The organism is Delftia sp. PX-1 (assembly GCF_055797465.1).
In genome coordinates, this window is sequence record NZ_CP184763.1 from 1167747 (window position 1) to 1280088 (window position 112342).

97 protein-coding genes (2 of these 97 only partly in view) are annotated in these 112342 nt (G+C 68.9%); 50 read left to right on the forward strand and 47 right to left on the reverse strand.

Translation table 11 applies throughout. From position 1 onward, the window contains the following. Positions 1 to 246 carry the 5' end (the start) of a ChaN family lipoprotein gene (locus ACN20X_RS05440; RefSeq protein WP_016451961.1) on the reverse strand. 639 nt of this gene lie to the left of the window's left edge, so only the first 246 of its 885 coding nucleotides appear in the window; its start codon is at positions 244 to 246; the stop codon falls past the left edge of the window. A 161-nt stretch (positions 247 to 407) separates the two neighbouring features. Between ACN20X_RS05440 and ACN20X_RS05445 the strand changes: the two genes are divergently transcribed. Further along, complete coding sequence (locus ACN20X_RS05445) at positions 408 to 2306, forward strand: type IV pili methyl-accepting chemotaxis transducer N-terminal domain-containing protein (RefSeq protein ID WP_473210349.1); 1899 nt, start codon at positions 408 to 410, stop codon at positions 2304 to 2306. Between the two features lie 28 nt (positions 2307 to 2334). Further along, positions 2335 to 3006, forward strand: coding sequence for a response regulator (locus ACN20X_RS05450; protein WP_012203037.1), 672 nt, complete (start codon positions 2335 to 2337; stop codon positions 3004 to 3006). A 4-nt stretch (positions 3007 to 3010) separates the two neighbouring features. On the opposite strand, the gene ACN20X_RS05455 is transcribed toward ACN20X_RS05450, so the two are convergent. Genes ACN20X_RS05455 through ACN20X_RS05465 form a run of 3 tightly spaced genes read right to left on the reverse strand, consistent with a single transcriptional unit; the run spans position 3011 to position 7337 of the window. Next, a complete protein-coding gene (locus ACN20X_RS05455; RefSeq protein ID WP_074920733.1) occupies positions 3011 to 4252 on the reverse strand; it encodes an MFS transporter in 1242 nt (413 codons plus the stop codon). Further along, positions 4249 to 5316 (reverse strand): class I SAM-dependent methyltransferase, encoded by a 1068-nt coding sequence (locus ACN20X_RS05460; RefSeq protein ID WP_016451958.1) that lies wholly within the window; start codon positions 5314 to 5316, stop codon positions 4249 to 4251. The genes ACN20X_RS05455 and ACN20X_RS05460 overlap by 4 nt, the downstream gene beginning before the upstream one ends. Before the next feature lie 26 nt (positions 5317 to 5342). Continuing rightward, entirely contained in the window at positions 5343 to 7337 is a 1995-nt protein-coding gene (locus tag ACN20X_RS05465; protein ID WP_016451957.1) for a TonB-dependent receptor, read from the reverse strand. Between the two features lie 130 nt (positions 7338 to 7467). Here ACN20X_RS05465 and ACN20X_RS05470 point away from each other — a divergent pair, with 130 nt between their 5' ends. The 12 genes from ACN20X_RS05470 to ACN20X_RS05525 all read left to right on the forward strand — a co-directional run bounded on the left by ACN20X_RS05470 (position 7468) and on the right by ACN20X_RS05525 (position 25310). Then, positions 7468 to 8430: a helix-turn-helix transcriptional regulator gene (locus ACN20X_RS05470; protein ID WP_016451956.1), complete on the forward strand. Its 963-nt coding sequence runs from the start codon at positions 7468 to 7470 to the stop codon at positions 8428 to 8430. Positions 8431 to 8586: 156 nt separating this feature from the next. Then, on the forward strand, positions 8587 to 9909 hold the full coding sequence (locus ACN20X_RS05475) for an MFS transporter (protein WP_012203038.1): 1323 nt from the start codon (positions 8587 to 8589) through the stop codon (positions 9907 to 9909). A 16-nt stretch (positions 9910 to 9925) separates the two neighbouring features. Beyond that, on the forward strand, positions 9926 to 11386 hold the full coding sequence (locus tag ACN20X_RS05480; RefSeq protein WP_016451955.1) for an MFS transporter: 1461 nt from the start codon (positions 9926 to 9928) through the stop codon (positions 11384 to 11386). Positions 11387 to 11433: 47 nt separating this feature from the next. Further along, positions 11434 to 15288, forward strand: a complete 3855-nt coding sequence (locus tag ACN20X_RS05485; protein ID WP_473210350.1) for a nitrate reductase subunit alpha — start codon at positions 11434 to 11436, stop codon at positions 15286 to 15288. 18 nt (positions 15289 to 15306) lie between these two features. Next, a complete protein-coding gene (gene narH, locus ACN20X_RS05490) occupies positions 15307 to 16848 on the forward strand; it encodes a nitrate reductase subunit beta (protein WP_013804387.1) in 1542 nt (513 codons plus the stop codon). Between the two features lie 11 nt (positions 16849 to 16859). Beyond that, the gene (narJ, locus tag ACN20X_RS05495; protein ID WP_016451953.1) at positions 16860 to 17573 is read left to right on the forward strand and encodes a nitrate reductase molybdenum cofactor assembly chaperone; all 714 of its coding nucleotides are present in this window, start codon (positions 16860 to 16862) and stop codon (positions 17571 to 17573) included. After that, positions 17570 to 18307 (forward strand): respiratory nitrate reductase subunit gamma, encoded by a 738-nt coding sequence (gene narI, locus ACN20X_RS05500; protein WP_012203043.1) that lies wholly within the window; start codon positions 17570 to 17572, stop codon positions 18305 to 18307. Before narJ ends, narI begins: the two co-directional genes overlap by 4 nt. 97 nt (positions 18308 to 18404) lie before the next feature. Further along, a complete protein-coding gene (locus ACN20X_RS05505; protein WP_016451951.1) occupies positions 18405 to 19226 on the forward strand; it encodes a peptidylprolyl isomerase in 822 nt (273 codons plus the stop codon). A gap of 15 nt (positions 19227 to 19241) precedes the next feature. Beyond that, positions 19242 to 19919 carry a carbonic anhydrase gene (locus tag ACN20X_RS05510; RefSeq protein WP_016451950.1) on the forward strand — a complete coding sequence of 226 codons (678 nt, stop codon included), beginning with the start codon at positions 19242 to 19244 and terminating at the stop codon, positions 19917 to 19919. Between the two features lie 55 nt (positions 19920 to 19974). Continuing rightward, positions 19975 to 23568, forward strand: coding sequence for an LAGLIDADG family homing endonuclease (locus ACN20X_RS05515; RefSeq protein ID WP_016451949.1), 3594 nt, complete (start codon positions 19975 to 19977; stop codon positions 23566 to 23568). Next, positions 23565 to 24143, forward strand: coding sequence for a hemerythrin domain-containing protein (locus tag ACN20X_RS05520; protein WP_016451948.1), 579 nt, complete (start codon positions 23565 to 23567; stop codon positions 24141 to 24143). The genes ACN20X_RS05515 and ACN20X_RS05520 overlap by 4 nt, the downstream gene beginning before the upstream one ends. A gap of 72 nt (positions 24144 to 24215) precedes the next feature. Next, on the forward strand, positions 24216 to 25310 hold the full coding sequence (locus ACN20X_RS05525) for an AbrB family transcriptional regulator (RefSeq protein ID WP_473210351.1): 1095 nt from the start codon (positions 24216 to 24218) through the stop codon (positions 25308 to 25310). A gap of 8 nt (positions 25311 to 25318) precedes the next feature. Here the strand turns inward: ACN20X_RS05525 and ACN20X_RS05530 are convergent, their stop codons facing one another. From ACN20X_RS05530 to ACN20X_RS05565, 8 genes are all read right to left on the reverse strand, one after another. Beyond that, positions 25319 to 25885, reverse strand: coding sequence for a glycerol-3-phosphate responsive antiterminator (locus ACN20X_RS05530; RefSeq protein ID WP_012203049.1), 567 nt, complete (start codon positions 25883 to 25885; stop codon positions 25319 to 25321). Position 25886: 1 nt separating this feature from the next. Continuing rightward, positions 25887 to 27437 (reverse strand): FAD-binding oxidoreductase, encoded by a 1551-nt coding sequence (locus ACN20X_RS05535; RefSeq protein WP_473210352.1) that lies wholly within the window; start codon positions 27435 to 27437, stop codon positions 25887 to 25889. Further along, the gene (locus ACN20X_RS05540; protein WP_061287204.1) at positions 27431 to 29113 is read right to left on the reverse strand and encodes a glycerol-3-phosphate dehydrogenase/oxidase; all 1683 of its coding nucleotides are present in this window, start codon (positions 29111 to 29113) and stop codon (positions 27431 to 27433) included. Before ACN20X_RS05540 ends, ACN20X_RS05535 begins: the two co-directional genes overlap by 7 nt. Beyond that, entirely contained in the window at positions 29110 to 30651 is a 1542-nt protein-coding gene (locus ACN20X_RS05545; RefSeq protein WP_473210353.1) for an FGGY family carbohydrate kinase, read from the reverse strand. The genes ACN20X_RS05540 and ACN20X_RS05545 overlap by 4 nt, the downstream gene beginning before the upstream one ends. A gap of 13 nt (positions 30652 to 30664) precedes the next feature. Continuing rightward, a complete protein-coding gene (locus ACN20X_RS05550; RefSeq protein ID WP_016451943.1) occupies positions 30665 to 32122 on the reverse strand; it encodes an MFS transporter in 1458 nt (485 codons plus the stop codon). Positions 32123 to 32360: 238 nt separating this feature from the next. Then, positions 32361 to 32654 carry a BTH_I0359 family protein gene (locus ACN20X_RS05555; RefSeq protein ID WP_034363542.1) on the reverse strand — a complete coding sequence of 98 codons (294 nt, stop codon included), beginning with the start codon at positions 32652 to 32654 and terminating at the stop codon, positions 32361 to 32363. 235 nt (positions 32655 to 32889) lie between these two features. Next, entirely contained in the window at positions 32890 to 34077 is a 1188-nt protein-coding gene (locus ACN20X_RS05560; protein WP_074920700.1) for a DUF3108 domain-containing protein, read from the reverse strand. Beyond that, positions 34070 to 34849 (reverse strand): IclR family transcriptional regulator, encoded by a 780-nt coding sequence (locus ACN20X_RS05565; RefSeq protein WP_012203056.1) that lies wholly within the window; start codon positions 34847 to 34849, stop codon positions 34070 to 34072. Before ACN20X_RS05565 ends, ACN20X_RS05560 begins: the two co-directional genes overlap by 8 nt. A 126-nt stretch (positions 34850 to 34975) precedes the next feature. Between ACN20X_RS05565 and ACN20X_RS05570 the strand changes: the two genes are divergently transcribed. The 3 genes from ACN20X_RS05570 (at position 34976) to ACN20X_RS05580 (ending at position 38064) form a co-directional block, all read left to right on the forward strand. Beyond that, positions 34976 to 35998, forward strand: a complete 1023-nt coding sequence (locus ACN20X_RS05570) for a fumarylacetoacetate hydrolase family protein (RefSeq protein ID WP_473210354.1) — start codon at positions 34976 to 34978, stop codon at positions 35996 to 35998. Continuing rightward, on the forward strand, positions 35995 to 37008 hold the full coding sequence (locus ACN20X_RS05575; protein WP_016451940.1) for a TraB/GumN family protein: 1014 nt from the start codon (positions 35995 to 35997) through the stop codon (positions 37006 to 37008). The genes ACN20X_RS05570 and ACN20X_RS05575 overlap by 4 nt, the downstream gene beginning before the upstream one ends. A gap of 81 nt (positions 37009 to 37089) precedes the next feature. Beyond that, positions 37090 to 38064 carry a Bug family tripartite tricarboxylate transporter substrate binding protein gene (locus ACN20X_RS05580; protein ID WP_016451939.1) on the forward strand — a complete coding sequence of 325 codons (975 nt, stop codon included), beginning with the start codon at positions 37090 to 37092 and terminating at the stop codon, positions 38062 to 38064. A gap of 253 nt (positions 38065 to 38317) precedes the next feature. On the opposite strand, the gene ACN20X_RS05585 is transcribed toward ACN20X_RS05580, so the two are convergent. Both ACN20X_RS05585 and ACN20X_RS05590 read right to left on the reverse strand, forming a co-directional pair. Continuing rightward, complete coding sequence (locus tag ACN20X_RS05585; protein WP_016451938.1) at positions 38318 to 40066, reverse strand: ABC1 kinase family protein; 1749 nt, start codon at positions 40064 to 40066, stop codon at positions 38318 to 38320. A gap of 90 nt (positions 40067 to 40156) precedes the next feature. After that, positions 40157 to 42235, reverse strand: a complete 2079-nt coding sequence (locus ACN20X_RS05590; RefSeq protein ID WP_016451937.1) for a molybdopterin-containing oxidoreductase family protein — start codon at positions 42233 to 42235, stop codon at positions 40157 to 40159. 197 nt (positions 42236 to 42432) lie between these two features. Here ACN20X_RS05590 and ACN20X_RS05595 point away from each other — a divergent pair, with 197 nt between their 5' ends. From ACN20X_RS05595 to ACN20X_RS05610, 4 genes are all read left to right on the forward strand, one after another. Then, the gene (locus ACN20X_RS05595; RefSeq protein WP_016446617.1) at positions 42433 to 43590 is read left to right on the forward strand and encodes an ABC transporter substrate-binding protein; all 1158 of its coding nucleotides are present in this window, start codon (positions 42433 to 42435) and stop codon (positions 43588 to 43590) included. 26 nt (positions 43591 to 43616) lie between these two features. Next, entirely contained in the window at positions 43617 to 44825 is a 1209-nt protein-coding gene (locus ACN20X_RS05600) for a M20 aminoacylase family protein (protein WP_016451935.1), read from the forward strand. Positions 44826 to 44886: 61 nt separating this feature from the next. Further along, on the forward strand, positions 44887 to 45666 hold the full coding sequence (locus ACN20X_RS05605; RefSeq protein WP_016451934.1) for an ABC transporter ATP-binding protein: 780 nt from the start codon (positions 44887 to 44889) through the stop codon (positions 45664 to 45666). Between the two features lie 115 nt (positions 45667 to 45781). Beyond that, entirely contained in the window at positions 45782 to 46036 is a 255-nt protein-coding gene (locus ACN20X_RS05610; RefSeq protein WP_012203065.1) for an acyl-CoA-binding protein, read from the forward strand. Positions 46037 to 46237: 201 nt separating this feature from the next. On the opposite strand, the gene ACN20X_RS05615 is transcribed toward ACN20X_RS05610, so the two are convergent. Next, positions 46238 to 47260: an isopenicillin N synthase family dioxygenase gene (locus ACN20X_RS05615; protein ID WP_016451933.1), complete on the reverse strand. Its 1023-nt coding sequence runs from the start codon at positions 47258 to 47260 to the stop codon at positions 46238 to 46240. 606 nt (positions 47261 to 47866) lie between these two features. On the opposite strand from ACN20X_RS05615, the gene ACN20X_RS05620 reads away from it, so the two are divergent. The 6 genes from ACN20X_RS05620 to ACN20X_RS05645 all read left to right on the forward strand — a co-directional run bounded on the left by ACN20X_RS05620 (position 47867) and on the right by ACN20X_RS05645 (position 52742). Next, positions 47867 to 48895, forward strand: a complete 1029-nt coding sequence (locus ACN20X_RS05620) for an ABC transporter substrate-binding protein (protein ID WP_016446613.1) — start codon at positions 47867 to 47869, stop codon at positions 48893 to 48895. A 10-nt stretch (positions 48896 to 48905) separates the two neighbouring features. After that, positions 48906 to 49421, forward strand: coding sequence for a nucleoside deaminase (locus ACN20X_RS05625; protein ID WP_473210355.1), 516 nt, complete (start codon positions 48906 to 48908; stop codon positions 49419 to 49421). Positions 49422 to 49479: 58 nt separating this feature from the next. Next, on the forward strand, positions 49480 to 50517 hold the full coding sequence (locus ACN20X_RS05630; RefSeq protein ID WP_017406666.1) for an ABC transporter substrate-binding protein: 1038 nt from the start codon (positions 49480 to 49482) through the stop codon (positions 50515 to 50517). A 68-nt stretch (positions 50518 to 50585) separates the two neighbouring features. Further along, the gene (locus tag ACN20X_RS05635; RefSeq protein WP_017406667.1) at positions 50586 to 51428 is read left to right on the forward strand and encodes an ABC transporter ATP-binding protein; all 843 of its coding nucleotides are present in this window, start codon (positions 50586 to 50588) and stop codon (positions 51426 to 51428) included. A gap of 16 nt (positions 51429 to 51444) precedes the next feature. Beyond that, positions 51445 to 52212 (forward strand): ABC transporter permease, encoded by a 768-nt coding sequence (locus ACN20X_RS05640; protein WP_012203071.1) that lies wholly within the window; start codon positions 51445 to 51447, stop codon positions 52210 to 52212. 14 nt (positions 52213 to 52226) lie between these two features. Next, positions 52227 to 52742 (forward strand): nucleoside deaminase, encoded by a 516-nt coding sequence (locus ACN20X_RS05645; protein WP_074920674.1) that lies wholly within the window; start codon positions 52227 to 52229, stop codon positions 52740 to 52742. A gap of 18 nt (positions 52743 to 52760) precedes the next feature. Here the strand turns inward: ACN20X_RS05645 and ACN20X_RS05650 are convergent, their stop codons facing one another. Next, positions 52761 to 54527: a phosphoethanolamine transferase gene (locus tag ACN20X_RS05650; RefSeq protein ID WP_154835911.1), complete on the reverse strand. Its 1767-nt coding sequence runs from the start codon at positions 54525 to 54527 to the stop codon at positions 52761 to 52763. Between the two features lie 149 nt (positions 54528 to 54676). Between ACN20X_RS05650 and ACN20X_RS05655 the strand changes: the two genes are divergently transcribed. Next, positions 54677 to 55351, forward strand: coding sequence for a response regulator (locus ACN20X_RS05655; protein WP_016446608.1), 675 nt, complete (start codon positions 54677 to 54679; stop codon positions 55349 to 55351). Continuing rightward, entirely contained in the window at positions 55344 to 56771 is a 1428-nt protein-coding gene (locus ACN20X_RS05660; protein WP_473210356.1) for an ATP-binding protein, read from the forward strand. The genes ACN20X_RS05655 and ACN20X_RS05660 overlap by 8 nt, the downstream gene beginning before the upstream one ends. On the opposite strand, the gene ACN20X_RS05665 is transcribed toward ACN20X_RS05660, so the two are convergent. Then, entirely contained in the window at positions 56723 to 58012 is a 1290-nt protein-coding gene (locus ACN20X_RS05665) for an aminopeptidase (RefSeq protein ID WP_473210803.1), read from the reverse strand. The genes ACN20X_RS05660 and ACN20X_RS05665 overlap by 49 nt on opposite strands. A gap of 22 nt (positions 58013 to 58034) precedes the next feature. Between ACN20X_RS05665 and ACN20X_RS05670 the strand changes: the two genes are divergently transcribed. From ACN20X_RS05670 to ACN20X_RS05680, 3 genes are read left to right on the forward strand one after another with little or no spacing between them, the layout of a single operon-like run. Further along, positions 58035 to 58643, forward strand: a complete 609-nt coding sequence (locus ACN20X_RS05670) for a hypothetical protein (protein ID WP_016446605.1) — start codon at positions 58035 to 58037, stop codon at positions 58641 to 58643. Between the two features lie 24 nt (positions 58644 to 58667). Further along, positions 58668 to 59996 (forward strand): class I SAM-dependent methyltransferase, encoded by a 1329-nt coding sequence (locus ACN20X_RS05675; protein WP_392450312.1) that lies wholly within the window; start codon positions 58668 to 58670, stop codon positions 59994 to 59996. Positions 59997 to 60029: 33 nt separating this feature from the next. After that, positions 60030 to 60359, forward strand: a complete 330-nt coding sequence (locus ACN20X_RS05680; RefSeq protein ID WP_016446603.1) for a DUF1840 domain-containing protein — start codon at positions 60030 to 60032, stop codon at positions 60357 to 60359. A gap of 22 nt (positions 60360 to 60381) precedes the next feature. Here ACN20X_RS05680 and ACN20X_RS05685 read toward each other — a convergent pair whose 3' ends face one another. Next, positions 60382 to 61365 carry an aldo/keto reductase gene (locus ACN20X_RS05685; protein ID WP_473210357.1) on the reverse strand — a complete coding sequence of 328 codons (984 nt, stop codon included), beginning with the start codon at positions 61363 to 61365 and terminating at the stop codon, positions 60382 to 60384. Positions 61366 to 61516: 151 nt separating this feature from the next. Here ACN20X_RS05685 and ACN20X_RS05690 point away from each other — a divergent pair, with 151 nt between their 5' ends. Further along, positions 61517 to 62401, forward strand: coding sequence for a LysR family transcriptional regulator (locus ACN20X_RS05690; protein WP_267178241.1), 885 nt, complete (start codon positions 61517 to 61519; stop codon positions 62399 to 62401). A 64-nt stretch (positions 62402 to 62465) separates the two neighbouring features. Then, positions 62466 to 62981, forward strand: coding sequence for a hypothetical protein (locus tag ACN20X_RS05695; protein ID WP_016446600.1), 516 nt, complete (start codon positions 62466 to 62468; stop codon positions 62979 to 62981). Positions 62982 to 63090: 109 nt separating this feature from the next. Here ACN20X_RS05695 and ACN20X_RS05700 read toward each other — a convergent pair whose 3' ends face one another. The 8 genes from ACN20X_RS05700 to ACN20X_RS05735 all read right to left on the reverse strand — a co-directional run bounded on the left by ACN20X_RS05700 (position 63091) and on the right by ACN20X_RS05735 (position 73084). Beyond that, entirely contained in the window at positions 63091 to 64080 is a 990-nt protein-coding gene (locus ACN20X_RS05700; protein WP_016446599.1) for a tripartite tricarboxylate transporter substrate-binding protein, read from the reverse strand. Positions 64081 to 64322: 242 nt separating this feature from the next. Next, on the reverse strand, positions 64323 to 65570 hold the full coding sequence (locus tag ACN20X_RS05705; RefSeq protein ID WP_016446598.1) for a phenylacetate--CoA ligase family protein: 1248 nt from the start codon (positions 65568 to 65570) through the stop codon (positions 64323 to 64325). Between the two features lie 193 nt (positions 65571 to 65763). Further along, positions 65764 to 66597 carry an ABC transporter ATP-binding protein gene (locus ACN20X_RS05710; RefSeq protein WP_473210358.1) on the reverse strand — a complete coding sequence of 278 codons (834 nt, stop codon included), beginning with the start codon at positions 66595 to 66597 and terminating at the stop codon, positions 65764 to 65766. Between the two features lie 173 nt (positions 66598 to 66770). Continuing rightward, on the reverse strand, positions 66771 to 68087 hold the full coding sequence (locus tag ACN20X_RS05715; RefSeq protein WP_160851667.1) for an ABC transporter substrate-binding protein: 1317 nt from the start codon (positions 68085 to 68087) through the stop codon (positions 66771 to 66773). A 230-nt stretch (positions 68088 to 68317) separates the two neighbouring features. Next, complete coding sequence (locus ACN20X_RS05720) at positions 68318 to 69382, reverse strand: branched-chain amino acid ABC transporter permease (RefSeq protein ID WP_016451924.1); 1065 nt, start codon at positions 69380 to 69382, stop codon at positions 68318 to 68320. 24 nt (positions 69383 to 69406) lie between these two features. Continuing rightward, positions 69407 to 70336 carry a branched-chain amino acid ABC transporter permease gene (locus tag ACN20X_RS05725; protein WP_016446594.1) on the reverse strand — a complete coding sequence of 310 codons (930 nt, stop codon included), beginning with the start codon at positions 70334 to 70336 and terminating at the stop codon, positions 69407 to 69409. Between the two features lie 10 nt (positions 70337 to 70346). Further along, positions 70347 to 71132: an ABC transporter ATP-binding protein gene (locus ACN20X_RS05730; protein ID WP_013804350.1), complete on the reverse strand. Its 786-nt coding sequence runs from the start codon at positions 71130 to 71132 to the stop codon at positions 70347 to 70349. A gap of 14 nt (positions 71133 to 71146) precedes the next feature. Continuing rightward, positions 71147 to 73084: an AMP-dependent synthetase/ligase gene (locus ACN20X_RS05735; protein WP_017405426.1), complete on the reverse strand. Its 1938-nt coding sequence runs from the start codon at positions 73082 to 73084 to the stop codon at positions 71147 to 71149. Between the two features lie 320 nt (positions 73085 to 73404). On the opposite strand from ACN20X_RS05735, the gene ACN20X_RS05740 reads away from it, so the two are divergent. The 3 genes from ACN20X_RS05740 (at position 73405) to ACN20X_RS05750 (ending at position 75942) form a co-directional block, all read left to right on the forward strand. Then, entirely contained in the window at positions 73405 to 74133 is a 729-nt protein-coding gene (locus tag ACN20X_RS05740; protein WP_016446592.1) for a Crp/Fnr family transcriptional regulator, read from the forward strand. Between the two features lie 160 nt (positions 74134 to 74293). Next, positions 74294 to 75031 (forward strand): type IV toxin-antitoxin system AbiEi family antitoxin, encoded by a 738-nt coding sequence (locus tag ACN20X_RS05745; protein ID WP_473210359.1) that lies wholly within the window; start codon positions 74294 to 74296, stop codon positions 75029 to 75031. Beyond that, positions 75028 to 75942: a nucleotidyl transferase AbiEii/AbiGii toxin family protein gene (locus ACN20X_RS05750; protein ID WP_473210360.1), complete on the forward strand. Its 915-nt coding sequence runs from the start codon at positions 75028 to 75030 to the stop codon at positions 75940 to 75942. The genes ACN20X_RS05745 and ACN20X_RS05750 overlap by 4 nt, the downstream gene beginning before the upstream one ends. A gap of 18 nt (positions 75943 to 75960) precedes the next feature. Here the strand turns inward: ACN20X_RS05750 and ACN20X_RS05755 are convergent, their stop codons facing one another. From ACN20X_RS05755 to ACN20X_RS05765, 3 genes are read right to left on the reverse strand one after another with little or no spacing between them, the layout of a single operon-like run. Beyond that, positions 75961 to 77169 (reverse strand): CaiB/BaiF CoA transferase family protein, encoded by a 1209-nt coding sequence (locus ACN20X_RS05755; RefSeq protein WP_473210361.1) that lies wholly within the window; start codon positions 77167 to 77169, stop codon positions 75961 to 75963. After that, positions 77169 to 78176 (reverse strand): Bug family tripartite tricarboxylate transporter substrate binding protein, encoded by a 1008-nt coding sequence (locus ACN20X_RS05760; protein ID WP_473210362.1) that lies wholly within the window; start codon positions 78174 to 78176, stop codon positions 77169 to 77171. Before ACN20X_RS05760 ends, ACN20X_RS05755 begins: the two co-directional genes overlap by 1 nt. A gap of 14 nt (positions 78177 to 78190) precedes the next feature. Then, positions 78191 to 79360 (reverse strand): acyl-CoA dehydrogenase family protein, encoded by a 1170-nt coding sequence (locus ACN20X_RS05765; protein ID WP_074920650.1) that lies wholly within the window; start codon positions 79358 to 79360, stop codon positions 78191 to 78193. A gap of 57 nt (positions 79361 to 79417) precedes the next feature. On the opposite strand from ACN20X_RS05765, the gene ACN20X_RS05770 reads away from it, so the two are divergent. Then, complete coding sequence (locus ACN20X_RS05770) at positions 79418 to 80284, forward strand: IclR family transcriptional regulator (RefSeq protein ID WP_473210363.1); 867 nt, start codon at positions 79418 to 79420, stop codon at positions 80282 to 80284. A gap of 17 nt (positions 80285 to 80301) precedes the next feature. Here ACN20X_RS05770 and ACN20X_RS05775 read toward each other — a convergent pair whose 3' ends face one another. Together ACN20X_RS05775 and ACN20X_RS05780 are read right to left on the reverse strand one after the other, a co-directional pair. Beyond that, the gene (locus tag ACN20X_RS05775) at positions 80302 to 80841 is read right to left on the reverse strand and encodes a hypothetical protein (RefSeq protein WP_074920645.1); all 540 of its coding nucleotides are present in this window, start codon (positions 80839 to 80841) and stop codon (positions 80302 to 80304) included. After that, positions 80838 to 81119: a hypothetical protein gene (locus ACN20X_RS05780; protein WP_126311254.1), complete on the reverse strand. Its 282-nt coding sequence runs from the start codon at positions 81117 to 81119 to the stop codon at positions 80838 to 80840. The genes ACN20X_RS05775 and ACN20X_RS05780 overlap by 4 nt, the downstream gene beginning before the upstream one ends. Between ACN20X_RS05780 and ACN20X_RS05785 the strand changes: the two genes are divergently transcribed. The 4 genes from ACN20X_RS05785 (at position 81018) to ACN20X_RS05800 (ending at position 87198) form a co-directional block, all read left to right on the forward strand. Then, positions 81018 to 82904: a pseudouridine synthase gene (locus ACN20X_RS05785; protein ID WP_473210364.1), complete on the forward strand. Its 1887-nt coding sequence runs from the start codon at positions 81018 to 81020 to the stop codon at positions 82902 to 82904. The genes ACN20X_RS05780 and ACN20X_RS05785 overlap by 102 nt on opposite strands. 195 nt (positions 82905 to 83099) lie before the next feature. Beyond that, a complete protein-coding gene (locus ACN20X_RS05790) occupies positions 83100 to 83597 on the forward strand; it encodes a sigma-70 family RNA polymerase sigma factor (RefSeq protein ID WP_016451916.1) in 498 nt (165 codons plus the stop codon). Further along, entirely contained in the window at positions 83597 to 84667 is a 1071-nt protein-coding gene (locus ACN20X_RS05795) for a FecR domain-containing protein (protein ID WP_473210365.1), read from the forward strand. The genes ACN20X_RS05790 and ACN20X_RS05795 overlap by 1 nt, the downstream gene beginning before the upstream one ends. Positions 84668 to 84786: 119 nt before the next feature. Then, positions 84787 to 87198, forward strand: coding sequence for a TonB-dependent siderophore receptor (locus ACN20X_RS05800; protein WP_473210366.1), 2412 nt, complete (start codon positions 84787 to 84789; stop codon positions 87196 to 87198). Positions 87199 to 87222: 24 nt separating this feature from the next. Here ACN20X_RS05800 and ACN20X_RS05805 read toward each other — a convergent pair whose 3' ends face one another. The 3 genes from ACN20X_RS05805 to aqpZ form a co-directional block, all read right to left on the reverse strand. Next, positions 87223 to 87903, reverse strand: a complete 681-nt coding sequence (locus tag ACN20X_RS05805) for a Fe2+-dependent dioxygenase (protein ID WP_017407189.1) — start codon at positions 87901 to 87903, stop codon at positions 87223 to 87225. A 133-nt stretch (positions 87904 to 88036) separates the two neighbouring features. Next, positions 88037 to 90262: a TonB-dependent receptor gene (locus tag ACN20X_RS05810; RefSeq protein WP_473210367.1), complete on the reverse strand. Its 2226-nt coding sequence runs from the start codon at positions 90260 to 90262 to the stop codon at positions 88037 to 88039. Between the two features lie 238 nt (positions 90263 to 90500). Next, positions 90501 to 91205 carry an aquaporin Z gene (aqpZ, locus tag ACN20X_RS05815; RefSeq protein WP_016446578.1) on the reverse strand — a complete coding sequence of 235 codons (705 nt, stop codon included), beginning with the start codon at positions 91203 to 91205 and terminating at the stop codon, positions 90501 to 90503. A gap of 243 nt (positions 91206 to 91448) precedes the next feature. Between aqpZ and htpG the strand changes: the two genes are divergently transcribed. The 4 genes from htpG (at position 91449) to ACN20X_RS05835 (ending at position 98836) form a co-directional block, all read left to right on the forward strand. After that, on the forward strand, positions 91449 to 93395 hold the full coding sequence (gene htpG, locus ACN20X_RS05820; protein ID WP_473210368.1) for a molecular chaperone HtpG: 1947 nt from the start codon (positions 91449 to 91451) through the stop codon (positions 93393 to 93395). Between the two features lie 365 nt (positions 93396 to 93760). Continuing rightward, complete coding sequence (locus tag ACN20X_RS05825) at positions 93761 to 97369, forward strand: IPTL-CTERM sorting domain-containing protein (protein ID WP_473210369.1); 3609 nt, start codon at positions 93761 to 93763, stop codon at positions 97367 to 97369. 149 nt (positions 97370 to 97518) lie between these two features. Next, positions 97519 to 98070 (forward strand): exosortase H, encoded by a 552-nt coding sequence (gene xrtH, locus ACN20X_RS05830; RefSeq protein WP_016446575.1) that lies wholly within the window; start codon positions 97519 to 97521, stop codon positions 98068 to 98070. A gap of 10 nt (positions 98071 to 98080) precedes the next feature. Next, positions 98081 to 98836 carry an exosortase H-associated membrane protein gene (locus tag ACN20X_RS05835; protein WP_016446574.1) on the forward strand — a complete coding sequence of 252 codons (756 nt, stop codon included), beginning with the start codon at positions 98081 to 98083 and terminating at the stop codon, positions 98834 to 98836. A gap of 19 nt (positions 98837 to 98855) precedes the next feature. Here the strand turns inward: ACN20X_RS05835 and ureG are convergent, their stop codons facing one another. From ureG to ureE, 3 genes are read right to left on the reverse strand one after another with little or no spacing between them, the layout of a single operon-like run. Continuing rightward, the gene (gene ureG / locus ACN20X_RS05840) at positions 98856 to 99497 is read right to left on the reverse strand and encodes an urease accessory protein UreG (protein WP_016446573.1); all 642 of its coding nucleotides are present in this window, start codon (positions 99495 to 99497) and stop codon (positions 98856 to 98858) included. 20 nt (positions 99498 to 99517) lie between these two features. Further along, positions 99518 to 100234 (reverse strand): urease accessory protein UreF, encoded by a 717-nt coding sequence (locus ACN20X_RS05845; RefSeq protein ID WP_473210804.1) that lies wholly within the window; start codon positions 100232 to 100234, stop codon positions 99518 to 99520. Next, a complete protein-coding gene (ureE, locus tag ACN20X_RS05850) occupies positions 100227 to 100889 on the reverse strand; it encodes an urease accessory protein UreE (RefSeq protein ID WP_209799123.1) in 663 nt (220 codons plus the stop codon). The genes ACN20X_RS05845 and ureE overlap by 8 nt, the downstream gene beginning before the upstream one ends. A gap of 65 nt (positions 100890 to 100954) precedes the next feature. On the opposite strand from ureE, the gene ACN20X_RS05855 reads away from it, so the two are divergent. Continuing rightward, positions 100955 to 101182, forward strand: coding sequence for an AbrB/MazE/SpoVT family DNA-binding domain-containing protein (locus tag ACN20X_RS05855; RefSeq protein WP_016446570.1), 228 nt, complete (start codon positions 100955 to 100957; stop codon positions 101180 to 101182). After that, on the forward strand, positions 101179 to 101583 hold the full coding sequence (locus ACN20X_RS05860) for a type II toxin-antitoxin system death-on-curing family toxin (protein ID WP_034366858.1): 405 nt from the start codon (positions 101179 to 101181) through the stop codon (positions 101581 to 101583). The genes ACN20X_RS05855 and ACN20X_RS05860 overlap by 4 nt, the downstream gene beginning before the upstream one ends. A gap of 15 nt (positions 101584 to 101598) precedes the next feature. On the opposite strand, the gene ureC is transcribed toward ACN20X_RS05860, so the two are convergent. The 7 genes from ureC to ACN20X_RS05895 all read right to left on the reverse strand — a co-directional run bounded on the left by ureC (position 101599) and on the right by ACN20X_RS05895 (position 107825). After that, positions 101599 to 103302 (reverse strand): urease subunit alpha, encoded by a 1704-nt coding sequence (gene ureC / locus ACN20X_RS05865; RefSeq protein WP_473210370.1) that lies wholly within the window; start codon positions 103300 to 103302, stop codon positions 101599 to 101601. Between the two features lie 165 nt (positions 103303 to 103467). Further along, positions 103468 to 103773: an urease subunit beta gene (locus ACN20X_RS05870; protein WP_198818700.1), complete on the reverse strand. Its 306-nt coding sequence runs from the start codon at positions 103771 to 103773 to the stop codon at positions 103468 to 103470. 27 nt (positions 103774 to 103800) lie between these two features. After that, positions 103801 to 104424: a HupE/UreJ family protein gene (locus tag ACN20X_RS05875; protein WP_473210371.1), complete on the reverse strand. Its 624-nt coding sequence runs from the start codon at positions 104422 to 104424 to the stop codon at positions 103801 to 103803. A gap of 158 nt (positions 104425 to 104582) precedes the next feature. Further along, positions 104583 to 104885, reverse strand: coding sequence for an urease subunit gamma (locus tag ACN20X_RS05880; RefSeq protein ID WP_012203116.1), 303 nt, complete (start codon positions 104883 to 104885; stop codon positions 104583 to 104585). Between the two features lie 17 nt (positions 104886 to 104902). After that, a complete protein-coding gene (locus ACN20X_RS05885) occupies positions 104903 to 105811 on the reverse strand; it encodes an urease accessory protein UreD (protein ID WP_047218479.1) in 909 nt (302 codons plus the stop codon). A gap of 201 nt (positions 105812 to 106012) precedes the next feature. Further along, positions 106013 to 107251 (reverse strand): MFS transporter, encoded by a 1239-nt coding sequence (locus ACN20X_RS05890; protein ID WP_016446564.1) that lies wholly within the window; start codon positions 107249 to 107251, stop codon positions 106013 to 106015. Between the two features lie 46 nt (positions 107252 to 107297). Beyond that, positions 107298 to 107825 (reverse strand): RidA family protein, encoded by a 528-nt coding sequence (locus tag ACN20X_RS05895; RefSeq protein ID WP_061287165.1) that lies wholly within the window; start codon positions 107823 to 107825, stop codon positions 107298 to 107300. Between the two features lie 129 nt (positions 107826 to 107954). Here ACN20X_RS05895 and soxR point away from each other — a divergent pair, with 129 nt between their 5' ends. Then, positions 107955 to 108425 carry a redox-sensitive transcriptional activator SoxR gene (gene soxR, locus ACN20X_RS05900; protein WP_473210372.1) on the forward strand — a complete coding sequence of 157 codons (471 nt, stop codon included), beginning with the start codon at positions 107955 to 107957 and terminating at the stop codon, positions 108423 to 108425. A 28-nt stretch (positions 108426 to 108453) separates the two neighbouring features. Here soxR and ACN20X_RS05905 read toward each other — a convergent pair whose 3' ends face one another. Then, positions 108454 to 109665, reverse strand: a complete 1212-nt coding sequence (locus tag ACN20X_RS05905) for an MFS transporter (protein WP_438831761.1) — start codon at positions 109663 to 109665, stop codon at positions 108454 to 108456. Positions 109666 to 109937: 272 nt separating this feature from the next. Between ACN20X_RS05905 and ACN20X_RS05910 the strand changes: the two genes are divergently transcribed. Next, the gene (locus ACN20X_RS05910; protein ID WP_016446560.1) at positions 109938 to 110405 is read left to right on the forward strand and encodes a hypothetical protein; all 468 of its coding nucleotides are present in this window, start codon (positions 109938 to 109940) and stop codon (positions 110403 to 110405) included. Between the two features lie 74 nt (positions 110406 to 110479). Here the strand turns inward: ACN20X_RS05910 and ACN20X_RS05915 are convergent, their stop codons facing one another. Together ACN20X_RS05915 and ACN20X_RS05920 are read right to left on the reverse strand one after the other, a co-directional pair. Then, complete coding sequence (locus tag ACN20X_RS05915) at positions 110480 to 111430, reverse strand: diguanylate cyclase (protein WP_016446559.1); 951 nt, start codon at positions 111428 to 111430, stop codon at positions 110480 to 110482. A 116-nt stretch (positions 111431 to 111546) separates the two neighbouring features. Further along, a protein-coding gene (locus tag ACN20X_RS05920; protein ID WP_016446558.1) for a serine/threonine protein kinase crosses the window boundary here: on the reverse strand, positions 111547 to 112342 show its 3' portion. It continues 269 nt past the right edge of the window; the window shows 796 of its 1065 coding nt (coding positions 270-1065); its start codon lies beyond the right edge, outside the window; its stop codon occupies positions 111547 to 111549.

Genomic DNA, 112342 nt, shown 5'->3' on the forward strand with positions numbered 1-112342 from the left:
GCGCTCCTGCGTGGCCAGCTGCTGCACCGTGGCCTGTTGCCAGGCCTGGTGGGCCGCCGCATCGTGCTGCTCGCCCAGCAGCACCAGGGGTGCGTCGGACCAGCGCTGCAGCTGCTGCGTCCAGTCCCGCGCCGGTGTGGAGGAGCTGGCGCAGCCGGCAAGGGCTGCCGCCAGCCATGCGGCCGCAGCCAGGCCGGCAAGGCGCGGGGTGCGGATGAAGGGGCGGGGGATGGAGCGGACTTGCATGGCCCCATGCTAAACACTGGCCTTGCCCGTGGCCCCCATAGGCCCTGTGGGCATTGGGGGCAGTTGAAAGGATCCTAGGAATCGGGGCGGGGGCACGGCGCAAACGGGTGGCGCTTGATTCAGGTCAAGACGCGCAAATGTGCCGTGGCTACAGTGCGACCATGCATGGCAAGCCCTCGCTTTCGACCAAGCTGCTGCTCATGGGCGCGGCCTGCCTGCTGGCGGCCGTGGCATCGATCGGCTTCACGCTGTGGGTGGCCTGGCAGCTGGAGGGCGGCGCGGCCGCCGTGAACGAGGCCGGGCGGCTGCGCATGAGCATGGTGCGCATGGCCATGGCGCGCCAGAACGAGGCGCCTGCGCAGTGGCAGGCGCGCGCGCAGCAGTTCGACGCCAGCCTGGACCTGCTGCGCAGCGGCGACATGTCGCGCCCGCTGTTCGTGCCCTGGAGCGACGAGGTCAGGGCGCGCTACGAGCGCATACGCCGCGACTGGAGCGCGCTGCACGCGCGCTGGCAGGCCGAGGACCAGGCCGATGCGCAGGCCATCATGGGCAGCGCCGATGCCTTCGTGCGCGAGGTGGACGGCTTTGTCGAGGCCATCGAGGACCGGCTCTCGCGCTGGACGGCCATCCTGCACCTGTTTCAGATGTGTCTGATGGCGCTGGCCATCATCGCGGCCGTGAGTTTCATGGCCACCAGCTACTGGCTGGTGCTGCATCCCGTGGGCCAGCTGCGCTCGGCGCTGGAGCGCATGCGCCGCGGACACCTGGACACGCGCATGAGCGTGGAGGAGGACGACGAGTTCGGCCAGCTGGCGGCCGGCTTCAACCTCATGGCCCAGTCGCTGCAAAGCTCGCACGCCGAATTGGAAGACAAGGTGCGCGAGAAGACCGCCAGCCTCAACGTGCAGCACCAGCAGCTGCAGGCGCTGTACGCGGTCAGCGTGCAGGCCTCCGAGGCGGCCAGCCTCCAGGCCCTGGCCGAAGGCTTTGTGCGCCAGGTCCGCCTGGCAGCCCAGGCCGATGCGGCCACGGTGCGCTGGTCCGACGAGGCCAACGAGCGCTACGTGCTGCTGGCCGGCGACGGCCTGCCCCAGTCCATGTCGGTGCAGGAGCACTGCCTGCACACGGGCGCCTGCCTGTGCGGCCAGCCGCGCGAGCAGGCGCGGCTGCGCGTGATCCCCATCACGCCGGCCAGCGACCTGCAGCTGCCGCACTGCCGCGAGGCCGGCTTCGAGACCGTGGTCAGCATCCCCGTGCAACTGCAGCAGCGCCTGCTGGGCGAGGTCAACCTGTTCTTTCGCTCCAGCGTGGTGCTCACGGACGACATGCGCGACCTGCTGTCCGCCATGGCGCGCCACCTGGCCAGTGCCATGGAAAGCCTGCGCGCCACGGCGCTGGAGCGCGAAGCCGCCGTGGCCGAGGAGCGCGGCCTGATCGCGCGCGAGCTGCATGACTCCATTGCCCAGTCGCTGGCCTTTCTCAAGATACAGACCCAGCTGCTGCGCGACGCCGTGGCCAAGGGCCGCGACGAGGCGCGCGACCGCAGCCTGGGCGAGCTGGAAGTGGGCGTGCGCGAATGCTATGCCGACGTGCGCGAGCTGCTGGTGCATTTCCGCACGCGCACCAGCGCCGAGGACATCGAGGCCGCGCTGCGCGCCACGCTGTCCAAGTTCGAGCACCAGACGGGCATTGCCACCTCGCTGAGCATGACGGGCCAGGGCCTGCCGCTGGCGCCCGATGTGCAGATCCAGGTGCTGCACATGGTGCAGGAGGCGCTGTCCAACGTGCGCAAGCACGCGGGTGCCAGGCATGTGCAGCTGCGCGTGGGGCGCCACCCCTGGCGCTTCGAGGTCAGCGACGACGGCTGCGGCTTCGTCCCCGCCGACGTGGCGCCGGACTCGCTGCATGTGGGCCTGGGCATCATGCGCGAGCGCGCCCTGCTGGCGCAGGCGCTGGTCCATGTCCACTCCCGCCCCGGCGAGGGCACGCGCGTGCTGATCGAGCTGCCGCCGTCGGCCTCGGCCGGCGCGCCAGCGCAGGCCCTCCCCTCGAACGCGTGACACGCTCCCGGAAGAAAAAAGCCGCCCCATGTCCTTCTCCAGCCCCATCTCCGTCTTCGTCATCGACGACCACACGCTGTTCCGCCGCGGCCTGATCGCCCTCATCGCCCAGGATGCGGGCCTGCGCGTGGTCGGCGAGGCCGGCGACGCGGGCGAGGCCCTGCGCCTGGTGCCCGCGCTGGCGCCCCAGGTCATCCTGCTGGACAACCACCTGCCCGGCGTGCTGGGCGTCGATGCCATCGCGGGCCTGCGGGCCGCATCGCCCGGCAGCCGCGTCGTCATGCTCACCGTGAGCGAGGACGGCCAGGACCTGGCGGCCGCGCTGCGCAACGGCGCCCAGGGCTATCTGCTCAAGACCATCGACGGCGACCTGCTGTCCGAAGCCTTGCGCCGCGCCGCGCGCGGCGAGCCTGTGGTCAGCCCCGAGATGATGGGCAAGCTGGTGGCCGCCTTCCAGTCCCAGGGCGCGCCCGAGCCCCAGGCGCCCGAGCCGGACGAGGCCCCGGCCTCGCCGCTGTCCCCGCGCGAGGAAGAGGTGCTGGTCCAGATCGCCCGGGGCGCCAGCAACAAGGAAATCGCCCGCACGCTGGACATTGCCGAGACCACGGTCAAGATCCATGTGCAACACATCCTGCGCAAGCTCGGCCTGAGCTCGCGCGTGCAGGCGGCGGTGTATGCGTCGGAGCGGCAGCGGGATTAGCGGCCTACGCTGTGGCTGAAGCCCAACCATCCCCCGCACACCGCAGCGCCCACACCCACGCCAGCGCGGCCGCTACGGTCAGCCCGGTGAGCATGGCTGCCGCGCCCACGGCGTCCAGCGCCACGCCGGCGGCCAGCGGCACCAGCATGCGGCTGGCGGCAAACAGACTGGCCTGCAGGCCGTAGTCGAAGGCCTGCCAGCGCGGGCGGGCGAATTGCATCATCAGTCCGAAGACGCAGGCCGAGGAGGCGCCCATGGCTGCTGCCACGCAGGCCACGGCCGCGACCAGGCCCGGGGCCGGGGCGCCGGCTGCGATGACGGCGGCCAGCAGGGCCAGCGCCGCCACGTTGCAGCCCGCATACAGGGGCAGGGCGCGCCGGGTGCCAAGGCGGCGCGTGAGCAGGGGCGAGGCCGCGCCCGCCAGCGCAGCCACCACGCCGCCGCCCATGCCGGCCAGCAGGGCGGCATGGGCGGGTGCGAAGCCATGGTCCAGCATCAGCGGCTTCAGGTAGAACCAGGCCGCGCCGATGAAGGGGAAGCAGCTGACCAGCACCAGGGCCCAGCGCCAGGCCCCAGGCTGGGCGCCATAGCCGCGGACCATGGCGGCCAGTCCAGCTTTGGGCGCAGGCAGCAGCAGGGGCGAGGGCGCATCCCCCGGCTCATGGCGCACCACCCAGGCCAGCAGCAGGGCGCCCAGGGCCAGCGCGCCGGCCAGGCAGAGGAAGGGCGCGCGCCAGCCCCATTTCGCCTGCATGAGCAGCATCATCCCGCCGCCCACGATGGCGCCCAGCGACAGCGCCGCTGCGCGCACGCCCCCGGCGCGCATGCGCTCGGACGCGGGCAGCAGGCGGATGGCCAGGGCGCTGACGGGAATGTCGGCCCAGGTGGCGGCCAGCGCGGCCGCGAAGGCCAGGCCGAACAGCCACAGGCGCTCGGCCAGCAACTGCTGCCAGCCCAGGGCCAGCAGCACGGCCGCATAGGCCAGGCACAGGGCCAGCGCCCAGGCGCGGTAGCGCGGCTGGCCGTTCGCGCTGCGCGCTTCCACGGGCGCGGCCAGCGCGAACTTGATCAGCGCGGGCAGCCCCGCCAGCTGGAACAGGCCGATGGCCGTGCCCGACCAGCCATGCTGGCGCATGACCAGGGGCAGGCCCAGCCAGAGGTAGACGCTGGGGGCGGTGAGCGCCAGGTGCAGCCAGCCGAAAAGTGCCTGGAGCAGCCAGACAGGGCGGGGAGCTGCGGCCTTCATGGCGCGGCCTTGCGCGCCACGAGCACGGCCAGCGGCGCCATCGGAAACTCGCGCGACTCGATGCGTTCTATGCGCTCGAAACCCGCCTGCGCCAGCAGCGCCTGCAGCTCGCCGCGCCGCGTCACGCTGCGGCCCAGCAGGCGCATGGGCAGGTAGTAGGGCAGGGTGCGCAGGGCCGATTCGGGCGCGTCGTCCACCTCCGCATGGGCGCAGACGAAGACGCCGCCGGGCGCCAGCGCGTCGAACACCTTGGCGACCACGGCTGCCGCATCGGGCACGAAGTGCAGCACGGACGAGCACCAGACCAGGTCGTAGCCGCTGCCTATGCTGTCCGTGGCCAGATTGCCGCCCAGGGCGGTGAAGCGGTCGGACAGGCGGGACTGGCGGGCGTTGTCCGCCGCCACGGCCACGGCCTCGGGCCAGTCGAAGACGCTGGCCTGCAGCGCGGGCTGCTGGCGCAGCAGGGCCAGCGCGATCCAGCCGGGGCCGCCGCCCAGGTCCAGCATGCGGCGCGCGGCGCCTGCCTCGGGAACCTGCTGCAGCAGGTTCAGCGCGGCAGGCACGCTGACGGCGCGCTGCTCCTGGCCGATCTGGGCGCGTGCGGCGGCGGCCCAGCCTTCGGCATTGCCCGTGGCCAAGGGGGCGCTGCAGGCCGAGCTGTCCCCGGCAGGGCCGTGCTCGACCAGGCCGCGCAGCAGCGTGGCGGAGTGGCGCAGCGAGCGCAGGCGGAACAGCCAGGCCGCGCCGCAGGATTCGGGCGATGCGCTGTGAAGGTAGCGCAGCGCATCGGTGGCCAGCAGGTAGCTCACGGGCTCGTGCTGGCCGCGCCGCAGCAGGCCCATGCTCCACAGCAATTCCAGCCAGTGGGAGGTATTGGCCTCGTTCCAGCCCTGGGCCTGGGCCAGCTCGGCCGGCGTCTGGGGCGTGGCCAGGCGGTCCAGCGCCCCCGATTCGAGGGCCAGCACCAGGGCCTCGGCCTGGACCTGGGCGGCGGCCAGGTCCCACAGCGGCTGCAGGGCGTGGGAGGGGGCGTGGGTAGGGGATTCACAGCGGGGTGTTTTCATCGGAAGGTCCTTTTCACGAAAGGGAGTCACATGCGCCAGGTCAGCCGCACGCCGAACTCGCGCGGCGGGCTGTAGACCACGACCTGGCCGTTGAGGTAGCCCACGGCGTCATAGCGGCGGTTGGCGGCATTGCGCAGGTAGGCGGCGATTTCCCAGGACCCCTGGGCATAGCCGGCCGACAGGTTGAGCAGCCCGTAGCCGGGGCGGCGGTAGGCGTTGGCGGCGTCCAGGTAGACCTTGCCCGTGCCCTGCACGGCGGCCTGCGCCCACCAGCGGCCGGGCGCGTCGTACCGCAGGGCCACATGGGCCGTCATGTCGGGCGCAAACGGGTTGCGGTGGCCGTCGTAGATGGCGGCGCCGTCGCGGAAGCTGCCGAAGCGCGTGCGGTTCAGGCCCAGGGCCGTCTGCAACTGCCAGCCGCCGCCGAACACATAGTCCAGCTCGAAGTCCGCACCCGTGGAGCGCGCCCGCGCCGCATTGGTGATGTAGACCACGCCCGGCAGGCCCATCTGCTGCACCTGCATGTCGCGCACCTGCTGGGTGTAGACCGAGGCCGCATAGCGCAGGCGCTGCCCCAGCAGCCGGCCCTTGGTGCCGATCTCCCAGGCGCGCACGGTCTCTGGTTCGTAGGCCGCATAGCCCATGGCCGGAGAGAACACGTTGAAGCCGCCCGCGCGGTAGCCCTCGCTGAGGCTGGTGTAGACCTGGCCCTGGGGCGACCACTGGTATTGCAGCGAGAGCTTGGGGCTCAAGCGCGACCAGTCGTCGCTGCGCGCCGCCGCGCCCACGGGGGCCAGTTCCACGCGGTTGCGCTCCACGCGCGCGCCGGCCGCCAGCGTCCAGCGCTCGGACAGCGGGACGGTCCAGTGCGTGAACAGCGCCGCCGTGCTGCCCTTGAGCCCGGCCGTGGGTCGCATCAGCGCGGCGGGCAGCTTTTGCTCGTAGCGCAGGTCATGGTCGTCGCGGTCCAGGTACAGGCCGGCCAGCCAGCGCGCGTTCCACAGGCCTGCGGCCTCGCCCTCCAGGCGCAGTTCCTGCGAGGTCGTGGCCAGGCGGTAGTCGCGCCGCACGTGGAGCAGGTCGGCGCTCTGGAAGTCCGTGTCCTGCAGCACGCGGTCGTCGAAGACATTGCGCGCGGTGATGGAGCGCAGCCGCAGCCCCGAGGCAAAGCGGTGCGAGACATCGAGCGACAGCGTCTGCCCGCGCGAGCGGTTCCAGCTGTCCGTGCCCGAGTTCACCGTGGCGCGCGGCGCGGCAATGCTGCCCCATTGCGCGGCGCCGTCGTCCCAGCGCTGCTGGGCGTAGCGCAGCGTGGCCTCGGTCTCGGCCGTGGGCGTCCAGCGCAGGGCCAGGCGGCCGCTGGCGCGCTCGCGGTCGTCCACGCGCGCTCCCGTCGCCTGCTGGCGTATGAAGCCGTCCTGCGCGCGCCACTCGCCCGACAGGCCGATGTAGAGCTGGCCCGGCACCAGCGCGCGGCCCAGCTCGAAGCTGCCCGCGCGCTGGCCGTGGTGGCCGGCCTCGGCGCTGATCGATGCATAGGGCGTGTCGCCGGGCTGGCGCGTGACGATGCTGACCACGCCCGCTTCGGCATTGCGGCCGTACAAGGTCGATTGCGGGCCGCGCAGCACCTCCACGCGGTCCACGCCCTGCAGGTTGTGCTCGAAGCCCTGGGCCATCAGCGTGGGCACGCCATCGACCAGCAGCAGTGTGGACGAGGAGAACGACACGAAGTTGGCCGTCAGCCCGCGCATCACGGGCGGCTGCACGCCCGACTGGCCGAAGGCCTGGAACACAAAGCCCGGCACCTGGGCGGACAGCGCGTCCAGCCCGCGCACGCCGGCCGCCTCCAGCGCCGCGCCGTCGAAGACGGAGACGCTGGCGGGCACGGCGTCCAGGCTCTCGGCCTGCTTGTTCACCGTGACCGTGATCTCGGGCAGGGCCGCTTCGGGCGCCTGGCCCTGGGCCGCCACCGTGAAGGGGACCAGGGCCAGCGCGGCCGGCCAGCGAAGGGGGAATGCCATGGTTTTCTCGTCCTCTCCAAAAGGGAATCTCGTTGGAGACCGATGCTAGGGAAGATGAGAATCGCTATCATTTGAAAACGTATGCGCGCCGGAGCGTTTCCTATGCGAAGCGCGCATCCATTCCTCTCCCATGACCTCCCGCATCCCTTCCTCGCTTGCCTTGCCCCAGCCCTGTGCGCCGGGCTGGACGCGGCATGCCCTGCCCGCCGAGCTGGGCGACTGCCATGCGGAGCGCTTCACGCTGGGCGACGGCATCGTGCTGGCGCGCTCGCACTATTGCCCGCTGCGCGACCTGGTGGAGGACAGCGTGCAGGCCGATGCCTCGGACCAGGGCCGCACCCTGGTCATCACGCTGGGGCTGGTGGGCGAATCGGGCTTTGTGGCGCGTGGCGGCGCGGCGCTTCGCTTCGGCGCGGGGCAGACCACGCTGGCAGCCTTTCGCGGCGGCCAGGGCGAGCGCCGCTATGCGGCAGGCCAGACCGTGCGCCAGCTGCGCCTGCTGCTGTCGGGTGCAGCGCTCGACCGCTATCTGGGGCCTGAACTCTCGCAGCGCCTGACCCAGGTGGACGGCGCGGCCGGTGTGCGGCCCTTGGACCACCGTGCCAGCCTGCCGGCCAGCCTGGCGCTGGCGCGGCGCCTGGCCCAGCCGCCCGGGCACCAGCCCACCGATGCGCTGGACCGCCACATCGCCATGCTGAGCCTGGCCGCGCTGGAGCTGCGGCATCTTGCGCCTGCGTCGCAGCCGGCCAAGGCGGCACCGCGCTGGTCGGCCGACGAACTGGCCCGGCTGGAGCAGGCGCGCGAACTGCTGTCCACCCAGATGGACCGCGCGCTGACCCTGGCCTACCTGAGCGCCGCCGTGGGCCTGGGCGAGCACCGGCTCAAGCAGGGATTTAGCGCCGTCTTCGGCACCACGCCCCAGGCCCTGCTGCTGGAGCTGCGCATGCGCCGCGCCTGGGCGTTGCTGGAGACCGGCTGCCAGGTCGCCCAGGCCGGCTGGCAGGTGGGCTATGCCCATCCGTCGAACTTCAGTGCCGCGTTCACGCGGTTCTACGGGCGCAGCCCGAAATCGGTCTTCGGCCGCCGCTCCTGATCTGCGTCAAGCCTTTTTGTCCTCGATAGTTCTTTGGAACTAGGCCCGCCTGCGCGCTCCTAGTTCTTCCGCCTTGTCCGAGCGTACGGCTGGCGGATGTGCGGCGCGGCCCTCGCGCGGGACCATGGATGCCATAGCCCCCACGAGGAAAACAAAATGGCAAACACAGCGCCCACCGCACAGGGCGACCCCCGAAAGAGCACCAGCACAGGCACACGCCACGACCGCCAGGCCTGGTCGGTCCTGGCCGTCAGCACCCTGGCCTTCACGGTCTGCTTCATGGTCTGGATGATGTTCGGCATCATCGGCATCCCCATCAAGAAGATGCTGGATCTGAACGCCACGCAGTTCGGCCTGCTCACGGCCATGCCCGTGCTCACGGGCTCGCTGGTGCGCGTGCCGCTGGGCATCTGGACCGACCGCTTCGGCGGGCGCATCGTGATGGCGGTGCTGATGGCCGTCACCGTGCCCGCGATCTGGGTGATGGGCTATGCCACCGAGTACTGGCACTTCCTGACCATCGGCCTGTTCGTGGGCCTGGCGGGCGGCTCGTTCTCGGTGGGCACGCCCTATGTGGCGCGCTGGTTTCCCAAGGAGCGCCAGGGCATGGCCATGGGCATCTATGGCGCGGGCAACTCGGGCGCGGCGGTCAACAAGTTCGTGGCGCCGGTGATCCTGGTGGCCTTCGGGTGGGCCGCCGTGCCACATGCCTATGCGGCCATCATGCTGGGCGCGCTGGTGCTGTTCTGGCTGTTCAGCCACAGCGACCCGGCCCACCTGGTGCCCAGCAACGTGCGCTTCAGCGACCAGTTGAAGGCGCTCAAGGACCCGCGCGTGCTCAAGTACTGCCAGTACTACAGCATCGTCTTCGGCGGCTATGTGGCGCTGAGCCTGTGGATGGTGCAGTACTACGTGGGCGAGTACGGCCTGGACATCCGCGTGGCGGCCCTGCTGGCGGCCTGCTTTTCGCTTCCGGGCGGCGTGCTGCGCGCCATCGGCGGCTGGCTGTCGGACAAGTACGGCGCGCACAGCGTGACCTGGTGGGTGCTGTGGGTGTGCTGGATCTGCCTGTTCCTGCTGTCCTATCCGCAGACAGATTTCACGGTGCTCACCACCGAGGGCAGCACCCGCTTTCACCTGGGCCTGAACGTCTATGCCTTCACCGCGCTGATGTTCGTGCTGGGCATTGCCATGGCCTTCGGCAAGGCCAGCGTCTTCAAGTACATCAGCGACGACTACCCCGGAAACATCGGCGCCATCAGCGGCATCGTGGGCCTGGCCGGCGGCATGGGCGGCTTCATCCTGCCCATCCTGTTCGGCGTGCTGCTGGACTGGACGGGCATCCGCTCCAGCGCCTTCATGCTGCTGTACGGCGTGGTCTGGGTGTCGCTGATCTGGATGTATTTCACCGAGGTGCGCCGCACCGACGTGCTCAACAGCCACGGCGGCCACAGCGATGTGCAGCCGGCCGCGCGCTGAACCGCAGGAGTTGCACATGCATGCGAACATCAAGACCGCCGCAAAGGCATCCGCGCGCAGCCGCCCCGGCAGCGTGCTGACCCTCTGGCGCCCCGAGGACAAACAGTTCTGGGAGCGCGAGGGCGAGGCCATCGCCAGGATCAACCTCTGGATCTCGGTGCCCGCCCTGTTCCTGGCCTTTGCCATCTGGCAGGTCTGGAGCGTGGTGGCCGTGAACCTGCCCGCGCTGGGCTTCACCTACTCCACCAACCAGCTGTTCTGGCTGGCGGCGGCGCCCGCGCTGTCGGGCGCCACGCTGCGCATCTTCTATTCCTTCATGGTGCCGCTGATGGGCGGGCGCCGCTGGACGGCGCTGTCCACGGCCTCGCTGCTGATCCCGGCCATCGGCATCGGCTACGCCGTGCAGGACGCCAGCACCGGCTATCCGACCATGCTGATCCTGGCCCTGCTGTGCGGCCTGGGCGGGGGCAACTTCAGCTCCAGCATGGCCAACATCAGCTTCTTCTTTCCCAAGGAGCGCAAGGGCTCGGCCCTGGGCGTGAACGCGGGCCTGGGCAACCTGGGCGTGTCGGTGGTGCAGTTCCTGAGCCCGCTGGTGATCACGGCCGGCATCTTCGGCGTCTTCGGCGGCGATGCGCAGACCATCACCAAGGCCGGCGAGACCACCCGGGTGTGGGCGCAGAACGCGGCCTTCATCTGGGTGCCGTGGATCGCCATCGCCTCGCTGGCCGCCTGGTTCGGCATGAACGACATCGCCGACGCCAAGGCCAGCTTCGCGGCCCAGGCCGCCATCTTCCGGCGCAAGCACAACTGGGTGATGTGCCTGCTGTACCTGGGCACCTTCGGCTCGTTCATCGGCTTTGCCGCCGGCTTTCCGCTGCTGATCAAGAGCCAGTTCCCGGCGGTCAATCCGCTGGCCTATGCCTGGCTGGGCCCGCTGCTGGGCGCGCTGTCGCGGCCTTTTGGCGGCTGGCTGGCCGACAAGGCGGGCGGCGCGCGCGTGACGTTCTGGAACTTTCTCGTCATGGCCGTGGCCGTGGTGGGCGTGCTGTATTTCCTGCCCAAGGGCAGCGGCGGCTACGCGCTGGGCTTGGGCCCTGCCGAGGGCAGCTTCATGGGCTTCTTCCTGATGTTCCTCGTGCTGTTCCTGACCACGGGCATCGGCAACGGATCGACCTTCAGCATGATCCCGGCGATTTTCCTGGCGCTCAAGCAGCGCGAGCTCGGCGCCCATCCCAGCGAGCAAGCGCAGGCCCATGCCCTCAAGGAGGGCAATACCGAAGGCGCGGCCGCCCTGGGCTTTGCGGGCGCGCTGGGAGCCTACGGCGGCTTCTTCATCCCCAAGAGCTACGGCAGCTCCATCGCCGCCACGGGCGGGCCCGAGCTGGCGCTGTGGGTGTTTGCCGCCTTCTATGTGCTGTGCGTGGGCGTGACCTGGTGGTACTACGCGCGCAGGAACGCCGAGATGCCCTGCTGAGCCCCGGGCCGCAGACCGCACCGCAACGAACAACAAGGAGTCCCGCGATGAGCCATTTTCTGGACAAGCTTTCCTACTTCTCCCTGCCCCGGCAGGAATTCTCCAACGGCTATGGCCAGGTGACGGGCGAGGACCGCACCTGGGAAGACGCCTACCGCGACCGCTGGGCGCATGACAAGGTGGTGCGCTCCACGCACGGCGTGAACTGCACGGGCTCGTGCTCGTGGAAGATCTACGTCAAGGGCGGCATCGTGACCTGGGAGACCCAGCAGACCGACTACCCGCGCACGCGCGCCGACCTGCCCAACCACGAGCCGCGCGGCTGCGCGCGCGGCGCCAGCTACAGCTGGTACCTGTACAGCGCCAACCGCGTCAAATACCCCATGGTGCGCGGCCGGCTGCTCAAGCACTGGCGCGCTGCACTGGCCGTGGCCAGGAGCCCGGTCGATGCCTGGGCCGCCATCGTCGAGAACGCGGATGCGCGCAGCGAGTGGCAAAAGCAGCGCGGCCTGGGCGGCTTCGTGCGCAGCAGCTGGGACGAGGTCAACCGCATGATCGCGGCGGCCAACGTCTACACCATCAAGAAGCACGGGCCGGACCGCATCATCGGCTTCTCGCCGATTCCGGCCATGTCCATGATCTCGTATGCCGCAGGCAGCCGCTACCTGAGCCTGATCGGCGGCGTGTGCATGAGCTTCTACGACTGGTACTGCGACCTGCCGCCGGCCAGCCCCCAGACCTGGGGCGAGCAGACCGACGTGCCAGAGAGCGCCGACTGGTACAACTCCAACTTCATCATCGCCTGGGGCTCCAACGTGCCCCAGACGCGCACTCCCGACGCCCACTTCTTCACCGAGGTCCGCTACAAGGGCGCCAAGGTCGTGGCCGTCACGCCCGACTACTCCGAGGTCGCCAAGCTGGCCGACCTGTGGATGCACCCCAAGCAGGGCACGGATGCCGCCGTGGCCATGGCCATGGGCCACGTCATCCTCAAGGAGTTCTACTTCGGCGAGCGCGGCCGCCCGGCCTATTTCGAGGACTATGCGCGCCGCTACACCGACCTGCCGCTGCTGATCCGCCTCAAGCGCCAGCAACTGCCCGACGGCCGCACGGCCCTGGTTCCCGAGCGCTATGTGCGCGCCAGCGACTTCGACGGCCACCTGGGCCAGGACAGCAACCCCGAATGGAAGACCGTGGCCTACGGCGAGGACGGCGGCGTGGCCCTGCCCAACGGCTCCATCGGCTTTCGCTGGGGCGAGGCCGGCCGCGCCGACGAGGGCCTGTGGAACCTCGAATCCAAGGAGGCGCGCACGGGCAACGACGTGCAGCTCAAGCTCTCGGTGCTGGACGGCCAGGGCGTGGACAGTGAAGTGGCCGACGTGGCCTTCCCCTACTTCGGCGGCCTGCAGTCGCCGGGGTTCGACGCCAACGAGCAGGGCACGGATGTGCTGCTGCGCCGCGTGCCCGTCTCGCGCATGGTGCTGGACGGCGAGGAGGCCATCGTGGCCACCGTGTTCGACCTGCTGGCGGGCAACTACGGCATCCACCGCGGTCTGGAAGGCGAGGGCGCCGATGGCGGCTATGACGCCGATGCGCCCTACACCCCGGCCTGGCAGGAAAAGATCACCGGCGTGCCGCGTGACCAGGTGATCGCCATTGCGCGCCAGTTCGCCGACAACGCCGAGAAGACGCGCGGCAAGTCCATGGTCATCATCGGCGCGGCCATGAACCACTGGTACCACTGCGACATGAACTACCGCGGCATCATCAACATGCTGATGCTGTGCGGCTGCATAGGCCAGAGCGGCGGCGGCTGGGCGCACTACGTGGGCCAGGAAAAGCTGCGCCCGCAGACCGGCTGGACCGCGCTGGCCTTTGCGCTGGACTGGCTGCGCCCGCCGCGCCAGATGAACTCCACCAGCTTCTTCTACGCCCACACCGACCAGTGGCGCTACGAGAAGCTGGGCGTGGAAGAGGTGCTGTCCCCGCTGGCCGACCGCAGCCAGTACGGCGGCGCCATGATCGACTACAACGTGCGCGCCGAGCGCATGGGCTGGCTGCCCAGCGCCCCGCAGCTGCAGGCCAACCCGCTGCAGCTGGTGCGCGACGCCCAGGCCCAGGGCCTGGACGTGAAGGACCACGTGGTGCAGTCCCTGCAGGACGGCTCGCTGTCCATGAGCTGCGAGGACCCCGACCACCCGGCCAACTGGCCGCGCAACATGTTCGTGTGGCGCTCCAACATCCTGGGCAGCTCGGGCAAGGGCCATGAGTACTTCCTCAAGCACCTGCTGGGCACCACCCATGGCGTGCAAGGAAAAGACCTTGGAGAACAAGACCCCCCCGATGCGCTGCGCGCCTCCCCCCAGGGGGCGGCCTGCTTGGGGCGGCCCGGCGCCGGCCATTCGGCCAAGCCGCAGGAAGTGCGCTGGCACGACAAGGCGCCCGAAGGCAAGCTGGACCTGCTGGTCACGCTGGACTTCCGCATGAGCACCACCTGCCTGTACTCGGACATCGTCCTGCCCACGGCCACCTGGTACGAGAAGAACGACCTCAACACCAGCGACATGCACCCCTTCATCCACCCGCTGTCGGCGGCCGTGGACCCGGCCTGGCAGGCCAGGAGCGACTGGGAGATCTACAAGGGCTTCGCCAAGTCCTTCAGCGAGGTCTGCGTGGGCCACCTGGGCGTGGAAAAGGACGTGGTGCTCACGCCGCTGATGCATGACACCCCCGCCGAGCTGGCCCAGCCCGATGGCGTGCGCGACTGGAAGAAGGGCGAGTGCGCCCTGATCCCCGGCAAGACCGCGCCGCAGATTGCCGTGGTCGAGCGCGACTATCCCAACCTCTACAAGCGCTTCACGGCCCTGGGCCCGCTGATGGACAGGCTGGGCAACGGCGGCAAGGGCATTGGCTGGAACACCGAGACCGAGGTGGAGCAACTGGGCGAGCTCAACGGCCTGGTGCGCGAGGAAGGCGTGAGCCAGGGCCGCCCGCGCATCGTCACCGACATCGACGCCACCGAGGTGGTGATGATGCTGGCGCCCGAGACCAACGGCCACGTGGCCGTCAAGGCGTGGGAGGCGCTGTCGAAGCAGACGGGGCGCGAGCACGCCCACCTGGCCCTGCACCGCGAGGACGAGAAGATCCGCTTTCGCGACATCCAGGCCCAGCCGCGCAAGATCATCAGCTCGCCCACCTGGTCGGGCCTGGAAAGCGAGAAGGTCAGCTACAACGCCTGCTACACCAACGTGCATGAGCTGATCCCATGGCGCACCCTCACCGGCCGCCAGCAGTTCTACCAGGACCATCCGTGGATGCGCGACTTCGGCGAGGGCTTCGTCAGCTACCGCCCGCCCGTGCACATGAAGGCGCTGCAGGAAGTGCAGGGCCAAAAGCCCAACGGCCACCCCGAGATCGCGCTGAACTTCATCACGCCGCACCAGAAGTGGGGCATCCACTCCACCTATGGCGACAACCTGATGATGCTCACGCTGGCGCGTGGCGGCCCCATCGTCTGGCTCAGCGAGGACGACGCCAAGAGCGCCGGCATCGCCGACAACGACTGGGTGGAGCTGTACAACGCCAACGGCGCCATCGCGGCGCGGGCCGTGGTCAGCCAGCGCGTCAAGCCGGGCATGGTGATGATGTACCACGCGCAGGAGAAGACCATCAACACGCCGGGCTCGGAGATCACCGGCACGCGCGGCGGCATCCACAACTCGGTCACGCGCATCGTGCTCAAGCCCACCCACATGATCGGCGGCTACGCGCAGTACAGCTACGGCTTCAACTACTACGGAACCATCGGCACCAACCGCGACGAGTTCGTCCTGGTCCGAAAGATGCGCCGCATCGACTGGCTGGATGACGAAGCTCCGGCCGGCGCAGCCGCCCATGCCTGAACAACAAGGAGAAACACGATGAAAATCCGCGCACAGATCGGCATGGTGCTGAACCTGGACAAGTGCATCGGCTGCCACACCTGCTCCGTCACCTGCAAGAACGTCTGGACCAGCCGCCCCGGCGTCGAATACGCCTGGTTCAACAACGTCGAGACCAAGCCCGGCATCGGCTACCCGCGCGAGTGGGAAAACCAGGCCAAGTGGAACGGCGGCTGGATGCGCCGCACGGACGGCTCCATCGCGCCCCGCCAGGGCGGCAAGTGGAGCCTGTTGATGCGCATCTTCGCCAACCCCAACCTGCCCCAGATCGACGACTACTACGAACCCTTCACCTACGACTACGAGCACCTGCAGTCGGCCAGGGAAAGCAAGGCCGCGCCCACGGCGCGCGCGCGCAGCCTGATCTCGGGCCAGCGCATGGAGAAGATCGAATGGGGTCCGAACTGGGAGGAAATCCTGGGCGGCGAATTCAGCAAGCGCAGCCATGACGTGAACTTCGAGCAGATCCAGAAGGACATCTACGGCCAGTTCGAGAACACCTTCATGATGTACCTGCCGCGCCTGTGCGAGCACTGCCTGAACCCGGCCTGCGTGGCGTCCTGCCCCTCGGGCTCGATCTACAAGCGCGAGGAGGACGGCATCGTCCTCATCGACCAGGACAAGTGCCGCGGCTGGCGCATGTGCGTCTCGGGCTGCCCCTACAAGAAGATCTACTACAACTGGCAAAGCGGCAAGGCCGAAAAATGCATCTTCTGCTACCCGCGCATCGAGGCCGGCCAGCCCACCGTCTGCTCCGAAACCTGCGTGGGCCGCATCCGCTACCTGGGCGTGCTGCTGTACGACGCCGACCGCATCGAGGAAGCGGCCAGCGTGGAGCGCGACCGCGACCTCTACCAGGCGCAGCTGGACATCTTCCTGGACCCCAATGACCCCGAGGTCATCCGCCAGGCCCGCATCGACGGCATCCCCGACGCCTGGATCGAGGCTGCCCAGTCCAGCCCCGTCTACAAGATGGCAGTGGACTGGAAGGTAGCCCTGCCGCTGCACCCCGAGTACCGCACCCTGCCCATGGTCTGGTATGTGCCGCCGCTGTCGCCCATCACCTCGGCGGCGAACGCCGGGCATCTCGACAGTGTCGGCCGCAGCCCCATCAATGGCGACCTGCCCGATGTCTCGCAGCTGCGCATCCCCGTGCAGTACCTGGCCAACCTGCTCACCGCCGGCGACACCACGCCCGTGGTGCGCGCGCTGGAACGCATGCTGGCCATGCGCGCGTACCAGCGCAGCAAGCACGTGGACCAGGAACAGAACCTGGCCGTGCTCCAGTACGCGGGACTGACGGTGGACGAGGTCGAGGACATGTACCAGACCATGGCGATCGCCAACTACGAGGACCGCTTCGTCATCCCCTCGGCCCACCGCGAATACGCCGAAAGCGCGTTCGATTTGCGCGGCGGCTGCGGCTTCTCGTTCGGCAACGGCTGCTCCGACGGCAACACCGACGCCAGCCTGTTCGGCGGCAAGAAGCCGCGCACCATCCCCATCCGCGCGCAAATGTGAGGACCGCCGCCATGTTCAATCACAACACCTCCACCCCCGTGCGCCTGACGCTGCGCGCGCTGGCCTGCCTCATCGGCTACCCGGGCGCCGAGCTGCGCGCCCTGCTGCCGGGCCTGATCGACGCCCTGCGCCTGGAGCAATCCGTGGCGCCCGCGCGGCTGCGCGAGTTGCAGCAGCTGGCCGAGCAGCTGCAGGCCATGGACCCCTTCGAGGCCGAGGCCCGCTACGTGGACACCTTCGACCGGGGCCACCAGACCTCGCTGCACCTGTTCGAGCATGTGCACGGCGACTCGGCCGACCGGGGCCCGGCGCTGATCGACCTGCAGCAGACCTACGAGCGCGCGGGCCTGGCCTTCGAGGCCGACGAACTGCCCGACCACCTGGCCGTGGTGCTGGAGTTCGCCTCCACCCAGCCGCCGGCCATCGCCCGTGAATTCCTGGGCGAGATGGCCCACATCCTCAACGCCCTGTTCACGGCGCTGGTGCGGCGCGACAGCCCCTACGCCAGCGTGATCGCGGCCGTGCTGGAGATCACCGGCCACAGGGCCGAGCGCGTGGAAATCCGCCCCGAGCCCGCCATGGACGAGGCCTGGGCCGAACCCGCCGCCTTCGACGGCTGCAGCAGCCAGGGCCAATCGCGCCCCGGCGCCGAGCAGCCCGTGCATTTCGTGCGCCGCACGGCGGCGCCCCAAGCCCAAGGACCCCGCCAATGGAGCCTGACATGACCCCCTCCTGGATAGACCACCTGCTCTTCGGCCTCTACCCCTACATCTGCCTGGCCGTGTTCTTCATCGGCAGCTGGCTGCGCTTCGACCGCGACCAGTACACCTGGAAGAGCGATTCCTCGCAGCTGCTGCGCAGCGGCAGCCTGCGCTGGGGCAGCAACCTGTTCCACATCGGCGTGCTGTTCCTGTTCTTCGGCCACACCGTGGGCATGCTCACGCCGCACTTCGTCTACGAGCCCTTCATGGCCGCAGGCGCCAAGCAGCTGCTGGCCATGGTCAGCGGCGGCATCGCGGGCACGCTGGGCTTCATCGGCCTCACCATCTTGCTGCACCGCCGGCTGTCGGACGTGCGCATCCGCGCCCACTCCAGGTTCAGCGACATCGCCATCCTCTGGCTGCTGTGGCTGCAGCTGCTGCTGGGCCTGGCCACCATCCCGCTGTCTGCAAAGCACATGGACGGCTCCATGATGATGGCCCTGGCCGAATGGGCGCAGCGCATCGTCACCTTCCGTGGCGGCGCGGCCGAACTGCTGGCCGAGGCCGGCTGGGTGTTCAAGGCCCACATGTTCCTGGGCATGAGCATCTTCCTGGTCTTCCCCTTCACGCGCCTGGTCCACGTCTGGAGCGGCTTCGGCACCCTGGTCTACCTGCTGCGCCCCTACCAGCTGGTGCGCTCGCGCCGCCTGGGCCTGCCCGCATCGTCGGCACGCCGTGACGCCAAGCCCGGCCATTGAGGAGATCGACATGGAACATGGATGCAACGGATCGGGCGGCGGCCACTGCGGCTGCGCGTCTCCAACCCCTTCTTCTTCTTCTTCTTCTTCTGCCCCGATGGGGGATCTCCCGGCGATTCCCGAAGTGCCGGCCTTCCCGCCCGTGGGCGAGGCCGGTGCCGAGGTGGCCCGCATCAACAACACGCCGCTGCACGCACCCGGACAGCGCCCGCCCGAGCGCGAACTGCGCCAGCGCGCCTGCACCGAGCTGCTGCGCCAGGCGGCCCAGCGCGAAGGCCTGCTGGGCGCCGATGATGCGGCCGGCGACGACGGCGTCATCAGCGAGCGCGCCTCCCGGGCCATAGAGCAGCTGCTGGAGCAATCGCTGCACCTGCCCGAGCCCGGCGAGGACGCCTGCCGCCGCCACTTCGATGCCAACCCCGCGCGCTTCGCCCAGGGCGAGCGCGTGCGCCTGCGCCACGTGCTGTTTGCCGTCACGCCCGGCGTGGACGTGCGCGCCCTCACCCAGCGGGCCGAGGCCCTGCTGATCGAGCTGCGCTGCGCCGACGACGCCGGCCTGCGCTTTGCCGAGGCCGCGCGCCAATGGTCCAACTGCCCCAGCGGCCAGCATGGCGGCGAACTGGGCTGGCTGGGCCGCAGCGACTGCGCGCCCGAATTCGCGCGCGATGTCTTTGCCTCCCAGGAAATCGGCGTGCTGCCGCGCCTGGTGCACAGCCGCTTCGGCCTGCACGTGGTCGAGGTCTGCACGCGCGAGGCGGGCGTTCTGCCCGACTGGCAGCAGGCGCGCCCAGCCGTCGCCCAGGCCCTGCACCAGCAGACCTGGGTGAGCGCGCTCCACCAGTACCTGCAACTGCTGGCCGGCCAGTCCGAGGTGGTGGGCGTGCGCATCGCTGCGGCCGACTCGCCGCTGGTGCAATAGCAGGGGGACGTGCCCATGCCCGACGACGAACTGCTGCAGCGCCTGCGGCGCTTCCACGAGCACGCCTTCCCGCAGTACCGCGCGCAGTTCCGCACCCTGGTCGAAGAGGGCCAGCATCCGACCACGCTGTTCATCGGCTGCTCGGACTCGCGCCTGGTTCCCTACCTGCTCACGGGGGCGCCGCCGGGCGAGCTGTTCCTGGTGCGCAACGTGGGCGCCTTCGTGCCGCCGTACGACGGATCGCACGGCCACCACGGCACGGCGGCGGCCATCGAATTCGCCGTGCTCAACCTGCAGGTCAGCCGCATCGTGGTCTGCGGCCACAGCCACTGCGGAGCCATCAAGGCCCTGTATGGAGAAGTCTCGCCCGAGGCACGCAACCTGCAGCGCTGGCTGGACCTGGGCCGCGAGGCCGTGCTGCCCGTGCAGGCCGGCCCCGAGGCGCTGCGCCGCACCGAGCAGCGCGCCGTCGTGCTGCAGCTCGAACGGTTGATGGACTATCCCATGGTGCGATCGCGGGTAGAGGCCGGGCAGCTCAGCCTGCACGGATGGCACTATGTCATCGAAGACGGCGAAGTCCATGTCTTCGATGTCCAGACCGGCCGCTTTGTTGCGGCATCTCAAGCTCCGCACAGCGGCACCGGGCCGTACCCGCCCTACGTGGAGCATGATGGACAAGTGCTTGTCGACTGAGGCCCGAGCAAGTGCCAGGGACGGCGGCAGGCAAGTCAACACGGGAGCCATGCCAATGCATCGCGAAAACCTGGGCCGCGCGCAGGACGCGGCGGATCTGCAGCCCATCAGCCTCGATGTGCTGCGCGAGAAATACCTCAAGGACGGCGAGACCGGCGTGGGCGAGCTCTACGCCCGCGTGGCCCGCGCCCTGGCCTCGGTCGAGCCCGAGGCGCGCCGCGCCGAATGCGAGGCCCTGTTCCTGGCCAACCTGCAGGCCGGCGCCATAGGCGCGGGGCGCATCATGAGCGCGGCCGGCACCGACTTGCAGGCCACGCTGATCAACTGCTTCGTGCAGCCCGTGGGCGACTGCATCCAGGGCGTGGACGACGGCGGCTACCCCGGCATCTACGAAGCCCTGCGCGAAGCCGCCGAAACCATGCGCCGCGGCGGCGGCGTGGGCTACGACTTCTCGCGCATCCGCCCCCGTGGCGCCGAGGTGCGCGCCACCGCCTCGCTGGCCTCGGGCCCGTGCAGCTACATCAACGTCTTCGACCAGTCCTGCGCCACCGTGGAAAGCGCGGGCGCGCGGCGCGGCGCCCAGATGGGCGTGCTGCGCATCGACCACCCCGACGTGCTCGAATTCATCACCGCCAAGCGCACGCCGGGCCGCTGGAACAACTTCAACGTCTCGGTCGGCGTCAGCGACGCCTTCATGCAAGCCGTGGCCGAAGACCAGCCCTGGCACCTGGTGCACCGCGCCCGCCCCGGCACCGCCTTGCTGGAGCAGGGTGCCCACCAGCGCGCCGACGGCCAGTGGGTCTACCAGACCCTGCCCGCCCGCACGCTGTGGGACACCATCATGCGCTCGGCCTACGACTTCGCCGAGCCCGGCATCCTCTTCCTGGACCACATCAACGACGACAACAACCTGCGCTACTGCGAGGAGATCGCGGCGACGAATCCTTGCGTCACGGCAGATACCTGGGTACTCACCGAGTCGGGACCAGCCCAGGTTGCAGACCTCGTCGGAAAGACATTTGGCGCCGTGGTCGACGGCCAGGTTTATGCCACCGAAAGCGCGGGCTTCTTTGCCACCGGCCGCAAGCCGGTGCTGCGGCTGACCACACGCGAGGGCCAGGTGCTGCGCCTGACCGCAGACCATCTGGTGCGGCGTGTCGCTCGCCGTACGCGCTATGCGTTGCAGGCTGAATGGACTCCGGCCGCCCAACTGCAGGCAGGCGATGAGGTACTGCTGCACAACCACCGTGCGTTTCAAGGCTGGGATGGGCAGGGCACCGAGGCCGAAGGCTACCTGTTGGGCCTGCTGATAGGCGATGGAACCCTCAAGGCCGACAAGGCCGTGATCAGCGTATGGGCGCCCGAGCTGCGCCAGGTTGCAGGCAACGCCGGCAGTGCGGTGGCCTATGCCGCCACGGGCGCGGCAGGCATCATGCAGGCCGCTGAGGCTGCAGCAGCCAGCTTGCGCCACCGCGCGGATTTCCGTGGATTCCAGCGGCCAGTGGCGGGACGTGGCGAGGCTCGCATGGCCAGTGCCGCATTGCGCGATCTGGCGCTTGGCATGGGGATGGAGCCAGGGCGCAAGTGCATCACCAAGTCCATGGAAGCGGCCTCTTCTGCATTTTCCGCAGGGCTGCTGCGCGGCCTGTTTGATGCCGATGGATCGGTCCAGGGCACACAGGACAAGGGCGTGAGCCTGCGCCTGTCCCAGAGCGATTCTGAGTTGCTGCGTACCGTGCAGCGCATGCTGCTGCGCCAGGGCATGGCGTCGACGATTTATGAGAACCGTCGGCCAGCCCAACTGCGCGCCATGCCCGACGGCAAAGGCGGCCAGCGCGACTATGCAACCCAGGCACAGCATGAACTGGTCATCAGCGGCGACAACCTTGGCATCTTTGTCGACCGCATAGGCCTTGCGGATACCGACAAGGCCGAACGGCTGGAGCAGGCCCTGGCCCAGTACCGGCGCACCCCGAACCGTGAGCGCTTCACTGCCACCGTCCAGGCGTTGGAGAGCGACGGCGAGGAAATGGTCTATGACGTCACGGTGGCAGACTGCCACGCCTTCGACGCCAATGGCCTGTATGTGCACAACTGCGGCGAACAGCCGCTTCCCTCCTACGGATGCTGCGACCTCGGCCCCGTCATCCTCACGCGCTTCGTGCGCCATCCATTCGGCTTCGCGGGCGAGCCTGTGTTCGACTTCGAGGCCTTCGAGCGCGCCGTGGCCGTGCAGGTGCGTGCGCTGGACAACGTGCTGGAGCTGACCTGGTGGCCGCTGCCGCAGCAGCGCGAGGAAAGCGAGGCCAAGCGGCGCATCGGCGTGGGCTTCACCGGCATGGGCAATGCGCTGGCCATGCTGCGCCTGCGCTACGACGCGCCCGAGGGCCGTGCCATGGCCGCGCGCATTGCCGAGCGCATGCGCGATGCGGCCTATGGCGCCTCGGTGGAGCTGGCGCGCGAGAAGGGGGCCTTCCCCAAGTTCGACGCCGATGGCTACCTGGCCGAAGGCACATTCGCCAGCCGCCTGCCCGATGCGCTGCGCCAGCGCATACGCACGCACGGCATACGCAACAGCCACCTGCTGTCCATCGCGCCCACGGGCACGGTCAGCCTGGCCTTTGCCGACAACGCCTCCAACGGCATAGAGCCGCCGTTCTCCTGGACCTACAAGCGCAAGAAACGCACGGCCGATGGCGGCAGCGCCGAGTACGCGGTCGAGGACCATGCCTGGCGCCTGTACCGCTCGCTGGGGGGCGACGTGCAGCAGTTGCCCGAGTACTTCGTCAGCGCGCTGCAGATGCCTGCGGCCGGCCACATCGCCATGATGCAGGCCGTGCAGCCCTTCGTGGACACGGCGATCTCCAAGACCGTCAACGTGGCCGCCGACTATCCCTACGAGGACTTCAAGGACCTGTACCGCCAGGCCTGGAAGGCAGGCCTCAAGGGCCTGGCCACCTACCGGCCCAACACCATCCTGAGTGCCGTGCTCGAAACCCATGCGCCCGAATCTGCTGAAAAGCCGGCCTCCCCCGCGCCGGCGGGAGCGGCGGCTTCCGCACCCGACCCGCTGCGCACCGTGATAGAAAGCCGCCCGCAGGGCGCGCTGGACGCCGTGGCCGAGAAGATCGAGTACTGGACCCAGCAAGGCCCCAAGCGCCTGTACCTGGTCGTCTCCTTCCTGCCCGTGGTCCTGCCCGATGGCCGCACCGTGGACCGCGCCATCGAATTCTTCATGCCCGTGGGCCAGAGCGGCGAGTCCCAGCAATGGGTGACCTCCAGCATGCGCCTGCTGTCACTGGCCGCGCGCGGCGGCTTCCTGGAGCGCGCCCTCAGCGACATGCGCAAGGTGGCCTGGGACCGGGGCCCCGTGCGCCTGGGCACCCACCAGCGCGACGACGGCACACGCGTGCCCATGTGGCACGACTCCGAGGTGGCCGCCATCGCCTATGCGGTGCAGAACATCCTGTCCCGGCGCGGCAGCGGCGCGCCGCCCGCCCCATCGCCGCTGCCCGAGCCCGAGGCCCTGGCCACCGACCCCATGGTCATGGCCGGCCGCAAATGCGAGGAATGCGGCGCCCATGCCGTGATCCGCAAGGACGGCTGCGAGTACTGCACGGCCTGCGGCCATCTGGGGAGTTGCGGGTGAAAGTTACCGTGGCCCCGCGCCCGCAGGGCGATGCCGTGCCCGGCTGGCGCGCGCCCGGCACGGGCTTCGACCAGCCCTTCGAGATGCTCGAAGCCTGCCACGAGCGCGTGCTGCGCATGCTGGCGCTGCTGGAGCGGCTGCGTGTGCATCTCCGGACCAAAGGTTGCGACGACAGCGCACGCCAGGCGGCGCGCGACATCCTGCGCTACTTCGACCAGGCGGCGCCGCTGCACCATGAGGACGAGGAGCTGCATGTCTTCCCGCCGCTGCTGGAGCAGGGCGATGCGCAGACCGTGGCCCTGGTGCAGCGCCTGCAGCACGAGCATGGCCTGATGAGCGCCGACTGGGCGCTGGCGCGCCAGCCGCTGCTGGACATGGCCGAGGGCCGTTGCCAGGGCTTTGGCGCGGCTGACGAGGCGGTGTTCGAACGCTTCGCGGCCTGCTATGCCAGCCATGTCGAGAATGAAGAGCGGCTGGCCTACCCGCAGGCGCGCGGCCTGCTGCCAGAGGCAGCGCAGGCGGCCATGGGCCGCGAGATGGCGGTGCGGCGGGGCGCGGACCTGTCACGGAGATAGCGCCGCCGGCAGCGCGCGGGAGCCGGCGCGGCGATACTCGCAGGCTTTGGACCTGCCCCCGCCTCGCCTGCCATGCCCGAGCGCCGCCCCATTTTCCTGCTTCGCATCGCACTGACCCTGCTGGGCGCCCTTGCCGCCGCCCAGCTGTGCCTGTGGCTGCGCACGCCGCTGCCCTGGATGCTGGGGCCGCTGATCGCCACCTCGCTGGCCTCCATCCTGGGCGCGCCCACGGCCAGTTCGGGCCGGCTGCGCAACGGCGGGCAGTGGATCATCGGCGCCTCGCTGGGCCTGTACTTCACGCCGGCCGTGGTGCAGTTGATCGCGGGGCTGTGGTGGGCGATTGCCGTGGCCATTGTCTGGGCGCTGCTGCTGGGCTGGGGCTTCGGCGCCTGGCTGTACCGCGTGCATGCGCCGCGCATGCCGCAGATACCGGCGGGCGAGATGCGCGCCACCACCTACTTCGCGGGCGCCATTGGCGCGGCCTCTGAAATGACGCTGCTGGCCGAGCGCGAGAACGCGCGCACCGACCTGGTGGCGGCCAGCCACAGCCTGCGCCTGGTCATCGTCACCGTGAGCATTCCGTTCGCGCTGCAGTGGAGTGGCCTGCACGGGCTGGAGGGGCTGACGCCGCCCAGCATCCGCATCGTCGAATGGGCGGGGCTGGCGCTGCTGGCCGTGCTCACGGGCCTGGGCGCCTGGGCCATGGACCGGCTCAGGCGGGCCAACCCCTGGTTCCTGGGCGCGCTGCTGGTGTCCATGCTGCTGACCATGTGCGGCCAGGAACTGTCGGCCGTGCCCCAGGCCCTGGTCAATGCGGCGCAGCTGGTGATCGGCATCAGCCTGGGCGTGCGCTTCAAGCGCGAATTCCTGCACACCGCGCCGCGCTGGCTGGGCTCCGTGGCCGTGGGCACCGTGGGGCTCATGGCGATCTGCGCGGGCTTTGCCTGGCTGCTGCACCTGGCCGTGGACCTGCCCTGGGTCACGCTGCTGCTGGGTACCTCGCCGGGCGGCATCACCGAGATGGCCATCACCGCCAAGGTGCTGCAGCTGGGCGTGCCCGTGGTCACGGCCTTCCAGGTCTGCCGGCTGATCGCCGTGCTGCTGCTGGTGGCGCCGCTGTTCCGCTGGGTGGAGGCGCGCGGGCCGGCCGCGTCGCGCACGGCCTAGGGCCCACCTCACCACAGCCCACTGTCGCTGGTAGACACCGCAATCGCACCACCGGCCAGCGCCTGCTGGACCTGCTCCTGGCTGCAGACGAAGCCCGAGGCCACGAGCGGCGGCAGGATGCGGCGCTCGGCCTCGGTGATGTGGGCCAGCATGGGGGCGGGCATGATCTGCACGAGGTTGGGGTCGCTCTGCTCCACGGCCTTGATGCTGCGCGGCCAGGTGGAGCGGTCGGTGACGAAGACCTTTTGCATGGTCAGCAGCCCGGCCTTGTTGGCGCGCTGGATGGTGGCCACGCGCGTGGACAGCAGGCTGCTGGCGCCCAGGTCCACAAGGTAGTCCACGCCGCCCTTGTCGGGCGAGATGCCGTCGCAGCTGTCGATGTTGACGATGGCGATCTTGCCCGCCCCGGTGATGGTGGAGATCACCGAGCGCAGCCGGCGCAGTTCGATGTTGGCGACGATGGCGACTTCGGCCTGGCTGGCCAGCAGCGCGTCCATCTGCTCGGCCCCGTACAAGGTGGCGATGACGGGGCGGCGCGCCAGCCGCGCGCCCAGGGAGTTGTCCGGGCGGCCCATGTCAGAGGTCCAGCCCCAGCTTGCCGGGGTTGAGCAGGTTCTTGGGGTCCAGCATGCGCTTGGTGGCCTCCAGCAGCGCAAAGGCCGGGCCCAGCGATTGCCGCATGTAGGGCGCGCGCAGCAGGCCCACGCCGTGGTGGTGGCTGAGCGTGGCGCCGTGGCGCAGCAGCACGGCGTTGGCCGCGTCCCAGGCCGCGCGGTACCACTGGGCACGCTGGTCCACGGCCACCTCGCCGCGCAGCGAAAAGTACAGGCAGGCGCCATCCACATAGGCATGCGACTGGTGGGCCGAGCCGGCCAGGGTGCCGGGGATGGCCTGCAGGGCGGCGACCACTTCCTCGTAGATGGCCGGCAGGTCTTTCCAGGGACCGCACATCTCCAGCGTGTCGGCGACGAAGCCCGGGCCTTTCTTGAAGCCCTCGGCGCTCTTGCCGGTCAGGTAGCGCGTGTCCAGCCAGCGCTCCAGGGTGGCGGCACCGTCCAGCCGTTCTCCCAAGGGTGCGCACACACGTTCGCAGATGGCCATGACGGCATCGACGATCTCGGGCGCGCCTTCGTCGGCGATCAGCAGCACGTTGAGGTCGCTGCGGCCGAATTGCACGCCGCTTTCCAGCGCGTCGTACAGCCGCAGCGCGGCGGGGTTGGCGCCTTGCTGCAGGATCTGGCGGCAGGCTTCCAGGCCCTGGGCAAAGCTGGCAAAGCCATAGGCGATGGCGCGGCCGTGGTCGGGCAGGCGGTGCAGCTTGAAGCGGATGCGCACGATCACGCCCAGCGTGCCTTCCGAGCCGATGAACAGCTGCTGCAGGTCCGGCCCGTTGGCCGCGCGCGCGTAGCCGCCCACGGTGACGAGGCGGCCATCGGCCAGCACCACGTCCATGCCGTGGACCATGTCCTCGATCTTTCCGTAGCGCGTGGACAGCTGGCCCGCGCCCCGGCAGGCCACCCAGCCGCCCACGGTGCTGATGCCGAAGGACGAGGGCCAGTGGCCCATGGTCATGCCGTGGCGGCGCTGGATGGTTTCCTCGAACACGTCGCCGAACATGCCGGCCTCGACCTCGACGATCTGGCTTTGCTCGTCCATGGCGATGAAGCGATTGAGTTCGCACAGGTCCAGCACGATGCCGCCGCGCAGGGGCAGGGCCGCGCCCGTGACGTTGCTGCGCCCGGCCGAGACGGTGACGGGAATGGCGTGCGCGTCGGCAATGCGCATCACGGCCTGCACCTGCTCCACGGTGGATGCATGGGCGATGACGGCCTGCGGCGTGGCCGGGTGGCCCGAGGTCTCGGCCACCATGGTGCGGGCCCACCAGTCGCGCGTGCCGGCAACGATGTCGGCGCGCTCGGTCTGCACGCGGTCGCAGGCGGCGCGCAGCGCGGCGAGCACGGCCTCGGACACGGCCACGGGTTCGTGCTGCAGGCCGCAGGCAGGACCTTCGGAGGCAGGGCGGTCGGCTGCGGGTGCGGCCTGCGCCGCCCAGCCCGGGGTCGTGGGGGCGCCCACCACGTAGTTGCGGCGGTTGTAGCCGCGGGCGATTGCGTCTTTGCTCAGCATTGGATGTCTCCCATCAAAATCTGTTTCTCGCGCTCCATGGCGCGGCGGTAGTCGTGGATCTGCTGCGCTATCTGCGCAGGTGCCAGCCCCAGTTCCTGGGCCAGGATGTCGCCCACGCGCGCTGCGGCGCGGGCCGACGCATCGCGCGCCATGAGTCGTGCGCGCATGCGGCGCGAGAGCACGTCTTCCACCGTGCGCGCCATTTCGTGGCGCGCGGCGTAGAGGACTTCGGCCTCGGTGTGGGGCAGTCCCTCGACGATGGGCCGGGCCAGCGCGGGATGCGCGTCGAGGATGTCGCTGACGAAGCGTGCCTCCGTGCCGTAGCGCTCGCCCAGGTGGGCCGACAGTCCGCCCGTGGCCGTGATGGCCTGGGCGTCGTAGCCGGCCGCGCCCAGCAGGAAGGCGGAGGCGGTGGTGCAGCGCGTGCGCCGGCCCAGCAGCTTTTCCACGGCGTCCACGGTCTGCTCGGCCATGTGGCGCGAGGTGGTGAGCTTGCCGCCGACGATGGTGACCAGGCCGTCGGCTGCCACATGGATCTCGTGGTTGCGCTTCATCTCCACGGTCTTGCCGCCGGGCGGGCCGACCAGGGGGCGGCAGCCGGCGATGGAGCCGACCACGTCCTCGGGCGACAGGTCCACCTTGAGCGCCGATCGGGCGCCTTCGAGCAGGAAGTCCAGCTCGGCGCGCGTGCAGTGCACGTCGTCCAGGCTGCCCGCATAGTCCTCGTCGGTGGTGCCCAGGTAGGACACATCGCCCCAGCGCGTGATGGTGGCGCGCCGGCTGCGGCCCGGCACGGGGATGGTGACGGTGCAGTCGTTGCGTATGCGCAGCCAGGGAATGGCCACGTGCACGCCCTTGGCGGGGCGCACGTGCAGCTGCGCCTGCTGGTCGGGCCTGCGGCCATCCCAGTCGCGCAGCCAGACGCCCGTGGCCATGACAACGCTGCGCGCGCGCACCGTGATCTCGCGGCCATCGGCCTGGACGATGGCGCCGTCCACGCCGCCGTGGGCGTTGCGCGTGATGGCGGTGGCCCGGGCATGGTTGAGCACGGCCGCGCCATGGAAGGCCGCCGTGCGCGCCACGGCCAGCGTGAGCCGCGCATCGTCCACGCGCGCATCGAAGTACATGTAGCCGCCCAGGAGCTGCTCTTCGCGGAAGGTCGGGCAGTGCGACAGCACCTCGGCCTTGCCGAGCTTGCGGTGCAGGATGCCTTCGCGCCAGCCGCCGGCCAGGTCGTAGGTCCACAGCAGGCTGCCGAAGGCCTTGGCCAGGCGGGCGTCGAAGACGCCGTCGCGCTCCATCACGGGAAACAGGAAGGGCAGGCGCTGCACCAGGTGCCGCGCATTGCGGCGCAGGCGCTGGCGCTCCAGCAGCGAGTGCCGCACCAGTCCCAGGTTGCCCTGCTCGATGTAGCGCAGGCCGCCGTGCACCATCTTGGAGGACTTGGACGAGGTGCCCGAGGCGAAGTCGTCCTTCTCCACCAGCGCCACGCGCAGGCCGCGAAGGCTGGCGTCCAGCGCCGCATAGGCGCCGGTGATGCCGCCGCCGATGACCAGCAGGTCGAAGGCCTCGTCACCCAGCCGCGCGAGCTGGTCCGCGCGCTGCAGCTGCAGCGGCGCGGTCTGGGTCAGTGCGGCGCTGTCCCTGCGCTCCTTGCCAAAGGGCCATTGCATCATGCGCAGCCCTCCAGGGCGGCGCTGCGCCCGGGGGCCCGGGCGCGGGCCAGTTCGTCGCCCACGCGGGCGCGCCAGATGCGGCGGCGCTCGCCGCGCTCGTCGGCCGCCATGCGCGGGGTGAAGACCGCTTCGGTGCGCAGCGTGGCGCAGGCCTGCTCCAGCCCGTCCCACAGCAGGCCCGCGCTGCCGGCCATGAAGGCGATGCCGCGCAGGCTGGCCTTGTCGGTATCGGCCAGGCGTCGCACGGGCAGGCCGCCCAGGTCGGCCTGGATCTGCAGCAGCGCATCGCTGCCCGACAGGCCGCCGCCCACCAGCAGCTCGCCCACCTCGGTGCCTGCGGCCGCCTCGTCGGCCTGCACGCAGGAGGCCACGGAATGCGCAATGCCTTCGAGGATGGAGCGCGCCAGCTGCGGCCGCGAGGTGGCCATGGACACGCCCGAGATCGAGGCCCGCGCGCCCGGCTCCATGGCCGGCAGGCGCAGGCCGGTGAGCGCGGGGATGAAGACCAGGTCGGTCGGCGTCTCGGCCTCGCGGGCCAGGGTGCTGATCTGCTGCGGGTTGTCGAACCACTGCAGCTTCTCGCAGATCCAGTTGAGCGCCGATCCCGTGGTGGGCACATAGGTCTCGATGGCATAGCGCGAGACACCGTCCATGCGCCGCGCCGTCATGGTCAGCGAGCTTTCATGGGCCGCGTCATGCGCGGGCAGCTTTGTTCCCGTGAGCACATCGACGAAGCTGCCCGTGCCATGCACGCACAGCGCCTGGCCCCGCTCCAGGCAGCCCAGGCCCACGGCGGCCGCATGCTGGTCGCCCGCGCAGGCCAGGATGGGCACGGCCAGGCCCAGCAGCTCGGTGCGCGTGCGGCCGAAGTCCTGCACGTCCTCGCACAGGCGGGGCAGCAGTTCGGCGGGAAACTCCAGCGCGTCCAGCCAGTCCTGCAGGTAGCGGTGATCGCCCAGCGCATAGGCGTTGCCCGAGGTCACATTGGTGGGCGTGGTGACCACGGCGCGCGCATCCGACAGATGCCACAGCAGCCAGGAGTCGATGGTGCCGAAGGCCAGGCGGCGCTGCTGCCAGGCACGAGCCACGGCCGTATCCTCACGCAGCTTGCGCGCGGCCCACAGGTAGGGCGAACGCACGCCCACGGGCCGGCCCGCGTGGCGGATCAGCCGCTCATCCCAGTCGCCGGCCAGCAGGGCCAGTTCGTCGCGGTGGCGCGAGTCCTGCCAGACCATGATGGGCGCCAGCGAACGGCCCGTGGCCGTGTCCCAGAGCACGGCCGAGCAGCGCTGGTTGGCAATGGCCAGGGCCACGATCTGCTGGCCGCAGCCCTGGGCGCGGGCGATGGCGCGGCGGCACACGTCCAGCGTGCGCTCCAGCAGCAGGTCGGCGTCCTGCTCGACCACGCCGGGGCGCGGGCAGTGGATTTCCAGCGGCAGATAGTCCTGGGCGGACACCTGCCCGTCGCGCCCCACGACGGCGGCGCGCGTGCCCGAGGTGCCTTCGTCGATGCAAAGGATCACGGCTTCATGGTGCATGGGATGGTCTCTTTCAGGCGGTGGTTTGAGCGATCTTGGCGGGCGGGGCGGCGTCGTCCGCGAACTGGGGCGCGCCGGGCTCGTCGTCGGGGTTCACCGTGGTGCGCGTGGGGTCCCAGCGGATGGAAAAGCAGACGATGCTGGCCAGCAGCGGCACCACGGACAGGATGAGGAAGGTGTTCTCCAGCCCGTACTGCTGGCGGAACAGCGGGAACACCAGCAGCCCCAGCGCCGCGCCCATGGCGCCCAGCGCGCCGATCACGCCGTTGGCGCCCGCGCGCAGCTCGCTGCGGAACGACAGCGTGGACAGGCTCTTGCCGTTGGCGCCGGGCCCGCCCGAATGAAAGAGGATGAACAGCGAGGGCACGGCCACGGCCAGCCAGATCGGCATGCGGCCGTTGAACAGGCCCAGCACCAGCAGCATCAGGAACACCAGCGCAAAGCCGAAGGCCGAGGCCCGCCGCAGGCCCAGCCTGCGCCCGATGACGGGCGACAGGAAGCCGCCGACGATGCCGAACACGTTGAACACCAGCGCGCCCAGCGTGGCCTCGCGGAAGTCCTTGCCGAACAGCGAGGCGCTGATCAGCGGCAGGTACCAGCCCACGGCAAAGTACTGGATGGACTGGCCTATCTGCACCGTGGCCGCCAGCAGCGTGCGCGGCAGGTAGATGCCGCGAAAGATCAGCAGCACATTGGCCAGCCCGCGCCGGGCCGGGTTGAGCACGGGAAGGCGTTCGGCGGGCGGCGCGGCCTCGAAGCGCTGGCCGTGTGCGCCGTAGATGCGCGTCATGGCGCGGGCGGCGTCATCCAGCCGCTCCTTGCGTGCCAGCCAGGTCGGGCTTTCCACCAGCAGCGCGGCCTGCATGCCCAGGATGAACAGGCCGAACACCGCCGTGGCAGCCACCGAATAGCGCCACAGCGAATCGCCCACATCCCAGGAATGGAACCACAGCGCCAGCACCAGGTTGCTGCACACGGCCATGTACCACATGCCCTGCCAGACATTGAGCCGGCTCTTGAGGCGGGCGGGCGTGAATTCGGCCAGCACCGCCATGGCGATGGCGAAGTCGATGCCATAGGCCGCACCCACGAAGAAGCGTCCGAAGAGGATGGTGGCGTAGTCGGGCGCCATGCTGACCAGCAGCGCGCCGGCCACGGCCAGCACCTTGGCGATGACCAGCGGGCGCATGCGGCCCCAGCGGTCGGCCATCCAGCCGCCGATGGGATTGAAGGCGATGGACACCCAGGAGGCCAGCGACGTCATCCAGGCCACTTCGGCCGGCGTCAGCTGCTGGTCGCGCGTCATGGGGCCCAGGCCCACGCTGAGTGCGGAGTTGGAGAATGCGTCGAGGAAAAGTCCGCCGAGGGCCAGCCACCAGATGGTGCCGGCGCGGCCTGAAATGCCCTGGCGTGCGTCGATGTAGGCGATGACATCCTGAACGCCGCGAACCCTGTGGATGCTGGTCTGCATGCTGGCCTCCTGTGTTTCTGCAAGAGGCCGGCAAACCGTACAGGCGCGACAAGACCATCTCACAGATGGTCTTCAAATCTTGAACCTGTGCGGCGATTCTAGGCAGCAGGCGCAGCCTGCGGATCGGTGAAAGCACCAGGGTGCGCGCAATGGCCGCGCCCAAAGAAAAGACCCGCCGCAGAGAACCTGCGGCGGGCCTGGCGCGAAGTCCCTTCACGGGACCGTGCGCTGTGTGCTGTCAGTGGACCACGACAGGCTGCTGGGCCAGGCCGGCGTAGCGCTCCAGGGCGTCCTCGACCTCTTCCTCGGTGGGGGCGTCCTGCTGCCAGGCGATGATCTGCTTCTGGAACATCTCGGCCCAGGAGCCGTCCAGATAGACCTCCTTGCCCGAGCGCTTGTCCACGATTTCGAAGCCGTGGCGTGGCAGCTGACGGGCGGCATCGACCGCAGCTTCGCCGGCCGCTGCATCCGGATCCATGTCGGGACGCAGATGGAGCACCACAAAAGATTCGGAGTCGTAAAGCATTTGCATGGTGTTCCCTTTCTGGCCCGTTGCCGGGCGTCGCACAGCCTACATGGCTGCGAAGCGCCGGATTTCAAGGACCGTGGGGGTCCCGATCTATCGCAGGCACTTGCATGCAGTATTCCACGGATTGGCATGCGCTGCGGCGTGTGCCGCAGGCCGCGCTGTGGTAGGCGGGCGGTGGCGGTGGCTGCAAGTGCAGGACTACCGGGAAATCACCGGTGTCCCACCGGTGTCCCGTGTGTCAAGGCGCCTGGCGGCTCTTGAGCTGCAGATCGGCGAAGTCGCCGTTGTCCTGCGCCAGCCGGATGCGCACGGGCAGGTATTGCATGGACGGCGCCAGCCACAGCGAGGCCTGCTGGTCATCGCCGGCCGCCGCGATCTTGTCCAGCCGCAGCGCCTGCGTGCTGCCCGAGGGCAGGTCCAGCGTCTCGGTCTCGCCCACGCGGAAGGTCCAGCGGTCGGCGCGCCGCGCGCTGACGGTGATGAAGCTGATCTGCGTGCCCGCCGGGTAGCGCTGCGGCGCCGCCGCCAGCAGGGCCGACAGCTGCAGGAACACGCTGAGCCGGTCCTGGGCGCCGGGCGCGATGGGCGCGTCGGGCGCGCCCGTGCTGAAGCGCGCCAGGTTCTGGTCGAACGCCAGCTGCGCCGATTGCTCCTTGCGCGCCTTGTCATTGAAGCGGCTGGGCTCCAGGCCCCTGTCGGTGATGCGGCCCTCGCTGGTCTGCGAGCGCGAGCCCAGCAGGAACAGGCTGACTTCCTGGCTGGCCTGGTACTGGCCGTTGGCATGGCGCCAGACCAGCTCGGCATTGGCCGAATAGTTGAAGCGCTTTGCCTGGCCGGTGACGGCGAACGACAGCCGCGCGGGATCGGGCAGTTGCACGGGAACGGGGGCGTCGGAGGCCAGCGGCGTGCCGTCGGGCGAGGTGATGGCCATGCCCTGGGCCGGTCCGGCCGAGGGCGTGGGCGGTGTTTCGGGTTCGGGCTTGGGAGCGGGCGGCGCCGGCGGTGTGGCCGGAGTTGGCTCGCTGCCGGCACCCGTATCGGCAGCAGCACGGGCGGTTTCCGAGGCGTCCGATGCAGCAGGCTCCTGCGCTGCGGCCATCGGCAAGGGCTCCACGGTTTCGCGGATGGGCGTGTCCAGCGGCTCGGCCACGGGTGCGGTGGGCGCGGCGGGTGTCGGGCGCTGGACCTTGGGGCGAGGGCGGGGTTGCGGCTTGGGTACGGGCGCAGGTGTCTCGGGCGCGGCGGCAGGCGGGGGAGCGGGTGGCTCGGGCAGGGACAGCGCCCGTGTCTGCATGGCCGCCACCTCGGTGTGCGGCGCTGACACCTGGCTCCACAGCGGCAGGCCCAGCAGGGCCAGGGCGTGCACGCCCAGCACCACGGCGGTGAGGGCGGGCAGGGCGCGCTGGCGCAGGTGCATTTCAGGCATTCCAGCCCAGGTCCTGGGACAGCTGCACGCAGGCCTCGCGCAGGGGCGCATCGATGGCGCCGCCGTATTCGGGGTCGAAAGTGGCAATCGAGCCCAGCGTGGTCAGGCCCAGCACGATATGGCCCGAGGAGTCGAAGACCGGCGTGCAAAACGCCACGATGCCGGGCAGCACGGTATCGACCACGCGGGCGGTGCCGCGCTCGCGCACCTCGGCCAGCATGGCGTCTATGGCCTCGGGGGTGAGCGGCAGGTCCTTGCGCTGGATGCGGCGGGCCTTGTCCACCTCGGGCTCCAGCAGCGGGGCCGTGACCTCGCGCGGCAGCCAGGCCGCGAAGCAGCGCCCGGTGGCCGAGGCCAGCATGGGCATGACGTCGCCCAGGCGCAGATTGGCGGTGACCGACTGCGCGCTTTCCTCCCAGTGCACGATGGTCGGCCCGTGGTTGCCCCAGACGGCGATGGCCGCCGTGTGGTGGATGCGCTCCATGAGCGCGGGCATGCGTTCGCGCGCCAGCCGCACGGGATCCAGCCGCGCCAGCGAGGCCAGGCCCAGCTTGAGCGAGGCCGGGCCCAGGTCGTAGCGGGAGGTGCGCGCGTCCTGGGTAACCAGGCCGATGCGCTGGAAGCTCACGAGGTAGCGGTGGGCCTTGGCGGCGCTCATGCCGGCGTCGGACGCCAGGTCCTTGAGCATCTGCGGGCCCCGGGCGCGCGTCAGCGCCTCCAGCAATGTAAAACCGACCTCGACCGATTGAATCCCTGCGCGTTCCTTGTCCATTGCAATAGAATTTGGTTTTGTTTAGTTAAATCAATTTAACTTATCGTAATTCGTGGCTGCGTCGCCATGGGTATCCAGGCCGCTGCCCGGATGCCGTGGCGCGCGGCGGCGGCACGGGGGAGCAGCATGAAACTTGCCACATACAAGGACGGATCGCGGGACGGGCAACTGGTCGTGGTGTCACGCGACCTGAGCCAGGCCCATTATGCGACCGGCATAGCGAGCCGCATGCAGCAGGTGCTCGACGACTGGAGCTACATGGCGCCCCAGCTGCAGGACCTTTACCACCTGCTCAACAGCGGCAAGGCGTTCCATGCCTTTGCCTTCGATCCGCGCCAGTGCATGGCGCCGCTGCCGCGCGCCTACCAGTGGGCCGACGGCTCGGCCTACATCAACCATGTGGAGCTGGTGCGCCAGGCGCGCGGCGCCGAGGTGCCCGCCAATTTCTACACCGACCCGCTGATGTACCAGGGCGGCAGCGACGATTTCCTGGGCCCCTGCGACGACGTGGTGGTGCCCAGCGAGTCCATGGGCATCGACTTCGAGGCCGAGATCGCCGTCATCACCGCCGACGTGCCCATGGGCGCCACGCCCGAGCGTGCGCTGGGCGGCGTGCGCCTGGTCATGCTGGCCAACGACGTGAGCCTGCGCAACCTGATCCCCAATGAGCTGTCCAAGGGCTTCGGCTTCTTCCAGTCCAAGCCCGCCACCTCCTTCAGCCCCGTGGCCGTGACGCTGGACGAGCTGGGCGACGCCTGGAAGGGCGGCCGCCTGCACCTGACGCTGCAGTCCACCTGGAACGGCCGCAAGGTCGGCATGTGCGATGCGGGCGAGGACATGAGCTTTCACTTCGGCCAGCTCATCGCCCATATCTGCAAGACGCGCAATGTGCGCGCCGGCTCCATCGTGGGCAGCGGCACCGTGAGCAACAAGGGCGTGGAAAGCGGCAAGGGCAAGAACCGCCGCATGGAGTGGCCCAAGGGCTACAGCTGCATCGCAGAGAAGCGCTGCATAGAGACCATCCAGGACGGCGCGCCCAAGACCGAGTTCATGCGCTTTGGCGACACCATCCGCATCGAGATGAAGGGCAAGGACGGCCAGAGCATCTTCGGCGCCATCGACCAGAACATCGTCGAGCCTGCCGAATGAGCCGCGTCTGCGCACCCTGGTGGCGCCTGGCGGGCAGGTCGCTGCGCGCCGGCCTGGCCGCGCTGGCGCTGTCGCCGCTGGCGGGGGCATTCGCGGCGCCCCCGGCCGCGGACCCCGTCACCTGCCCGCCCGAGGCGCGCATGCCCGGCCCGGACGAGATCCGCGCCATGCAGCGCAAGGCGCAGGACCGTGGACTGCTGTGGCGCATCGAGCACCGGGGCCGCACCAGCTGGCTCTACGGGACCATGCACGCGGCCAAGCTCGACTGGAGCGTGCCCGGCCCCACGGTGGCGGACGCGCTGCGCGCCTCCGACAGCCTGGCGCTGGAGCTGAACATCCTCGATCCCGAGGTCATGAAGGTCCTGTTCGCTGGCATGCAGGCGCGGCCCGATGCGCCGCCGCTGCGCGGCGATCTCCAGCGCCGGCTTGAGGAGCAAAGGCGCCTGGCCTGCGCCGGCCCCGAGCTGGCCGTGCTGCGCCCCGACGCCCAGGTGATCACCCTGTTGTCGCTGGCCGGCCGCAGCGAGGGACTGGACGCGGCCTACGGCATCGACTTCTCTCTGGCCGGGATGGCACGCGCGCTGGACAAGCCCGTGCTGTCCCTGGAGACGCCCGAGCTGCAACTGCGCGAGCTGGTCTCGGACGACCCCGCGCGCGTGGCCGAGACGGTGGCGTCCGGCCTGCTCCAGCTGGAAAGCGGCACCGCGTCCCAGAAGCTGGGGCTGATCGCAGGCGTCTGGGCCGATGGCCGCATCCACCTGCTGGAAAGCCTGCCCGACTGGTGCGACTGCATGGCCAATGCCGCCGAGCGTGCCGACTACGACCGCATGGTCTATGGCCGCAACCCCGGCCTGGCGCGCGAGGTGGCGCGGCAGATCCGTTCCGGCCGCAGCGTGTTCGCCGCCGTGGGCGCCCTGCACATGGTGGGCACGCGCGGCCTGCCGGCGCTGCTGGCGGCCCAGGGCTTCAAGGTGCAGCGCGTGGAGTTCCCCGCAGCCAGCCCGCCCTGAAACACACGGCCGCCGCCTCCATGAACAAGAGCAACAGGGCGCGGCCAGGACCCATCCACACCCATCCCACAGGAGACAACAATGGACCGTAGACAATTCCTGGCCGCCGTGGCGGCCTCATCCGTCGGCATGGCCACGCCTTTTGCACAGGCGCAGGACTGGCCCGCCAGCAACATCCGCTGGGTCGTGCCCTATCCGCCCGGCGGCGGCACCGACGTGCTGGCGCGCACCGTGGCCGAGGCCATGCGCCAGACGTTGAACCAGACCATCGTGGTGGACAACCGCCCCGGCGCCTCCACCAACATCGGCGCCCAGATCGTGGCCACGGCCAAGCCCGACGGCTACACCATCATGTCGGCCGACAACGCCGTGCTGGCCTACAACGAGCACCTGTTCAGCAAGCTGTCCTTCAACCCCGAAAAGGACTTCACCTACATCGGCGGCATCAGCCGCTTCCCGATGGCGCTGGTGGTGAACCCGAACTTCGAGGCCAAGACCTTCAAGGAATTCCTGGCCTACGTGAAGGCGCATCCGGGCCAGGTCAACTACGCCTCTCCAGGCAACGGCTCGCCCCACCACCTGGCCATGGAGATGTTCAAGAACCGCACGGGCACCTTCCTGACGCACATCCCCTATCGCGGCGCGGCGCCTGCGCTGGCCGACGTGATGGGCGGCCAGGTGCCCTGCATGTTCCTGGACCTGGCCTCGGGCCTGCCCGTGATCCAGTCGGGCAAGGTGCGCGCCCTGGCCATCGGCACGGGCAAGCGCGTGCCCAGCCTGCCCGAGCTGCCCACGCTGGCCGAGGTCGGCGTGCCCGATACCGAGGTCTATGCCTTCCAGGGCATCCTGGGCCCGGCCAAGATGCCCCCGGCCGTGGTGCAGCGCCTGAACGCCGAGCTCAACAAGGCCCTGGCCAACCCCGCCGTGGTCAAGCGCATGCAGGACTTCGGCATGGAGGCGCTGCCCGGCACGCCCGAGCAGTTCCTGGCCATGTCGCGCGCGGAATCCAAGCGCTGGGGGGCCATCATCAAGAGCGCGGGCGTCAAATTGGACTGACCCCCTGAGCGGCTGCGCCGCTTCCCGTTGCACGTCGCCCGTTGCACGGCGCCCGTTGCACGTCGCCCCTTCTCGCTTCGCGGAGGGGGCGTACGGGCAGCCGGCGACACCCTCGGTGCGGGGCGGCGCGGCCGGCGTAGGCCCTTCCTCGGTGTCTCTGGGTTGGGCCGTGGCGGTTTTGGGGGCGGCGCCCGGCTTTGATCTGATGCGCTGGTGCTGCTTTTTTTGGCGTTCCTGATCGCCAATCCAGCGATCAATCCAGCGCCTTCTGCCTGCGCATGGTGGTGAAAAGAACGGCCAGGCTGGCGGCGGCGCCGGCCACGCCCAGGGCGGCGAAGAGGGGGATGCCCCACAGGCGCGGGCCCATGGTCAGCAGGCCGGGGGCCAGGCCCAGGATGAAGGCGCCGGAGACCACGGCCAGGGCCAGGCGGGTGGCGGCGCGTTCCAGGGCCTGGGAGAGGCGGTCGATGTGGCGTATGTCCAGGTCGGCCTGCAGCCGGCCCGAGCGCAGTCTTTGCATCACCAGCCGCAGGGTGTGCGGCGCGTCGTCGGCCAGGTCCATCCATTGCGCCATGGCGGCGCGGCGCTGGCGCGCCAGGCTGCGCAGGGAGTAGCGCTGCAGCAGCTGGGCCTTGACCAGGGGCGTGGCCGTCTGCACCACGTCGAATTGCGGGTCCAGCTGCAGCAGCACCTGGTCGGCCGTGATCAGGGCCTTGAGCAGCAGCGCCATGTCGGCGGGCAGGGCCACGCCGGTTTCGCGGGCCAGGGCCATGAAGTCCTGCAGGGCGCGGGACATGACCAGGCGGCCGTTGCTGGCGCCGGGGCCATGGCGGGTCACGAAGCGGTCCACGGCAGCCTCGATGCGCGCGGCCGAGGGCGGGGCGCGGCCGGGCATTTCGCTTTCGGCGGCCCAGTCCAGCAGCACGCCCGAGAGGCTGCGGCCCTGGCCCTCGACCAGGGCGCGCATCAGGCCCAGCACCTGGCGGCGGCGCTGGGGCGACAGCCGCCCGACCATGCCGAAGTCGATGAAGCCCACGCGGTTGCCGGGCAGGGCCAGCAGGTTGCCGGGGTGCGGGTCGGCGTGGAACAGGCCGTCGCGCAGCACCATCTGCAAAAACGCGCAGGCGCCACGGCGCGCCAGCAGCGGGCCGTCCAGCGCGGGGTCCGCGCCCACGGCCGAGGCTGGCACGCCCGGCACGAAGTCCTGCACCAGCAGGCGCGGCCCGCTCAATGCCCAGTGGATGGCCGGCACGACGATCTCGGGCTGGGCCGCGAAGTGCCGTGCCACGGCGTCGCCGTTGTGGGCTTCGACGGTGAAATCCAGTTCCTCGCGCAGCGCCTGTCCCAACTGGCGCGTGACCTCGCGCGGGCGGTAGCGTGCCAGCTGCGGCCATTGTTCCTGGGCCAGCAGCGCCAGGTGCTCTAGCAGGCGCAGGTCGGCTTCGATCTGGGGGCGCAGGCCGGGGCGCTGGACCTTGACCACGACTTCGATGTCGGCAGCGCGGGCCGCAGGGGGGCTGTCGCTGCCGCTGCCGTCTTCCTGGTCCTCCCGGTCTTCAGCCGCAGGCAGCCGCGCACGGTAAACCTGGGCCATGGAGGCCGAGGCCAGCGGCACGGGATCGAAATGCGTGAACACCTGCTCCACGGGCAGGCCCAGCGACTGCTCGATCAATGGCTGGGCCGTCTCCCAGGGCAGCGGGGCGGCGTGGCTGTGCAGTTGCTGCAGGGCGGCCGTCCATTCGGGCGCGAGCAGGTCCGAGCGCGTGGCCATGATCTGGCCCAGCTTGACGAAGCTGGGGCCCAGGTGTTCGAGGGCCATGCGCAGGCGCTCGGGGCGGCTGGCATCCAGCGGATGCTCGGGATGGGGCTGGCTGCCGCGCGGCGCGAAGCGGGCCAGGCCCAGCGTGTCGACCAGGTCGGCCAGCCCGAAGCGCAGCAGCACGCCGACGATTTCCTGCAGCCGGGCACGGTCGCGCACGGCGACCACGGCGGTTTGCAGCATGGGCATCTCCTGTCGGTGGTGGCAATGCGGTCCATTGTGCCGATGCGCCAGACGCCATTGCGCAGGAATCGCCCGTCTCCGGGGCGGGGCTCAGGCCAGCCGCTGCACCTGTACCGCGCAGTCGTAGAAGCTGGGCGCGCGGCCCAGGTCGGTCAGGCGCTGGTGGGTGAGCTCGTTGACATTGGTGCCGTTGTCGCCGTGCTTGCGCCACCAGATGCCCAGGCCGTTGACCACGCCACGGCGCGCGCGGCCGTTGAGGGTGGCGTGGCATTCGTAGCTGCCCCGGTCGTTGAAGACGCGCACCCGGTCGCCCTCGGCCACGCCGCGCGTGGCGGCGTCGTCGGGGTGCAGCTCCACCAGCGGGCGGCCTTCCATGGTGCGCAGGCTCTTGACGTTGACGAAGCTGCTGTTGAGAAAGTTGCGTGCCGGCGGCGAGATCATGGCCAGCGGGTAGCGCGCATCCGTTTCGGCGGTTTCGTAGTTGGGCAGGTAGTCGGGCAGCGGGTCCATGCCGCGCCGCGCCAGCTCGGCGCTGGTGAATTCGCAGCGGCCCGAGGGCGTGGGAAAGCCGCCCTCGGCAAAGGGGGCCTCGGGCAGGGCCAGGGTGGCAAAGCCCTTGTCCAGCAGCTCGTTGAAGTCCACGCCGCGCCCCTCGAAGGCTTCGCGGCACAGTTGCTCGTCTCCCGTCTGGAAATGGGCGGCGGCAAAGGCGTCGTCATGCCGCGCCATGTGCGCGGCCAGGTCGCGGAAGATCTGGCCGTTGCTGCGCGCCTGGCCCAGCGGCGCGATGGCGGGGCGGTTGAGCAGCACGTCGGTATGACCGTAGCTGCCGTGGATGTCCCAGTGCTCGATCTGCGTGGTGGCCGGCAGCACGTAGTCGGCCAGGTCGGCCGTGTCGGTCATGAACTGCTCCAGCACCACGGTGAACAGGTTCTCGCGCGCAAAGCCGGCCACGACCTTGGCCGATTCGGGCGCCACGGCCACGGGATTGCTGTTGTAGACCACGATGGCGTCCACGCGCGGGCCGAAGCCGTTGCCGCCTTCGTGCAGCAAGGCGTCGCCGATGGTGCTCATGTTGATGGTGCGCGGGCGGCGCTCGCCCAGCAGGTGCGGCATCTGCAGTCGGGCGCGCTGCGCGGGCAGGGCGCCCGAGGCGGACAGCAGCAGGCCGCCGGCACGGTGGCGCCAGGCGCCCACCAGGGCCGGCAGGCAGGCGATGGCGCGCACGGCATTGCCGCCGCCGCGCGCGCGCTGCACGCCGTAGTTCAGCCGGATGGCCGCGGGCGTGGTGGTGCCATAGTCGCGCGCCAGCTGGCGGATCTGCTCCACGGGCAGGCCGCAGACCTGGGCCGCGCGCTCGGGCGGCCACTGCAGGGCGCGGGCCTTGAGTTCCTCCCAGCCCAGCGTGTGGCGCGCGATGTAGTCATGGTCCAGCCAGCCGTGCGTGATCAGCTCGTGCATCAGGGCCAGCGCCAGGGCGGCATCGGTGCCGGGCAGCAGCTGCAGGTGCTCGTGGCATTTGTCGGCGGTCTCGGTCTTGCGCGGGTCGATGCACACCAGGCGCGCGCCGTTGCGCTTGGCCTCCAGCGCATAGCGCCAGAAATGCAGGCTGCTGCCGATGCTGTTGCTGCCCCAGATGAGGATGAGCCGGCTTTCGGTGAAATGCTCCACGCGCATGCCCAGCTTGCCGCCATAGGTCAGGTTCAGGGCCTCGCCCCCGGCGCTGGAGCAGATGGTGCGGTCCAGCAGCGAGGCGCCGAGCTGGTGGAAGAAGCGCCGGTCCATGCTCTCGCCCTGCACCAGGCCCATGGTGCCTGCGTAGCTGTAGGGCAGGATGGTTTCGGGATCGCGCGCCGCCAGCGCGTGCAGCCGGGCGGCGATGTCGGCCAGCGCCTCGTCCCAGCCCACGGGCTCGAACTGCCCGGAGCCCTTGGGGCCCACGCGGCGCAGCGGGGTGAGCACACGCTCGGGGTGGTAGCTGCGCTCGGTGTATTTGCTGACCTTGGCGCAGAGCACGCCGCCCGTGTGCGGATGGTCGGGGTTGCCCTGGACTCTTTTGGCGATGCCGTCTTCGACCGTGGTCACCAGCGAGCAGGTATCGGGGCAGTCATGGGGGCAGGCGCCCAGGACCTGTGAGGTGGCCTGGAGTGGGGGCGTGGCGGAGGACATGGTGGCAGCGGTCTCGGACAGGGTGGGGACTTTGCGAAAGAACCGTGAAAGCCGGAAAAACAGGAAAAGGCCGTCACGGGCAAGGGGCGGTGCCGGTCTTGCATGCCGCAATCGCCGCTTGTCTTTATTATGCGGACCCTTGCAGCCGGCTGCACGCAGCAACGGCGCCGATTCCAGTGACAAAAACAGGCAAGTTCATGCTCCGACCCAAGACGGCGTTCAGCCGCAGACAGTTCATCGCAGCCAGCACGGCGGCTGCCGCCACCTGGACCGGCGCAGTGCGCGCCCAGGACGCGGGAGGCACCATCGTGCTGGGCCAGTCCTGTCCGATGACGGGCCCCGCGGCACAGATCGGCCAGCCCTTCCATGAAGGCGCCAAGCTGTACTTCGAACAGCTCAACGCGCAGGGGGGCATTGCCCGGCGCAACATCGAACTGCGCGTGATGGACGACGGCTACGAGCCCGAGCGCTGCGCGGCCAATACCCAGCGCTTCCTGTCCGACGACGTGTTCGCGCTGTTCGGCTACGTGGGCACGTCCACCAGCATGGCCGCGCTGCCGCTGCTGCAAAAGGCGCGCGTGCCCCTGTTCGCGCCGCTGACGGGCGCCGACGCGCTGCGCCAGCCCCAGCTGGCCCAACTGGTCTTCAACGTGCGCGCCTCCTATGCCGACGAGACGGCGCTGATGGTGCGGCACCTCACGGGCCTGGGCCTGAAGAAGGTGGCCGTGCTGCACCAGAACGATGCCTATGGCGAATCGGGCCTGGCCGGCGTCAAGGCGGCGCTGGCCGCCAAGGGGCTGGAACCCGTGGGCGCGGCCACGGTGGAGCGCAACTCGAACAATGTGGCGGCGGCCGTCAAGACGCTGGTGCCGCTGGGCGCCGATGTCATCGTGCAGATCGTCACCTACTCGGCCAGCGCGGCCTTTGTGCGCGCCGCGCGCCAGGCGGGCTTTGGCGGGCAGTTCTACAACGTCTCCTTCGTCGGCTCGCAGGCACTGGCGCAGACGCTGGGCAAGGATGCCGAAGGGGTGGTCGTCACCCAGGTCGTGCCCTCGCCCTTCCAGACCTCGCGCCAGATCACGCGCGATTTCCTGGCGGCCATCCAGAAGGGCGGCGGCAAGCTGACGCCCAACTACTCCAGCATGGAAGGCTATCTGGCGGCACGCGTGTTCGCCGATGCGCTGCGCCAGGCCTCGGCCTCGGGCAAGCCCACGCGCGACGGCCTGGTGGCCGCGCTCGACGCCATGCACGGCCAGCAGGTGGCCGGCTTCCCGCTGGCCTTCAAGCCGCAATCGGCCAAGCCGCGCTTCGTGGAGTTGTCCATGCTGACCGGCGACGGCAAGGTCCGGGTGTAGGCTTGCAGCTCTAGAAGGAGAACCCCATGGCCTTGCTGCAGGAACTGCTGGACAGCGCACCCGAGATCACCGCGCTGCGCCGCGACATACATGCCCATCCCGAACTGTGTTTCGAGGAGATCCGCACTGCCGACCTCGTGGCCCGGCAATTGGAGGGATGGGGCATCGCCGTGCACCGCGGCCTGGGCCGCACGGGCGTGGTGGGCACCATCCACGGCCGTGACGGCGGCGCCAGCGGCCGCGCCGTCGGCCTGCGCGCCGACATGGACGCCCTGCCCATGCAGGAGTTCAACACCTTCGAGCACGCCAGCCGCCACGCCGGAAAAATGCATGCCTGCGGGCATGACGGCCATGTCGCCATGCTGCTGGCCGCCGCGCAGTACCTGGCCGCGCACCGCGACAGCTTCGAGGGCACGGTGCACCTGATCTTCCAGCCGGCCGAAGAGGGCGGCGGCGGCGCGCGCGAGATGGTCGAGGACGGCCTGTTCACCCAGTTCCCCATGCAGGCCGTGTTCGGCATGCACAACTGGCCGGGCATGAAGGCCGGCACCATGGCCGTGGGCCCGGGCCCGGCCATGGCGTCCAGCAACGAGTTCCGCATCGTCGTGCGCGGCAAGGGCGGCCACGCGGCCATGCCGCACATGGTGATCGACCCGCTGCCCGTGGCGGCCCAGCTCATCCTGGGCCTGCAGACCATCGTCAGCCGCAACGTCAAGCCCATCGAGGCGGGCGTGGTCTCGGTGACCATGGTCCATGCGGGCGAGGCCACGAACGTGGTGCCCGACAGCGTGGAGCTGCAGGGCACGGTGCGCACCTTCACGCTGGAGGTGCTGGACCTGATCGAGCGGCGCATGAAGGCCCTGGCCGAGAGCATCTGTGCGGCGCATGACACGCGCTGCGAGTTCGAGTTCGTGCGCAACTACCCGCCCACCATCAACTCCGCGCCCGAGGCCGAGTTCGCACGCCGCGTCATGGCCGAGGTCGTGGGCGAGGCCAACGTGCTGCCCCAGGAGCCGTCCATGGGCGCCGAGGACTTCGCCTTCATGCTGCTGGAAAAGCCCGGCGCCTACTGCTTCATCGCCAATGGCGACGGCGACCACCGCGCCATCGGCCACGGCGGCGGTCCCTGCACGCTGCACAACCCCAGCTACGACTTCAACGATCAGCTGATCCCGCAGGGCGCCACGTTCTGGGTGAAGCTGGCCCAGCGCTGGCTGAGCGAGCCCACGCGCTGAGGCCCTTGCGGGGTCCGGCCGACACCGGCATGTCACACACCGCACCTAGCATGCGGTCCCTGTGACCTCCATCGAATCCTCCACGGCCGCCGCGCAGGGCGTGGCCGTCCAAGCCCGGCAGCTCAAGCGCATCCACGGCGAGCGCGCCGTGCTCCAGGACATCAGCCTGCAGATCGCGCCCGGCGAGGTGCTGGCCCTGCTGGGTCCTTCGGGCTGCGGCAAGACCACCCTGCTCAAGATCCTGGCCGGGCTGGAGCAGCCCAGCCGCGGCGAAGTCTGGATGGGCGGGCAGTGCGCGGCCAGCGCCTCGCAGTCCCTGCCGCCCGAGCGGCGCGAGCTGGGCCTGGTGCTCCAGGACCATTCGCTCTGGCCCCATATGAGCCTGCAGGCCAACGTGGCCTTCGCGCTGGAAATGCGCGGCCTGCCTCGCGCGCAGATCCACGAGCGGGTGCAGCAGACCCTGGGCCTGGTCGGGCTGCAGGGCATGGGCGAGCGCCTTCCCGGCAGCCTGTCGGGCGGCCAGCAGCAGCGTGCGGCGCTGGCCTGCGCCGTGGTGGAGCGCCCGCGCCTGGTGCTGCTGGACGAACCCCTGTCCGGCCTCGACGGCAACCTGCGCGAGCGCCTGTGCGAGGAAATTCCCCAGCTGCTGCGCAGCCTGGGTTGTACGGCCGTCTATGCGACGCAAGACCGCCAGCAGGCCTTCGCCGTCGCCGACCGCGTGGTCGTGATGGAGCACGGCCGCATCCTGCAACCGGGCAGCGCCCGGGGCCAGGCGCCGGCCCCCGTGCCTTGCGAGGCAGACCTATGGCCCATGGCCGGGCACCTGTGCAGCGCAGCATAGGAGGGGCATGGCCGGTCTCGGTTCGGATGACGGTGAAAAAAGCACGGTCGTTCTAAATTCCTGCTTTTTTGGCTACACTGTGCCGCTACACGAACCGCCCACCAGGAGACCCGCCATGTCCGATCTGAACGCCGCCTTCGAGGCCGCCGTCAAGAACTCCACCTCGATCAGCGAGCGCCCCGACAACGCCACGCTGCTCAAGCTCTACGCGCTGTACAAGCAGGCCACCGAAGGCGACAACGAGGCCAAGAAGCCCAGCTTCACCGACATGGTCGGCCGCGCCAAGTGGGACGCCTGGGAAAAGCTCAAGGACACCTCGGCCGACGATGCCAAGCAGCAGTACATCGACCTGATCGAATCGCTGCGCTGATCAACACCACCACCGATCGCAGACACAGGCAAGGCCCCGGACTCCGGGGCCTTGTCGTTTCCGGCCAGGCCACACCACACTATGTCAAAGAGTGGAGCGCTGGAAACTGGCGCGGCCCACCCCAGGGACACCGAGGAAGGGCAGCCCCGCACCGAGGGTGTCGTCCCCCTCAGGGGGAAGCGGCGCAGCCGCTCAGGGGGATCAATATTTGTTGGAAAAGTTCGCGCTGATGCGCTGGCGCAGGTACTCCGCGCCCGTGATGGGCGGGTACTTCTTTTGCGGGCCCTCGATCACCGCGTCCTCGTTGGCCTGGCAGAAGAAGGCCAGGCTGTAGCGCGCGCCCTGGTATTCATGGGGCAGGGGATTGCGCACGCGGTGGAAGTTGCTGGGCAGCTGGTCGTCGCTCCAGCGCGTGAGCATGTCGCCGATGTTGCAGGTGATCACGCCCTCCACGGGGTCCACGGGCGTCCATTGCTGGCCCTCCATCTCCTTGCCCGGCAGCACCTGCAGGCCGCCCTGGCCCGCGCGCTGGAACAGCAGGGTCAGGCAGTCGAAGTCGGTGTGGGCGCCTGCGCGCCACAGGCCCAGCTCATCCTTGAGCGCGGGATCGACCGCGAAGTAATGCAGCATGCGCAGCGTGCTCTGGTAGGCGGGCACCGAAGGGTCGTGGGCGCGCGTGAAGAAGTCCGCATCGAAGCCCAGCTTGTGCGCAAAGCACGACAGCAGCTGCATGCCCACCTGCCAGCACTGGCGCTCAAAGTCCAGCGTGGCCTGCTGAAAGCCCGGCAGCTCCTGCTGCGTGGGCCACAGGCCGGCCATGCGCGGGCGCGTCACCTGGTAGGACTCCTTCTGGTCGGGCGTGCGCGTGGAAGGCCGGATCTGCGCCTTGTGCTCCCAGCCCGCATTGCGCGACAGCGGCCACTGCGCCTTCACCTCGCGCGGCAGCGCGAACAACTGCTCGGCACGCCCGAAGGCCGCATCGATATCGGGCTGGGGAATGCCGTGGCCCGACACCTGGAAGAAGCCGATCTCCACCGAGGCCTGCCAGATCGCATCGGCGATCTCGGCCTTGCGGCGGTCGAAGTCGGAGATGTCGATCACCCGCACCTCCCGTGCGCGCGTCTCCTGCCCCTGGCCGCCCATGCGGGCCTCCTTGGCGAGTTCACCCAGCGCGTAATCTGACGCCGGTGCCGAAGGCAGGGTGGGGTTGGCAAGCATGTTCATGGTCTGTTTCCTTTGCCGCAAAGGCAGTGGCAAGGCACGCGGCGGCCGGCGCAAAAAGACACCGATCCCGCCCGTCGCTCTTGAAGTGGCTGACAGGGCACAGGTCGCAGCCACGCCGCTCCCGCACCCGCTTCAAGAGCAATGACCCGCGCCGGCACAGGCCGGCAAGCTGAACGCTTCTACTCTTGCCAACCACCCAAGCAAACAGCGCGCCAGCCCGCGCAGGCCGGTTCGTCGCTGCGCGCGTTCCATCGTGGTGCAGCAGCCCACAGAAATCGTGGTGCATGCCCGTATCTCGTCGGTGGTGCACCAAGGTGATGCATGCAGCCCGCTTCCTTCAAAACCGGCGCGGTCAAAAGCCAGGGACGCCGAGCAAGAGCCGCCTCGCGGCGAGGGCGTCGTCCCCCTCCCTTGCGAAGCAAGTAGAGAGGGGGAAGCGGCGCAGCCGCTCAGGGGGTGGTACGCCATTTGCATACAAGGACGAACGAGTAGAAGCGTTCAGCACGCGCCCAGTGCGCGTTGCCCGGAAATTGCTCATGTCACGCCAGCCGCCCGGCCCCATGCCAGCGGCCGGTCCCCATGTTGATAGCGACTGAGAGTTCCACCATGCAACGCCGCCATTTCCTTGCCGCCGCCGCCCTTCCCGCTGCCAGTGCCGTGATGCCCGGTGCCTTCGCCCAGGGCAAGGCGCTGACACCGCTGAAGTTCACGCTGGACTTTCGCGTGACCTCGCAGACCGCGCCCTTTTTCGTGGCGCTGCAAAAGGGCTACTACCGCGACGAGGGGCTGGACGTGAGCATCGACGTGGGCTCGGGCTCGGTGGCATCCATCACGCGGGTGGCCAGCGGCGCCTACCAGCTGGGCCTGGGCGACATCAGCTCGCTGATCGAGTTCAATGCGCAGAACGCAGGCGCGGCGCGCGTGCAGGCCGTCTACCAGTACTACAACCGCGCGCCGTTCGCCATCATCGGCCGCAAGGACCGGGGCATCACGGGCGAGTTCGCCAGCCTCAAGGGCAAGAAGGTGGCCGCCGCCGCCGTGGAGTCCACGCGCCGCGTCTGGCCCCTGGTTGCGCAGCGCCAGAACCTGCCGGCCGACCTGTTCGCCTGGACCACGACGGAGTTCTCGGCGCGCGACAACGTGGTGGTGCGCGGCGATGTGGATGCGGCCACCTATTTCCATGACTCGGCCGTGTCGCTGTTCGCACGCATCAAGCCCGAGGAGCTGTCGGTGCTGCGCTACACCGATGCGGGCGTGCAGCTGTACGGCAATGCCATCCTGGCCTCCAGCGCTCTGGTGGCCGAGCAGCCGGCGCTGGTGGCGGGATTCCTGCGTGCCAGCAACCGCGCCCTCATCGAGTGCCTGGCCCAGCCTGCGCTGGCCGTGGCCGCCGTGCGCCAGCGCGAGCCCATCCTGGATGAAAAGCTGGAACTGGCGCGCTGGGCCATCACCTCGCAATACCTGGCCGCGCCCGATACGCAGCGCCACGGCCTGGGCGACATCGACCCGCAGCTGCTGGCCCGACAGGCCGAGCAGGTCAGCCAGGCCTTCGGCCTGAAGGCACCCGTGTCGGCCGACGCGCTGTTCAACCGCAGCCTGCTGCCGCCGCTGGCCGCGCGCATGGCCAAGGCCTGAGGGAGTGCATATGGACAACGCCACTGTTTCACTGCCCCTTGAGGCTTCGCTCGACGAGCGCGACGGCCTGTACCTGCGCCGCGCCATCGCCATGGCCGACCGCGCGCGCCAGCGCGGCAACCGCCCTTTCGGCGCGCTCATCGTGGCCGCCGATGGCCGCGTGCTGGCCGAGGCCTCCAACGCCAATGGCGAGAGCGGCGACTGCACGGCCCATGCCGAGCTGTCGGCCATCCGCCTGGCCAGCCCGCTGCATGACCGCGAAGCGCTGTCCGCAGCCACCTTGTATTCATCGGCCGAGCCCTGCGTGATGTGCGCGGGCGCCATCTTCTGGTCGGCCATAGGCCGCGTGGTCTACGGCATAGATGCCGTGCGCCTGCGCGAATTCCGCGGCGAGCGCCTGGACCAGAAGGATGCCGAGCTGTCCTGCCGCGATGTGTTCGCCGCCTCGTCCCACGCCATCGAATGCATAGGCCCTGCGCTGATCGGCGAGGCCGCCGCTTCGCACCAGGGCGCCTGGAAAAGCTGATCCGGCCCCGTTCCGGCCCCCCCCCCGTTTCTTTTGACCACCAGAGAGGAAGCCCACCATGCAAAAACGACTGTTCCTGCACACCGTCCTGGCCCTGTCCGCCAGCGCGGGCCTGGCAACGGCCCATACACAGGCCCACGCGGCCACGCCGCTGAAGTTCCAGCTGGACTGGCGCTTCGAGGGGCCGGCCGCCTTCTTCCTGCAGCCGGTGGCCAAGGGCTACTTCAAGGACGCGGGCCTGGATGTCACGGTCGATGCCGGCAGCGGCTCGGGCGGCGTGGTGCAGCGCGTGGCCTCGGGCGCCTATGACCTGGGCTTTGCCGACATCGCGGCGCTGATGGAGTTCCAGGCCAACAACCCGGACATGCCCAACAAGCCCGTGGCCGTGATGATGGTCTACAACAACACGCCGGCCTCGGTGATGGCGCTCAAGAAAAGCGGCATCGCCAGGACGGCCGACCTCACCGGCAAGAAGCTGGGCGCGCCCGTGTTCGATGCGGGCCGCCGCGCCTTCCCGCTGTTCGCCAAGGCCAACCAGGTCGGTACCGTGCAGTGGACGGCCATGGACCCGCCGCTGCGCGAGACCATGCTGGTGCGCGGCGATGTGGATGCCATCACGGGCTTCACCTTCACCTCGCTGCTGAACCTGGAGGCGCGCGGCATCAAGGCCGCCGACGTGGTGGTCATGCCCTATGCGGACTTCGGCGTGAAGCTGTACGGCAACGCCATCATCGCCAGCCCGAAGCTGATCAAGGAGAACCCGGCCGCCATCAAGGCCTTCCTGCAGGCCTTCGCCAAGGGGGCCAAGGAAGTCATCGCCAACCCTGGCGCGGCCATTGCCTACGTGAAGGAGCGCGACGGCATCGTCAACACCCAGCTGGAGACGCGCCGCCTGCAACTGGCCATCGACACCGTGGTCAACAGCGCCGACGCGCGTGCCGAAGGCTTTGGCCAGGTCGTGCCCACGCGGCTGTCGCTGATGGCGTCGCAGGTCTCCGATGTCTACGCCACCAAGACGCGCGTGAACCCGGCCGAGGTCTGGAACGGCAGCTTCCTGCCGTCTGCGGCCGAGCTGAACATCCTGCCCAAGAAGTGACGACAAAGTGATTGACACCGTGCGCGTGCGCCAGCGGGCGACGCGCCGGCCCTTGCCTGCTGCCTGACATGAATTCCTCCACATCCCACGGCGATGACGACGCCTTCTTCGTCGAGTTCCGCGACGTCTGGCTTGCCTACAACGAGGAGCTGCTGCGCGCCAACCACTTCGCGGTCGAGGCCATCGACCTGCAGGTGCGGCGCGGCGAGTTCATCGCCATCGTCGGCCCCTCGGGCTGCGGCAAGTCCACCTTCATGAAGCTGACCACGGGGCTGAAGATGCCCTCCATGGGCCGCGTCATGGTCAACGGCGAGCGCGTGACCGGGCCGCTGAAGATCTCGGGCATGGCCTTCCAGGCGCCGTCGCTGCTGCCCTGGCGCACCACGGTGGACAACGTGCTGCTGCCGCTGGAGATCGTGGAGCCGCACCGCTCGCAGTTCCGCCAAAAGCGCAAGGAGTACGAGGCGCGTGCGCGCGCCCTGCTGCAGAAGGTGGGCCTGGGCGGCTACGAGGACAAGTACCCCTGGCAGCTGTCGGGCGGCATGCAGCAGCGCGCCAGCATCTGCCGTGCGCTGATCCACGAGCCCCAGATGCTGCTGCTGGACGAGCCCTTCGGCGCGCTGGACGCCTTCACGCGCGAGGAGCTGTGGTGCGTGCTGCGCGACCTGCAGGCCGAGCAGCGCTTCAACGTCATCCTGGTCACGCACGACCTGCGCGAAAGCGTCTTCCTGGCCGACACCGTGTACGTGATGAGCAAGAGCCCGGGCCGCTTCGTGGTGCGCCGCGACATCGAGCTGCCGCGCCCGCGCGAGCTGGAGCTGACCTACACGCGCGAATTCACCGACATCGTGCACGAGCTGCGCGGCCACATCGGCGCCATGCGCAAGACCGGCGCGGCCATCCAACAATAGAACGGGGGAGATTCACATGCACAAGAAATACGCGGAACGCTGGGCGCCCTGGGTGCTGCTGCTGGCGGTCATCCTGCTGTGGCAGGTCATCTGCTCGGCCTTCGAGGTCTCGGAATTCATCTTCCCCAGCCCCTGGGCCATCGGCCGGCAGCTGGCCGAGTTCAGCGGCATCATCGCCGCCCACGCCTGGCGCACCTACTGGGTGACGATGGCGGGCTTTGGCATCGCCATCGTGGTGGGCGTGCTGCTGGGCTTTCTGATCGGCTCCTCGCGCCTGGCCTATGCGGCGTTCTATCCGCTGATGACCGCCTTCAACGCACTGCCCAAGGCGGCCTTCGTGCCCATCCTGGTGGTCTGGTTCGGCATCGGCGCGGGACCGGCCATCCTCACGGCCTTCCTGATCAGCTTCTTTCCCATCATGGTCAACATCGCCACCGGCCTGGCCACGCTGGAGCCCGAGCTGGAGGATGTGCTGCGCGTGCTGGGCGCCCGGCGCTGGGACGTGCTCATCAAGGTCGGCCTGCCGCGCTCCATGCCCTACTTCTACGGCTCGCTGAAGGTGGCGATCACCCTGGCCTTCGTGGGCACCACGGTCAGCGAGATGACGGCGGCCAACGAAGGCATCGGCTACCTGCTGGTGTCGGCCGGCTCGTCCATGCAGATGGGCCTGGCCTTTGCCGGCCTGATCGTGGTGGGCGCCATGGCCATGGTGATGTACGAGCTGTTCAGCGCCATCGAAAAGCGCACCACGGGCTGGGCCCGGCGTGGCTCGCAGGGTGAGTGAGGGAGAATCCGGCCATGACGCCCGCACCCGCGACGACACCTTCCATGACGCCCCTGACCGACGAACAGGCGGCCCGCCAGCTGCGCCGCGCAGGCGCCGTGGCCGAGCGGGCCATGGCCATGGGCCGCCATCCCTTTGGCGCGCTGCTGCTGGCGCCCGACGGCGAGACCGTGCTGGCCGAGCAGGGCAACATCGACACGGTGAACCATGCCGAGTCCACGCTGGCGCGCACGGCCGCCGCCAACTATCCGGGCGCCTACCTGGCGCAGTGCACCCTGGTCACCACCTTCGAGCCCTGCGCCATGTGCGCCGGAACCATCTACTGGGCCGGCATAGGCCGCGTGCTCTACGGCGCCGAGGAAACGGCGCTGCTGGCGCTGACGGGCAACCATCCCGAAAATCCCACGCTGTCCCTGCCTTGCCGCGAGGTCTTCGCGCGCGGGCAGCGCAGCGTGCAGGTCGTGGGGCCCGTGCCTGCGCTGCAGGAGGAGATGCTGGCGCCGCACCGGGGCTTCTGGCAACAGGGCTGAGCCGCCTGCGCGGGCGGCTCAACTGCGGCAGCCGGCCAGCGCGTCCAGGGGCTTCTGGTAGGTGGGGCTGGTCACGTCCAGCAGGCCCAGGGTGGTGTGGTAGAGGTTGTCGTGCGACAGCGGCGCGTCCAGCTGGCCGCGCACGCAGCGCTCTGACACGCCGGTGCGCTGGCCCAGGTTGCCCAGCCAGGCAATCATGGGAATGTGCTTTTGCTCGTCGGGCGCCATGGCGTAGGGCATGCCGTGCAGGTAGATGCCCATCTCGCCCAGCGACTCGCCGTGGTCGGACATGTAGACCATGCCGGTCTGGTAGCGCGATTGCTGGCGCGTCAGCCAGTCGATGGTCTGCGACAGGAAGTGGTCGTTGTAGCGGATGGAGTTGTCGTAGACATTGACCACCTGCTCGCGTGTGCAGCTGGACAGCGCGTTGGTCAGGCATTCGGGCTGGAAGACCTTGGTCTCCGGCGTGGAGCGCTTGTAGTAGGCCGGCCCGTGGCTGCCCATCTGGTGCATGACCAGCACCACGCCGCGCTCGCGGCGCTCGCGCGGCAGCGCGGCGATGCGTTCGTCGATGCCGCTGAGCAGGATGCCATCCAGGCATTCTCCATCGCTGGAGCACAGCGCCTTGCCGTCGGGCGTGTCCAGGCGGTCGGCCGTGCTGGCGTTGGGAATGCGGTCGCAAACGCCCTTGCAGCCGGCCTGGTTGTCCAGCCACAGCACGGCCAGGCCGGCGTTGTACAGCACGTCCACAAGGTTGTCGTAGTCCACCTTGCTCTTGTAGAAGCCCGTGCGGCCCAGGTGCGAGAACATGCAGGGCACGGATTCGCGCGTGCTGGTGCCGCAGGAGGTCACGTTGCTCCAGTTGAGCACCTGGCGCCTGGCCAGCTCGGGCGTGGTGTCGCGCGCATAGCCGTTCAGGCCCCAGTTGGCGGCGCGCGCCGTCTCGCCCACGACGATGACGAACAGCGGCGGCTTGCGCTCGGCCGCATAGGTGGCCCCCAGCGTGGCGCCGGCCGCGATGCTGGCGAACGGGCGCTTGGGCCGCAGGATGGGCTTGAGCACCGCATCCAGCGAGGCCAGCACCGGGCTGACCGGATTGAGCATGTGGCGCATCCACAGGTTGTTGCGGACCACGGGCGCCAGCTCGCGGTACGAGACAAAGACCGAGGCCGCCAGCAGCAGCACCGAGGCGGCCAGCAGCGCCAGCGTGCGCAGCACGGTCTGCATGCCGCGGCGCGGGCGGATGACGCGCAGCCGCAGCAGCCAGGCCGTGGGCAGTCCGGCCACCAGCAGCAGCTGCAGCAGCAGCTGGGGGTTGAACAGGTCGCTGCTCTCGCGCAGGTCGGTCTGCAGGATGTTGTTGATCATGCCGCCGTCCATCACCGTGCCGTAGGCGGTCATGAAGTACTGGGCCGCGCCGGCAATCCAGGGCAGGGCAATCCACAGCGGCTTCATGCCGCGCGGCCAGGCCGTCAGCGACAGCAGCAGCAGCAGGCCGCCCAGGCCCAGGGGCAGCAGCCGCAGCACCAGGGCGGCCAGGCTGCCGTCATAGCCTTCCAGGTGGGGCAGGCGCCGCCACAGCGCCCAGTTGGCGGTGGCCAGCAGCCACAGCGCCAGCACCAGGGCCACGGCCTGGGGCGAGCGCGGTGCGGTCCAGGCCGTGCGCAGCCGTGCCGCGAGGCTGGCGGGGGCCGCCTGGGCAGGCTGGGCAGAAGATGGGGCCGGGGCTTGGCCGGTGCCGGAGGAGCCGGCAAAGGGGGGGCGGGCGAGCAGGCGTTCTGACATGGCCGCGAGCGTAGAATTCGCAGCTTAAGAACATCTGAACCCCGCGTTCAGACTCCGTTCAGCTTGAACCCCTGCCGCCCCCCCCCTTGCGCCACGCTTGTTCAGTCCGTATCCGGTGCGCATCCTGATGTGCGAAGGCCCAACCTCCCATGCGAATCCTGCTGGTCGAAGACGATGAGGCCCTGGCCCAGGCGGTGGGCAGCTATCTGCGCTCCAAGGCCTTTCTGATCGACAGCGTGCCTTCTCTGGCCCAGGCGCGCGCCTGCCTGGCCGGTGCCAGCTACGCGGCCGTGCTGCTGGACCTGCACCTGGCCGACGGTGACGGCCTGGCGCTCATGCCCACGCTGCGCCGGCTGGCGCAGCCTCCCGTCACCATCGTGCTGACGGCCCGCGACCAGGTCAGCGACCGCATCCGCGGGCTGGATGCGGGGGCCGACGACTATCTGGTCAAGCCCTACGACCCCGAGGAACTGCTGGCCCGCCTGCGCGCCGTGAGCCGGCGCGGCGGCGGCATGCAGGCCGGGCAGGACGCCGTGCTGCGCATGGGCACGCTGGAGATCGACCTGGCCCGTGAAATGGTGCGCGACGCCGGCCGCACCCTGCTGCTCACGCCCAAGGAATGGGCGCTGCTGCGCGTGCTCACGGCCCAGCCGCAGCGTGTGCACGCGCGCGAGCATCTGCTCGATGCGCTCTACGGCTTCGATGCCGAGGCCGACAGCAACACGCTGGAAGTGTTCATCAGCCGGCTGCGCCGCAAGCTCGGGCGCGACCGCATCCTGACCGTGCGCGGCACCGGCTACCGCCTGGCCCTCGAGCATGGATGAGCCGCAGCGCTACAGCCTGGCGCTGCCGCCCCGTCTGGCCGACCAGCTGGCCCGCGAGCTGACACTGGCCCTGGCCGCCGTCTGGCTGGCCTGCGTGCTGGCGCTGGCCTGGTATGTCAGCCACATCGTGCACCACAACTTCGACCAGGAAATGATCGACAGCGGCCACCGCCTGCTGGAGGTGGCCGTGCATCAGCTGGAACAGGAAGACCACTCGCGCGAGGGCGTGCAGCGCCCGCATGTGGCCTCGCAGCCGGGCGACGAGGCCGAGGATCTGGTCTACCAGCTGCAGGACGGCCGCGGCAACGTGCTGCTGCGCACCCAGGCCGCCCCCGTGGCGGCCTTTGCCGTGCCCATGCGCGAGGGCTTCTACGAGCGCGAGGGCTGGCGCATCTATGTGGTGGCCCATCCCCGGCAGCCGCTGTTCCTGATGCTGGCCGATCCCATGGTCGAGCGCAGCGAGGCGCTGCAGCGGGCGCTGCTGGCGCTGGGCTCGGTGATGGTGGTCATGCTCGCCCTCATGGGCTGGGCGCTGCGCGTGACCGCGCGGCGGCGCCTGCGCGTGCTGCGCGACATGCAGCTGCAGCTGAGCGAGCGCGGTGGCTCCAACCTGGAGCCGCTGGATCTGGACGCCATGCCGCGCGAGCTGTGGCGGCTGGGCGGGGGCATCAACCACCTGATGCAGCGCCTGTCGCATGCGCTGCAGGTGGAGCGCTCCATGGCCGCCAATGCGGCCCACGAGCTGCGCACGCCGCTGGCCGTGGCCACGCTGCGCCTGCAGACGGCCCTGGACCGTGGCGTGGACAACGCCGACGTGCGGGCCGCGCACGAGGCGCTGGAGCGGCTGAGCCAGCGCACGGAAAAGCTGCTGCAGCTGTCGCGCGCGGCCTCGGGCTCGGCGCTGGCGCAGGACGATGTGCGGCTGGATACGCTGGCCAGCATGGTGGCCTCCGAGTTCTGGCAGCAGGACGAATCCACCCAGCTGCGGCTGGATGTGGTGCTGCCCGAGCAGCCCTGCGGTCCGGTGGCGGGCGACGTGGACACGCTGGCCATTGCCTTGCGCAACCTGGTGGAGAACGCGCTGCGCTACAGCGATGGCTCGGAGGTGCTGCTCGAAGTCTGCGACAGCCATACCGTCCAGGTGCGCGACGAGGGGCCGGGCATGGACGCCGTGGCGCTGGGCACCGCGCGCGAGCGCCATGTGCGCCATGTGGACGATCTGCGCCTGCCCCAGGGCGCCGTGCGCGAACTGGCATCGCCGGGCTATGGCCTGGGCCTGTCCATCGTGTCCATGATCGTGGCCCAGCACGGCGGCAGCCTGCAGCTGCAGTCGCCACCGCCTGGCAGCTCCAGCGGCCTGCTGGCACGCATTCAGTTGCCGGGGCGCGATCCGTCCGCGGATCCCGACGCCCCGGCCTGATCCGGGGCGCAGGCAGACGGCAGGGGCGCATCGGCCGGCATGTGCCTGCACAGCCTGGCGTTGCGCTGCGCTGCGGGCAGGGCGGCCAGCTGCCGCACCTCGGCATAGAAACGCTGCCAGCCCTGGATTGCCTCGTTGCCGGGCTGGGCCTGGGCCGGAGCTTGGGTCTTTGCTTGGGCCTGGGCCTGGTGCCACAGCGCGGTGAAGGCCGGCACCCAGTCGTCATAGGCGGCCAGCGCGCCGAAGCTGGCGTTGTTGGCATCCGCCACCCATTGGTCCAGCCGGGCCTGGTGGCGTTCGTAGAACTGGCGCTGCGCGTCGGTGGTCAGCAAGGCTGCATCGGCGCTGCGCCATTGCGCACGCAGCGCAGCGTAGTCGCTGCGCAGCTGCTGGTAGATCTGCGCCTTGGCCTGCTGCATGGCGGGGCCGCGCTGCTGCGGGTCCTGGTACAGCTGCTGCAGCGCCTGGCGCGTGCGCCCGGTCAGTGCCCGCCACTGCGTACGCCGCAGCTGGCTGGACTCCCAGCGCGCGCGGGCGGCTGGCCCGGCCTCGGTGGCCAGCCACAGCGTTGCGCCCAGGCGCTCCACGGTGGTGGCAAAGGATTCGTTGAAGGCGGTATCGCCGGCCACGTAGACCACCTGGTGGGCCAGCTCATGGAACAGCAGGCCGGCGAACTCGCCTTCGCCCCAGCCCACGAAGGTGTTGAGCAGCGGATCGCCCCCCAGCCAGTTCAGGTAGCCCAGCGTGGAATAGGCGGGCACGCCGTAGCTGCCGGACTCCAGGCCCTGGTCGGCCAGCAGCCGGGCCTGGGCCACGGCGTCTGCCTCGGAAAAGTAGCCCCGGTAGCCCACGCAGCCGGCCACGGGAAAGCACCAGCGGTGCAGCTCCAGGCTGTCGGGCGGCGCGGCCACCACGTTCCACACGGCAAAGGGCCGCTGCAGATCGGCGTAGCGGCGGTAGCTGGCGTTGTCGGGCAGGCCCAGCCGTTGCACGGCGAAGCTGCGCATGCGCTGGGCCGCAAGCAGGCGCTCGCGCAGCGCGGGTGCCAGGTTGTCGTCCTGCAGCCAGTCGTCAATGGGGCGGCTGGCCTGCAGCAGGTGTATCTGGCCGCGCAGGCTTTGCCAGTAATAGCCCAGGCCGTCGCCGCCGGCCCCCGTGCTGGCACAGCCGCCCAGCAGCAGGCCTATGCCCGCCAAAATCGCGGGCAGGCCGCGCCTGACTACACTCAAGCCTTCACGCACCCTTGGCCCCCTTGCTGCTTTCATGGACTTCTTCACGCTGGCGATCATTGTCTTCATCGCAATCTACCTTCTCAAGACGCAGGAGCAGCGCCGGCATACCCTGCTGCTGGCCCAGTATCTGGGGCGTTTCCAGATAGAGAAGCTGATGGGCGGCCTGATCGAAGGCTATCTGCGCGCCCTGGGCGAGAACGACGAGCAGCGCCGCGCCCAGATCTGGACCGTGCTGGACAACACCGAAACCAGCCTGGTCGAGCAGTTCCAGCGCTTTGCCAAGGAAATGGCCTCGGCCGATCCGCAGCTCACGCGCGTGAGCACGCTGCCCGTGGCGCTGCCCTATCTGGACCGGCTGTTCCCGTCGTCCGGCTTCGATCTGCGCGAAGCCATGCAGCTGCATGCGCGCGGCATTGCCTCCGTGCGCGTGGCCGACAGCGCCACCGAGGAAGAACGCCGTGCGCGCGCCTTCATGATGACGGCCGAGCTGTTGCTCATGCAGTACACCTGTCATTGGTTTTGCAAATCGCGCGCCGTGGCATCCCTGCGGCTGGTCGCACGGCACAAGACGCCCTTCGAGCAAGTGCTTGCTTCGGTGAGTGACCAGACACGGCGCGACTACAGGCAGCTGATCGCCTGATCGCCCCTTCTGTGGCGGGGCGCCATGCCCCGCCATGCACAGCCCAGGCTGCGATTGACGCAGTGCGGCTTGCTGTCAAAAATGAACGCCATGACACAAGTGCTGAGCTCCATCGAGGCGCGGCTGGCGTCTCTCCCTATTCCCGTGGCCGTGATCCTGCCGTCCGGCCAGCGCGCCGGTCCTGCGGATGCGCAGGTGGTGCTGCATTTCCAGTCCATGGCGGCCATGGCCAGCCTGGCGGCCGGGCAGATAGGGACACTGGGCAGTGCCATCGTGGAGGGGCTGGTACGCATCGATGGCCGCATGCGCGACGTGATGGCGGTGGCCGCCAGCCTGCTGCAATCCGATCCGGTGCGCGGCACATCGCACTGGTGGGTGCATGCCATGGCCCGCATGCGCTCCATGGCCGCGCACACGCTGGCGCGCGACGCCCAGCAGATCCAGTTCCACTACGACATCTCCGACGACTTCTACGGCCTGTGGCTGGACCCGCGCCGCGTCTATTCCTGCGCCTACTTCCGCGATCCGCAGATGACGCTGGCCCAGGCCCAGGAGGCCAAGCTCGACCACATCTGCCGCAAGCTGGACCTGCGGCCCGGCGAGCGTTTCCTGGACATCGGCGCGGGCTGGGGCGCGCTGCTGCTGTGGGCGGCCGAGCATTACGGTGTCACGGCCACGGGCATCACGCTCTCGCACAACCAGCACCGCCATGTGCAGCAGCTGATTGCCGAGCGCGGCCTGCAGGGCAGGGTGGACATGCAACTGCTGGACTACCGCGCGCTGGCGCCCGGCCAGCCCTTCGACAAGATAGGCTCGGTGGGCATGTTCGAGCATGTGGGCCAGGCCCAGCTGCCCGAGTACTTCCAGACCGTGCACCGCCTGCTGCGCCCGGGCGGCATGGCGCTGATCCACGGCATCACCGCGGGCGGCGTGGACAACACCCAGCTGGGCGCGGGCATGGGCGAGTTCATCGACCGCTACATCTTCCCCGGCGGCGAGCTGATGCATGTGAGCCGCGTGCTGCACGACATGGGCCACAGCGGGCTGGAAATGGTGGACACGGAGAACCTGCGGCCCCACTACGCACGCACGCTGTGGAACTGGTCCGACGCACTGGAAGCCCAGCTGCCGCAGGCGCAGCGTATCCTTGAGCAGCATGCCGATGCCGAAGGTGCCGCCAAGGTGCTGCGCGCCTACCGGCTCTATCTGGCGGGTTGCGCCATGGGCTTCGAGCGCGGCTGGATCGCCCTGCACCAGATGCTGTGCACGCATCCCGACGGACGGCTGCAGTCGGGGTCCATGGTGGGAGCCCAATCGGACTATGCTTTCAACCGCGAGTACATGTACCGCTGAGTGCATGACACGCCACACAGAAAAAGGATAGCCATGCTCTACAAGTTCAAGTCCCGTGCCACGGCCGACGTCATCATGCTCGAATCCAACGGCCGCCAGGTCCTGGAGATCGTCGGCAAGACGCCCGGCGCCAGCGGCATCATCACCGTCCAGCAGATCCCGGCCGCCATCGATGCGCTGGAAGCCGCCGTGGCCGATGACGATGCCCGCCGCAAGGCCAACCAGGAAGAGGATGCGCAGGATGGCGACCAGGACAATGCCGCACCGGGCGCACGCGATGCCGTCAGCCTGCGCCAGCGCGCTGCGCCCATGATCGACATGCTGCGCCGCAGCGCCGCCGAGAACAGCGACGTCACCTGGTAAGCCGGCGGCCCCCGCTGGCCCGTCAGGCGTTGATGCCCTTCATGCCTTCCTCCGTATAGCGCTGCCCGGCCACGGGCAGCTCGTCGCTGGCGCGCCGCAGCTCGTCCAGCTCGCCGGGCGTCAGTGCCACGGACAGCGCGCCCAGGTTGTCCTGCAGATGGGCGATGCGCCGGGTGCCCGGAATGGGCACCACGTCCGGCCCCTGGGCCAGCAGCCAGGCCAGGGCGATCTGCGCAGGCGTGCTGCCCTTGCGCTGCGCCAGGGCCGATACGGCACCCACCAGGGCCTGGTTGGTGTCGATGTTGCCGGGCTGAAAGCGCGGCAGGCTGGCGCGGAAATCGCCCTGCTCGAAGGCCGTGCCGCCATGAAAGCGTCCCGTGAGAAAGCCGCGCCCCAGCGGCGAATAGGCCACCAGCCCCACGCCCAGCTCGCGGCAGGCGGGCAGCACCTCGTCCTCCACCTCGCGCGTCCACAGCGAATACTCGGTCTGCACCGCCGCCACCGGGCGCACGGCATGGGCGCGGCGCAGCGTGGCTGCGCTGACCTCGCACAGGCCGATGCGGGCGATCTTGCCTTCCTGCACCAGGCGCGCCAGCCCTTGCATGGTCTCTTCGATGGGCCGCGTGGCATCGACGCGGTGCACGTAGTACAGGTCGATGCGCTCCACGCCCAGGCGGCGCAGCGAGTCCTCGCAGCTTTGCCGCGCGTACTGCGCGCTGTTGTCGATGCTGCGCCGGTACTCCCCGGCCTTGCGCACGATGCCGAACTTGGTGGCGATCTTCACGCGCGGGCGGCGCGATGCCAGGAAGCGGCCGATCAGCTCCTCGTTGTGGTGCGGCCCGTAGACATCGGCCGTGTCCAGGAAGTCGATGCCGGCCTCCACGGCATGGTCCAGTGCCTGCAGCGCCAGGGCGTCGTCGCGCGGGCCATAGAACTCGCTCATGCCCATGCAGCCCAGGCCCAGGGCGGATACCTGCAGATCGTGGCCAAGTGTGCGTTGTTGCATTGCATATCCTCTTGCTGAAACAAGGGGCCAGTATGGTTTTCCGGGGTGGGCTTGCCTACTGAGAAAATCGCGCTTCGATCTTCCATTTCCGGAAAACATTTCCACAAAGGCTCTCCGCAAGGGCTTTCCAGGAAAACCAAGGAGCACTTCATTGCAGTGGGACGACGCCCGCATCTTCCTGGCCATTGCCCGCGCCGGCAGCCTGAGCGGCGCCTCGGCAGCGCTGGGGCTGGGCGTGGCCACGGTCTCGCGCCGGCTGGACCGGCTGGAGTCCGCGCTGGCCATGCCGCTGTTCAGTCGCCACCAGAGCGGCTATCGGCTCACGGCCGACGGCCAGGCGTTGCTGGCCCCGGCCGAGACGCTGGAGCAGGCGGCCCAGGCCCTGGGCGATGCCGCGCACAGCCAGGCGCAGGTCGCGGGCGTGGTGCGGCTGGCCACGGCGGAGAACCTGGCCAACCCGCTGATCGTGCCCTCGCTGGCGCAGTTGTTCGCGCGCCATCCGGGGCTGCGCGTGCAGCTGGTCAGCGGCGTGCAGACGCTGAACCTGCACCGGCGCGATGCCGACCTGGCCGTGCGCATGACCCAGCCCGAGGCCGGCCACGTCACGATCCGGCGCCTGGGAACGCTGGGTTTCGGCTTGTACGGATCGGCCGGCCATGTTGCTGGCCGCGCTGGCCGAAGCGGCTCGGACCCCTTCGAAGGCGACGCCTTCATCGGCTGGGACGACAGCCATGCCCACCTGCCCGCCGCACGCTGGATGGCGCGCGCCCTGCGCGGGCGTCCCTGCCGGCTGGAGACCAACACCCTGTCCGCGCAGCTGGCCGCGGCCCAGGCGGGCCTGGGCCTGGCCGTGCTGCCGCATTTCCTGGCGCGGCAGGCGGGGCTGGTCTGCGTGGAGCCGCAGCTGGGCGCCGACCAGCCGATCTGGCTTGCCATGCATGCCGACCTTGCCCAGTCGCGGCGGGTGCGGGCCGTGGCGGACCACCTCATTGAACTGTTCGAGCGGCGGCATGCCGAACTCGAAGGCCCGGCCTGAGCCGCAGCAGGGGCCGCGCGCCGTGTTAAACACGCACGCAGATTGCGAGAAAGAAAGGACTTCCATGCACCGCCTCCGTCATTCCTCCCGATTCCTGCCCTGGCTGGGCGCGCTGGCCGCCACGCTGGCGCTGGCCGCCTGCGCCGACAGGCCCAAGGCGCCCACCGGCCCGCAGGCGCCCCCGGGAGCGGCGGCGGCCGTGTATTCGCTGCTGTTTCTGGACAACGCCTCCAACCTCGGCCCCAAGGCGGCGGCCTACTGCATAGGCAACGGCCGGGGATGGGCGCTGCTGGACCCCGATGCCGGCACGCTGGCCCTGCTCAGCGGCCAGAGCCAGGTGCGGCCGGCTTCGGCCTGCGACGTGGGCAAGGGCGGCGAGCAGGTGCTGGACCGGGCCAGCGGCCGGCCGGCGCTGATGTTCGGCGTCGAGCTTGTGCACTGCACGGCCTCGGGATCGCAATGCCTGATGCGCGGCAGCTACTACGAAGGTCCCGGCAACACGCAGAGCAACCTCTACAACGCAAGCCAGCGCGGCGGCAGCTGGCAGGCCGTGATGGCGCTGCGCGGGCCGGCGCCCTGAACCCTGCATCGCCGCTGTCGCGCCGTCCCCGCCAACGAAAAAGCCCGGCCGAAGCCGGGCTTGATCGTGGTTGCAACTGGGCGATCCGTCGCGGTGGTGGTCCTCGGGATCAGTCGGCGTAGGTGCCGGCTGCCTTGATGACCTTGCCCCACTTCTCGATCTCGGCCTGGACGAACTTCTTGTGGCCTTCGGGTTCGATGCGGCCGTCGCTGGCGATCACGGCGCCCAGGGCTTCCTGGCGCTTGATGAACTCGGGGTCCTTGAGGGCGGCCTTCATGGCCTCGTTGACCTTCTTGACGACGTCGGCCGGCGTGCCCTTGGGCGCGTACAGGCCATGCCAGATGGTGACCTGGAAGTCAGGCACGCCCACTTCGGCCAGCGTCGGCAGGTCCTTCAGTGCGGGCATGACCAGGCGCTTGGGCGTGGTCACGGCATAGGCCTGGACCTTCTTGGCCGTGATCTGGCCCGTGGTGTTGGTGGTCTGGTCGCACAGCAGGTCGACCTGGTTGCCGATCAGGTCGGCGATGGCCGGCGCGGCGCCCTTGTAGGGCACGGGCGTCATTTCGGTCTTCATGGCCGCCTGCAGCATCAGGCCGCACAGGTGGGAGGCGGAACCGATGCCGGCATTGGCCAGGTTGACCTTGCCCTGGTTCTTGCCGATCCAGTCCTTGACCTCGGCGAAGTTCTTGGCCGGCAGGCTGGGGCGGCCGATCAGGGTCATGGGCACGTCGTTGATGATGCCGGCGTACTCGAAGTCGTTGAGCACGTTGAACGACAGCTTGCGGTACAGCGACGGGATCGTGGACATGCCGATGTGGTTGATCAGCAGCGTGTAGCCGTCAGGGCGGGCACGTGCAGCCTTGGCCGTGCCGATGGTGCTGCCGGCGCCGTCGGCGTTGTCCACCACGATGGTGGCATTGTTCAGATGCTTGCGCATGGACTCGGCCAGATCGCGGGCCACCTTGTCGGTCGGGCCGCCTGCGGTGAACGGCACGATGAGGGTGATCGTCTTGCCTGCGGCAGGATAGTCCTGCGCATGAGCGCCAATGGCTGCGCCGGCTGCCAGGGCGATGGCTGCGATCTTGAACAATGCTTTCATAGTGTCTCCAGGTGAATGGCGTGCAAATGATAGGGGGCGATGCGTTTTCGCCCTAAAGGGCAAACACGCAAAAGAAACCGAATGCACGAGGAGACGAATTTTAAGAATTGTTTCTATTGCGCCGCAGCAGATTCCCTTGCCATTGATCTAGTGCAAACCCTTGAAGGCTTGACAGGCGTCATGTTTTCAGGGATTGCGCCGGCTGCGCGGCGGCGCGGCCACCGTCCCCCGCGCCTCGGTGGCTACTTGTACGACCTCGCGTCTTCGATCACCTTGCCGTCATTGGGCAGCGTGCCCGGCAGCACCATCTGCACGTCGCCGCGCAGCTTGGTCACTTCGCGCACCGCGTCGGACAGCTGCTGGGCCAGGCCCGGCGAGGTCTCGCGGGTTTCGACCAGCAACTGCATCTGGTCATTGGCCATCTCGCCCGTGACCACCAGCCTTGCGCGCCCCACCTGCGGAAAGCGGCGCACGACGTCGGCAATCTGGCCCGGGTGCACGAACATGCCGCGCACCTTGGTGGTCTGGTCGGCGCGTCCCATCCAGCCCTTGATGCGTGCGTTGGTGCGGCCCGTGGGGCACTGGCCGGGCAGCACGGCAGAGAGGTCGCCCGTGCCGAAGCGGATCAGCGGGTAGTCGGGGTTGAAGGTGGTGATCACCAGTTCGCCCACCTCGCCGGGCGCCACGGGGTCGCCCGTGCCGGGGCGCACGATCTCGACGATGACCTGCTCGTCCAGCACCAGGCCTTCGCGCGCCTCGGTCTCGTAGGCGATCAGGCCCAGGTCGGCCGTGGCGTAGCACTGGTAGCCCGCGATGCCGCGCTCGGCCAGCCAGTCGCGCAGCGAGGGCGGAAAGGCCTCTCCGGAGACCATGGCCTTGGTCACGGACGGGATGGGCAGGCCCATCTCCACGGACTTTTCCACAATGATCTTGAGGAAGCTGGGCGTGCCCACGTAGCCGGCGGGCCGCAGGTCGGCCATGGCCTGCACCTGCTGCTCGGTCTGGCCCGTGCCGCCTGCGAACACCGTGCAGCCCAGCGCATGGGCGCCGCTTTCCATCATCGAGCCCGCGGGCACGAAGTGGTAGCTGAAGCAGTTGTGCACCAGCTCGCCGGGCCGAAAGCCAGAGGCATGCAGCGCGCGCGCCATGCGCCAGTAGTCGGGGCGGCGGCTCTCGGGCTCGTAGATGGGGCCGGGGCTGCAGAACAGGCGCGGCATGGGCTGGCCCAGGCCGATGGCGTTGAAGCCGCCGAAGATCTGCGCGGGCCGCTGCTCGGCCTGGCGCTGCAGCAGCTCGTACTTGCGCGTCACCGGCAGGCGGGCCAGGGCCTCGCGGCTGGTGATCTGCGCGGCGTCGACGCCGTCCAGGATCCGGGCGAAGGCAGCCGACTGTTGCTGCGCATGGGCGATCTGCCGGGGCAGGGCGGCCAGCAGCGCTGCTTCGCGTTCGTCAGGGGTGCGCGTCTCCAGCGCGTCGTAGAAGGCACTCATGGCTAGTCCTGTATGTGGAAAGGGCAGATGGAGTCCGGCCAGCGGTGAAAGAAAGATTCCAACAATCCTTGTGCCGCCCCTGGCCCGCGAAACCGGCGCGGCCCAACCCCAGGGACACCGAGGAAGGGCCGCCCCCGCACCGAGGGTGTCGTCCCCCTTTCAGGGGGAAGGCGCGAAGCGACTCAGGGGGTATTCATGCAAGCCAACGTTTTCTGCGCTTGTAGCTTTTCACGTCCTTGAAACTCTTGCGCTCGCCGCCGCCCACGCCCAGGTAGAACTCCTTGACGTCCTCGTTGCTGGCCAGGTCCGAGGCCGCGCCGTCCATGACGATGCGGCCGCTTTCCATGATGTAGCCGTAGTCCGAGTACTTGAGCGCCATGTTGGTGTTCTGCTCGGCCAGCAGGAAGGTGACCTTTTCCTTGCTGTTGAGGTCGCGGACGATGTTGAACACCTCCTCGACGATCTGCGGGGCCAGGCCCATCGAGGGCTCGTCCAGCAGCACCATGCGCGGGTTGGCCATCAGCGCGCGGCCGATGGCGCACATCTGCTGCTCGCCGCCCGAGGTGTAGGCGGCCTGCAAGGTGCGGCGCGTCTTCAGGCGCGGAAAGTAGTTGTAGACCTTCTCGAGGTTGGCCGCGATCTCGCCCTTGTCGGTGCGCGTGTAGCTGCCGGTCATGAGGTTTTCCTCGATGGTCAGGTGGGCGAAGCAGTGCCGCCCCTCCATGACCTGGACCACGCCGCGCTGCACCAGCTCGGAGGGCGTGAGGCTTTCGATACGCTCGCCCTCCAGCTCGATCGTGCCCTTGGTCACCTCGCCGCGCTCGCCCTTGAGCAGGTTGGAGATGGCGCGCAGCGTCGTGGTCTTGCCCGCGCCGTTGCCGCCCAGGATGGCCACGATGCTCTCGCGCGGCACCTGGAGCGAAACGCCCTTGAGCACCAGGATCACATGGTTGTAGATGACTTCGATGCCATTGACCACGAGCAGCGGATCGCTGGCGGCCGGGGCGGAGGTGGGTGCGGTGGTCATGGCGTCGTCCATGGGCGTTGATACGAAAGCGGAGTGCGGGGCCGCAACTCTCGAAGCATCTCTGCGCGGGGCATGCCCCAACTCAGGGACACCGAGGAAGGGCCGCCCCGCACCGAGGGTGTCGTCCCCCTCCCCCGCGAAGCGGGTAGAGAGGGGGAAGGCGCGCAAGCGCCTCAGGGGGTGCAAGTTCTAGCTTTTACGTTCTTTTCCTTGGCGTACTTGTCCGCGTACTCCTTGACCAGCGGTTCGACCATGGACTTGTCGGCCTGGTACCAGTCGGAGACCACCTTCCACTTGGTGCCATCCCACTGGGCGATGCGCGACCAGTCGGTGCCCAGGTGGTTGTCGCAGCTGGTCTTGACGGGGCGGATGATCTTGCCGAAGCCCAGCTCGTTGAGGCGCTCCTGCGTGAGGTTCAGGTTCTCCAGGCCCCAGCGCACCTGCTCGGAGGTCATGACCTTGCCCTTGCCGTATTTTTCCTGTGCCGTGCGGATGGCCTCCACCTGCAGCATGGAGATCACCATGCCGCGCGTATGGGCCATGGCGCCCAGTTCCTTGGCGTCGGTGGCCGTGCCCTGGCCCTTGTCGTAGACCATGGCCTTGACCTCGTCGTGCACCTTGTCGTGCTCGGCCGTGTTGTGGATGGTCACGGTGTTGTAGCCCTTGGCGCCGGCGCCGATGTCCTTCACGTCATGGTCCGAGCCGGCCCACCAGATGGAGTACATCTTCTCGCGCGGGTAGCCGGTGGCCTGCGCCTCGCGCACGGCCGTGGGCGTCATCACGCCGGCCGACCACAGCAGCACGTAGTCGGGGCGCTGCTGGCGGATCTGCAGCCAGGTGGACTTCTGCTCCACGCCGGGCGCCGTCACGGGCAGCAGCGTCAGGTCGAAGCCTTCCTTGGCGGCGCGCTTTTGCAGCAGCGGAATGGGTTCCTTGCCATAGGGCGAGTCGTGGTAGACCAGGGCGATCTTCTTGCCCTTGAGGCTGCCCTTTTCCTTCTTGAGGATGTCCTGGATGATGGAGTCGGCCGCCGTCCAGTAGTTGCCCAGCAGCGGGAAGTTCCACTCGAAGACCTTGCCGTCGGCCGACTGCGACAGGCCGTAGCCCGTGGTGATGATGGGCATCTTGTCGCCGGGCGCCTTGTCCGTCACGGCGAACGTGATGCCGGTGGACTGCGGATCGAAGCCCGCCGCGCCGCCGCCCTTGCCCTTCAGGCGCTCATAGCACTCCACGCCCTTGGCCGTGTCGTAGGCCGTCTCGCATTCCTCGTAGGCGATCTTCACGCCATTGATGCCGCCCTTGGCGTTGACCAGCTTGATGTAGTCCTGCTTGCCATCGGCCCATGGAATGCCCAGCGGAGCGAACTGGCCCGTGCGGTAGACCAGCAGCGGCACGAACTGGTCCTGGGCCTGGACGGCGGGGGCGGCCACGAGGCCGCCGATTCCGGCTGCGACGGTGGCGGCGGCGATGGCGACTTTCTTGAACATCATGACGTTGTCTCCTAGTTGGCTGGGGAAGATTCCCCGGTTATCCGGCACTCTGTGGCGCCCTGTCTCGATCAGAATCAAACATTCCATGTTTCCTGGCGCCATCTGTGGAACTGGCGAGCCCCAGGTCAGGGACACCGAGGAAGGGCCGCCCCGCACCGAGGGTGTCGTCCCCCTCCCTCGCGTAGCGAGTAGAGAGGGGGAAGGCGCGAAGCGACTCAGGGGGTGTCATATCAATGCGGGAAGGGCCAGACGCGAAGCTTTTGCCTTGCCGTTGCCCACAGCTTCGCGAGTCCGTGCGGCTCCACGATCAGGAAGAACACGATCAGCGCACCGAAGATCATGTGCTCCAGGTAGGTCGCCGTGGCCGTGGACAGCGGCAGGCCCAGCCAGTGAGGCACCTGGGTGAGCAGCAGCGGCAGCAGCACGAAGAAGGCCGCGCCGAAGATGCTGCCGACCACCGAACCCAGGCCGCCGATGATGATCATGAACAGCAGCTGCAGCGAGCGGTCCAGGCTGAAGGCCGCAGGCTCCCAGGCACCCAGGTGTACGAAGCCCCACAGCGCGCCGGCCACGCCGACGATGAAGCTGCTCACGGCAAAGGCGCTGAGCTTGGCGTAGGTCGGGCGGATGCCGATCACGCTGGCGGCCACGTCCATGTCGCGCATGGCCATCCATTCGCGGCCGATGGCGCTGCGCACCAGGTTCTTGGCCGCCAGGCCCAGCAGGCACAGGATGCCCAGGCACAGCAGGTACTTCTCCATGGGCGTGTCGATCTTCCAGCCCATGATGGACAGCGGGCCCGCGCTCACCGAGCCCGAAGAGGAGTTGTTCGTCACCCAGGCGGCGCGGCTGGTCAGCCAGTCCACGAAGAACTGGGCGGCCAGCGTGGCCACGGCCAGGTACAGGCCGCGGATGCGCAGGCTGGGCAGGCCGAAGATCACGCCGAAGACCATGGCCAGCACGCCGCCACCGATCAGGGCCACCAGCAGCGGCATGCCCTCGAAACGCACCTGCAGGTTGTAGGCCGCATAGGCGCCCACGGCCATGAAGGCGCCGGTGCCCAGAGAGATCTGGCCGCAGTAGCCGACCAGGATGTTCAGCCCCAGCGCCGCCAGCGACATGATCAGGAAGGGGATCAGCACGGCCTGGAAGGTGTAGTCGCTGACGCTGAAGGGAATCACCAGGAAGGCGACGGCCAGCAGCGCCACGATGGCCCAGCGGTCCTGGGCGACGCCGAAGATCTGCTGGTCGGATGCGTAGGTCGTCTTGAATTGACCGTTCTCACGATAAAACATGGTGCAAGTTCTCCGTATACGGTCTCAGACGCGGTCGATGATCTTGTCGCCGAACAGCCCCTGGGGCCGCACGAGCAGGAAGCACAGGGCCAGGCCGTAGGCGAACCAGGTCTCGATGCCGCCGCCGACCATGGGGCCCAGGTAGACCTCGGAGAGCTTCTCGCCCACGCCGATGATCAGGCCGCCGATGATGGCGCCGGGCAGCGAGGTCAGGCCGCCCAGGATCACCACGGGCAGGGCCTTCAGGGCCACCAGCGACAGCGAGTACTGCACGCCCAGCTTGGAGCCCCAGATGATGCCCACCACCAGGGCCACGCCGCCGGCCACCGACCAGACGATGACCCAGATGCGCGACAGCGGGATGCCGATGGACTGCGCCGCCTGGTGGTCGTCGGCCACGGCGCGCAGCGCTCGGCCGGTCTTGGTCTTCTGGAAGAACACGCTGAGCGCGGCCACCAGCAGCGCGGCGATGCAGGCCGCATACAGGTCTTCCTGGCTGAGCAGCACGCCGCCCTCGAACAGGCCGTCGAGGATGAACATGGGGTCCTTGGGCATGCCCACGTTGATGCTGTAGACGGCGCTGCCGAAGATCATCGGGCCCAGTCCGTCGAGCAGGTAGGCGATGCCCAGCGTGGCCATCAAGAGCGTGATGGGCTCCTGGTTGACCAGGTGGCGCAGCGCCAGCCGCTCGATCACCCAGGCCACGACCACCATGATGGCCAGCGACACGCAGATGGCCAGCAGGTTGGTGAACCAGCCCGGCTCCATGCCGATCCACTTCGGGATCCACTCGGAAAAGCGCGCCATGGCCAGGGCCGAGAACAGCACCATCGCGCCCTGGGCGAAGTTGAACACGCCCGAGGCCTTGAAGATCAGCACGAAGCCGATGGCGATCAGCGCGTACAGCGTGCCTACCATGAGGCCGCCGAACAAGGTTTCCAGAAAAAATCCCATGTCAGTCCCCTCAGTGGCTGGTGCCAAGGTAAGCGCGGATCACGTCTTCGTTCTGGCGCACCTCGTCGGGTGCGCCGTCGCCGATCTTCTTGCCGTAGTCCAGCACCACGACGCGGTCGCTGATGTCCATGACCACGCCCATGTCGTGCTCGATCAGCACGATGGTGGAGCCGAACTCGTCGTTGACATCGAGGATGAAGCGGCACATGTCCTGCTTTTCCTCCACGTTCATGCCGGCCATGGGCTCGTCCAGCAGCAGCACCTGCGGCTGCATGGCCAGGGCGCGGCCCAGGTCCACGCGCTTTTGCAGGCCGTAGGGCAGCTGGCCCACGGGGGTCTTGCGGTAGGCCTGGATCTCCAGGAAGTCGATGATGTGCTCGACGAACTCGCGGTGGCGGATCTCCTCGCGCTGGGCCGGGCCCAGGCGCAGGGCCTGCATCAGGATGCCGCTTTTGATCTGCAGGTTGCGGCCGGTCATGATGTTGTCGATCACGCTCATGCCCTTGAACAGCGCCAGGTTCTGGAACGTGCGCGCCACGCCCATCTCGGCCACCTGGCGGCTGTTCATGTGGCTGAAGGTCTTGCCCCGGAAGGTGATCGATCCCTCGGACGGGGTGTACACGCCGTTGATGCAGTTGAGCATCGAACTCTTGCCTGCGCCGTTGGGGCCGATGATGGAGCGGATCTCGTGCTCGCGCACATCGAACGAGATGTCCGTCAGCGCCTTCACCCCGCCGAAGCGCAGGCTGATGTTCTTGATGTCGAGGATGACATCGCCGATCTTCTTGTGGGTCATGTCAGCGGCTCCGGTCAGGCCCTGGCGGTGGCAGCCACCGAATGGGTTTTGGCATCGATGATGGACAGCGTGGCGCTGACGCTGCCGGTGCGGCCGTCCTCGAACTTGACCTGGGTCTCGATGAACTGCTCGCGCTTGCCCGTGTACAGCGCATCGACCAGCACGCCGTACTTGTCGGCGATGAAGCCTCGGCGCACCTTGCGCGTGCGGGTCAGCTCGTCGTCGTCGGGGTCCAGCTCCTTGTGCAGCACCAGGAAGCGCGCCACCTGCGTGTCGGCCATGCCGGCTTCGGCGGCCAGGTCGGCGTTCACCTGGGCCACGCAGTCGGCCACCATCTCCAGCACCTTGGCCTTCGATGCCAGGTCCACATAGCCGCCGTAGGGCAGGCCCTGGCGCTCGGCCCAGTTGCCCACGGCCTCGTAGTCGATGTTGATGAAGGCGCAGACCTGGTCGCGACCGTGGCCGAAGCACACGGCCTCCTTGATCTGGGGGAAGAACTTGAGCTTGTTCTCGATGTAGTTGGGCGCGAACATGGCGCCCCGGCTGGTCTTGCCCACGTCCTTGGCGCGGTCGATGATGCGCAGCTGCCCGCTGGCGTCGATCACGCCGGCATCGCCCGTGTGGAACCAGCCGTCGGCATCCACCACCTCGGCCGTGGCGTCGGGGCGCTTGTAGTACTCCTTGAGCACGGACACGCCCTTGAGCAGCACCTCGCCGTTGTCGGCGATCTTCAGCTCGATGCCCGGTGCGGCCTGGCCCACGCTGCTCAGCTCCACCTGCCCGTCGCGCTGTATGCACACATAGGCGCAGGTCTCGGTCTGGCCGTAGAGCTGCTTGAGATTGATGCCGATGGAGCGGAAGAAGCGGAACAGCTCGGGCCCGATGGCCGCACCTGCCGTATAGGCCACGCGGATGCGCGACAGGCCCATGGCATTGCGCAGCGGGCCGTAGATGCACAGGTCGCCCAGCGCGTACTTCAGGCGGTCCAGCGCGCCCACCTTCTTGCCGTCCAGGATGTCCGATCCCACGCGCCGCGCCACGGCCATGGCGCGGCCGTACATCCACTGCTTGAACGGCGCGGCATCCTCCATGCGGATGGACACCGAAGTCAGCATGCCCTCGAAGATGCGCGGCGGCGCGAAGTAGTAGCTGGGGCCGATCTCGCGCAGGTCGATGGACACGGTCGAGGCCGACTCCGGGCAGTTGATGGTGAAGCCCGCCACCAGCCACTGCGCGAAGGAAAACAGGTGGTCGCCCACCCAGGCCGGAGGCAGGTAGGAGATCACGTTGTCGCCAGGGCCCAGGCGGTCCACCTGCACACCGCCGCGTGCCGACTCGCCAAAGCTGCGGTGGGTCTGGCACACGCCCTTGGGCTTGCCCGTCGTGCCCGAGGTGTAGAGGATGACGGACACGTCGTCGGGCGACAGCGCCGCCAGCATGGCATCCCAGGCGCCCGGGTGGGCGGCCTCCCATTCCTTGCCCTTTTGCAGCAGCGCCTCGGTGCTGATCAGCCCCGGCTGGTCGTAGTGGCGCAGGCCGCGCGGGTCGTCATAGATGATGTGGCCCAGGCCGCGGACGCTCTCGCGCACCTCCAGCAGCTTGTCCACCTGCTCCTGGTTCTCGGCGAAGGCGAAGTCGATCTCGGCATCCTCGATGACGAAGCGCATCTCGGCCGCCACCGCGTCCTGGTACAGCGGGATCGGCACGGCGCCCAGCGCCTGCACGGCCAGGAAGCCCATGTAGACATGGGGCCGGTTGTCGCTGATGAAGGCCAGATTCTGGCCGCGTGCCAGGCCCAGCGCCGCCAGGCCGCAGGCCATGTGGCGCACGGTCTGCGCGGCCTCGCTCCAGCTCCAGGTCTGCCAGATGCCGTATTCCTTCTCGCGCAGCGCCGGTGCCTGTGGGCGCTGGGCAGCATGCTGGAGCAGCAGGTGCGGGAACGTGGTCGTCATTCCATGTCCTTGGTTGTTCGTGGATGGTGGCCGCGTGGTGCAAATGCCCAGGCTGAGACCCACCGGCTTGGACTGCATCGTAGGACTGGCTTTGACGCCGTGGTGTCTGTTTGACGACAATCTTCGGGAAACTCATCATCGGGAAAACGCGCCGTAACAAATGGTGCCAAAACGGTCTCATTGCCCGTTGGGGGGCTTGCGCTCCAGCCCGTTCGCAGCGGGTCGCCGTCCTTCTGGAAATCCCGCTCACGCCAGCCACTGGCCTCGGGCAATGCTTGGGTGGTTTTGTTGATTCATCCGCGCACCCTCGCCGCGACTCCATGAGCCAAGAACTGTCACTGCACCAGCGCCGCCGTGCGCCCCGACCCGAGGAACTCGATGGCATTCCCTGGCTGGCCCTGCTCCAGCCCGCCGAGCGCGAGCGCGCGCACAAGGCGCTGGTCGTCGGCGACGCACAGTCCGGCGACTACGTCTGCCGCACCGGCCGCGCACCCACCTACTGGTTCGGTGTGGTCGAAGGCCTGCTCAAGATGAACACCGATGGCGCCGATGGCGCCAGCATGACGCTGGCCGGCCTGCCTCCGGGCGGCTGGTTCGGCGAGGGCACGGCCGTCAAGCGCGAGCCCTACCGCTACAACGTGCAGGCCATCCGCAAAAGCGTGGTCGCCGGCCTGCCCATCGACACCTTCCACTGGCTGCTGGACCACTCCATCGGCTTCAACCGCTTCGTCATGAGCCAGCTCAACGAGCGCCTGGGCCAGTTCATCTCGGCCCGCGAAATCGACCGCCTCACCAACCCCGACCTGCGCGTGGCCCGCAGCCTGGCCGCGCTCTTTCACCCGCTGCTGTACCCGGGCGTGGGCGAGGTGCTGCGCATCACCCAGCAGGAGCTGGCCTACCTGGTGGGCCTGTCGCGCCAGCGCGTCAACGAGGCGCTGTCCGTGCTGCAGCGCGAAAACGCCATCGTCGTGGAGTACGGCGGCCTGCGCGTGCTCGACCTGGAAGCGCTGCGCAGCGGGCTGTTTGCGACGGCGCGGCGGGCGGCCTGAGCATGCGCGGCGTCCGCTTTGGCGCCGTACCCATCGGCATGGACCAGTACCGATGCATGTCGCCATGAAATTTTGAAAAGTATTGAAAATCGTAGTAGAACTACGATTAGAAGGAAATATCAAAGTTGCCCGTGTTTGGAATAGGTGCTTGAATCGCAGCATGACTACGACCGGGGCAAGCAAATTAAACGCGCTCTACACGCAGCTGCCTGCGGGCACACCCATCACCTCGCAGGATCTGGCAGGGCTGGGCATCTCCGCAGACCTGGCTGTCCACTACGTGCGCGCGGGCTGGCTGAAGCGCCTGATGCGGGGGGTCTTCTGCCGGCCCAACGACAGCCTGGCCCTGCATCCGAGCCTGGGCGTGCTGCAGCGCCGCCTGGAGGGCCTGCATGTGGGGGGCAAGTCGGCGCTGGACTGGTACGGCATGCGCCAGTATGTGGCGCAGCAGCCGGTGCTGCAGCTGTATGGCTGGGCCGCCGGGCAACTGCCGCCATGGTTCACCGAGCGTTTTCCCGCTGAATACCACCGCAAGAGGCTGTTCGACGAGCAACCCGGGGCCTTGCTGCATGTCGGGCCCTTCGAACAACGCAGCGGGGCCGCACAGGTGTCGGCGCCGGAGCGTGCGCTGCTGGAGCTTCTGAGCGATGTGGGCGTGCGCCAGCCGCTGAAGGAGGCCAGGGAGCTGGTGGAAAGCGCGTACAGCCTGCGCGCCGAGGTGCTGCGTGAACTTCTGCAGCGCTGCACCAGCGTCAAGACCGTGCGCCTGTGCCTTCAACTCGGGCGCGAGGGGGCGCTGCCCTGGGTCGCCAAGCTGGAGACGGCCTCGCTGCCGACGGGAAGCGACAGGCCCTGGGTGTCCCGGTCGGCCGAGGGCCTGTTGGTGCTCAAGCCATGAACCAGACCTATCTCGATACCGCGCGCATGTTGACACAGGTCGCGCCGCTGGTGTTTGTGGATGACACGTTCGCGCTGAAGGGCGGAACCGCGATCAACCTGTTCGTGCGCGATATGCCGCGTCTGTCCGTTGATCTGGACCTGGTGTTTCCCGACCACAGGCCGTCGCGCGACGAGGCGCTGCAACGGATCAATGAGGCCATCCGGCAAGCGGCTATACGCCTGACGAAGCGGGGCTTCCAGACCCATGCGCCGGTGGCTGCAGCGGGCCAGACCAAGCTGCTGGTGCGCCGTGGTTCCGTGCAGGTCAAGATCGAAGTGAACTATGTCATGCGGGGCACGGTGCTGCCGGTACGGCGGGCATCGCTTACGCCCGCTGCGCGCGATGTGCTGATGGCCGACCTGGAGATTCCCGTGGTCTCGGCAGAGGACGTGTACGGCGGCAAGCTCGTGGCCGCGCTGGACCGGCAGCACCCGCGTGATCTGTTCGATGTGATGCAGCTGTTCGCGCACGGCGGCATCACTCCTGGCATCCGGCGCGCGTTCGTGGTCTATCTGGCCTGTAGCAACCGGCCGTTGCACGAAGTGCTGTTTCCTCCCTTGCGTGATGTCCGGCACGATTTCGAGAACAACTTCCGGGGCATGACGGCCGAGCCAGTGCCGCTGCAATCTCTGCTCGCAGCACGCGAGCGGTTGCTGCGGGAGCTCCAGCAAGGGCTGGATGCCAGCGAGCGGCGCTTTTTGCTGTCGCTGGCCGCAGGAGTCCCCGATTGGCCGGCGCTGGACATCGCCCATCTCGAACACCTGCCCGGCGTGCGATGGAAGGTGCAGAACCTGGCGCAACTGCGCACGTCCCATCCCCGCAAGTTCGCCGAGCAGGCGGACCTGCTGGCCGCACGGCTGGCCATCTGACGCCAGCACTGCACATTTTCAGATCACGCCCTCGCGCCGCAGCCTCTCCTGCTGCTGCGCATCCAGCCCCAATGCCGCATAGATGCGTGCATTGTCCTGGCCGGTGGCCGGGCCGCTGCGGGGCGAAGGGGCCTGGCGGCCGGTGAAGCGTGGCACGGGCGCGGGGGCGGTGAGGGGGCCCAGGTCGGGGTCGGGCAGCGCGATGAAGCTGCCGCGTGCCGCGAAATGCGGGTCCTGCAGCACGTCCTGGGCCGAACAGACCTTGCTGAACGGGATGTCGTGCGCGGCCAGCGCGGCCATGGCCTGGGTGCAGTCCAGGCCTGCGCACCATTGCACGATCAGCGCATCCAGCGCCTGCAGGTGGCGGATGCGCGCGGCGTTGTCCGCAAAGCGCGGGTCGGCGGCCAGGTCGGCGCGGTCCATGGCCTGGCACAGGCGCGCGAAGATGGCATCGCCCGTGGCGACCACGGTGAGCCAGGCGCCGTCGCGCGTGCGGTAGACGTTGGAGGGCGCCGTGTAGCCCGCGCACGATCCCGTGCGGCTGCGTGCCTGTCCGCCCAGCTGGTACTCGGCCGCCAGCGGGTCCAGCAGGCGCAGCATGGCTTCGGTGGCCGACAGGTCGATCTCCAGGCCGCGCCGTTCGCCTGGAGGCTTTGCATTGCGCTCGGCCAGTGCGGCCGCGATGGAGAAGGCGCCGAACAGCCCGGCCACGGCATCGCCCAGCGGGTAGTTCATGTGCTGGGGCGGGCCGCCCGCCTCGCCCGTGAGGTGGGCGAAGCCGCTCATGGCCTCGAAGATGCGCGCAAAGCCCGGCCGGCGCGCATAGGGGCCGGTCTGGCCGAAGCCCGTCAGGCGCAGCACGATGAGGCGCGGGTTGCGGGCATGCAAGGTGGCCAGGTCCAGCTCCCAGCGGTCCAGCGTGCCGGTGCGGAAGTTCTCCACCAGTACGTCGAAATCCTCGATCAGCCGCAGGAACAGCGTGCGGCCCTCGGCCTTGCGCACGTCCAGCGAGATGCCCTGCTTGCCCCGGTTGGCGGTTTTCCAGAACACGGCGTGGCCGTCGTGCACGGGGGCCAGGCTGCGCAGCGTGTCGCCGCCGCCGGGCAGCTCCAGCTTGACGACGTCGGCGCCCAGGTCGCCGCACAGGGTGGCCGAGAAGGGGGCGGCCAGCACCGTGGCCATGTCGAGGATGCGCACACCCTCCAGCGGATAGCCTTGGCGCTGCATCAGTTGCCTTTCAGGTCCACGTTCTTCAGCACGGGCTCCCAGGCGCGGCGGTCTTCGGCCACGCGCTGGTGGAAGTCCGCCGCCTGCGTGGGCAGCGGCGTGGCGCCCAGGCGCGCCAGCTTGTCGCGTGTCTCGGGCAAGGCCATGGCCTTGGCCAGCGCCTGGTTGAGCGTGGCCACGATCTGCTGCGGCGTGCCCTTGGGCGCGGCCAGGCCCACCCACAGGCCGGTGTCCAGCCCGGCCACGCCCAGCTCGGCAAAGGTGGGAATGTCGGGCGCGGCGGGCGAGCGGCTCTTGCCGGTCTGCGCCAGGATGCGGATCTGCCCGCCCTGCATGTAGGGCAGGGTGCCGCCCAGGTTGTTGCACATCACCGGGATGTGGCCGGCCATGAGGTCGTTGACGGCCGGGGCGTTGCCCTTGTAGGGCAGGTGCTGCATCTTGGTGCCGAGCCGGTGGTTGACCATCTCGCAGACCAGGTGCGAGGGCGTGGCCGTGCCGGCCGAGCCGAAGGACAGCGTGCCGGGCCTGGCCTTGTCGGCCGCCACCAGTTCGGCCAGCGTGCGGTAGGGGGTCTTGGCGTTGACGGCGATGACGTTGGGCAGGTCCGCCACCAGGCCGATGTACTCGTAGTCGGTCAGCGGATTCCACTTGAGGTTGGCGTGCACATGGGGCAGGAAGACATTGCTCAGGCCTGCCATGAGCAGGGTGTAGCCGTCGGGCGCGGCGCGGGCCACGAGTTCCGAGCCGACCAGGCTGCCCGCGCCCGGCTTGTTCTCCACCACCACGGGCTGTCCCAGGGCCTTGCCCAGTTCCACCGACAGCGCTCGGGCCACGAGGTCGGTGCTGCCGCCTGCGGGAAAGGGAACGATCACGCGCACGGGCCGATCGGGGAAAGCCGCCTGGGCCGCCTGGGCCGTCTGTGCCGCCTGGGCAGCCTGCGCGCAGGCACACAGCGCAGCCAGCAGGCCCAGGGTGGTCAGGTGCTTCGAGGTGAGGGGGCGTGTCATGGGGGCCTCCGATGTCAGGCGCTCTCGCGCAGCATGAGCTTGGCGATGTTGAGCTGGTGGATCTGGCTGGTGCCTTCGTAGAGGCGGAACAGGCGCACGTCGCGGAAGTAGCGCTCGATGGGGCTGAAGTCGGCCACATAGCCCGCGCCGCCGAACATCTGCACGGCGCGGTCGGCCACGCGGCCGCACATCTCGGAGGCGAAGTACTTGCACATGGAGGCGGACAGCGCCACGTCCTCGCCCCGGTCGCGGGCGCGGGCGGCCTCCAGGATCATGGATTGCGCCGCGAAGATCTCGGTGCGGCTGTCGGCCAGCATGGCCTGCACCAGCTGGAAGTTCGCCACCGGCTGGCCGAACTGCTCGCGCTGGCGCACATGGGCCAGCGCCAGGTCCAGCATGCGGATCGCCGGCCCCGTGCACAGCGCGGCCAGGTGCAGGCGCTGCTTGTTGAGCACCTTCATCACGGTCTTGAAGCCCTGGCCCTCGCGCCCGCCGATGATCTGGTCGGCCGGCACGCGGCAGTCCTGGAAATGCACGTCGGACACGGGCGAGCCCGCCTGGCCCATCTTGCGATAGGGCTGGCCTGTCACCAGGCCCGGCGAGCGCTCCACGAAGAAGGCCGTCAGCCCCTCGCTGCCCGTGCTGCCTTCGCCGGTGCGGGCGATGACGGTGAACACATCGGCCAGCGGCGCATTGGTGATGAAGCGCTTGCTGCCGTTGAGCACATAGTGGTCGCCCTCGCGGCGCGCCGTGGTCTGGATGTTGCTCGCCTCCGAGCCCGCGTCCGGCTCGGTCAGCGCCAGGCAACCCGTGAGCTCGCCGCGCGCCATGCGCGGCAGCCAGCGCTGCTTTTGCGCCTCGGTGCCGTCGGCCACCAGGGCTTCCGAGCCAATGCCGGTGTTGGTGCCCACGCGGGCCCGCAGCGCCACCGAGGCCTGGGACAGCTCGAAGGCGCAGCGCACCAGTTCCTCGGTGCTCAGGCCCAGGCCGCCGTAGGCCTGGGGAATGCTCCAGCCGAAATAGCCCTTGTCGCGCAGTTCCTGGACCACGGCGGGCGGGATCTCGTCATCGCGCTCGATCTGATCCTCCAGCGGATGCCAGCGGTGGCGCACGAAATGGCGGATGTCTGCAATCAACGCCTGCAGGCGGGCGTCGGCGGGATGGGGGGTGGGGGCTTGGCTCATGGGCCGCACTGTAGGAAGCGCGGGCACCAGGGCTGCAATGCAGTTTCAAATATTGAAATGCAGTTGCGGCTTTGCGGCCGTGGTCCGCACAATCGCCACGTGCCCCACACCCCCATTGCCCACCAACCCAGGGACTCGCAGGATGTCTGCCGCATCCGCGAGCAGGACCCGTATTTCGCGGGCACGCTGGCCAAGGGGCTGATGATCCTGCAGTGCTTCGTCAGCGACCCGCGCCCGCATGCCAACAGCGAGCTGGCCCGCCGCCTGGGCCTGCCGCGCCCCACCGTGTCCAGGCTGTGCCGCAGCCTGCAGACCATGGGCTACCTGGACCATGACGAGCGGCTGGACCGCTATTTCGTCGGCCCGGCCGCCGTCGCCCTGGGCTACCCCTATGTGATCAACACGCCGCTGCTGGGGCCTTTGCGCCTGCCCATGCAGGCCCTGGCCGACCGCGTGAAGGGGGCGGTATCGGTGGGCGTGGTCATGGACCTGGATGTGGTCTACCTGGATACCTGCGCCTGGGAGGGGGGCACGCTCAAGCGCCCCGGCGTGGGCGCGGTTCGCGGCGTGCTGGAAACCGCCATGGGCCGCGCCGGCCTGGCCCAGCTCGACGCTGACGAGCTGCAGCGCTTTCTGGGGCGCGTGCGCAGCCAGCGGCCCGAGGAATACGCGCGCTGCAGGGACAACGCCAGCGAAAGCCTGGCGCACTATGCCGCCCGGGGCTTCGCGGTCAACATGGGCGACTCCGGCCTGGGCGTGTGCGCAGTGGGTGCGGCCTCGCGCATCCGCTACGGGTCGCGCCGGCTGCTGTTCAACTGCGCCGTGCCGGGCCTGCGCATGCCGGCCCGCACGCTGATCCGGGATGTGGGCCCCCAGTTGGCGCAGTTGGTGGCCCTGTGCGACCGGCTGCCCGTGGACCGCTGATCTGTGGGCCTGGCGCTTCAGAAGGCGGCCAGCACGATGCCGATGGCCAGCAGCACGCCGAAGGAGATCCAGCCGTTCTTCTGGTCCAGGCCACCGATCTGGCGCAGCGCCTCTTCGCGCGCAGCGCCCACCAGGCCCCTCTGGTTGATCTGCTGTATGCGCGTGACCAGCCATTGCAGGTAGGTGCGCTTGACCGTGAACGAGATGGCCACCGCGATGCCGAGCACGCGCCCGGCGCCGCCCGTGCCGGGCATCAGCAGGTTGATGATCAACAGGGTGATGAAGGCCACCACGGCATAGGCGTAGACGCGGCGGGCAATGGCCCAGGACACGCCCATGAAGGGAATGGCCGTCCAGCAGGGACTGAGTGCGGCGAAGAATCCCTTTTTCCCGCCGACCATGCGCTCCCACAGCGGACGGTATTTGTCGGCATTCGGGCCGATGGCGGTCTCCATATCGGACCACTCGATTCCCGTCAAGTCCATTTTGGTGATGAGCAGCGCCTTGAATTGTTCTTTCAAGGGCATGGAATTCAATAGGTTGGGTGTATCGCTCATGGTTTTCCTTGTTGAATGAGGCGGGATTCCGGGCGTGATGGTCTGGATGCCGCAGCGGGCGCTGCGCGCAGGGCTGTTGTCTCGAAAGAGGGCCCCTGTCTCTGGACGGGCGCCATTCTATGGGGAGATACATGGGAAATGGCAAGCCCAATGGATTGGTTTGCAATGGAAAATGAATGAATGCGCTCGTGAGAAATACAGTTTTTTACATATTCAATGCCATGGGCTGTTATCTCCTCATTGGCCGGATGGCGAATTTTCGTGGCGAGTTGATTCATCCTGATCCATCTTTCATTGGGGATTCATATGAATATGCATATCGCGACGGATACAGCGAATGGGATGGGCCTGGGGGCCAGGTGCATTGCCATGGACGGGAATCGGGCTCGCACAACGGGTGTACCGTCCTTCGTGCAGGCGCTTCGCTGCGGGGCCGGGCAGGGGGCCCGGCAGGCCGGGGCAGCGCGGGGCCGATAGCCGAGCGCAATGCCCGTATTGGCCGCAGGGCGCTGCCGCTGCAGGCCGTGCCGCGCGACAATGGCGGCCTAATGTCATCCCCTACTTCTTCCAAACCGTCCCGGCCCGGCGCCGACGAGGCGGCAGCGCCCTCCGCGCGCCCTGTGCTGCGCCGCCCCGAAAAGCCACAGGCCGAGCCGGCTGGCGATGCCCGCCGCCCCTCTGGTGGCGCAGGCAGATCTGCGGGCGCACGCGGCCCGCGCAACGACCGCAATGACCGCAATGAACGCGGCGGGCGCAATGAACGCTACGAGCGCTCCGACCGCCGTGACGCAGGCCCTCGCGGCGATGCCCGTGATGCGGCACCCCGCGGCGACGCCCGTGATCAGCGCCCGCGCAGCAGCGGTTTCGGCCGTGCCGAGGACCTGGACCGTTCCCAGCCGCGTGGCGACTGGCGTGGCCAGGGCGGCGGCGAAAACCGTGCCCCGCGCGAGCAGCGCGATCCCCGTGATGCGCGTGACACGCGCCATGCGGGCGACATGCGCGACTCCCGTCCCCCGCGTCCGCCCCGCCCGGATGATCGCCGCGACCGGCCCTATGGCCAGCGCGACGAGCGTCCGCGTGATGGGCAACGTGACGGCCCCCGGGAGGGCGGCTTCCGTGATCGCCCCCGTGACGACGCCCGGGGTCCCCGCCGTGATGACGCCCGCGGCCCGCGCCGCGATGCGCCGGCCCAGGCCGAACCCGCCTACCGTCCGCTCAGCGGCATCCGCACCTACCGTCCCGCCGACGGTGGCGCCAGCCGCGAGATTCCCGTCAAGCGTGCCCCCGCGCCCGTGCAGGAGCAGGTTCCGGGCGCCGTGCGCATCAACAAGCGCCTGGCCGACATGGGCCTGTGCTCGCGCCGCGAGGCCGACGAGTGGGTGGACAAGGGCTGGGTCCGCGTCAACGGCGAACTCGCCGTCATGGGCCAGAACGTGGTGGCCGCCGACCGCATCACGGTCGAGCGCGAGGCACGTGACCGCCAGGACCAGCAGGTCACCATCCTGATCCACAAGCCCATGGGCTACGTCAGCGGACAGGCCGAGGATGGCCACGAGCCCGCCGTGGTCCTGGTCACTCCCCAGAACCACTGGAACCAGGACACCAGCCGCACGCGCTTCAACTTCGCGCAGCTCAAGGGCCTGGCGCCCTGCGGCCGGCTGGACATCGATTCCGTGGGCCTGCTGGTCATGACCCAGGACGGCCGCGTGGCGCGCCAGATCATTGGCGAAGACTCGGAGATGGACAAGGAGTACCTGGTACGCGTGACCTACGGCGACCGCGACATCGACGTGCAATCCGTGTTCCCGGCCGAGCAGCTGGCACGCCTGTGCCATGGCCTGTCGCTGGACGGCGAGGAACTCAAGCCCGCCAAGGTGGACTGGCAGAACCCCGAGCAGCTGCGCTTCGTGCTGACCGAAGGCAAGAAGCGCCAGATCCGCCGCATGTGCGAACTGGTGGGCCTGCGCGTGGTGGGCCTCAAGCGCATCCGCATCGGCCGCGTGACGCTGGGCAACCTGCCTGTGGGCCAGTGGCGCTATCTGGGTGCACACGAGAATTTTTAGCACCCCCTGAGCGGCTGCGCCGCTTCCCCCTCTCTCGCTTCGCGGGAGGGGGACGGCACCCTCGGTGCGGGACGGCCCTTCCTCGGTGCCCCTGATTTGGGCAGCGACGGTTTTGAGCTCGTGTTTAGAATGCGAACCATTCTCAAACGAGCTTCAGCGCTGCGGCACGCCAGTCCGGGGCGCGTCCGTCTTTTCATGCGCGCACCGGCCGATCCTGTACACACCCTCTATGTCGAACACCACGGCTGGCTGCAAGGCTGGCTGCGCCACAGGCTGGGCAATGTGTTCGAGGCTTCCGATATCGCGCACGACACTTTCGTCAACGTGATCACCTCGGGCATGGCCGGCCGCATCGAGCAGCCGCGCCCCTTCCTGGCCACCGTGGCCCGCCATCTTGTGATTCGCCAGCACCGGCGCCGGCTGCTGGAGCGCGCCTATCTCGACACCCTGGCCCTGCTGCCGGCCGAGCTGGCTCCCTCGCCCGAGGAGCGGCTGATCGCGCTCGAATCGCTGCAGGCCGTGGACCAGGCGCTGGACGCGCTGGCGCCCAAGGTGCGCGAGGCCTTCCTGCTGGCCCACCTCGAAGGCCTGAGCTATGCGGACATCGCCACGCGCCTGGGCGTGTCCATGACCAGCGTCAAGCGCTACCTGGCCCAGGGCTATGAGCGCTGCTTCGTGCTGGCGCTGTCCTGATGGCGCCGGTGCCTCCTTCCGATCCTCGGCGCCTGTCCAGCGCCACGCCGCTACCCGGCAGCAGTATCCAGGCGCCCCAGGCGCTGGGCCGGCCCTTGCCGGCCGGCGTGGCGCGGGCGGCTGCCGGCTGGTTTGCGCTGCTGCAATCGGGCCAGGCCTCGGCCGCCGACCGGGCGCGCTGGCAGCGCTGGCTCGATGAAGACGCCGACCATGGCCGCGCCTGGGCCCATCTGCAGGCCGTCACGGGCGCGCTGACGGGGCTCAACGCCGGTGGCGCGGGCTATCGCGGCCTGTCCGCCGCTCCCCGGGCTGCGCGGCGGCGCCTGCTGGGCCTGTTCGCGGGCCTGGGCACGGCGGTGGGCGCGGGCTGGCTGGCCAGCCGCACGCCGCAGTGGCAGCAGATGGCGGCCGACTACTCCACCGGCACGCAGCGCCGCCGCTGGAGCCTGCCCGACGGCACGGACATGCTGCTGGGCCCCGGCAGCGCCGTGGCCTTGCAGTTCGACGGCAGCGAGCGCCGGCTGCGCCTGCTGGCCGGCGAGGCGCTGTTTACCACCGGTCATCCCGCAGGTGCGCTGGGCGATCTGCCCTTTGTGGTGGAGACCGCCCACGGCCGCGTGCGCGCCCTGGGCACGCGCTTCATGGTGCGCAGCAACCAGGCAGGTGCGCGCGTGGCGGTGTTCGAGCGCGCCGTGGAACTGCGCCCGGCCGGCACAGGCGCAACCGCACGGCGCCTGCAGGCGGGCGAGGCCATGGATTTCACGCGCACGGGCTGGGGCACGGTGCAGCCGGCAGGCCCCGCGGACGACGCCTGGAGCCGGGGCCAATTGTGGGTGGACAACCAGCGCCTGGACGACTTCCTGGCCGAGCTCAACCGCTACCGCCCCGGCTGGCTGCACGCCGATCCGGCCGTGGCCGGGCTGCGGTTCTCAGGCGTGTTCCCGCTGGACGAAGGCGGCATCGACGGCACGGACGCCGTGCTGGCCATGCTGCCCGGTGCGCTGCCCGTGCAACTGCGCTGGCGCACGCGCTGGTGGGTGGTGGTGGAGCCTGCGCAGGCGCGCGGCTGAGGCTTTTTTCTTCCTTTTCGCTTTTTTTGCGCCGGGGGTGACCCGATTTCCCGCGCCGCGCTTCCTTGTTTCCGAGAGCTTTGATTTTCGATATCGGAACACAGGGAGAACCCAGGACCATGCAACCCCTTTTCATGCCCCGCCCCGCGCTGGCGCTGGCCATCGCGCTCATGCCCGCCGCCGTGCTGGCCCAGGCCCAGCGCAGCTATGACGTCGCTGCCGGCCCGCTGGATGCCGCCTTGCGCAGCACGGCCGCCCAGGCCGGCGTGGCCCTGATCTTCACGGCCGAGCAGACGGCCGGACAGCGCAGCGCGGGCCTGCGCGGCAGCTATACGGTGGAGGGCGCCTTCGAGGCGCTGCTGGCCGGCACCGCCTGGCAGGCCGTGCGCCAGGCCAGCGGCGCCTATGCGCTGCGGCGGGTGGAGCAGGTGGTGCCCGCTGCCGCTGCAGGCGCCACGCTGGCCACGGTCAACGTGACGGCCGCTGCCGAGCGCAGCGCGGTCTCCGAAGGCACGGGCTCCTACGCCACGCGCCAGTCCAGCACGGCCACACGGCTGGGCCTGTCGCAGCGCGAGACGCCGCAGTCGGTCAGCGTGGTCACGCGCCAGCTGATGGACGACCAGGGCCTGACCAGCCTGCCGGAGGTGCTGGAGAAGACGCCCGGCATCACCGTGGGCCGCAACGACAGCGAGCGCACCACCTTCTACTCGCGCGGCTATGCCATCGAGAATTTCCAGTTCGACGGCGTGCCCAACACCATGGACTCGGCCAACCAGTACACGACCTCGCTGGCCGACAGCGCCATCTATGACCGCGTGGAAGTGGTCAAGGGCGCCACAGGCCTGCTCACGGGCGCGGGCTATCCGTCGGCCGTGGTCAATCTGGTGCGCAAGCGGCCCACCAAGACCTTCCAGGCCTCGGCCGAGGCGGCCATCGGCAGCCATGACCGGTTGCGCGGCGTGGGCGACATCTCCGCACCGTTGACCGAAGACGGCCGCGTGCGCGCCCGCGTGGTGGCCGTGGCGCAGAACGCCAGGTCCCATGTGGACGACTACAGCCGCAACGTGCGCAGCCTGTACGGCATCATCGAGGCCGACCTGGGCCCGGGCACCGTGGCCAGCCTGGGCATTGACCACATGCAGACGCGCGCCAACGGGGCCAGCTTCGGCCACATCCCGCTGTTCTTCAAGGATGGCAGCCGCACGCATTTCCCCACCTCGCTCAACCCTGCGGCGCGCTGGTCGTACTGGGACAACGACAGCACCAACGTGTTTGCCGAACTCAAGCACAGCTTCGGCAATGGCTGGAAGATGGACCTGTCTGCCAGCCGGCTGCGCCAGTCGCGCGACGTGGAGGTCGGCGTGGCAGCCCACGGCATGGTGGACCCGGTCAGCGGCCTGGGCATCAACATGCTGTCCAACAAGATTCCCACCGATGCCACCACGCAGGCCGTGAATGCGGCGCTGTCCGGGCCGTTGCAGCTGTTCGGGCGCGAGCATGAGCTGTCGTTCGGCGCCAGCTGGTCGCGCCAGCGCCGCCATGCGCCCGGCTACAGCAATGCCTACGGCCCCGTGGGCAACTACTTCGAGTGGGACGGCCAGGTGCCCCGGCCCGATTTCCAGCTGCGCAACCACCGCATGACGCGCATCGTGGAAAAGGGTGTCTTCGGCGCCGCGCGCCTGCGGCCCACGGACGATCTGTCGGTGATCCTGGGTGCGCGCGTGAGCTGGTACGACATGCTGGACGACACCACGGGCCTGAACGGAAGCTACGTCGTGAACAACGCGCTGCGCGTGGCGCACAAGACCGTGCCCTATGCGGGCGTGGTGTATGACCTGAACCGCCAGCTGTCGCTGTACGCCAGCCAGACCGATATCTTCAATCCGCAGACCTACTACAAGGACGCTGCCGGCAGCCCGCTGCCGCCGCTCACGGGCCGCAGCCGCGAAGTGGGCGTCAAGGGCGAGTTCCTGGACGGCCGGCTCAACGCCTCGCTGGCGCTGTTCCACATCCAGCAGCGCAATGCCGCGCAGTACGTCAGCGCCAACCCGCAATCCGGGGAAGAGGTCTATGCGGCCATCGACGGCGTGACCAGCAAGGGCGTGGAGATGGAAGTGTCGGGCAGCATCACGCCGGCCTGGAACATCTACGGCGGCTACACCTACCGCACTTCGCGTGCGCCGGCCCAGCCCGACGTGATCCTCAGCGCGGTCAACACCAACCAGCCGCGCCACCTGTTCAAGCTCAGCACCAGCTACCGTCTCAACCCGCAGTGGACCGTGGGCGGGTCGCTGGCCTGGCAGAGCCTGACCTACTACCAGCAGTCCGCCGCTCCCTACGCGCGCGCCGACCAGCGTGCCTATGCGCTGGTGGGCCTGATGGCGCGCTACGACGTGGACCGTCAGTGGTCGGTGACGCTGAACGTCAACAACCTGTTCGACAAGACCTATATGCCGGGCCTGGGTTCGTACGGCACGGGCGTGTATGGCGATCCGCGCAATGTGCTGGTCACGGCCCGCTACAGGTTCTGATGCGGCTGCCTGGCGGCTGTGCGACTAGGCCTGCGACCACATCCGCAACAGGTTGTGGTACGTGCCGGACAGCGCGGAAAGGGCGGGGTCGCCCGGGTGGCGCAGCGTCAACTGCTGGATCTGCTGGTCCAGGTCGAACAGGAGGCGGCGCTGCTCGTCCGAGGCCACGAGGCTGTGGGTCCAGAAAAAGCTGGCGTAGCGCGTGCCGCGCGTGACGGGGTTGACGCGGTGCAGGCTGGTGCCGGGGTAGACGATGGCGTCGCCTGCGGCCAGCTTCACGCTCTGGTGGCCGAAGGTGTCTTCCACGACCAGCTCGCCGCCTTCGTATTCGTCGGGCTCGCTGAGGAATACGGTGGTGGAGACATCGCTGCGCACCTTGATGGCCGTGCCGGGGATGGTGAAGATGGCATTGTCTATGTGGTTGCCATAGGTGCCGCCGCCTTCGTAGCGGTTGAAGCGCGGCGGCAGCACCTTCAGCGGCAGCGTGGCCGACATGAACAGCGCGCTGGCCCCCAGCCTGTCGAGGATGAGGTTGCCTATCGCCTGGCCGGCCTGGCTGTCCAGCGGCAGCTGCAGGTTGGCCTTGACCTGGGCCGCCAGGGGGCCGGCCGTGGCGCGGCCGTCCTGCCACGGGGCCTGCTCCAGCGCCTGGCGGCACTGGCGCACTTCGTCGGGGCTGAGCAGGGCGGGTATGCGGAGCATCATGGCAGGCGGTCCTCAGGGGCGGAATCAATGAGTGTCCCGCAAAAAAGCCCCGCAGGCGGCGATGGCCTGCGGGGCTTTGCGGTGATCTGCGCAGCGTCAAGCCGCTGCGCGTTCGCCCGGGGCGATCAGCAGATCAGTACGTCCACTTGAGCGAGGCCACGGCCGAGCGGCCTGCCGCCATGGTCGCGTAGTGGGGCGAACGCACGCCGCTGTAGTAGACCTTGTCGCCCAGGTTGTACAGGTTCAGCTGCACGGTCAGGTTGCGGTCGATCTGGTAGGCCACCATGGCGTCGTAGCGCGCATAGCCGCTGGCGCCCTTGGTGACGATGCCGCCATCCACGGTGGAGCGGATGTAGCTCTGGTTCACGCTGCTCTGGGCATAGATGCCCAGGCCCACGGTCAGCTTGGCCATGGGCTTGTAGCTGGTCCACAGGCTGAAGCTGTGCTTGGGCGTGTTGGGGAAGGGCTGGCCGTTGGCCACGTTGCCTGCGCCTGCGTTCTTCTGCTCGCTGTCCATGTAGGTGTAGCCGCCGAAGACGCTCAGGCCCGGCAGCACGCTGCCCGTGAAGCCCAGCTCCACGCCGTTGACCACCTTGTTGCCGCCCATGTAGGTGACGCCGTTTTCGGTGATGCGCGCATTGGTCACGTCGTTGCGGAACAGCGCGGCGGTCAGCGCCAGGCGCTTTTCCATCAGGTCCCACTTGGTGCCCAGCTCGAGCGAGCGGGTCTTCTCGGGCGCCAGGTTGGCCAGCTGGTCGGTGGAGATGCCCAGGTCCTCGTTGCCGTTGCCCAGCATGGAGCCGCCGGGTCGCGAGGAGGTGCCGAGGCTGGCGTAGATGCTGCCGTTGGTGGCCGGCTTGTAGACCAGGCCCAGCTGGTAGTTGAAAAGCGTGTCCGAACGGCTCAGGTCATAGGCCGGCGTGTTGCGGCCGGCGGGGCCGGAGGCGCTGAGCTTGTAGTGGTCCAGGCGCAGGCCGGCGTTGAGCAGCCACCGGTCGTTGAACTTGAGCGTGTCGAAACCGTACAGCGCCACGGTGTCGATCTTGTTGTGGCTGGGGTCGCCCAGGGTCACGGGCAGGTTCCACTGCGGGCTGCTGTCCGGGTTGTTCAGCGAGGCGCACCACAGGCTGGCGGCCGTGCACGTGGTGTTGGTGGTCTGCAGCGCGGCGGTGCGGGACTCGGCCTTTTCCTTGGACAGCTCCAGGCCGAAGGCGTAGCTGTGGCCCACGCTGCCGGTCTGTGCCTTGCCCGTGAATTCCGACAGGTTCTGCAGCGTCTTGATGTCGGCCACGCGTGCATTGCCACGGCGGAACACATAGCCATTGACGACATTGCCCTTGCTGTCGTCGGGCTGGGTCCACAGGTAGTCCTGTTCGGACTTGCTGTAGCGCAGGCTGTTGCGGAACTTGTTCGTGTCGGTGAACTTGTGCTCGACGGTGGCCGTGAACAGGTCGCTCTTTTCCTTCTCGTAGTCGCGGCTGGTCAGGCCGTACCAGTTGTCGCGGTTGCTGCCGTAGGTGGGACGCACCACGCTGCCGCCGGGCAGGCCGGCGGCCGCCGTGCTGGTGTACAGGTAGGGCACGCCGCCATCGGGAATGTTGTCGGTCTGCAGGTGCTGCCAGGACAGCGATACCTCGGTGGGCGTGCCCATGCCGAAGGTCACCGTGGGGGCGATGCCCCAGCGCTTGTTCTCGGGGCCGCTGCGGCCGGGAACGTCGGCGTCGTGCACCATGGCGTTCAGGCGCAGGCCCACGCCTTCGCCCAGCACGCGGTTGGCGTCGATGGTGGCGCGCCGGTAGCTGTCCGTGCCCAGGCCCACGTCGCCGCTGATGAAGTTCTCGTTCCTGGCCTTCTTGGTCACCAGGTTGATGGAGCCGCCAGCGCCGCCGCGGCCTGCATAGGCCGAATCGGCACCCTTGATGACCTCCACCGATTCCAGGTTGAACACTTCGCGCGTACCGGCCGCGATGTCGCGCATGCCGTCCACGAAGGTGCTGGCCTGGGCATCCATGCCGCGGATGAAGGGCTGGTCACCCGAGGGGTTGCCGCCTTCGCCGTTGCCGAAGGTGATGCCGGGCGTGGACCGCAGGGCTTCCTGCAGGCTGGTCGCGCCGGTCTGCTTGATGATTTCCTCGTTGATGACCTGCACCGTCTTGGGCGTGTCCACCAGCGGGGCCGTGAACTTGGCCGAGGAGGCGTTGTCGGTCTTCACGGGCGCTTCGGTCGAAGACGTCACGTTCACGGTGCCCAGCGTGGTGCTGGCCTGCGCAAAGGCCGGGGTGCCAGCAAGGCACAGGGCAGCGGCAAGGGCCAGCTGGGTGAGGTTCGCGGGGGGGAGGATTTGTTGGATTTTGCTCATGTTCACTCCGATGAAAGCCCGCGGATTGTTATTGCGAATCACTAGTGTTCGGTTTCTGCTTCGTAAAGTTGGCCTGTTTGCCCTGGGTAAAAGTCCTTCGCGTTGCCGCCATGCAACAAACGAAAACCGTGTTTCACCACAGGTTCAATGAAAACGCGGCTGCTGCCGGACGAAAAAAAGCGGCTGTCGCCAGCCGCCGGGGTTTGCTGCGGGGCGCCTGCTGCGCCCGTGCCTGGCCTTACTCGTCGGCCGGGTTGGACAGCAGGGCCTTGTAGATCACGGCGCCGATCAGCGCGCCCACGATGGGGGCCACCCAGAACAGCCACAGTTGCGAGACGGCGATCTCGGGACCGAACAGGGCCGGGCCCGTGCTGCGCGCGGGATTGACCGAGGTGTTGGTCACGGGAATCGAGATCAGGTGGATCAGCGTCAGGCACAGGCCGATGGCCAGCCCGCCAAAGCCGGCTGCCGCGCGCTTGGCCGTGGCGCCCAGGATGACCAGGATGAAGAAGGCCGTCATCACCACCTCGGTGACCAGGGCAGCCGTCATGCCGTAGCCGCCCGGCGAATGCGTGCCGAAGCCGTTGGTGGCAAAGCCGCCGATGTCGGCACCGGCCTTGCCCGTGGCGATCACGTAGAGAATGCCTGCGCCCGTGATGGCGCCCAGCACCTGGGACACGACGTAGCCCGGCAGCTCGCTCCAGGCAAAGCGCCCGCCCATGGCCAGGCCCACGGAGACGGCCGGGTTGAAGTGCCCGCCCGAGATGGGGCCGAAGGCATAGGCGCCGGTGACCACCGTCAGGCCGAAGGCCAGCGAGACGCCGACCAGGCCGATGCCCACCTGCGGGAAGGCGGCGGCCAGCACGGCCGCACCGCAGCCGCCCAGGGTCAGCCACAGGGTTCCGAGGAATTCTGCGGACCATTTTTGAACAGAGCTGTGCATGGGAAATCTCCTGAAACAGGCCCGCCGCTGCGCCCGGGCCCTGCGCGCACTGCCCGCCGAATGGCGGAAAGTGGCGCAGTTATAGCGCTGCGCCTGGCCTGCCGAGAGGGCAAGAAAGTGAACAATCGTCCAGAGCCTGCGTCGCCACAGGGGCGGCGGGCTCTTGAAATTGCATCCGCCGACCCGAGATGAGGGCTGATTTTTTCCCTGTTGTGAACCCATAGGACATAGGACACTGTCTGCATGAGCAAGCAAACCCATTCTTTTCAGGCCGAAGTTGCACAGCTGCTGCACCTGGTCACGCATTCGCTGTATTCCAACCCCGAGATCTTCCTGCGCGAGCTGGTCTCCAACGCATCGGACGCCTGCGACAAGCTGCGCTTCGAGGCGCTGAACAACGCCGCGCTGTATGAAGACCAGCCCAACCTGGAAGTGCGCGTGTCCTTCGACGCCGCCGCCAAGACGCTGACGATTGCCGACACCGGCATCGGCATGAGCGAGCAGGAAGCCATCGACAACCTGGGCACCATCGCCAAGAGCGGCACCAAGGCCTTCATGGAAAAGCTGTCGGGCGACCAGAAGTCGGACTCGCAGCTCATCGGCCAGTTCGGCGTGGGCTTTTACTCGGGCTACATCGTGGCCGACAAGATCACCGTGGAAACACGCCGCGCGGGCCTGCCGGCCTCCGAAGGCGTGCGCTGGACCAGCGGCGGCACGGGCGAGTTCGAGGTCGAGCAGATCGAGCGCCCCCAGCGCGGCACCAGCATCACGCTGCACCTGCGCCCCGAGGCCGAGGAGTTCCTCAATGCCTGGAAGATCAAGCAGGTCATCGGCAAGTACTCCGACCACATCAGCCTGCCCATCCTCATGGAAAAGGAGGAATGGAAGGACGGCGAGAACGACCAGCCCGGCGCCATGGTCAAGACCGGCGAGTGGGAGACCATCAACAAGGCCAGCGCGCTGTGGACGCGTCCCAAGAAGGACATCACGGCCGAGCAGTACCAGGACTTCTACAAGGCCATCAGCCACGACTTCGAGAACCCGCTGACCTGGAGCCACAACCGCGTGGAGGGCAACACCGAGTACACGCAGCTGCTGTTCATTCCGGCCAAGGCACCGTTCGATCTCTACAACCGCGACAAGAAGGCCGGCGTCAAGCTCTACGTCAAGCGCGTCTTCATCATGGATGACGCCGAGGCGCTGATGCCCGGCTACCTGCGCTTCGTCAAGGGCGTGATCGACTCGGCCGACCTGCCGCTGAACGTCAGCCGCGAGCTGCTGCAGGAAAGCCGCGACGTGCGCCTGATCCGCGACGGCTCCACCAAGCGCGTGCTGTCCATGCTGGAAGACCTGGCCAAGCACGATCGCCACGAGGCCGGCGAAGGCACGGACGGCGTCACCGACGTGGTCAGCGAAGAGGACAAGGCCAAGGAAGGCAAGTACAGCCAGTTCTACGCCGAGTTCGGCGCCGTGCTCAAGGAAGGCCTGGGCGAGGACTTCGCCAACAAGGAACGCATCGCCAAGCTGCTGCGCTTTGCCTCCACCAGCCAGGAAGACGCCATGGTCTCGCTGGCCGACTACAAGGCCCGCATGAAGGAAGGCCAGGACGCGATCTACTACATCACGGCCGACTCCCTGCCGGCAGCGCGCAACAGCCCGCAGCTCGAAGTCTTCCGCAAGAAGGGCATCGAAGTGCTGCTGATGGCCGACCGCGTGGACGAATGGGCCATGGGCTACCTGACCGACTTCGACGGCACGCCGCTGCAGTCCGTGGCCAAGGGCGCCGTGGACCTGGGCAAGCTGCAGGACGAAGAGGAAAAGAAGGCCGCCGAGGAAGCGGCCGAAGCCTTCAAGCCCCTGCTGGCCAAGCTCAAGGAGGCGCTCAAGGACAAGGCCGAGGACGTGCGCGTGTCCACGCGCCTGGTCGACTCGCCGGCCTGCCTGGTGGTGCAGGACGGCGGCATGAGCCTGCAGCTGGCGCGCCTGCTCAAGCAGGCCGGCCAGCAGGCGCCGGACGCCCGCCCCGTGCTGGAGGTCAACCCCGAGCATCCGCTGGTCAAGAAGCTGGACGGATCGGTGCATTTCCATGACCTGGCCAACATCCTTTTCGACCAGGCCGTGCTGGCCGAAGGCGGCATGCCCGAGGACCCGGCCGCCTACGTCAAGCGCGTGAACGCTCTTCTCGCGTGAGTTCCTCACAAGGATCGCCCAGGCGCATTCCATAGGCCTCAGTGCCTGCTCACTGTCGTGCCAGCGCACGGCAGACAAGCCTTCAAAGCCGGTGCCAGCCAAGCTGCCACCGGCTTTTTCACGTCTGCAATCCGTGAGGAAAACCGGTAGTCGTCGGTGGACTCACGGAAAACTCACAAATTCTTCTAAATACTCACTTTTGTCAAAAATTCCAGATCATATTTACTTTCGGTAATAAAGAACCATCATGCCTCCCTTTGGTGCGTCCGGTTGTCGGCTTTTTGACAGAGCTGTTCCAGCCGGGCACCCCGTGCGTCCGTGCCTGCGGCATTCGGCGCTGTCAACGAAGCAAAAGAGAGGTTTGTATGGCTTTCACGAGAAAGGGCTGGCTGGCGCGTGCGCTGCTGTCCGGCGGCTTGCTGGCAACAGCGGCTGCCGTGGCGGCGCCGGCCGACACCGACATCCTGGTCAACCAGGATGGTCTCTATGACGGACAGGACGCATCGGCAGGGCCTGCCGGCGGCACCTTCACCTATGTGGCCAAGGTCAGGCACAACAACATCGGTCCCGACGCCGTAGGCGTCACCCTGACCGAGGTGCTGCCCGTGGGCGCCGTGTTCCAGGGCTACAGCAGCAGCCCGGGCGGCATCACCTGCATGGCACCCGCGGCCGGCACGGTGCTCACCGCAGGCAACAACACGCTGGTCTGCAACATCGGCAACCTGGCGCCCGCCGATGGCTTCAAGTCCGTGGGCTTCGAGGTCATCCTACCGACCGTCGGCACCAACTGGCGCGCCGTGGCCAGCGCGCGCATGGCATCGCCCGACTACGACAACGACCAGAACAACACGCAGCTGGACCGCAACTTCACCACCACCGAGGCCGCCGATCTGGCCATCGCGATGGCGGCTCCCGCCAGCGTCGCCAACGGCGGCGCCTTCCAGTACGTCATCGACGTGCAGAACAAGGGCCCGTCCGAGGTCCCCGCCGGTGGCCGTACCGTGGTGCGTTTCCCCGTGCCCAACGGCGCCGTGGTCACGGGCGTGCCCTCAGGCAGCGGCTGGAGCTGCACGCCGGCCTCGGGCTATCCGCTGATCTCGGGCGAACTTAGCTGCACGCGCGGCGGCCCGGTGCTGCCAGGCGCCGTGCTGCCAGCCATCACCGTGCCGGCCATCGCCAACATGAGCGGCACCATTGCCGGCGCTGCCAGCGTCAAGGGCTACAAGGACGCCAGCACGGAGATGCCCGACGGCCAGTCCGGCAACAACACCGCCAGCGCCGCCGTGGTCTCCAGCGGCAGCGAGTTCGTGGATGTCTCGCTGCGCAAGCAGGTGGCGCCCACGGTGCTGGATGCGCTGCAGGCGACCGAGGTGACCTACACGCTGCAGCCGCGCCGCGAAGGCGGCTCCCTCGTGCCGCGCGATCTCACCGTCACCGACACCCTGCCGGCCGGCGTGACCTTCACGGGCTTCGACGGCAGCACGGCGCCCTGGCTCTGCGGCCACAACAGCGGCACCATCACCTGCACCCACGCGGGCGAGTACCCGGTGGCCGGCTACGCCAACATGCAGGCCATCCGCTTCAAGGCCAGCGTGGCTGCGGGCGGGACACCCGGCACGCAGCTGGTGAACCAGGGCGTGATCGGTGTGGCACCCGGCCTCAACGAGCCCAATACGACCAACAACACGGCCAGCGCGGCCGTGGACTTCAGCAACGATGCGCGGCTGAGGCTGGCCAAGGCAGGCCCTGGCCGCCCGGTGCTGGCAGGCCAGGAGTTCGAGTACACGATCACGGTGACCAACACCGGCCCCATGCCCGTGCTGCCGAATCAGCAGATCACCGTGACCGACAACCCCGCAGACGGCCGCATGGCCATCGTCAGCATGTCCGGTGCGGGCACCGGCGCGGGGGAATGGACCTGCACCACCCCGAGCTGCACCTCGACCGCGGGCCTGGCCGTGGGCGCCAGCCGCCAGATCAAGGTCAGGGCCAAGGTCACGCTGGCTTCGGGCCATCTGGACTTCACCAATAACGCCTCCGCTGGCGTGATCGGCCGGGACAATGCATCGGCCACCACCTCCGCGACCGTCACCGTGTCTGCCGACAAGGTGGATGTGGGCATCGTCAAGAGCGTGGTCAGCCCCGTGCCGCCGGCTGCCATCAAGAGCGGTGAGGAGGTCACCTACCAGCTGGTGGTGAAGAACCACTCGGCCAGCACGACGGTGACGAATGTCCGCGTGCGCGACGCGCTGCAGTCCCTGGTCAAGCAGACCGACGGCGTGCGCATCGTGGGCGGCAACCCGGTGGACGAGGCCGGCAATCCCGTGCCGTACACCTACCCGGGCGGCGGCTTTGTCTCCAGCCGCATCGTCTCCGGGGCCAACGCCAGCTGCGGCACGCCCACGGGCGGCGTCAACAGCGAGACGCGCGATCTGACCTGCGACATCACCTCCATGGCCCCGGAGGCCGAGGTGGTGATCGAGGTCAAGATCCGCCCCAAGCGCGCCACCACCGGCACCTATGCCAACGCGGCCTCGGCCCAGTCCCTGGACATCCATGACGCCGATCCCGGCAACGATTCCTCGACGGCCAGCATCACCGTGCAGGCCATCGCGGAAATTGCGGCGCAAAAGCAGGTCTCGCCCAAGGTGGCGGCTGCGGGCGAGCCGCTGACCTATACGGTCACGGTGCCCAACTACGGCCCCTCGTCGGCCGCCAATGTCACGCTCAAGGACGTGCTGCCTGCAGACGCCATCTTCATCGGCACGCCCACGGTCTCCGGCGGCGGCACCTGCACTCCGGCTGCCACCGATGGCGTGCAGGGCGGAACGCTGGAGTGCGCCTGGGCCAATCCGCTGCCCACAGGCGCGCAGTACACCGTGACCTACAAGATGCGCTCGCGCGGCGATCTGGCGGCCGACACGGAGATCCTCAACACGGTCGCCGTGGACACCGCCACCGAGGAACTGACCAAGGCCAACAACCAGGCCGAGGCCAAGGCCCGGCTCAAGCGTGCCGAGCTGGATGTGAACATCAGCATGCGCCACACGGCGGACGGCCTGGTGCTGGGTGAGGACACCGAATACACCATCACGGTGACCAACTCCGGACCCTCCTACGCCACCCAGGTGGTCGTGACCGACAAGTTCCCCGCATCGGGCTCCACGGCCACCTTCAGCTACCAGAACGGCCTGGCGCTGGCCGGCATTCCCGGCGCCTCCGCCTCCTGGTGTGGCGTGCAGCCGGCGCTGAACGCGACCAGCGGGCCTCTGCAGTGCACCATCCCCTCGCTGGCGCCGGGCCAGAGCATGACCATCAAGTTCAAGATGCGTGCACAGACCCTGCCCGACAAGGCATCGGGCGGCACCATCTACCACGAGGCCTCGGTCAAGCCCTTCGAGACGGAATGGCTGAGCAATGGCGGCGATGTGATCGTCAACAACACCACCACCGACCGGACCTCCACCAGCCGCCAGGGCAATGCCGTGGACCTGGGGATCGGCAAGCAGGGCCCCGCCGGCCCGCTGGACGATGGCGACACGGCCAGCTACACGCTGACCGTCACCAACTACGGCCGCGATCCGCAGTCGCCCGCGGGCGGCTCGGTGACCGACGTGTTGCCCGCAGGGCTGGAGTTCGTCTCGGCCTCGGCAGGCTGCAGCTATGCCAGCGGCACGCGCACCGTGACCTGCAGCGTGCCGCAGCTGGCCCAGGGCGGCACGGCCGTCTTCACGCTGGAGACCAAGCTGGACAAGCCCTACAAGGGCGCCCGCCCGCTGGTCAACTCGGCAACGGTCTCGGTGCCCGGTGACGGCAATCCCGACAACGACAAGAGCACGACCACCACGCCGCTCAAGCCGGGGCCGGGCGGCACGGCCAGCATTCCCACGCTGTCGCAGTGGGGCCTGATGCTGATGTCGTCCCTGCTGGCGCTGATGGCGCTGGGGACCATGCGCAGGCGCGAGCGTCGGTGATGCGCCCGTGACGACAAGGGCCGGTGGCGTGATTCACGCACCGGCCTTTGTCGTCTTTGAGCGGTCCGAAGATAATGCGAGCCTATAGAGGGACACTGTTTCGCAACCGCCAGGTCGCAAGCCCGGCAACCAACACTCCAAGACCTGCCATGCTGCGTTTCTTTCTGATCTTTCTGGCCATCCAGCTGACGATGTTCGGGCTGAACCTGCTCAGTTGGGTGCAGCAGCACATCGTGCTGCCCTGGACGGCCTTCCTGGCGCACATCTGCGCCTCGCTGGTGACCTGGTTCGACAGCACGGCCTCGGCCACGGGCAAGGTGCTGTGGAACACGGCCACGGGCTTCGGCGTCTCCATCGAGGCCGGCTGCAACGGCCTGGAGGCCTACATCGTGCTGTTTGCCGCCGTGATGGCCTTCCCCTCGTCATGGCGCCAGAAGCTGGTGGGCCTGCTGGCCGGCTTCGTGGCCGTGCAGGCCATCAACGTGCTGCGCGTCATCAGCCTGTTCTACCTGGGCCAGTGGAGCACCACGGCCTTCAACTTCGCGCATGAGTACCTCTGGCAGGCGCTGATCATGCTGGACGTGCTGGTGTTCTGGCTGCTGTGGGTGCGCTGGAGCGGCCGCAAGGCTCCGTCGCACGATGACGGCGGCCAGCCGCCGCTGCCGCCCGCCGCTGCAGCTTCCGCCGCCGTGGTCGCCTGAGGAGCAGGCCATGATCGGACGCAATCCCATCTCGCGCTTCGCGGGCCTGGCCATGGGCGGCATCGTGGTGCTGACCCTGGCCTGGACGCTGGCGGCCGGCTGGCTGGCCGTGCCGGTGTCCGGCATGAGCAAGTGGGTGCTGGAGAACGCCGCCAACGGCTGGGTGCAGCGCGTGGACCTGGAGACGCCCCGCAACCTGGTCGTCAATTCCTCGGTCCAGGTATCGAACGAGCAGACCGGCTGGCGCCGCGCCGAGGCCATTGTCGAGGTCGATCCCGCCCGCTACGGCTACGGCCTGCCGGTGCTGGTGGCCATGCTGCTGGCGGCCTGGGGGCCGGGCCGGTGGTGGCGCATCCTGGTGGGCTATGTGGCGCTGCTGCCCTTGCAGACCTTCAGCGTGGTCTCGCAGGTGCTGATGCAGCTGTGCCTTGCGGCCCGGCTTGACCTCAACGTGCTGGGCATACAGACATGGCAGCTGGAGGCCATCGTCTACGCCTACCAGATGGGCGGGCTGATGGTGCCCACGCTGTGCCCGGTGCTGCTGTGGCTGGCGCTGGACATGGGCTTTGTGCGCCGCGTGCTGCTGCCGGCCTGGAACCGCAGCCGGGCGCCTGCCGCCGCGCCCCAGCCCATGGTGGCGCCCAAGCCCTCGGCCTGGCGCCAGACCGATGGCGCCGCCACCTCCACCGGCCACCCGCTGGTGTCCTCCAGCAGCGCAGCCACCCTGCCCAAGGCCAAGGCCACCAGCGGCACGCCGCAGCGCTGAAGGCCGTGCGCGGCCGTCTTCAGGCCTGAGCGGGCATGGGCGGCAGCAGGCCGCGCTCGGTGATGAAGTCGATCACCTCGCGCAGACCCTTGCCGCTTTTCACGCTGCCCATCACATAGGGCTTGTGGGCGCGCATGCGCTGCGTGTCGGCTTCCATGATGGACAGGTTGGCGCCCACGTAGGGCGCCAGGTCGGTCTTGTTGACCACCAGCAGATCGCTCTTGGTGATGCCGGGGCCGCCCTTGCGCGGAATCTTCTCGCCGCCGGCCACGTCGATCACGTAGATGGTCAGGTCCGACAGCTCGGGGCTGAAGGTGGCGGCCAGGTTGTCGCCGCCGCTTTCGATGAAGACGATGTCCGCCTCGGGGAACTGGCGCAGCATGCGGTCCACGGCCTCGAGGTTGATGGAGGCGTCCTCGCGGATGGCCGTGTGCGGGCAGCCGCCGGTCTCCACGCCCATGATGCGTTCGGGCGGCAGGGCCTCGGCCACCGTCAGCAGGCGCTGGTCTTCCTTGGTGTAGATGTCGTTGGTGATGACCACCAGGTCGTAGTGGGCGCGCATGGCCTTGCACAGCATCTCCAGCAGCGTGGTCTTGCCGGAGCCGACCGGGCCGCCGATGCCGACGCGCAGCGGGGGGAGTTTCTTGGTGCGGGTGTTCATGGTGGACTTGGGGTGAGTGATCAGGACCGGAAGAGCCGGGAGTACTGGTGTTCGTGCCGTGCCTGCAGCACGCTCCATTGGGGCAGCATGGTGTCCAGCCGGGGCGGCGTATCGCTGGCGCGGCGGCGTGCCTCGCCCACGGCCTGCTCCAGCAGCGGATGCAGGGCCAGCAGCAGGCTCTGGCCCGCCACCTGGCCCAGCGGCACGGCCTTGATGGCGGCGGCCACCTGGTTCTCCAGCCAGGCAAAGCCATAGGCCAGCAGGGCATGGTCCTCGTCGGCATCCACGGCGGCGCAGGCACAGGCAAAGGCCGTGGGATAGGCCAGGCCCGGCCCCTCCACAAGGGCGCCCAGTTGTGCGATGCGGGGCGCAAAGGCCTCGCCGCCCCAGGGCACGGAGCGCAGCAGGCTGTGCAGCGACCAGCCCATCTGCAGTGTCTCGGCACGGGCCTCGCGGCTGTCGCGGCTGGCAATGAACCACTGGTTCCATTCGCGCACCACCCCCTCGTCGCCTGCGCTCCAGGCCCGGCGCAGCAGCAGCCACAGCGGCGCCTCGCAGCGTGCAAAGCCGTGGGCCAGCGCATCGGCAATCCAGGTGCGCGCCGTGCCGGCATCCGTGACCAGGCCGTGCTCGATGGCGGCCTCCAGCCCCTGCGAATAGCTGAAGCCGCCCACGGGCAGCTGGGGCGATGCCAGGTGCAGCAGGGCGCACAGGCCCTGCATCGACAGGTCAGCCATGAGGATGGTCGTGGCCGTGCCCGTGTCCGCAGCAGCCTTTGTGATCATGGTCATGGTCATGGCTGTGTTCGTGGCCATGTTCATGCCCGTGGGAATGATCGTGTGAATGTTCGTGGGAATGGCCGTGTGCGTGCCCATGGTCATGCAGCGCATACACGCTCTGCGCCAGCGCCTGGTCCTCGGCAAAGCTGGCGTCATGGCCGTGGCGGTGGCCGCCGCCATAGGCGCCGGCCTCGGGCTCGAAGGGCGCATCCACCAGGGCCACCTGCGCACCCAGGCGCAGCAGCATGTCGTGCAGCACGGGGTCGTTTTCCAGGTGCAGGTGCGTGGGCGTGACCTCCACCGGGATATGCCGGTTGCCCAAGTGGTAGGCCGCACGCAGCAGGCCCAGTGGCGTGGCCGCCGTCACGCGCAACACCGCCTGGGGCGCCGCGCGCACGGCGACCAGGCTGCCATCCTCGGCCACCAGCACGTCGCCGCCGCGCAGCACGCTGCCGCGCGCCAGCACCACGGCCAGCTCGCGCCCCGTGGAATCGATGGCCGCAAAGCGGCTCTTCTGGCGCATGTCCCAGTCCAGTTCCAGCGTGGCGGCGCGCCTGACCAGCACGGCGGCAAGGCCGCCGCCCTGGGGCATGTGTTTGTTGACGGTGAGCATGAATTGTTTCGTATTAACGTTCGTTATAACATTGCGAAGTCAATGACTTCCCTGGAGATTCCATCATGACCACTCTCAAACTCACCCAGGTCGGCAATTCCGTGGGCTTGATCCTGCCCAAGGAGATTCTGGCGAAGCTGAACCTGGGCAAAGGCGACACGGTGTATCTGACCGAGGTTGCCGACGGTGGCATCAAGCTTTCTCCGTATGACGAGGACTTCGGGCAGCAGATGGATGCAGCGCGCCTGATCATGAAAAAGCGGCGTGGTGTTTTGCGTGAGCTGGCGAAATGACCGGGAACATGCAGGTTTGGGTCTGGCTCAGCGAGGCCGTCATGCTGGCTGTTCACGAAGAGCAACTGACCGAGCATGGTGGCCCGGCGGGCGTGCGTGATGCCGGGTTGCTGGCATCCGCCCTGGCCAGGCCACGCCATCTGGCCGCTTATGGGGCGCCTGATGCGGCCGAGCTGGCAGCCAGCTATGGCTTTGGCATCGCGCGCAACCATCCCTTTGCGGATGGCAATAAACGCACAGCCTTTGTGGCGACCGAGCTGTTTCTCCATCTCAATGGCTGGGAATTGACGGCGGGTGACGAGTCCTGTGTGCTGACCATGGTGGCCTTGGCCGCAGGCGAACTGGACGAGGCCGGGTTCGCCCTCTGGATACGTGAGCACAGTGCGCCCTTGCCCCGCTGACCCCATTGCTCCCCCTTAAAAAAGAAAATACCGCTGCGCCATCGGCAGATCGGTGGCGGGCTCGCAGGTCAGCAGCTGGCCGTCGGCCACGACCTGGTAGGTCTCGGGATCGACGCTGATGTCGGGCTGCCAGTCGTTGTGCACCATGTCGCGCTTGCTGACGCTGCGGCAGTTTTCCACGGCCACGGTGCGCTTGCGCAGGCCGTAGCGGTCGGCCACGCCGGCCTGCTGGGCGGCCTGCGAGACGAAGGTGAGGCTGGCCGCCGCCACGCCGCTGCCCTGGCCCGCGAACATGGGGCGGTAGTGCACGGGCTGGGGCGTGGGGATGCTGGCGTTGGGGTCGCCCATGGCGGCGCTGGCGATGCTGCCACCCTTGAGGATGAGGCTGGGCTTGACGCCGAAGAACGCAGGCCGCCACAGCACCAGGTCGGCCAGCTTGCCGACCTCGACCGAGCCCACGACATGGGCGATGCCATGCGTGCGTGCGGGGTTGATGGTGTACTTGGCCACGTAGCGCTTGACACGGAAGTTGTCGTGGCGCGCGTTGTCGCCCGGCAGGCTGCCGCGCTGGACCTTCATCTTGTGCGCGGTCTGCCAGGTGCGCAGCACGACCTCGCCCACGCGGCCCATGGCCTGGCTGTCGCTGGAGATCATGGAGAAGGCGCCCAGGTCGTGCAGCACGTCCTCGGCGGCGATGGTCTCGCGGCGGATGCGGCTTTCGGCGAAGGCGATGTCCTCGGCAATCGAGGCGTCCAGGTGGTGGCAGACCATGAGCATGTCCAGGTGCTCGTCCAGCGTGTTCACCGTGTAGGGCCGCGTGGGGTTGGTGGACGAGGGCAGCACGTTGGCCTCGCCGCAGACCTTGATGATGTCGGGCGCGTGGCCGCCGCCCGCGCCTTCGGTGTGGTAGGTGTGGATGGTGCGGCCCTTGAAGGCGGCCACCGTGGCCTCGACGAAGCCGCCCTCGTTGAGCGTGTCGGTGTGGATGGCGACCTGGGTGTCGGTCTCGTCAGCCACGCCCAGGCAGCAGTCGATGGCGGCGGGCGTCGATCCCCAGTCCTCGTGCAGCTTCAGGCCGATGGCGCCTGCCGCGATCTGCTCGCGCAGCGGCGCGGCCTGGCTGGCGTTGCCCTTGCCCAGCAGGCCGATGTTCATGGGGTAGCCGTCCACGGCCTGCAGCATGCGCTCCATGTGCCAGGGGCCGGGCGTGACCGTGGTGGCGAAGGTGCCCGTGGCCGGGCCCGTGCCGCCGCCGATCATGGTGGTCACGCCGCTGGTCAGCGCCTCGTCGATCTGCTGCGGGCAGATGAAGTGGATGTGCGTGTCGATGCCACCGGCCGTGACGATCATGCCCTCGCCCGCAATGATTTCCGTGCCGGGGCCGATGACGATGGTCACGCCCGGCTGCATGTCCGGGTTGCCGGCCTTGCCTATGCCTGCGATCAGCCCGTTCTTGATGGCGATGTCGGCCTTGACGATGCCCCAGTGGTCGATGATCACGGCATTGGTGATGACGGTGTCGGCGCAGTCGGCGGCCATGCGCTGGCTCTGGCCCATGCCGTCGCGGATGACCTTGCCGCCGCCGAACTTGACCTCTTCGCCGTAGATCGTGTGGTCCTTCTCGATCTCGATGACCAGGGCCGTGTCGGCCAGCCGCAGGCGGTCGCCCACGGTGGGGCCGAACATCTCGGCATAGGCCTGGCGCGTGATGCTTGCCATAGCATTCCCTTTCTGTTGTCTACGACGCTATGCGTTGCTCGTTGTACTTAAAACCGGCGTGGTCCAACCCGGGGACACCGAGGAAGGGCCGCCCCGCACCGAGGGTGTCGTCCCCCTCCCGCGAAGCGAGAGAGGGGGAAGCGGCGTAGCCGCTCAGGGGGTACTTCAAAGCCTGCCCATCACCTTGGCGTTGAAGCCATAGATGATGCGGTCGCCGGAGATTTCCACCAGTTCCACCGTGCGTTCCTGGCCCGGCTCGAAGCGCACGGCCGTGCCGGCCGCGATGTTCAGCCGCCAGCCGCGTGCGGCGGCGCGGTCGAAGTGCAGGGCCTCGTTGACCTCGAAGAAGTGAAAGTGCGAGCCCACCTGCACGGGCCGGTCGCCGGTGTTGGTGACCGTGAGGGTCTGCACGGGCCGGCCTGCGTTCAGCAGGATCTCGCCGGGCTCGGCCAGCAGTTCGCCGGGGGTGATGCGCTCGGTCATGTGCGGCTCCCGCGCTCAGCCTGCCAGGGCTGCTGCGCCATAGCCCATGGCGGCCACGCCGGCCAGGCGTGCGGCCCAGGCCGATGCCGTGCCGCCGCGCATGGCCCGGCCAAAGGCCACGCCCAGCGCATGCAGCACCAGCGTGGTGGCGACCATGCCCGCCATGTAGGCCCAGAACACGGCTGCGGGCAGCGCGTGGGGGAAGACCTCGCCATGCGCGTATCCGTGGAACAGCGCGAAGGCGCCGGCCAGCACCATGGCCAGGGCCACGGGCAGGCGGCGCTGGGCCACCAGCAGCAGGCCGAAGGCCAGCAGCGAGGCGGCCACCATGGGCTCGACGGCCGGCAGCTCCAGCGGGGTCTGCGTCAGCGCCAGGCCCAGCGCCATGCATGCGGCAAAGGCCACGGGCGGCAGCCACTGGCGCTGGAGCATCAGCCCGCACCACAGGCCCAGCGCCAGCATGGCCAGCAGATGGTCCAGGCCCGCAATGGGATGGGACAGCCCGGCCATCAGGGCCTGCATGGCGCCGTCGCCGGCATGCAGGTGGGCGCCGGCCCCCGTATGGGCGCTGGCAGCCGTGGCGGCGGCCAGCAGGGCCGGGGCGAGCAGGTAGTTGAAAGTGTTGCGGAATCTGAACATGGAGATCTCCTTGATCGCTATCGAGACTGGATCTGCCCACGGCACAAGCGGATGCAGCGGGCTGGTTGGGGGTGCCCAGCAAGGGCCTAAGCTGGCCGCGCCGCCCCGCAGCGATGGCGCCGTCCCCCTTGGGGGAAGCGGCGTAGCCGCTCAGGGGGTCAAACTATTGGGTGATGAACGGTGACCAGCTTGGTGCCGTCCGGGAAAGTGGCTTCGACCTGGATGTCCGGGATCATTTCTGGAATGCCCTCCATCACATCGGCGCGCGTCAGCACCGTGGTGCCCAGGTGCATGAGCTCGGCCACGGTCCTGCCGTCGCGCGCCCACTCCAGCACGGCGGCGCTGATCAGCGCCACGGCCTCGGGGTAGTTGAGCTTCAGGCCGCGCGCCTTGCGCCGCTCGGCCACCAGGGCTGCGGTGAACAGCAGCAGCTTGTCTTTTTCACGCGGGGTGAGTTCCATGGATGAGTCTCCGTTGATCAGGTGGCCCAGAGGCGGGGAGGGCGGGCAGGCATGTCCAGCAGTGCGGGGCGCAGCAGGCGCCAGCCTTCATGCAGCACGGCCCGTGCCGCCTCCATGCGGCGGGCAAGCACGCGCAGCAGCAGCACCGAGGGCGCGCCGCCCTGGCCGGCCAGCAGGCTGGCGCCGGCGCGCACTTCGTCGCTCCAGGGCAGGCTGGCGGCCAGTTGCTCGCTCAATGGCTCCATGGCCGCCAGGGGTTCCGGGGCCACGGCCCAGAGGCTGGCCTGTATGGGCAAGCCTGCCCAGGCAACCGGGCTGGACAGCAGGGCATGGCCGCAGTGCAGCTCGCCCTGTTCCAGCCACAGTGGCAGGCCCGCATGGGTCAGCCGGTTGTGAAGCTGTAGCCGCGCAGGCGGTGCGTCGGCATGGTTCCAGTGCTCGCCTGCGCCATAGCGGCCCAGCACCGTGGCGTCCCAGCCGATGGCGCGCGCGCCCGGCGCAAGCTCCAGGTCCAGCGCCATGGTGGCGTCGGCACCGGCAAACAGCATGTTTTCCTGCGGCAGCCATTCCAGGATGGCGCCTTCTTCCACGCGCAGCCGCACGCGCTGCGCGGCCGGGCGGCCCTGGGACTTGTACCAGCGCGTGGCGCCTGGCGTGGTCAGCAGGGCGTGGGCGCCGGGCTCCACGGTCACATCGATCTGCAACTGGTCGCCGCCGGCCACGCCGCCGGGCGGATGCAGCAGCACGGCATGGCAGATGCCGGGGCCTTCGGGGTGCAGCGGCTTTTGCACGCGCAGCGGGCCGCTGTGGCGTGCGTGGGAAAGCACGCTGCCCTGGCCGGCGCGGTGCCCGAAGCGCAGCTCCAGCATGGCCTGCCAGCCCGAGGCGGACGTGGGCACGGCGGTGATCGGTAGCGCTGCGGACATGGGCGGGGCGGACGGTACAGGGCGTGTGGGTGGTAACGGCCTTCCGTCATGCATTTAGCGTGCCAATCCGGTGCAGTGGCGGCTGCGCCCTGCTGGTGCGCTGGTGCATCGGATTGGTGCGTGCGCTGCCATGCGCGGGGCGGAATGCGGCACGCTTGCGGTGCATTCCTGCGCCGCCGTGCCGCAGGTTGGTGCGATGCCCTACGCCCGTGCCTTGGCTTGGCGCGCCAGGCTTCTGTCCCAGGCGACCACGGCCAGCGTGCACAGGCTCAGGGCCAGGCCTGCAACGCCGGCACCCGTCCATCCCCAGTGCAGCCACACCGTCGAGCCCACGGCTGAGCCCAGCGAGGCGCCGATGAAGTACCCCGTCATGTAGACCGCATTGATGCGCGATCGCGCCGAAGGCGCCAGCGCGTAGATCACGTTCTGGTTGCTGATGTGCAGGGCCTGCAGCGCAGCATCGACGATGAGCAGCCCCGCCAGGAACCACCACAGGCTGGTGCCGCCCAGCCATAGCGCCCCCCAGCCCGCCAGCATGAGCAGGCCGCCGGCCAGCGTGGTGCGCTGCTCCAGCCCCCGGTCGGCCAGCCGGCCGGCCATGTTGGCCATGAGGGCGCCGGCCACGCCGACCAGGCCGATGAGGCCGATCTGCGCATCGCCGAACCCGTAGCCCGGCCCGGCCAGCAGCAGCGCCATGGTGGAGAACAGCACGCTCACCGTGGCAAAGCCCATGCCGCCGATCAGCGCCCGGCTGCGCAGGCGCGGCTGCTCGCGCGCCAGCGTGAGCAGGGAGCGCATCACCGCGCCATAGCCGATGCGCTGGGCCGGCTGCGCCAGCGGCAGCGCGCGCCGCAGCAGCAGGGCCACGCCGGCCGTGGCCAGGGCACCGACCCAGTACACGGCATTCCAGCCGCCCAGGTCCGAGAGCACGCCGGCCACGCTGCGCGAGGCCAGGATGCCGATCAGCAGCCCGCTCATGACCAGGCCCACGGCGCGCCCGCTGGCGCCGGGCGCCGCAAAGCTGGCCGCCATGGGCACCAGCACCTGGGCCGCGACCGAGAACAGCCCCGTCATCAGCGTGCCCGCCGCCAGCAGCGCAAAGCTGTGCGCCATGCCGCTGGCCAGCATGCCCAGCGCGGCCAGCAGCATCAGGCCCAGCACCAGGCGGCGGCGTTCCAGCATGTCGCCCAGCGGCACGAGCAGCAGCAGTCCCAGCGCATAGGAGACCTGGGCCATGGTCACCGTCAGCGAGGCACGCGCCTCGCTGATGCCCAGGTCGATGGCGATGGAGTGCAGCAGCGGCTGGTTGAAGTAGTTGGCGCCCGCGCACAGGCCGCAGGCCGTGGCCATGAGCAGCAGGGTGCTCTGGGGCAGCACGGGCGCGGCGGTGGCCTGCATGGGCGGCGAGGGCAGGGCGGGGGCCGGGGAGGATCTGTTCATCGGACGAATGCCTGTGGTATCTGCTGATGGGTGGCAAGCGGATGGCTCAGACCCACAGCGGCGGTCGCGCCGGCTGGGCGGTGGCGGGCAGTGCGGCCACGGCATCGACCTCGATCAGCATGCCGGGCAGGGCCAGCCGGGGCACGGGGATCAGGGTGCAGGCCGGAAAGCGCGGCAGGGTATTGCTGGGGGCGCCATCGCCGGGGGAACCATCTCCCCAATGCAGGCGCACGGCGGCCTGCCAGTCGTTGAAGCGGGCCTCCGAGTGGTCCACGATGAGCAGGGTCAGCTTGACCACCTGGCCCATGTCCGCGCCCGCCGCCTGCAGCGCCAGCTTGAGGTTGGACAGCGCCTGCTGCGCCTGGTCCGCGAAGCTGTCGGGCAGGTCTCCCGCCTGGTTCTCGCCGCCCTGGCCCGAGACGAAGGCCCATTGCGCCGGCCCGTGCACGGTGACCACATGGGTGTAGCCGTTGGGCGTGGCGTCGTAGAGACCGGCGGGCTGCAGATGGTGCAGTTGCGGGGCCGTGGAAGCGGCGGGCTGTGCCGAGGCGGCTGGAAGTGCGTCGTGTTGCATGGTGGGCCTGGAGTCCGAAAGTGCGCCGGCTGGACCGGCGAGGCTTGCCAGTGTGAAACCTCAACCAAAGTTGAGGTCAAATGCAGGCCTGCTTGGACCTATTTTTCCTGCGCCTATTTTCCTGCTGCCATGAATCTGTCTTCTGCCGGTGTCACCGCGTCCGACCATGACGGGCCGGCCATCCTCTCCGTGGGCGAAGTGGCCCGGCGCAGTGGTATCTCCGTCTCGGCCCTGCATTTCTACGAGCGCCAGGGACTGATCGAGAGCCTGCGCACGCCCGGCAACCAGCGCCGCTATGCGCGTGCCGTGCTGCGGCGCGTGGCCGTCATCAGGGTGGCCCAGCGCATGGGCGTGCCGCTGGCCGAGATTGCCGAGGCGCTGCACGACCTGCCCAGCGGCCGCACACCCACGCAGGCCGATTGGAGCGCGCTGTCCGCGCGCTGGCGCCATGCGCTGGATGCGCGCATCCAGGGGCTGACCCAGCTGCGCGACCAGATCGACGGCTGCATTGGCTGCGGCTGCCTGTCCCTCAAGGTCTGCCCGCTGCGCAATGACGGCGATTGCCTGGCCAAGGACGGGCCGGGGCCGCACTTTCGCTGAACAGCCTGCGCTTGGGCGTGAACAGGTCCTAGTGTTTGGGCATGGGCAGCGTGGGCGTGCGCGTGCACATCCAGCACAGCCAGCCGGCCAGCACGCCCATGACGATGCAGTAGGCGACCAGGGCCTCGGTGATGCCGATGTGGTCCGAAAGCCAGCCCAGGCCCAGGATGGGCACGATGGTGCCCAGGTAGCCGACCACCAGGTAGGTGGACAGCAGGCCCGTGCGCGTGGCCGGTGTCGAGACCTTGTTGACGATGGACATTCCCGCCAGATTGCACAGGCCGTGGCCCGCCGCCGTGGCGATCACGCTGAGCGCGAACAGCAGGGCCGAGCCCGCAAAGCTGTTGACCAGCAGCAGGAGGTTACAGGCCACCAGGCAGGCAAAGCCCAGAATGGCCGAGCCCTTGGTCGGGCGCGGGCGCGCCAGGTACTGGAAGCCCGCCGAGAGGAACAGGATCACGCCGATGGACAGGCCCGAAACGGCCGGCCCATGCCAGGGCACCATGCGCTGCATGAAGCTGGGCGCCAGCGATGCGAACAGGCTGAACATGCCGAAGGCGCAGAACGCACACATGCCGCCCAGCGCGTAGTGGCGCGCAAAGCGGCGCTCGGGCAGGGTGATGGTGGGCATGAAATCACGCCAGTGCAGCGCACGTGCCTGGGTGGAGGCCAGCTCCGCCGGCTCGGCAATGCGCACCTGGTACAGCGCATAGATGGCCAGCAGGCCCAGCCCCAGCGAGGGGATATAGGCCGTGACCAGCGGCCAGGGCAGCCACTGCGCGATCAGCCCGCCCACCACGGGGCCCAGCCCGAAGCCGAAGGCAATGGTCAGGCTGGTCGTGGCCGCGGCACGCTGCAGGTCACCCCGGTTGTTGAGCCGGGTCATGCCCACCGAGGCCGAGGTGGTGATCAGCCCCGAAGCCACGCCGATCACCACGCGGCCCAGCGCAAAGCTGGGCACGTTCCAGGCCACGGTGGAGGCCAGCACGCCCAGCGTCATCAGGATCAGCCCGGCGCGCAGCACGGCGACAAAGCCGAAGCGGTCGGTCAGCCGGCCCAGGAACAGCAGGCTGGCCAGCGCGCCGAACATGTACGCCACGAAGATCTGCGTGATGTGGCTGGGCTGCAGCCCCCAGGCCTGCTGGTACAGCGGGTACAGCGGGCTGGCCAGGGCCGTGCCCATGACACCCACGCACATGGAAAAACACACCCACGCATAGGGCGGCCAACGGGTTTGCATAGAAAAAGGGAACGCGAAGAAGACGAAAGCGAGGGAAAGAGGCGCCGCGCAGGCCTTGCGCCCCGAGGCGCCGCGGCACTGTCCGGGAGCGCATGGAATCTGGAATGACCCGCAGGCCAATGGGTGAATTCTAAGAAACCCGCGTGTCCTGGGTGTTTCGCCGCCTCCGAGCCCCTGGCATGCACCCGGGCATACCGCTGGCATCGTGCGCCAGGCGGGCGGGTGTACCCTGTGGCCGTCCCTGTGTTTTCCCCTTGTCCTGAGAGTCCGGCATGCCAGTTCCACCCACCGCCTTCATCACCTGCCCGCCATTGCGCAAGGCGGCTGGGGCCGCGCTTGCCGCCTGCGCGCTGCTGCTGGCCGGTTGCGGCTCGGTAGGCGGCGGCGTGGGCATAGGCATTCCCGTCGGCCCGGTATCGGTGGGCGTCGGGCTGGGCAGCGGCGGGCTGAGCGCCGGTGTCGGCACGGGCGTGGGGCCGCTGGGCGTTGGCGTGGGCGTCAACCAGAGCGGCCAGGTCCTGGGCAGCGCCGGCGTGGGCGCCTCCACGGGCGTGGGCGGCGCGCGGGTGGGTGTGGGCGTGGGCTCGTCCACCGTGCTGCACGACCCGCAGCGCTCCGCCACCCAAACACCGCAGGAGCCCGCACCTGCAGCGCCCTCCCAGACCCCCGCCGGCCAGCTGCAATGGCGCGACGCCAGCGGTCAGGTCGTACCGGCCTGCCGCGTCGACGGGCGTTGCTAACGCTTAAGCGTATGCGTCGCCCTGGAAGGTGCGCCTGGCCCAGCCTAGGGCAGCCGCTCAGGGGGAGTTTCGGTTCATCCCGCCCAGACGATACGGTCCCGGCCCGCGTTCTTGGCGAGGTACAGGCGCCGGTCGGCATCGGCCAGCAATTGGTCGGCGCTGTTGTCGGGCGAAGGCGCCATGCTGGCCACACCCAGGCTGACGGTCAGCGCATGGCCCAGGGGCGATGCGGCGTGGGGCAGGTCCAGCGCCCTGAGCGCATCGACGATGCCCTGCGCAACCAGCACCGCGCCGTCCAGCGCCGTATGGGGCAGCAGGCAGACGAATTCCTCGCCGCCATAGCGCGCCAGCAGGTCGCCAGGCCGGTGCAGCGCGCCCTGTATGGCCTGGGACAGCTGGCTCAGGCATTCATCGCCGACCAGATGGCCGTAGTGGTCGTTGTAGGCCTTGAAGTGGTCCACATCGATCATCACCAGCGACAGCGGCTCGCCCAGCCGCTGCAGGCGCATGAACTCGCGCTCCAGCTGGGCGCCGAAAAAGCGCCGGTTGGCCGTGCCCGTCAGCCCGTCGCTGTGCGAGAGCAGCTGCAGCATCTTGCGCTGCTGTGCAATCTCCAGATGCGTGCGCACACGCGCCTTGAGCACGGGCGGGCGAAAGGGCTTGGTCACGAAATCCACCGCGCCCAGGTTCAGTCCCAGTTCCTCGCAATGGGGCTCGGTCAGCGCCGTGAGAAAGATGACGGGGATGTGGGCGGTTTCCAGGTCCGCCTTCAGGCGCCGGCAGACCTCGAAGCCGTCCATCTCGGGCATGCGGATGTCCAGCAGGATGAGGTCGGGCAGGTACTGGCGAGCCAGGGTCAGCGCGTCCTCGCCCGTGTGGGCCATGAGCACGCTGCACAGATCCTTGATCACCTGGCAGATGATGGCGGCGTTGTCCGGGACGTCGTCCACCACAAGCACCTTCTGCCCGGCAGGCAAGGGCTGTAGCGGGTTGGGCAGCGTAGGGGGGAAGGCGGAGTAGGGCATGGCCGGTGGGATTTCGGGCCGAGAATACCCCGGAACCCCCAGCCCTGGATAGGGCGCAGGGGGTGTGGACAATTTGTAAAGATCTCTGTCTTCGGCAGGCAGGCGTCCCGGTGGCCTCAGGCGTATAGAGGCTCTTCCTGCATCGCCTCGATCTGCTCGTTGAGCATGTCCACCTGCCCGCGCCAGTAGTCGGGCGTGCCGAACCAGGGGAAGTTGATGGCAAAGATCGGGTCGTCCTGGCGCCGCGCCAGCCAGGCGCTGTAGTGGATGAGGCGCAGCGTGCGCAGCGGCTCGATCAGGGCCAGCTCGCGTCGGTCGAAGGGGCGGAACTGCTCATAGCCATCCAGCAGGGCCCCCAGCTGGCGCGTGCGCTGGCTGCGGTCGCCCGACAGCAGCATCCACAGGTCCTGCACGGCCGGGCCCGTGCGCGCATCGTCCAGGTCCACGAAATGCGGGCCGCCATGGCCTTCGTCGTCCAGCGGCGTCCACAGCACGTTGCCGGGATGGCAGTCGCCGTGCAGGCGCAGCGTGCGCGCGCTGTGCAGGCCGAAGTGGCCGGCTGCGCTCAGGCCGTCGGCAGCGGGTGCCATCAGCTCAAGGGCGCGCTGGCAGGCGGCTTTCCAGGTGGATTCCACCTCCAGCGGAATCATTTTCCGGTCCAGCAGCCATTGCATGGAGTCGTGGCCGAAGGTGGCCAGGTCCAGCGCGGGCCGGTGCACAAACGGGCGCGCTTCGCCCACGGTGTGGATGCGGGCCAGGAAGCGCCCGGTCCACTCCAGCACCTCGAAATCGTCCAGCTCGGGCGGGCGGCCACCGCGCCAGGGGCTGACCGAGAAATCAAAGCCCGCGTAGCTGTGCAGCGTGGCACCTGCCAGCACCAGCGGGGGCACGGCAGGCACTTCGGCGGCCGTC

What these genes read in the sequence shown, in the direction of transcription:
- ACN20X_RS05445 (WP_473210349.1), top strand. Translation starts at nt 408, where the DNA reads ATGCATGGCAAGCCCTCGCTTTCGACCAAGCTGCTGCTCATGGGCGCG.
- ACN20X_RS05450 (WP_012203037.1), top strand. Translation starts at nt 2,335, where the DNA reads ATGTCCTTCTCCAGCCCCATCTCCGTCTTCGTCATCGACGACCACACG.
- ACN20X_RS05455 (WP_074920733.1), bottom strand. Translation starts at nt 4,252, where the DNA reads ATGAAGGCCGCAGCTCCCCGCCCTGTCTGGCTGCTCCAGGCACTTTTC.
- ACN20X_RS05460 (WP_016451958.1), bottom strand. Translation starts at nt 5,316, where the DNA reads ATGAAAACACCCCGCTGTGAATCCCCTACCCACGCCCCCTCCCACGCC.
- ACN20X_RS05465 (WP_016451957.1), bottom strand. Translation starts at nt 7,337, where the DNA reads ATGGCATTCCCCCTTCGCTGGCCGGCCGCGCTGGCCCTGGTCCCCTTC.
- ACN20X_RS05470 (WP_016451956.1), top strand. Translation starts at nt 7,468, where the DNA reads ATGACCTCCCGCATCCCTTCCTCGCTTGCCTTGCCCCAGCCCTGTGCG.
- ACN20X_RS05475 (WP_012203038.1), top strand. Translation starts at nt 8,587, where the DNA reads ATGGCAAACACAGCGCCCACCGCACAGGGCGACCCCCGAAAGAGCACC.
- ACN20X_RS05480 (WP_016451955.1), top strand. Translation starts at nt 9,926, where the DNA reads ATGCATGCGAACATCAAGACCGCCGCAAAGGCATCCGCGCGCAGCCGC.
- ACN20X_RS05485 (WP_473210350.1), top strand. Translation starts at nt 11,434, where the DNA reads ATGAGCCATTTTCTGGACAAGCTTTCCTACTTCTCCCTGCCCCGGCAG.
- narH (WP_013804387.1), top strand. Translation starts at nt 15,307, where the DNA reads ATGAAAATCCGCGCACAGATCGGCATGGTGCTGAACCTGGACAAGTGC.
- narJ (WP_016451953.1), top strand. Translation starts at nt 16,860, where the DNA reads ATGTTCAATCACAACACCTCCACCCCCGTGCGCCTGACGCTGCGCGCG.
- narI (WP_012203043.1), top strand. Translation starts at nt 17,570, where the DNA reads ATGACCCCCTCCTGGATAGACCACCTGCTCTTCGGCCTCTACCCCTAC.
- ACN20X_RS05505 (WP_016451951.1), top strand. Translation starts at nt 18,405, where the DNA reads ATGGGGGATCTCCCGGCGATTCCCGAAGTGCCGGCCTTCCCGCCCGTG.
- ACN20X_RS05510 (WP_016451950.1), top strand. Translation starts at nt 19,242, where the DNA reads ATGCCCGACGACGAACTGCTGCAGCGCCTGCGGCGCTTCCACGAGCAC.
- ACN20X_RS05515 (WP_016451949.1), top strand. Translation starts at nt 19,975, where the DNA reads ATGCATCGCGAAAACCTGGGCCGCGCGCAGGACGCGGCGGATCTGCAG.
- ACN20X_RS05525 (WP_473210351.1), top strand. Translation starts at nt 24,216, where the DNA reads ATGCCCGAGCGCCGCCCCATTTTCCTGCTTCGCATCGCACTGACCCTG.
- ACN20X_RS05530 (WP_012203049.1), bottom strand. Translation starts at nt 25,885, where the DNA reads ATGGGCCGCCCGGACAACTCCCTGGGCGCGCGGCTGGCGCGCCGCCCC.
- ACN20X_RS05535 (WP_473210352.1), bottom strand. Translation starts at nt 27,437, where the DNA reads ATGCTGAGCAAAGACGCAATCGCCCGCGGCTACAACCGCCGCAACTAC.
- ACN20X_RS05540 (WP_061287204.1), bottom strand. Translation starts at nt 29,113, where the DNA reads ATGATGCAATGGCCCTTTGGCAAGGAGCGCAGGGACAGCGCCGCACTG.
- ACN20X_RS05545 (WP_473210353.1), bottom strand. Translation starts at nt 30,651, where the DNA reads ATGCACCATGAAGCCGTGATCCTTTGCATCGACGAAGGCACCTCGGGC.
- ACN20X_RS05550 (WP_016451943.1), bottom strand. Translation starts at nt 32,122, where the DNA reads ATGCAGACCAGCATCCACAGGGTTCGCGGCGTTCAGGATGTCATCGCC.
- ACN20X_RS05555 (WP_034363542.1), bottom strand. Translation starts at nt 32,654, where the DNA reads ATGCAAATGCTTTACGACTCCGAATCTTTTGTGGTGCTCCATCTGCGT.
- ACN20X_RS05560 (WP_074920700.1), bottom strand. Translation starts at nt 34,077, where the DNA reads ATGCCTGAAATGCACCTGCGCCAGCGCGCCCTGCCCGCCCTCACCGCC.
- ACN20X_RS05565 (WP_012203056.1), bottom strand. Translation starts at nt 34,849, where the DNA reads ATGGACAAGGAACGCGCAGGGATTCAATCGGTCGAGGTCGGTTTTACA.
- ACN20X_RS05570 (WP_473210354.1), top strand. Translation starts at nt 34,976, where the DNA reads ATGAAACTTGCCACATACAAGGACGGATCGCGGGACGGGCAACTGGTC.
- ACN20X_RS05575 (WP_016451940.1), top strand. Translation starts at nt 35,995, where the DNA reads ATGAGCCGCGTCTGCGCACCCTGGTGGCGCCTGGCGGGCAGGTCGCTG.
- ACN20X_RS05580 (WP_016451939.1), top strand. Translation starts at nt 37,090, where the DNA reads ATGGACCGTAGACAATTCCTGGCCGCCGTGGCGGCCTCATCCGTCGGC.
- ACN20X_RS05585 (WP_016451938.1), bottom strand. Translation starts at nt 40,066, where the DNA reads ATGCTGCAAACCGCCGTGGTCGCCGTGCGCGACCGTGCCCGGCTGCAG.
- ACN20X_RS05590 (WP_016451937.1), bottom strand. Translation starts at nt 42,235, where the DNA reads ATGTCCTCCGCCACGCCCCCACTCCAGGCCACCTCACAGGTCCTGGGC.
- ACN20X_RS05595 (WP_016446617.1), top strand. Translation starts at nt 42,433, where the DNA reads ATGCTCCGACCCAAGACGGCGTTCAGCCGCAGACAGTTCATCGCAGCC.
- ACN20X_RS05600 (WP_016451935.1), top strand. Translation starts at nt 43,617, where the DNA reads ATGGCCTTGCTGCAGGAACTGCTGGACAGCGCACCCGAGATCACCGCG.
- ACN20X_RS05610 (WP_012203065.1), top strand. Translation starts at nt 45,782, where the DNA reads ATGTCCGATCTGAACGCCGCCTTCGAGGCCGCCGTCAAGAACTCCACC.
- ACN20X_RS05615 (WP_016451933.1), bottom strand. Translation starts at nt 47,260, where the DNA reads ATGAACATGCTTGCCAACCCCACCCTGCCTTCGGCACCGGCGTCAGAT.
- ACN20X_RS05620 (WP_016446613.1), top strand. Translation starts at nt 47,867, where the DNA reads ATGCAACGCCGCCATTTCCTTGCCGCCGCCGCCCTTCCCGCTGCCAGT.
- ACN20X_RS05625 (WP_473210355.1), top strand. Translation starts at nt 48,906, where the DNA reads ATGGACAACGCCACTGTTTCACTGCCCCTTGAGGCTTCGCTCGACGAG.
- ACN20X_RS05630 (WP_017406666.1), top strand. Translation starts at nt 49,480, where the DNA reads ATGCAAAAACGACTGTTCCTGCACACCGTCCTGGCCCTGTCCGCCAGC.
- ACN20X_RS05635 (WP_017406667.1), top strand. Translation starts at nt 50,586, where the DNA reads ATGAATTCCTCCACATCCCACGGCGATGACGACGCCTTCTTCGTCGAG.
- ACN20X_RS05640 (WP_012203071.1), top strand. Translation starts at nt 51,445, where the DNA reads ATGCACAAGAAATACGCGGAACGCTGGGCGCCCTGGGTGCTGCTGCTG.
- ACN20X_RS05645 (WP_074920674.1), top strand. Translation starts at nt 52,227, where the DNA reads ATGACGCCCGCACCCGCGACGACACCTTCCATGACGCCCCTGACCGAC.
- ACN20X_RS05650 (WP_154835911.1), bottom strand. Translation starts at nt 54,527, where the DNA reads ATGTCAGAACGCCTGCTCGCCCGCCCCCCCTTTGCCGGCTCCTCCGGC.
- ACN20X_RS05655 (WP_016446608.1), top strand. Translation starts at nt 54,677, where the DNA reads ATGCGAATCCTGCTGGTCGAAGACGATGAGGCCCTGGCCCAGGCGGTG.
- ACN20X_RS05660 (WP_473210356.1), top strand. Translation starts at nt 55,344, where the DNA reads ATGGATGAGCCGCAGCGCTACAGCCTGGCGCTGCCGCCCCGTCTGGCC.
- ACN20X_RS05670 (WP_016446605.1), top strand. Translation starts at nt 58,035, where the DNA reads ATGGACTTCTTCACGCTGGCGATCATTGTCTTCATCGCAATCTACCTT.
- ACN20X_RS05675 (WP_392450312.1), top strand. Translation starts at nt 58,668, where the DNA reads ATGCCCCGCCATGCACAGCCCAGGCTGCGATTGACGCAGTGCGGCTTG.
- ACN20X_RS05680 (WP_016446603.1), top strand. Translation starts at nt 60,030, where the DNA reads ATGCTCTACAAGTTCAAGTCCCGTGCCACGGCCGACGTCATCATGCTC.
- ACN20X_RS05685 (WP_473210357.1), bottom strand. Translation starts at nt 61,365, where the DNA reads ATGCAACAACGCACACTTGGCCACGATCTGCAGGTATCCGCCCTGGGC.
- ACN20X_RS05695 (WP_016446600.1), top strand. Translation starts at nt 62,466, where the DNA reads ATGCACCGCCTCCGTCATTCCTCCCGATTCCTGCCCTGGCTGGGCGCG.
- ACN20X_RS05700 (WP_016446599.1), bottom strand. Translation starts at nt 64,080, where the DNA reads ATGAAAGCATTGTTCAAGATCGCAGCCATCGCCCTGGCAGCCGGCGCA.
- ACN20X_RS05705 (WP_016446598.1), bottom strand. Translation starts at nt 65,570, where the DNA reads ATGAGTGCCTTCTACGACGCGCTGGAGACGCGCACCCCTGACGAACGC.
- ACN20X_RS05710 (WP_473210358.1), bottom strand. Translation starts at nt 66,597, where the DNA reads ATGACCACCGCACCCACCTCCGCCCCGGCCGCCAGCGATCCGCTGCTC.
- ACN20X_RS05715 (WP_160851667.1), bottom strand. Translation starts at nt 68,087, where the DNA reads ATGATGTTCAAGAAAGTCGCCATCGCCGCCGCCACCGTCGCAGCCGGA.
- ACN20X_RS05720 (WP_016451924.1), bottom strand. Translation starts at nt 69,382, where the DNA reads ATGTTTTATCGTGAGAACGGTCAATTCAAGACGACCTACGCATCCGAC.
- ACN20X_RS05725 (WP_016446594.1), bottom strand. Translation starts at nt 70,336, where the DNA reads ATGGGATTTTTTCTGGAAACCTTGTTCGGCGGCCTCATGGTAGGCACG.
- ACN20X_RS05730 (WP_013804350.1), bottom strand. Translation starts at nt 71,132, where the DNA reads ATGACCCACAAGAAGATCGGCGATGTCATCCTCGACATCAAGAACATC.
- ACN20X_RS05735 (WP_017405426.1), bottom strand. Translation starts at nt 73,084, where the DNA reads ATGACGACCACGTTCCCGCACCTGCTGCTCCAGCATGCTGCCCAGCGC.
- ACN20X_RS05740 (WP_016446592.1), top strand. Translation starts at nt 73,405, where the DNA reads ATGAGCCAAGAACTGTCACTGCACCAGCGCCGCCGTGCGCCCCGACCC.
- ACN20X_RS05745 (WP_473210359.1), top strand. Translation starts at nt 74,294, where the DNA reads ATGACTACGACCGGGGCAAGCAAATTAAACGCGCTCTACACGCAGCTG.
- ACN20X_RS05750 (WP_473210360.1), top strand. Translation starts at nt 75,028, where the DNA reads ATGAACCAGACCTATCTCGATACCGCGCGCATGTTGACACAGGTCGCG.
- ACN20X_RS05755 (WP_473210361.1), bottom strand. Translation starts at nt 77,169, where the DNA reads ATGCAGCGCCAAGGCTATCCGCTGGAGGGTGTGCGCATCCTCGACATG.
- ACN20X_RS05760 (WP_473210362.1), bottom strand. Translation starts at nt 78,176, where the DNA reads ATGACACGCCCCCTCACCTCGAAGCACCTGACCACCCTGGGCCTGCTG.
- ACN20X_RS05765 (WP_074920650.1), bottom strand. Translation starts at nt 79,360, where the DNA reads ATGAGCCAAGCCCCCACCCCCCATCCCGCCGACGCCCGCCTGCAGGCG.
- ACN20X_RS05770 (WP_473210363.1), top strand. Translation starts at nt 79,418, where the DNA reads ATGCAGTTGCGGCTTTGCGGCCGTGGTCCGCACAATCGCCACGTGCCC.
- ACN20X_RS05775 (WP_074920645.1), bottom strand. Translation starts at nt 80,841, where the DNA reads ATGAGCGATACACCCAACCTATTGAATTCCATGCCCTTGAAAGAACAA.
- ACN20X_RS05785 (WP_473210364.1), top strand. Translation starts at nt 81,018, where the DNA reads ATGAATGCGCTCGTGAGAAATACAGTTTTTTACATATTCAATGCCATG.
- ACN20X_RS05780 (WP_126311254.1), bottom strand. Translation starts at nt 81,119, where the DNA reads ATGAATCAACTCGCCACGAAAATTCGCCATCCGGCCAATGAGGAGATA.
- ACN20X_RS05790 (WP_016451916.1), top strand. Translation starts at nt 83,100, where the DNA reads ATGCGCGCACCGGCCGATCCTGTACACACCCTCTATGTCGAACACCAC.
- ACN20X_RS05795 (WP_473210365.1), top strand. Translation starts at nt 83,597, where the DNA reads ATGGCGCCGGTGCCTCCTTCCGATCCTCGGCGCCTGTCCAGCGCCACG.
- ACN20X_RS05800 (WP_473210366.1), top strand. Translation starts at nt 84,787, where the DNA reads ATGCAACCCCTTTTCATGCCCCGCCCCGCGCTGGCGCTGGCCATCGCG.
- ACN20X_RS05805 (WP_017407189.1), bottom strand. Translation starts at nt 87,903, where the DNA reads ATGATGCTCCGCATACCCGCCCTGCTCAGCCCCGACGAAGTGCGCCAG.
- ACN20X_RS05810 (WP_473210367.1), bottom strand. Translation starts at nt 90,262, where the DNA reads ATGAGCAAAATCCAACAAATCCTCCCCCCCGCGAACCTCACCCAGCTG.
- aqpZ (WP_016446578.1), bottom strand. Translation starts at nt 91,205, where the DNA reads ATGCACAGCTCTGTTCAAAAATGGTCCGCAGAATTCCTCGGAACCCTG.
- htpG (WP_473210368.1), top strand. Translation starts at nt 91,449, where the DNA reads ATGAGCAAGCAAACCCATTCTTTTCAGGCCGAAGTTGCACAGCTGCTG.
- ACN20X_RS05825 (WP_473210369.1), top strand. Translation starts at nt 93,761, where the DNA reads ATGGCTTTCACGAGAAAGGGCTGGCTGGCGCGTGCGCTGCTGTCCGGC.
- xrtH (WP_016446575.1), top strand. Translation starts at nt 97,519, where the DNA reads ATGCTGCGTTTCTTTCTGATCTTTCTGGCCATCCAGCTGACGATGTTC.
- ACN20X_RS05835 (WP_016446574.1), top strand. Translation starts at nt 98,081, where the DNA reads ATGATCGGACGCAATCCCATCTCGCGCTTCGCGGGCCTGGCCATGGGC.
- ureG (WP_016446573.1), bottom strand. Translation starts at nt 99,497, where the DNA reads ATGAACACCCGCACCAAGAAACTCCCCCCGCTGCGCGTCGGCATCGGC.
- ACN20X_RS05845 (WP_473210804.1), bottom strand. Translation starts at nt 100,234, where the DNA reads ATGGCTGACCTGTCGATGCAGGGCCTGTGCGCCCTGCTGCACCTGGCA.
- ureE (WP_209799123.1), bottom strand. Translation starts at nt 100,889, where the DNA reads ATGCTCACCGTCAACAAACACATGCCCCAGGGCGGCGGCCTTGCCGCC.
- ACN20X_RS05855 (WP_016446570.1), top strand. Translation starts at nt 100,955, where the DNA reads ATGACCACTCTCAAACTCACCCAGGTCGGCAATTCCGTGGGCTTGATC.
- ACN20X_RS05860 (WP_034366858.1), top strand. Translation starts at nt 101,179, where the DNA reads ATGACCGGGAACATGCAGGTTTGGGTCTGGCTCAGCGAGGCCGTCATG.
- ureC (WP_473210370.1), bottom strand. Translation starts at nt 103,302, where the DNA reads ATGGCAAGCATCACGCGCCAGGCCTATGCCGAGATGTTCGGCCCCACC.
- ACN20X_RS05875 (WP_473210371.1), bottom strand. Translation starts at nt 104,424, where the DNA reads ATGTTCAGATTCCGCAACACTTTCAACTACCTGCTCGCCCCGGCCCTG.
- ACN20X_RS05880 (WP_012203116.1), bottom strand. Translation starts at nt 104,885, where the DNA reads ATGGAACTCACCCCGCGTGAAAAAGACAAGCTGCTGCTGTTCACCGCA.
- ACN20X_RS05885 (WP_047218479.1), bottom strand. Translation starts at nt 105,811, where the DNA reads ATGTCCGCAGCGCTACCGATCACCGCCGTGCCCACGTCCGCCTCGGGC.
- ACN20X_RS05890 (WP_016446564.1), bottom strand. Translation starts at nt 107,251, where the DNA reads ATGAACAGATCCTCCCCGGCCCCCGCCCTGCCCTCGCCGCCCATGCAG.
- ACN20X_RS05895 (WP_061287165.1), bottom strand. Translation starts at nt 107,825, where the DNA reads ATGCAACACGACGCACTTCCAGCCGCCTCGGCACAGCCCGCCGCTTCC.
- soxR (WP_473210372.1), top strand. Translation starts at nt 107,955, where the DNA reads ATGAATCTGTCTTCTGCCGGTGTCACCGCGTCCGACCATGACGGGCCG.
- ACN20X_RS05905 (WP_438831761.1), bottom strand. Translation starts at nt 109,665, where the DNA reads ATGCAAACCCGTTGGCCGCCCTATGCGTGGGTGTGTTTTTCCATGTGC.
- ACN20X_RS05910 (WP_016446560.1), top strand. Translation starts at nt 109,938, where the DNA reads ATGCCAGTTCCACCCACCGCCTTCATCACCTGCCCGCCATTGCGCAAG.
- ACN20X_RS05915 (WP_016446559.1), bottom strand. Translation starts at nt 111,430, where the DNA reads ATGCCCTACTCCGCCTTCCCCCCTACGCTGCCCAACCCGCTACAGCCC.